The organism is Mangrovimonas xylaniphaga, from assembly GCF_001280435.1.
Lineage (GTDB): Bacteria > Bacteroidota > Bacteroidia > Flavobacteriales > Flavobacteriaceae > Mangrovimonas_A > Mangrovimonas_A xylaniphaga.
On sequence record NZ_LBIP01000013.1, the window covers coordinates 1,153,428 to 1,268,770 of the forward strand.

Below are 115,343 nucleotides of genomic sequence, written 5' to 3' on the forward strand. Positions count from 1 at the left end.
GGTGCCACCATATCTCCTGCCAAAGTGTACAGCAATGAGGTTGGCGTATTGAATAGGTATTTCAAACTGAAAGCCTCCAAGCCAACACCAGCCCTAATAGTAAAGGAAGGGTAAAAATTAGCCTTGGCCACTTTGACATCCAATTTGGCAGCTGCCAATTCATATTCCGCTTGACGGATATCAGGCCTGTTGGCTAACAATTGCGATGGGACCCCTACAAAAATCGTGTCCATTTCGGTATCGATAAACCCTTCAGATTGGCGATTGATATGTTGAGACGATCTTCCTATCAAGAAATTGATTCGATTTTCGGCCTCTACCACTTCCTGTTTTACTGAATACAGTTCACTCTTGTTCTTGAAAACCTCAGCTTCCAAACGCTGAACCCCCAATTCAGTGGCCTTGGCTGCTTGCTTTTGAAGACGAATGGTCTTTAAAGCATCTTGCTGCAGTTGTAAGTTTTGAGTGATAATGGCCAATTTATTATCTAAAGCCTGAAGCTCATAATAGGATTCCGCCACTTCAGAAATAAGATTGGTCACCATAAAGTTCTTCCCTTCCACCGAAGACAAGTACTCCATGACTGCTGCTTTTTTGGAATTGCGTAACTTTTTCCACACATCCACTTCCCAAGAAGCAACAGCTGCCACTTGAAAGTTAGGCAACGGCTCCGGAAACTCCTCCCCAGGCCTGATATCCGTATTGGCATCGTTGGCACCTTGACTGGTATAACGTCCCACTTTTTCTACTTCACCAGCGGCTTGAATATCGACATAAGGTAAATACTCTCCTTTTCGAGCACGAATTTCATTCTTGGCCATATCCACTTGCATCAACATGATATTGAGCTCTTGGTTGTTCACCAAAGCCGTATCGATCAAAGCCGTTAAATAGTCATCTTTGAAGAATTCCTTCCAATTGATCTTGGCAGAATTGCTCGTATCTACCACAACCTGCTCTGAGAAAGTTTCTGGCAATGCAGTGTTCTCATCCCTAACTTCCTTTGCGGGCACACAACTGCTAATAACGAACAGCACAAATCCCACAAGTGCTCCAATTTTGAAATTGAAGGTTTTAAAAACTGATTTATTTCTCATTGTTTCCTTTCATTAGTTTTTTGATTTGTTTGTTCATCTCTTTCAGTCGCTGTCTTAAAGCACTTTCTTCTTCACCACGTCTTACAAATTCTTCAGAAATTGGCTCTTCGTACTCGTCCTTGATCAAGCTTCTTCCTTCTGCCATTTTTCCAAAAATGTAATACAGCCCCGGAATGACAACTACTCCAAAAAGAGTTCCTATCAACATACCTCCCAAAGAGGAGCCTCCAATAGTTCTGTTTCCGATAGCTCCTGCACCAGTAGCGATTACCAAGGGCACCAATCCAGCTATAAAGGCAAACGATGTCATCAAAATAGGTCGAAACCTCATTTTGGCTCCTTCAATAGCCGCTTCCAAAACGGTAGCACCCTGCCTGTGCTTTTGCACCGCAAACTCCACAATAAGCACGGCGTTTTTACTGAGCAATCCAACTAGCATGATCATCCCAATTTGTGCATATACATCGTTGGAAAGCCCCATGGCCTTCAACATTAAAAACGATCCAAATACTCCAATTGGCAATGACAACAACACTGCCAACGGCAATAGGAAACTCTCATATTGAGCTGCCAATACAAAGTACACAAAGATCAACACCACGATGAAAACATAAAGAGCATCGTTACCGCGTTGCGCTTCGTCGTACGAAAGACCTTCCCAAGCAATATCATACCCACGAGGCAAGGTTTGCTGCGCTACTTCTTGAATGGCCTTAATGGCATCATTACTAGTATAGCCTTTTGAAGGCAACCCACGTATGGCAGCAGAATTGTACAAATTGTATCGGGTAATCTCATTAGGTCCCAATTTCTTTTCCAACGTCATGAAAGAAGAATAGGGCACCATTTCGCCTTCTTCGTTTTTCACAAAAAGTTTTTCCAAATCGGTTGGCAAGCTACGGTACTCCGGAGCCGCTTGAGTATACACTTTGAAGAAGCGCCCAAACTTGATAAACCCTTGCTCGTAGGTACTACCAATTAGAATATTGAGGTTTTCCATCGCATTTCCAATGGAAACCCCTTTTTGCATGGCTGCCTTATTATTGATTTTCAACTCATATTGTGGATAATTGGCCGCAAAGAAGGTAAACAAACCGCTCAACTCCTTACGCTCTCCCAGCGCTTCCAAAAACTCGTTGTTGATTCTTTCAAATTCATGATAATCGGTACCGTTGGTTTTATCTAATAATCTTAAGGAAAACCCTCCCGAGGACCCGAATCCTGGTACCGCAGGTGGTTCGAAGTATTCAATGACCGCTCCAAGATCCTTGCTTTCCTCTTCCAGTTCTTCCATGATCTCGTGTACCGAATGCTTACGATCCGACCAGGGCTTAAGGTTGATCAAACAGGTTCCTGCGTTGGAACCACGACCTTCGGTCATAATTTCATAACCTGCCAAAGAAGAAACCGATTCCACGCCTTCAATCTCTTCACACATCGCCTGAAGTTTTCTAGCGACATCATTAGTACGCTCCAAAGTAGCTCCTGGTGGCGTTTGAATGATGGCATAAATCATCCCTTGGTCTTCACTAGGAATAAACCCTGAAGGCACCACTTTATTCACCAATCCAGTTCCGATACAGAAAGCTATCAGAACTCCAAACGTAATCACCCTTCTATGAACAATAAGCTTAAGGAATCCTACATAGCGTCCCGTCAATCTTTCAAAAAGACGGTTAAAACTATCAATGAAACGGTTCATCAATGATTTCTTTCTAGGCTGTCCATGATTGTTCTTTAAAATCATGGCGCACAATACAGGCGTTAATGTCAAGGCCACTACAGCTGAAATTACAATAGCACCTGCCATGGTAATGGAGAACTGTCTGTAGAACACTCCTACTGGCCCAGTCAAAAATGAAATAGGGATGAAAACCGAAACCATTACCAAGGTAATCGCAATAATAGCCCCTCCAATTTCACCCAATACTTTACTGGACGCTTGATAAGGTGTGAGATGCTCTTCTTCCATCTTGATATGGACGGCCTCTACAACCACAATGGCATCATCCACCACAATACCAATGGCCAATACCAAGGCGAAAAGGGTAATAAGATTAATGGACAAGCCGAATATTTGCATCACAAAAAAGGCCCCCACCAAGGATACCGGAACGGCAATAATGGGGATTAATGTCGAACGCCAGTCTCCCAAGAATATGAACACCACAATAGCCACCAAGATGAAAGCATCTCGAAGCGTGTGCAATACCTGTTCTATGGAAGCATCCAAGAAATTGGAAACGTCATAACTGATTTTATAATCCACCCCTGGAGGCAAATCTTCCTTAAGTTCCTTTAATTTTTCCTTTACGGCCTTGATAACATCACTTCCGTTACTTCCGAAAGTTTGTTTTAACACGATAGAAGCCGAAGGCTCCCCATCGAGATTGGAATAGATATCGAAGAATTCACTTCCCAGTTCCACATCGGCAATGTCGCCAAGGGTAATCATTTCCCCTTCGGAATTGGCTCTAACAATGATCTCCTTATACTCTTCAGGTTCGTTGTATCGGTCACGATAGGTCAATACATATTCCAAGGATTGGGATTTTTTCCCCGAACTCCTACCAATACGTCCTGGACGTGCAAGAATACTTTGGTCCTCCATCGCCTCAAGCACTTCTTCCGCCGAAATATTATAGGCACGCATACGGTCTGGTTTCAACCAAACCCTCATGGCAAATTTACGGCTCCCTAAAATTTGGGCACTCGCAATCCCATTGATCCTTTGAATCTCTGGAACTATTCGGGTGTATGCATAATTGTAAAGAAACTTTTCATCTGTATTGTCCTTCTTGCTATAAAGGTTCACATACATCAACATACTAGGCTGAACCGGCGTAATAATCACCCCTTCCCTTTGCACCAATTCTGGCAAAAGCGGCATTACTTGGTCCACTCTGGTCTTAACCCGGACGACGGCATCGTTGGGATCGGTACCTGGATCGAAAATAATTCTTACCGTTCCTTCACCAGCACTGGTGGCATCGGAAGCAATATATCGCATTCCTTGCACTCCATTAATGGCGGTTTCCAAAGGAATCAAGGTTGACTTTACCAAAACGTCGGCACTCGACCCTGGATAGGCAATAAATATGTTAACGGTGGTTGGGGCAATTTGGGGAAATTGCGAAATAGGCAGTTGCTTTATCGCCAATAACCCCACAAAAACTATCATTACCGAAATGACAATAGCCAATACCGGTCTATGAATAAACTTTTTAAACATGATCTAAAATTTTTGGGATTATTATTCAGCGTAAACATCCAAATGGGCCAAAACCTCATCTGGTTGCTCTAGCTCATAGGCAATTTTCTGACTGTCCTTAACCAAACGGATGCCTTCCAAAAGAATGATATCCTTTTCATCAAGACCACTTTCAACTACAAACAAATGCGAAAGCTCTGCGCCTACCTTGATTTCCTTTTGCCTTACAATATGGTCTTGATCTACCACAAATACGTAACGTTTATCCAAAACCTCAAAAGTAGCCTTCTGCGGAATCAACATGGCATGTTTTAAAGGCGTCGTCATCAAGACCGTTCCTGTTTCACCATGACGCAAAATGCCATCAGGATTTTGAAAGGTCGCCCTAAAGGCAATATTTCCTGTTTCGTTATTGAATTCTCCTTCAATGGTTTCAACAACACCTTTTTGGTTGAATGTTTTATTGTTGGCCATCAACAGACGAACCTCTTTTTTATCGTCTTTGTTTTGACTCATGACATAATCCAAATACTCGGCTTCAGGCACATTAAAATATACCCACATCTGGCTGTTATCTGAAAGTGTTGTCAACAACTCGCCTTCTTCCAGCATACTGCCCTCACGCACATGAAGGTGGTCCAATATTCCATCAAAAGGCGCTTTAATATTGGTAAATCCTAGATGGGTTTCTGCCAAAGCCACTTCAGCCTTAGACTTTTCGTAATTGGCCTTTGCCAAGGCCAATTCGTTTGGAGACACAACATCATTGTCTGCCAACAATTTGGTATTCTGGTATTCAATAGTAGCAGCCTCACTTTCGGCCTTGGCCTTTTGAAGCTCTGCTTGATAGATATTCGGCATGATTTGGAACATCATCTGTCCCTTTTTCACCTTTTGACCTTCATCTACTCTGATGTCTTGCAGGTAGCCCTTTTCCATGGCTCTGATCTCGATATTTCGGATAGAATGCACCTGACAGACATATTCCTTGGTAATGGAAGTGTCCCTATACACAGGATTGGTTACCTGAAAGGTCCGTTCTTCGTGCTTTTCTTCCTTGTGCGAGTTACAACCTACACTACATACCATGGCCAATAGGCCAACGTAAATTGGAAATCTCTTCATAATAATTTTTGTTTGTATAAAGCTCCTTGGCTTTATGTTTGAATAGTTTGAAAAAAGTATGAATGGAAATAAGCAATATGTCCGCTAAAAGGTCTAGATCCTTAGGACACATTACAGAAGTTAGGCAATACTAAATTGCCTTAATACGTAAAAATCAAATCCTGAAAACTTGGTACAGGACGGATATTTTTTGGGATGGTAAATGCACATGGCACTTACTAAGAGGTAGGTGTTTCTTCTTTTCCAGAAGAATGAAGCCAGTGGCTATGGCAAAACAAATAGCCGCAAAGTAGTAGCCTTGGCTTTGGAGAAGTTTATCAAAATCGTAAAGGTGAGCACTTTCTTCTTCAGGTTCCGCAATGGAAACTTCCAATAGTGGAGTTTCCTTTTCGGAATTGGACCATCCCTTGGTAACGAATGCTCCTTCCTGATGTTGTTGCTCAATAGTTTGAGATTGATTAGCAACAATTTCTCCTTGCCCATTCACCGTAAGATTGGCATAGGCTTGGCCGTACCCAAACACGAGTACCGCACATACAAATAAAAGATATTTGAGGAATGTTCTAATCATTTGGGAGGCAAAACTAAAAGAAGCGAAGAACCCAAACAAATTTTAAACATTAAATATTTGCAAAAAAGTATTGCTTTTATGAATTCCCTGATTTTAGATGATTGAATTTATAAATACTGAAAAAAGGACCATCCCTAAAACAATAAATCGCAATTACCTATCTACCAAAGACCAAACACAAGCAACAAACGCACGAAGAAATCAGGAAGCCTCTCCTTCCAATTCTGCCATTTTCTTACCAACATGGGTAATTACTTCATTGTATTCCTTAGTAGGACTAAAATCAATGAATTTGACATTTTCCTGAACTATGGCCGTATGACCTGCAGGCAAATAAAATACATCACCTTCTTGCAACAGGTCTTCTTTCCCATCGTCATAAAGCACCAAAAGTGCCCCTTCAATAATGTATCCCCAATGCGGGCAATGGCAACTGTTGTTGTCCAAGCCATCTAAAAGCGGCGTAAAGTCGGTTCCGGCTGGTAACTCATTATAACAAGCGGTCATTGCTCCAAAATCGGCCTGAGCACGCATAATCGCATCTGGAGACTGCATGGTAGTGGGGATGTTTTCCTTGTTGATTTTCATGACCCTATGATTTAATTATCAGAAAGTTACGAAAAAATATACTCATTTTAACAGCGGAAATACGACAGTTATCCACAGGCAAATTTTCAAGACACCAAAAACCATCTCTTAACACTTAACCCCTAAAGTTAAGCATTCCTTAACCCAAGAAACCCTTGGATTCGCTCATGAATAAGTTTCTTTGCGACTCTTTAACTGGATAACTATCGATGGAGCCTGCGTTTTGTATAGCTCCTTAAAACATCGATGAACTTGAGATGAAAGGCGTGGTTTCAGCTCCCACGCCTTTTTTTATTCCAACTAATTAAGAATTTGATTTAATCACCTGAATAATATCTTCCTTCTGAAGAACTCCAGATTGTCGCCAAACCTGTTGCCCATTTTTAAAAAGCAACATTGTAGGCACACCCCTAACCTGATACTTAGCTGCCAAGGCATTATTTTTATCCACATCTATTTTTACAATTTTAACGGAGTCTCCCAGACTCTCCTTAACCTGTTTTAAAACAGGCGCCAACATTTTACATGGCCCACACCAATCGGCAAAAAAATCTACCAACACAGGGGTATCGGCATTGACAATATCATTAAAACTACGCTTCATTGTTAAGGTTTTTAATCACATTTTCTAATTTGGAACTCACTTCTTGCGCAACATCCTTCAAGGTTTCGTTACCCACCGCCTGCATAGACACCATGGGGTTGATACATGACACCTCAATTTGGTTAGGCTCAAGCTCCTGAACAATAAAGTTACAGGGCAACATGGTTCCTATTTTATTCTCTGCCTGAAGTGCCTTATAGGCAAATGGCGGATTACAAGCGCCCAAAATTTTATATTTCTTGATATCCACATCCAACTTATTTTTCAAAGTTTGCTTCATATCTATTTCCGTTAATATACCAAAACCTTCCTGTTTCAATAAAGCAGTTACTTTATCTATGGTTTCATCAAAAGTTCCTTTTGTGTTTGTTGAAAAATAATAACTCATGTTTTTATCGATTGATTTACAGTTATTTAAAATACAAAGTTAAGAAAACCCAACTTTTTTATCGTGACCTAGGTTACAGTATTTGAACAGAAAATTACACTAAGTCAAACCCAATTTTTTATATTTTTAAAAACCAAAAGGCAACATTCTCATAAGCATGACTCCCTTAGAAAAAGATTATTTATTTGTTTATGGCACTTTATTAAAAGATACAGGACACGAGATGTCCCGCTTTTTACTTGAACATGCGCAATGGATAGGCGATGGTTATTTTTACGGCAAACTCTTTATTGTAAACAGTTTTCCTGGAGCAATTTTAAGTGATCAACACACAGAAAAAGTGTATGGCAGCATTTACCAACTTAGCAATACCATTCGTGTTTTTGAAGTTTTGGATAGTTACGAAGGCATGGATCCTCATTCCACAGAACCTGATCTCTACAAACGTATAAAAGTTGACACTTATTTAAAAGATGGCAGCACACTGCTATCCTGGGTGTATATTTACAATTTAGACACAGAGCATCTGGAACAGATCCACTCAGGAAACTACTTGGCACCCTAAAAATCACACTTGCAAGCCTTAGCCTCCCTTAACGACAAAGCTAACATTCATTATTATTTCGTTTCTTTGCGGCACTTTTTCAGAAGCTATGCAACATTTTGGCGACACATTGATACATCCTTTAAAGGCGGATTCGGGAGTAGACTTACCGGAAAAATTTACATTTCCATTTTACTACCAACCCCATCCCTTATGCATTCAGGCAGCACAGGATTTACAGGCCTATTTGGAAAACCAAACCGATTTTGAGCATAATTTTGGTTTAGCTCCAGAAATGCAAGGCTTGGTTATTGGAAAAATGTTTGGAGTGATGGTGGTTAAAAATCAACAGGACGAATTGGCTTATCTAGCAGCCTTTTCCGGAAAATTAGCTGAAAGCAATCACCTTAAAGGCTTTGTTCCAACCGTATACGACACCTTAAACAAAGAAGGTTTTTACAAAAAAGGAGAAGCCCAGCTTAATGAACTCAACAGAACCATTGAAACCCTTGAAAGTGCCAACGAATTACGAATGGCCAAAGAACAGCTAGCTGATAGTAAAAGAAACGCAGAAAAAGAACTTTCAGACTTTAAGGCCATGATGAAGGCCAAAAAGAAAGAACGCAACAAACAACGGGATGAAGCCAAAGAAGTTTTAAGCGACAGTGAATTTCAAACCCTTTTTGAAAGGTTGAAAACAGAAAGTATCGGGTATCAAATCCAGTTGAAACAACTAAAACAACATTTGGAAACCGCCATAAGAGATACCGAACTTAACTTAACCAAAGTCACAGCTCCCATTACCGAGCTAAAAGAACAGCGCGCATCACAATCGGCTTATCTACAAAAGCGACTTCATGAACAGTACCGCTTTTTAAATGCCGAAGGCCTTTCAAAAGATTTATTGGACATTTTTAAAAACACATCATCCCCTGTTCCCCCAGCAGGATCGGGAGAATGTGCCGCTCCAAAGTTGTTTCAATACGCCTATCAAAACCAATTGCAACCTATTGCCATGGCAGAATTTTGGTGGGGTGCGTCACCAAAATCTGAAGTGCGCAAACACAAACAGTTCTACCCCTCTTGCCGCAGTAAGTGCGAACCCATTTTAGGCCACATGATGCAAGGCTTAAACGTGGAAGACAATCCCATTGAACAATCCATAACCTATGACAAGGAATTGGACATTGTATTCGAAGACGAGCATCTTTTATTAGTGAACAAGCCACACGAATTTTTGTCGGTTCCAGGGAAGACCCAAAACGAATCGGTATTGACAAAAATGAAACAATACCTCCCAAAAGCAAAAGGTCCGCTGTTAGTACATCGTTTAGATATGTCTACGTCTGGCTTACTATTGGTAGCTAAAAACAAGCGCACCCACAAATTGCTTCAAAGACAGTTTATAGAACGTACCGTAAAAAAACGCTATGTCGCCCTTTTGGACGGCGAATTGGCAACCACCGAGGGCACCATAGATTTACCATTACGCGTTGATTTGGACAACAGGCCTCAGCAATTGGTGTGCTATGACCACGGAAAGCCTGCCAAAACACAGTATGAAGTAGTGTCTGTAGAAAACGGGAAAACCCGTATTCACTTCTACCCAATTACAGGACGCACCCACCAACTACGGGTCCATGCAGCGCACAGCAAAGGGCTGCAAATTCCAATAGTAGGCGATGATTTATATGGCACCAAAACCGATAGATTACACCTTCATGCCGAACGTTTAACGTTTACGCACCCTGTTTCCAAAGAGGTCATGACCATCATTTGCGAAGCGCCTTTTTAAAGTAAGGCATTACTTACTTTTTGAAAAAATTGTATTTTAGACAAAAAAGTTTCAGATGCCAGTAGACAATCCTTTATTTCTAATTCCGGCCAGCTCAGGAACCATTTTTATGTTACTTGGCTTGGTCATGCTTAAGTTTCCTCCCAAAACCATCAACCCTATTTACTGTTACAAGACGGGCAGTTCCATGAAAAATCAGGAACGTTGGGATTTTGCCCAAGTTTACGCCGCAAAAATATTAATGATAGCTGGAGCCCTTCTTATAGTATTTAGTTTACTGGGATTTGCGTTCGAACCAACACATAAAACGGCTTATGCCTTAGGCAGCGCTGCACTAATTGGCTCAATAATTGGCATTCTTCTGAAAGTAGAACATGCTATCAAGCAAAAGTTTGGGAAAAGTTAAAAAAGGAATTCCCAAACTGCTCAATAAAAATAACACAAAACAAAAAACCACCTTAAATAGGTGGTTCTTAAAAAATATCAACAACTCTTATTTTGTTTCTATTAAAGGCATGGCTGTCTGTAGTTCATTATCTATAGACGTTTGAACGTAGAGTTCAAATTGGACAAACTTAGCCGCCGTTTTTGCTCCAAATTCCTTCTCATACTTTTTATAATATTTCCACAGGATTTTATCGCTCTGGTCTCTAATGGAAAATGTTTCCTTGACAATGTCTGCTGCCTGCTCATCGGTAAAGGTTCCATATTGGTAAGCATATTTTTTCAACAGGGCAATTCGTCTATTGGCCAAATCCTTTCGTTCTTCGGTATAATCATTATAGATTTCCCAAAACTTGGCACTTTGTGATGTTTCCAAATCCAAAAATTCGCCAAGAGCCATTTTCTTTTCAGAATTGAACAAATCCTTAAAGGCTTCCATTTCTGCATTCTGAGCAAAACTCTGGAAACCAAACAAAAGCATTACAATTAAAATAATCTTTTTCATCGCTTGTTATGTTTTTAGTTATCTCGATTAGTCTCACGAAGTTATTGCTTTCTTATTAAAAAAACAAAGAAACCAAACACGTAACACAATGAATACCAATTGATAACAAACAACATAATAGAAACCAATACAGCTTACATTTATATATTCATTCAATTTATGTCCCTCTTTAGCCTTCAAACTGCATTTTGTCGATGAAATTTAATCTTCATCTATAATAATTGTTGCAACTAGCATATCTCAATAATTTAAATACACCCAGTAAGCTAAAACAATTTAAATGAAATGGAAACCAACAACCAACCAGCCACCATTATAAACTTTTGGAAAGAAAATTACACCAAAAACATCGCAATTGATGATACCTTCCGAAATTCGGAGCAACTCATTAAAATTGCCAATATTTTTACTCCCGGAGCCAGCTACTATTACATACTCAACCTTAAAACCTTAACCATAGAATACATTTCCCCCAGTGTTGAGAAAATTTTAGGCATCCCACCTGAAGAAGTCACCATGGAAAAAATGCTTGAAAAAGTTCAAGAAGACGAATTCCAAAAAATCCTCAAAAAAGAGCAGACCATACAGGACTTCTTCTTCCGGTTTTTACCAAAAGGGGACATTCTTTCTTATAAAATTATTTTTACTTACAATCGGGTTGATCAATCAGAGCAAATAAAAACCATGATGGTCCAAACTTCAATCATAGCTCTAAGCGAAGAAATACTCCCGAAACATATTATTAGTATCCATACCGACATTAGTCACCTAAAAGTAAAATCGACAAATGAAGTTTCCTTCATCCATTTGGATGGGGAAAAGTCCTATTATAATATTTGTAGCCAATCGGGGTGCTTTTGCCCCAACAACTCTATTGACAAGAAAAAGGATTGGATAGAATGCATCACCAAACGCGAAAAGGAAATCATACAGCATTTGGCAAAAGGAGAAAGCACCAAAACCATTGCCAATTTGTTACACATCTCTGCCGAAACTGTAAAAACCCACAGAAGGAATATTGCCTTAAAGTCTGGCGCAAGTAATACTGTAGAATTGATTAGCCAGTGCATAAATGCCGGGATGATAGTTTAATTGAATATAAAGATGCTGTGTTTCATTAAAAAAGTTAAAGTACGGAAATGGTGAAATTCTATAGAAAAATTAGACAACAACTACTATCGGATGGTAAAACTGGAAAGTATTTCAAATATGCTATTGGAGAAATAATATTAGTTGTAATTGGTATTTTGATTGCTGTAAAAGTTAATGGATGGGTCAATACCTCAAAATTAAAAAAGGCCAACAGAGAGTACTTGGAAAAGATGATAAACGAACTTGAGCTTAATAAAAAACGTATGTCAATGCTATCCAATCACGAACCTACGGAAGAAAGCCCTTATGTTGGTTTGGAGGAGGCTATCAAAAACTGTGATTCTTTACTAAAAAAAACCTATAACGGACTAGCAGAAGATGATATACTCTTTTATATTAATAATCCAATTTCAGCTGGGGGCTCATATTTAAACTTGTATAGAAGTGTTTATGATGAACTATTAAATACTGGAAAGCTGTACACCATAGGTTCGGAATCTATTGAAACAGCTATTAAGGATTATTATTTACGTTGCGAACGGGAAGATTTATATAACAAAGCCAATACTGAATCCATTAAAGAGGGATTTCGTTTAATGGAAAACTCTTTAACCAAGTTAATTCAAGATTACATTCGGGATAACCAAAATTTTAATATCTCCAACTACCCATGGTATTTTGACAAAAAAAGCAATGAATACCAAAATCTTCAAATTGCTTTAGGAAAAATTCTAAGAGGACAAAAAACCAACCTAATTAAAATTCAACAAATACACCAATTTTCAGATTCATTAATTGTGAATATCAATAAAGAACTGTAGTAAATACTATTTTCGAAAGAACAGACACGCTACAACACCATGTATAATTCATGACTTCAAATTTTCCTCACGTAAAACCCTCGCAATTTTTCCGTTTTGTTTTCTTAACCTGATCACCAACTAAAATCAACTAACTATTTACCAACAATATATAATCGCTCTAAACCAAAATTAAAGTAAATTTATCCTATAACTATCTCTTATAAAACGGCTCTCCGCCTTTGCAAAAAAAACGACCCAAGAGCATTGATATTTTAATTATGCCAAAGCTACATATTGAAATAAAAGAAATTAGACATGCTAGGAAGGCTCGTAGAATTGAGGAAATTTTAAGAAAGAAAATTGATGTCAATTTTGTGTCTGTTTCAGCTTCGGGAATTGTCCAATTAGAATGGGATAACAAAAATAGCCAGACCAATCAATCCTCCATCATTCAATCCATAGAGAAATTAGGGTTTAAAATCGGGCAGATTCATAGTGACTTCATAAAAAATGAATCGACTGAGCATCACGAAATTTCATCAAAACTGCTATTTTTTGGCGAAAACACCGAATTATATTTTGCTATAATCAGTGGTGTACTCTGGCTATTAGGGTTGGTCATTTCCCTGTTTTTTAACACTGTCCAAAGTATACCCACCACCCTTTTTGTTATCAGTTGTTTTTGGGGTGGTTTTTTCACCTTCATCACGGCCGGAAGAGATTTGTTGAAAGGACATTTTGAAATAGATTTTCTCATGCTTTTTGCTGCAATAGGCGCAGCGGCCTTAGGCAAATGGGGCGAAGGGGCGCTACTGCTATTTTTATTCAGTTTGGGCCATGCCTTGGAACACTATGCCATGAAGAAAGCTAGAAAATCTATCCAAGCCCTCTCCGATTTAACACCCCCCGTAGCTTTGGTCAAAAGAGATAATAATGTGGTAGAAGTAAGGGTTGAACAATTAATGATAGGAGATATTATCGTGGTCAAGCCCAACACCAAAATTGCAGCCGATGGTGTAATAACAAAAGGAACAAGTGCCGTCAACCAAGCACCAATTACAGGGGAAAGTCTTCCTATTGACAAACGTCCCAGCCTACAATGGATAAATGAAAATGACATAAATAAGTTAACGCCTGAAAATCGCGTATTTGCAGGTACAATAAATGGCAGTGGCGTCTTGGAAGTGAAAGTTTTAAAGCAAGCAAAAGACAGTACCCTATCCAGATTGATCACTTTAGTAAAAGAGGCCGAAACTCAAAAATCCCCAACACAGCATTTAACAGACAAGTTTGAAAAATATTATGTACCCATAGTTTTAATAGTGGTGATTTTACTATTGCTTGCATTTTTAATCATTGACGAAACCTTTCAGCAAAGTTTTTACAGGGCCATGTCAGTATTAATTGCCGCTTCGCCATGTGCGCTAGCCATCTCCACACCAAGTGCAGTTTTGGCTGGAATAGCAAGAGCCGCTCGACAAGGCGTTTTGATAAAAGGTGGGCGACCATTAGAAGACTTAGGCGCACTGAGTGCCATTGCTTTTGATAAAACAGGAACTTTGACGGAAGGCAAACCTAAACTGACCAACGCGCTTCCTTATGGAAAAACTACCAAAGAACACCTATTGAAGGCTGCCATTGCCGTAGAGGCATTGAGCGACCATCCATTGGCAGCAGCTATTGTGGAAGGTGGAAAGAAAGAATTAGGAGCAACAGACATTTCCGAAGCTGAAAATCTACAAGCCTTGGTAGCAAGAGGCATTAAAGCCTTTTGGCTAGGTTCCGTTATTCATATAGGAAATAGGCGGCTCTTAACAGAAATCACAGGTGAAAAAATTCCATCTGAAATTGACAGAAACATGTCAAAGTTCGAGTCCGAGGGGCATACCGCCATGATTGTTCATCAAGACAAAGACTATTTAGGGATCATATCAGTGATGGACGTGGCCCGCCCAGAAGCCATAGAGACGCTTTCAGCCTTAAAAGAACTTGGCATTAAAAGAATGATAATGTTAACAGGAGACAATCAAAAGGTTGCGGATGCCATTGCCAAAAACATAGGTATTACGGATCCTTTAGGTAGCCTGCTCCCAGAAGATAAAGTAACGGCCATTGAAAAATTAAAAGAGGAAGAAAAAGGCAGTGTCGCTATGGTGGGAGACGGTGTCAACGACGCTCCTGCCATGGCAAAAAGCACGGTAGGAATCGCAATGGGAGCAGCTGGTTCAGACGTGGCTTTGGAAACTGCAGACATCGCTTTAATGGCAGATAAACTGAACAACCTCCCTTTTGCCATTGGACTTAGTCGAAAAGCGAAGAAAATTATAAAGCAAAACCTGATTATAAGCCTAGGAATGGTTGCGATACTTGTACCATTAACGATATTGGGCATGGTGGACCTTGGTCCTGCCGTTATAGGTCATGAAGGTTCAACATTAGTGGTCGTTCTAAATGCCTTACGGTTGTTGAAGTATGAAATTTAAATCGTATTACACAAAAAAAGGAAGACAGCGTATAACAAAGACTAAAAAACAAAACCCGATTAATCTAAGATTAACCGGGTCTTTGTACCTTGGGTGGGAATCGAACCCACACTTCCGAAGAAACTGGATTTTGAATCCAGCGCGTCTACCAATTCCGCCACCAAGGCTTGAAATCGGATTGCAAAATTATAAATTATTTTCATTCTCACAAGAAAAATTTGCAACTTTTATTCTTTTAGACTTAAAATAAATTCCTAAATTTGCACCTCATTTAACAAACCGAATTTTAATTCGTTACAAAACAAACATTTACCAATGCCTAATGTAGCTACAGAAGCCAAAATTTTTACCTGCACACAAAGCAGGGAGCTCGCTGAAAAAATTGCAGAGAACTTTGGTGTTAAATTGGGGAACGTGATTACCTCAACTTATAGCGACGGAGAGTTCCAGCCTTCATATGAAGAGTCTATTAGAGGAACTCGCATTTTCATTATTGGATCTACTCACCCGGGACCTCAAAACCTAATGGAAATGTTATTGATGATTGATGCTGCCAAGCGTGCTTCTGCAAGACACATTACAGCGGTATTGCCTTATTTTGGATGGGCTAGACAGGACCGTAAGGACAAACCTAGAGTGCCGATTGCTGCAAAATTGGTCGCAAAAATGTTGGAAGCAGCAGGGGCAACCCGTATCATCACTATGGATTTGCACGCTGATCAAATACAAGGGTTCTTCGAAAAACCGGTAGACCATTTGTTTGCATCCACAATCTTTTTACCTTATTTGGAAAGCTTAAACTTAGATAACTTAACTATTGCATCTCCTGACATGGGAGGTTCTAAAAGAGCTTACGCCTATTCCAAAGCATTAGGTAGCGATGTGGTTATCTGTTACAAGCAACGTGCAAAAGCCAACCTCATTTCACACATGGAACTTATTGGCGACGTAACTGGTAAAAATGTGGTTTTGGTAGATGATATGGTGGATACTGCAGGAACTTTGACCAAAGCAGCCGATTTGATGATAGAGAGAGGTGCATTGAGCGTTCGTGCTATCTGTACACACCCTATCTTATCTGGTAGCGCTTACGAGCGTTTGGAAAATTCCAAATTGGAAGAGTTGATCGTTACAGACTCTATTCCTTTAAAACAAGAAAGCAAAAAGATTCGCGTATTGACTTGCGCCGAACTATTTGCCGATGTAATGCACAACGTGCACTACAACAAATCAATTAGTAATAAATTTTTAATTTAATATAAACAACAAATGAAATCAATTACAATCAATGGATCTCAAAGAGAAAGCGTGGGCAAAAAGGCAACGAAAGCCCTACGTAATGCTGGACAGGTTCCTTGCGTATTATACGGAGGAGACAAGCCAGTTCATTTCTCAGCACCTGAATTAGCATTCTCTAAACTGGTTTATACGCCTGATGCGCATACCGTTGTGATTGCTTTGGAAAATGGCGACACTTTCAACGCCGTAATGCAGGACATCCAATTTCACCCTGTAACCGATAAAATCCTTCACATCGATTTCTATCAGTTATTCGAGGACAAAGAAATCACTATGGATATTCCAGTACACATTATCGGTACTTCTAGAGGGGTATTGAATGGTGGTGTATTACGTAAAAACAAGCGTAAACTTAGAGTTAAGGCTCTTCCTGCTAACTTGCCAGATTTCGTAGAGGCAGACATTACTCCTTTGAGAATTGGAAGCAAGCTTTACATTACAGCTTTAGAAAACGAAGCTTACAAATTCTTACACCCAGACAACACTGTAGTATGTCAAGTAAGACGTTCTAGAGCAGCAATGAATGTATCTGACGATGATGAAGATCTAGATGAAGACGATGCAGCAGAAGCACAAGAATAGATTTTAAATCTTATATTCAAAAAGCATCTCCATTTGTGGGATGCTTTTTTATTTTTACACAAACAATCAGGTATGTGTAAGAAGTTTTTTAATTTCTTTAAAAGAACCCCTTCGGTTAAAAACAAAGACATTCACCCCATGAAAAAATTTCTTATTGTAGGCTTAGGAAACATAGGAGAAAAATACGCCGAAACCCGGCACAATATCGGCTTTAAGGTATTGGATTTTTTAGCTAAAAAGGAAGCCCTAACATTCGAAACCCAAAAATTGGGAGATATCGCTATTTACAAATTAAAAGGAAGACAATTTATTTTGCTAAAGCCGAATACCTACATGAACCTAAGCGGAAAAGCAGTTCAGTATTGGCTTTCCAAGGAAAACATTCCATTGGAAAACCTTTTGGTAATAACAGATGATTTGAATCTTCCTTTTGGCTCTATTCGCTTAAAAACCAAAGGAAGCGATGGCGGCCACAATGGATTAAAGGACATTCAAGACAAATTGCAAACTACCAATTACAACCGCTTTAGGTTCGGTATAAGCGATGCTTTCGCCAAAGGGAGACAAGTAGACTATGTTTTGGGAGAATGGACTCCCGAGGAAACCGAAAAGCTTCCGGAACGCTTAGAAAAATCCACAGAATTGATCACCTCTTTTGGATTGGCAGGCGTAAACAACACCATGAACACCTTCAACGGGAAATAAAAAAGGATCGACTTAAGTCGCTCCTTTTTTACATAAATATTTTCTCTTAAATTATTCTACGATAATTTTTTTGGTAGCGCTACGCTCACCATCATTTACCGTTACCAAATACATTCCAGATTGGACATTGTTCAAACCAATAGTCTGAATAAAATCTGATGAATTGGTAAATGACTTTTTGTAGATCAAACGTCCTCTTACATCATAAACATCCACCTTGATGTCATTACCCGATAAGGAATTCAACTTAATAGTAAACTCTCCTTTATTAGGGTTAGGGAAAATAGTGAATTTGTTGGCAGCAAATTTGTCAACACCCAATGATGTTGGCGTTGCTGTACATATTTCAATATACCAAGAATTCAAAGTTCCATAATCCATAGGTGAGAAATCGGAAATTTCCAACTTCCATTCCCCATTAGAGCCCAATCCAGAAAACTCATTTAAAGGAGTCTGTGGGGAAAAAGTTCCACTTACTGGATTTGCACAGGTAATTGCACCTCCTTCATCATTAAAAACCACATCCAAATCATCTTGTCCATTATTACAGTTCCTATTGTAAAGTGTCGCTTTAACTTCCCCGTTTGGATGTTTTAACTCCACAAAAAGATCGCCCACCCATGTATGCGTTATATCTGTATATACAACCGTCGATTCAATTGTTTCAGAATCTGATATATTCAAAGAACTTGATAAAACAACTCCTTGTTGTCCATTAGTAACAGCATCCTGAATCGCTAAACCAAGATTGCCAGAATCATATTGTACACAAACAATTTCATAATCCAATGCAAAAGGATGTGAATTCACAGCATAATAAATGTTCCCTACTGGTTGAACCATAATTCTACATGAAAGGGCAGGAGTATCTGGCACTACAATTTCTTGTGCACCATCATTAGGGGTATTTTCTGCCAAAACTACATCAAAAGTCTCTCCCCCATTTGTAGATAACAAAATATTTACACGGGATGTGTTGATATTATTTGCTGTGGTACCAGCAACATTCCACGTGATAATTTCTGTATCACCATGGCTCCAAAAAATTCCCTCTTCATTTTGCGAAGTCACTGTAAATGGTCCCGCGGCAGCATTAACAGTAACTTTCATTAAATCGGCATCAGTTTGTCCAATCCCATTACCTATGCCACTCCCGTTATCTCTAACCAAAAAAGCGAAGTTCAAATCTCTAGTAACTGAAGGTGTGACTTCCCAAGTAGGCGTTAAATTACCATTTAATACATCCTCGATTTTTGGCAAATATCGTTTCGGTGAATCTGAAGGCAGTAATGAACGATATAAAGGACCTGTATCCCATGTAGACTGAGGCTTCCCAACTTTACCTGATGGTGCTGCGTCATTTTGATACCAACTATAAGTCAAGGTTTCAACCCCATCGACATCTGTAGCAGAGCCAGTTAACACAAATGCCGTACTTGCAGGTATGGTATAATCTCCACCTGCGTTTGCAATTGGCGCTTGATTAACTAAAACGGATTCTTGAGCACATTCGTTACCCAAACCATTTTTTACATAATTGAGTATTTGCTTAACACTTATATAATTAAAATGAGCGTCGCTATGATATTGTACATTTGGATCACAAATACCTGCATACCCCATAATAGAACTACCACTTCCCGGCTCAACCTCACTTTCACCATTTCCACTAAAACATTCAATACTAGATTGTATATGATAAGCTCCAAACTGATGTCCCATTTCATGAGCTACATAGTCAATATAGAATGCATCACCAACTGGATTTGAACTTCCCGTATACGCCATCCCTTTATGATTACTATATTTAGAAGTAGATACACACACGCATCCTATACATCCCGCATGCCCTCCCCCTGAAGTATTAAAATTATGACCTATGTCATAATTAGCAACTCCTATAACATCATCTAAAGTTTCTGCAGTTTTAGTATTATATTCACCCATCCAAGGATCTGTTGCCGAATCTAAATAAATGACATCATCGTTATTCGCAACAAACTGCATAGTAATAGCTAGGTCTCTCTCGTATATTTCATTAACCCGGTTCATTGTTATTACCATTTGCGAAAGAACATTAGCCTTACGTACAGTTACACTTCCCGATCCAGCAAAAAGAGCAGCGTATTCACCTGTACATGAAAGTGCCAATCTATATGTCCTTAGTTTTTGATCGTTAGCAGCAAATCTTTGAGATGATTTATCGACCTCAATAGACTCCAACAACACTCCTTCATCCTGAAGGCATGAAAAATCTTGAGAAGCCCCTTCTAAAGCTTCTTTCTCATAAACCATATACGATTTTAGATCGGAAGTATAAGGATCTATATATACTGCACCTTGCTTTCCAGAAAGCATCATGGCATGTATACCAAACTGCGTAACACTAAAACGCATGGAAGCCGTTGGATCATTAATTCCAAATGCTTTGTACGTTTTAATCATTGGATATTTATTTGCCAATACAGGATCCATAATTGAAGACTCCAAAACTTGGAACGACTGTAACTCTCCATTGGCATTTGGAAACTGAACAATGGCATTAGACTTTTTTGAATCTTCTTCTCTTGATGGAGCTTTTCGAAGGACACTTTTAAACTTTTCAAGATCCAACTCAAAAACTTTAAAAACATTTGGTTCCACCCTTCTTTGCTCCTTTCTTGCCTTTCTTACAGAATTCGTCTCCACCCTTTTCCAATAAGATTGTGAAAACAAAACTGACACATTCAAACAAAACACTAAAAGAATTAAAACTTTAGTACAATTTAACTTCATTGTTAATTAAATTTTAAGAGCTTACACGAATATATCATATAATAATGAACCAAAAAAAATAACATACTTTACAGTTAATAATTTAACATTCCAAAATTTATTCATACTTCCAAATAGCAGTATGTATTTCATCAGAATTTCAAAAAAATCCAAGAACATTACATTGCCATTTGTTAAAAAATAAAGGCCATGCCTACACTAAAAAGGGAGGATAGATTTTTTCAATCCTCCTTTTTTATTTTCATGGCTTTAATACCTATTTTTACACAAAAAAGCAGGCTTGAAACTTCACAATTCTTCAACAACATATATAGACAAACCTTCCGTAATTACCATAGGCACCTTTGACGGCGTACATATTGGCCATCAAAAAATTATTGAGCGTCTCATTGCAACGGCCAAAGGCAAAGGACTGGAATCTGTCATTCTCACTTTTTTCCCTCACCCCAGAATGGTACTTCAAAAAGATGCCAACATCAAGCTTCTGAACACCATTACCGAACGCCGAGAAATCTTGGAGCAAACTGGATTGGACCATTTAATCGTAAAAAGGTTTACAAAGGATTTTGCCAATTTATCAGCCCATGATTATGTAAAAAAAATACTTGTAGATGAATTGCATGCCAAACACATTATAATTGGTTACGACCATCGGTTTGGAAAAAACAGAAGTGCCAACATTGAAGACCTTAAGGTATTTGGAGAACAGTTTGGGTTTGAAGTCGAGGAAATTTCGGCAGAAGACATTGAAAATGTTGCCGTAAGTTCTACAAAAATAAGAACAGCCCTCAACAATGGAGATATCGCCACGACCAATGCTTATTTAGGCTATCCTTACTTTTTGACGGGAACCATCACACAAGGCAAAGGGCTAGGCAAGCAAATTGGCTTTCCAACGGCTAACATTCATATTGAAGAAGACTATAAACTCATTCCAAAAAACGGAGTTTATGTTGTTAGGTCACAATGGAACGACCAACCAGTATACGGCATGATGAACATTGGTACCAATCCCACTGTTGATGGCAAAACACAAACCATAGAAGTTCATCTATTTGGAACCAATGAAGATCTTTACGGAAAAACCATTCGGGTTGAATTATTACACCGTCTTCGAGATGAACAAAAATTTGCATCAGTAGCCTTATTGCAAGAACAGTTGAAATTGGATCAAGAAAATTCCTTGAAATTCATTGCCAATATCGATGAATAAAATCCTCTTCAAACATATAGACAACAGTGCCCTTGTTGTATTTAGGGCCATTTTTGGGTTGTTATTAATTTTTGAAAGCATAGGAGCCATCTTTACAGGCTGGATCAAGCGCACCTTGATAGAACCAAAATTCACTTTTTCGTTTATAGGTTTTGAATGGTTGCAGCCCTTACCAGGAAACGGCATGTATGTTTATTATGCCATAATGGGACTTCTAGGATTGTTTATCATGTTGGGATATAAATACAGATGGAGCATGCTTGCCTTCACCATCATGTGGACAGGAACGTATTTCATGCAGAAGTCATCTTACAATAATCATTATTATTTATTGATGCTCCTAAGCGCTATGATGGTTATTCAACCTGCCAACAGATATTTTTCTTTGGACGCTAAATTACATCCCGAAATCAAAAGCAATTCCATGCCGCAATGGTGTAAATATCTTTTTGTGCTACAACTTTTTATTGTTTACACTTATGCGTCCATAGCTAAAATGTACCCCGATTGGTTAAATGCATCTGCCATAGGACTGATTTTAAAATCCAAACAACACTATTTTTTAGTTGGTGAACTTTTACAAGAAAAATGGGTACACTACTGCTTGGCTTATGGAGGCATTTTGTTTGATGGATTGGTAATTCCATTAATGCTATGGAAACGCACTAGAAAATACGCTTTCATTGCTTCCATTTTCTTCCACCTGTTCAATTCATTTGTATTTCAGGTAGGCATTTTCCCTTATTTATCCTTAGCCTTCAACCTATTTTTCTTTGAACCAAAAACCATTCAAAAGCTATTCTTAAAAAAGAAACAATTTTATAACGAAGGAGAGATTTTCATTCCGAAGTATCATAAAGTTATGATCGGGGTCTTTTCTGTATACTTTCTATTCCAAATTGCGCTTCCGTTGCGCCATCATTTTATTCAGGATGATGTACTTTGGACAGAAGAAGGCCATCGTCTCTCTTGGCGTATGATGCTGAGAGCCAAAAATGGCATGGCCACCTACAAAGTAATTGACAAGGCAACAGGCAAAGAATTACCCATACGACTTAGTGATTATCTCACCAGAAAGCAAATAAGGGGAGCCATGGTAAAACCCGACGTCATCTGGCAGTTTTCCCAACATTTAAAAAAGGATTTTGCAGAGAAGGGATTTGACGTAGAAGTCCATGTTACCTGCCATATAAGCGTCAATGGTAAACCGAGACAAGAGCTTATAGATTCCAGCGTAGATTTGGCCAGTGTGCCTTGGGAACCTTACAAACACAGTTCTTGGATTTTGCCTTCAAAACAAGATTGATTTTATAGCTAATTCCTTAAATTTGTTCCTTAAATTTTAAAGCACATGCTACAAGTACCTTTTATTAGAGAGCACAAAGCCGATATCATTACTCGTTTGTCAAAACGAAATATCGATGCCACCGAAATGATAGAAACCGTCCTTAAATTAGACGAGGACAGAAGAGGTTTCCAAACACAATTGGACAACATTTTAGCTGAGTCCAATAGTATTTCCAAGGAAATTGGAATGTTGTTCAAATCAGGGAAAGTAGCCGAAGCCAATGACTTAAAGGAAAAAACAGGCCAGCTGAAAGAAGATTCAAAAACCCTTTCAGATCAGCTTAATGAAACTACAGAAGCTTTAAATCAGCTTTTATATAAAATACCGAATGTTCCTAACGCAATTGTTCCTGCAGGGAATACCGATGAGGACAACGAAGAAGTATACCGTGAAGGAGATGTTCCTGTACTTCCGGAAGGCGCATTGCCTCACTGGGAATTGGCTAAAAAATATGACATTATAGATTTTGAACTAGGTAATAAAATTACGGGGGCTGGGTTTCCTGTGTACAAAGGAAAAGGGGCCCGATTACAGCGCGCCTTGATTGCCTATTTCCTGGATAAAAACACCCAAGCAGGCTACACCGAGTACCAATTGCCTCATTTGGTAAATGAAGCTTCAGGATTTGGTACAGGCCAATTGCCAGACAAAGAAGGACAAATGTACCATGTTACCGAAGACAATTTGTACTTGATCCCTACTGCCGAGGTACCTGCAACAAACATCTTTAGAGATGAAATGTTGAATGAAAGCGATTTACCTATCGCCTTAACAGGATATACGCCTTGTTTCAGAAGAGAAGCAGGAAGTTATGGCGCACACGTTAGAGGTCTTAACCGTTTGCATCAATTTGACAAAGTTGAAATTCTGCGTGTGGAACACCCAGAAAGATCTTACCAGGCTTTGGATGAAATGGTAGAACACGTTAAAGGTATTCTTCAAGAACTAAAATTGCCCTACCGTATTTTAAGACTATGTGGTGGCGATTTAGGATTCACCTCAGCCCTTACTTATGATTTTGAGGTGTTCTCAACGGCGCAAGATCGTTGGTTGGAAATTTCATCCGTTTCAAACTTTGAAACTTTCCAAGCCAATCGCCTTAAATTAAGATTTAAAAACGCGGAAGGCAAAAAGCAGTTATGCCATACACTTAACGGTAGTTCCCTGGCCTTACCAAGAGTGCTTGCAGGGATACTGGAAAACTACCAAACCGAAGATGGCATCAACATCCCAGAAGCGCTTATTCCTTATACAGGTTTCGACAAAATATAATTTAGCAGGAAAATACTTAAAAAAATCGACGAAAGGCAAAAAAAACATGTCATTCGTCGATTTTTTGTAGTTTTATTTTGATTTTTTGTAAATAAGTATGAAGTTAGTACAGCGATTAAATTAACCTACTTATGAAAAATCTTAAGCGCATCATTATACTTGTGTCACTTATTGTGTTAGTGAGTAAAATTTTCTTTTAAAAAGAATTACAACAAGCCCACATATAGCATTAAAAATTGCCACAGCAGAATAATTGAATCATTTTAAAAAATAATGATTAATAGCACATTTATTTTGGCTGGTAATGCCCGAACCTAGGTTCGGGCATTTTTTTTATCAAAACATTCACAGCAAGTAGCAGCCGCATTCCTTATATTTACATAAATTAGCCTTATGAAAAAGATAGTTTTACTTGTTATTGCGCTATGGAATACTTTGGTTTTTTCCCAAAGCGAACAACTTGCAGACAACTATTTTAAACAAGGTGATTTTGAAAAAGCCCTGATCATCTACCAGCAATTGGACGAAGAAAAACCAGGCTCTACCAAATACCTCTACAAAATCGTAGAAACCTATCAGCAGCTGGAACAGCACGACAAAGCTGGCCAAATGCTCTCTGAACGTATCAGTAGAAGTTCTTTCCCTACCCTACTAATTGAAATGGGCTACAATTACCAATTGCAGGACAGCATGGCCTTGGCGAATAATTATTACAATCAAGCCATTCAAAAAATAGAAGAACGCCCTATTTATGTTAGCAGTATAGCCCGCCAGTTTGAAGAACATTCCCTTTTGGACAAAGCTATCATTGTTTACAAACGCGGCATCGAGCTCAATCCAGACCAGAATTACAATATCCAATTGGCAAGAATTTATGGTGAACAAGGAGATGTCGAGCAAATGTTCTCCAATTACATCGACTACATAGAAGACAAACCAGAATTCCTCAACAACGCCAAAAGAGCTTTCAGCGATTTTGTTTCGGAAAACAAAGAGAATGAAAACAATGTTTACCTTAAAAAATTACTGCTGAAGAAAATCCAATCGCAACCGGACGTGTATTGGTATGAACTCTTGAGTTGGCTCTATGTTCAGGAAAAAGATTATTCAAAATCCTTCACCCAAGAAAAGGCACTTTACAAAAGAAATCCAGAAAGTTTGGACCGCATCATGGAACTGGCCATGGTAGCCACCTCCGAAAAGGACTATGAAACAGCCACTGAAATTTTAGAATTTATCCTTCAAAATTCACAGGACATTTCCAGTATTTTGAAAGCTCATCAATTGTTACTGGACATCAAAACAGCCAATGCTTCCCCAAAGGAATACAATAGCATCGATGTCCAATACCAAGCCGTTTTTAAAGAATATGGCACTTTTGAACAAACAGTTCCCCTTCAGATTGCCTATGGTAACTTTTTGGCCTTTTACAAACATGAGCCTGAAGAGGCTAGCAAATTCTTAAAGCAGTCCCTACAATTGGAGCTTTCCGATTTTCAGGAAGCCACAGTTAAGTTGAAATTGGCTGACATTTTGGTCTACCAAGAAAAGTTTAACGAAGCCTTGATTTTCTATTCACAAATTCAGGCCAATCTAAAAAACAGTACCATTTCACAGGAAGCCCGTTTTAAAGTTGCAAAGACCAGCTATTACAAAGGAGATTTTGAATGGGCCGAATCCCAACTGAAAATTCTAAAGGCCTCCACGTCCCAACTTATCGCCAACGATGCTTTGGACTTGAAGCTACTGATTTCGGACAACAAATATGAAGACTCACTTCATGTGGCTTTAAAACTGTACGCCAAAGCCGATTTAATGGCCTTTCAAAACAAAAACGACGAAGCCATTGGCCTATTGGATAAAATCCTGACAGAGCACAAAGGAGAAAGCATAGAAGACCAAGCGTTCTTTAAACAAGCCCAATTGTTTGAAAAGAAAAAGCAATATGAAAAGGCAGCCAATAACTATCAATTAATCATTGCCAACTACCGCGATGATATTCTGGCCGATGACGCCTATTATTATTTGGCAGAACTCTATAGCAACCATTTAGCGCAACCCGAAAAAGCTAAAGAACTTTACGAAAAAATAATTTTCAATCACGAAGACAGTATTTACTTTGTCGATGCCAGAAAAAAGTTTAGGATGCTACGTGGCGATGCCATCAATTAAACACGTTTTTTCAGCCGCAACATTCCCCCCTACAACACTACTTTTTGTAATTGAACAATTCTCTGATCCCTTGGTTAGAATTACAAAAAATAGGCTTATCTTATGAAAAAAGAATAAAACCTTTTGAAGATGGCGGGGAACTCCTGTTATTTGCAAAAAATTACCGAAATCATGATTATTTACAACGTCACCACGCATATTGAAGACACCATCAAAGAAGAATGGTTGCATTGGATGAAAACGGAGCACATCCCTCAAGTATTGGCCACAGGTAAGTTTAAGGAAGCAAAACTTACTAGGGTTTTGGTAGAAGAAGAAAAAGGCGGGTTGACCTTTTCGGTTCAATATAGAGCCCTTTCAAAAGAAGCCTTGAACGAATATTACGAAGTATTTGCCACGCAATTGAGAAATGAAGGGCTTAAAAAATTTGCAGATAAGATGCTGTCCTTTAGAACCGAATTGGAAATTATCGATGAATACACGGTAGATTTCAACTAAAACGCAGTTCACTCAGTTCTTACATAAATTCCTATTAAAACCATTTCGATTATGGCACATCAACATCAGGTAAAAGCAAAAAAACATCTAGGACAACACTTTTTAACCGACGAATCCATAGCCGAAAGAATTGCCGATTCCCTTTCCTTGGAAGGCTACAAGCACGTGTTGGAAATTGGCCCTGGTATGGGAGTTCTCACCAAATACCTTCTCAAAAAGAACATCACTACACTTGTTATTGAAATTGACACCGAATCTGTGGAGTATCTTAAAAGCCACTACCTCAATCTAGCAGATCGCGTTATTGAAAAGGACTTTTTAAAATACGACCTTACCGAAGTTTTCGGGAACGAACCTTTTGCCATCATTGGTAATTATCCCTATAATATTTCATCCCAAATCGTCTTTAAGGCTTTGGATATGCGAGACCAGATCCCTGAGTTTTCGGGAATGTTCCAAAAGGAAGTCGCCCAACGTATTTGTTCCAAAGAAGGCAGCAAAGTCTACGGCATCCTTTCGGTATTAACCCAAGCTTTTTATGATGCCGAATACCTATTCACCGTGCCACCAACAGTCTTCAACCCTCCACCAAAAGTAGATTCTGGAGTACTGCTTTTAAAACGCAAAGAAAACTATATACTTCCTGTAGACGAAGCCCTTTTCTTTAAGGTGGTAAAAACCGCGTTTCAACAACGTAGAAAAACCATGCGCAACAGTTTAAAAACACTCATTTCTTCAGAAAATTTAAAAGCAAATGTTATATTTGACAAGCGCCCCGAACAAATCAACGTTCAAGAGTTTATCGAACTCACATCCCTAATTGAAAACCAATAACATATACCACGTTGCCTGAAGAAAGAGAGCACATACAATTTGAACTGACAGATGGACTGATAGAGCAGGTTGAGCAACTCATTGAAGAACAAAACAACAAAGAGCTGCGCAAACTCCTTCATGACTTCCATTATGCCGATATTGCCGAGATTCTGGATGAATTAGATCTGGAAGACGCCATCTATATCATCAAATTGCTCGATTCTGAAACCACTTCGGATGTGTTGATGGAGCTGGATGAGGACAACCGGGAGAAAGTCCTAAAAAACCTTTCTGCTAAGGAAATTGCAGAAGAAATTGAGGAGCTTGACACCGATGACGCTGCCGATATCCTTGCGGAGCTTTCCGAAGAACGTCAATTGGAGGTTATTTCCAATATTGAGGACGAAGACCATAAAGCAGAAATCACAGAGCTTTTAGCCTACGACGAAGACACTGCCGGTGGATTGATGGCCAAAGAGCTTGTGAAGGTCTATGCTACTTGGACCGTTGCAGGCTGTTTACGCCGTATTAGAGGACAGGCAGAAAATGTTACCAGAGTGCATTCCATTTACGTGGTTGACAAACAGGAAAAACTCATCGGACGACTTTCCCTTAAAGATTTAATCACAGCCAAAAGTGACCAAAAAATAGCCGATATCTACATTAAAAATGTGGATTTTGTACATGTGGATGAAGACGTGGAAGAAGTAGCTAAAGTGATGCAGAAGTATGACTTGGAAGCCATTCCTGTTGTGGACGAAAACCAGATATTGCTCGGTCGTATTACCATTGACGACATTGTAGACGTTATCCGTGAAGAAGCTGATAAAGACTACCAGTTGGCAGCCGGTATCTCGCAAGACGTTGAAGCCGATGATACCATCTTTGAATTGACCAAAGCGCGGTTGCCTTGGCTATTGATTGGAATGTTTGGAGGCTTGGGAGCGGCTACAATTATCTCTGGATTCCAAACAGCCATGGAAAAATATACCATCCTGTTATCTTTTGTTCCCCTTATTCAAGCAACTGCAGGAAATGTGGGAGTACAATCGTCTGCGATTGTCGTGCAAGGTTTGGCAAATGATACGGTTAAAGGAAAAATAGTGAGACGCCTTTTCAAAGAATTCCTTTTAGGATTGGTAAATGGTATTGGCATTGCCTTAATCGTACTACCCATAAGCCATTTCTTTTTTGGAACTCCTTATTTAGTTTCCATTACAATCTGCGTAGCCTTGATTACCGTAATTGTAATTGCCGCTCTTGTAGGTACTTTTATCCCTATATTTTTAGATAAACGCGGGGTAGACCCTGCCGTTGCTACAGGACCATTTATTACAACCAGTAACGATATTTTTGGAATCTTAATTTACTTCCTAATCGCCAAAATGATTTTAGGTTTTTAATACCCATTATGAACATTCTTCACCTCGATACCAATCACCCTTTGTTAATTCAGCAACTCAATGATTTGGGGTTCACCAATCATGAAGATTACTCCTCTTCGAAAACCGAGATTGAATCCAAAATCAAGGACTATGAAGGTATCGTCATAAGAAGTAGATTCACCATTGACAAACAGTTTTTGGATGCCGCAACAAACTTAAAATTCATAGGTCGTGTTGGTGCAGGATTGGAAAATATAGATTGTGATTATGCTGAGCAAAAAGGCATTTCATTGATTGCTGCACCTGAAGGCAACCGAAACGCTGTAGGTGAACAGGCCTTAGGCATGCTCCTTTCGCTATTCAACAACCTTAATAAAGCCGATGCTGAAGTGCGACAAGGCAAATGGCTTCGCGAAGCCAATAGAGGCTTGGAACTCGACGGAAAAACCGTGGGCATTATTGGTTATGGCAATATGGGCAAAGCCTTCGCCAAAAAACTGAAAGGTTTTGAAGTAGATGTCTTGTGCTACGATATACAAGATGGTGTAGGCGACAACAATGCAGAACAAGTTCCTTTTGAAGTGTTCTGCAAACAAGTGGATGTGGTAAGCCTTCACACACCCCAAACACCTCTCACTCTAGGCATGATTGACCAAGCATTCATTAAAAAATTCAAAAAGCCATTTTGGTTTATCAACACTGCCCGTGGCAAGAGTGTGGTAACCGAAGATTTGGTAGATGCCCTAAAAACAGGAAATATATTGGGTGCAGGTTTAGATGTTTTGGAATATGAAAAGGCCTCCTTTGAAAATCTGTTTTTAGAAGAAATGCCCGAGGCTTTTAAATACTTGATACAGGCCCAAAACGTATTGCTTACGCCGCACATTGCCGGTTGGACAGTAGAAAGTAAAGAGAAGTTGGCACAAACCATTGTTGACAAAATCAAAGCTGAATTTTACTAAACCGCATTTCAGTTCCCTAGCAGAATTACTACTTTTTATACTATCTTTAGTTGCATATAACACGACAGAATTCCAATATGCAATATAAAGCCACCTCTCCAGAGGATTATATCAGTCAGGTTCCAGAAGAACGTCAAAACGTTTTAAAAACACTCAGACAGACTATCAAAGACAACCTTCCAAAGGGATTCGAGGAAGGCATCCAATATGGCATGATAGGCTATTATGTGCCACATAGCCTCTATCCAAACGGTTATCATTGCACTCCAGAGGAGCCCTTGCCATTTATGAGTTTCGCTTCACAGAAAAATTCCATCAATCTCTACCATAGCGGTATTTATGCCGTCCCGGAAATCCACGAATGGTTTGTAAAGGAATATCCCAAATACAGTAAGTACAAATTAGACATGGGTAAAAGCTGTATTCGCTTTAAGAGAATTGATGACATCCCAATGAAGCTTATTGCTGAATTATGCCGTAAAATGACGCCCAACGCATGGATTTCGGTATATGAAAATGCCTTAAAGAAAAAATAATCACACAATCACATCAAATGAAAAAAAGAGTAACAGGTATTGGCGGTTTGTTTTTTAAAAGCAACGATCCAAACGCTACCAAAGAATGGTACAACAAGCATTTAGGATTTAATACAGACGATTACGGCTGTACCTTTTGGTGGAAAGACAAAGAAGGTAACGATTGCTCCACCCAATGGAGTCCCTTTCCAAAAGACACCAAGTATTACGAACCTTCTCAAAAAGACTTTATGTTCAACTATCGCGTTGAGGATTTGGAAGCTTTGCTGAATGCTTTAAAGGAAGAAGGGGTTACCATTGTTGGAGATATGGAAACCTATGATTACGGAAAATTTGCTTGGATTTTGGATAATGAAGGCAACAAAATTGAACTTTGGGAACCTATCGATCAAGCATTCCAATAACAAAACCTCATTCTCCTTTAAAACTCAAATCACACATAATCAACTAAAACGATAGTATTTTTTAGTATTTTTAAAGTTCTAACCATTAATACACAGAGCTATGTCTGATGAAAAAAGCCTAGGAGACGACCTTAACGACATGTTGGGCGACGCCAAAAAAACAGCCAAAAAAGCGGCTGGCAAAGCCGAACAATTTGGTAAAGAAGCCAAGGACAGTGCTAAAGAATTTGGCAAGGAAGCCGAAGAAGCTACTAGGGAATTTAGAGAAAGTGCCAAAGAAGCCTTCGAAAAAACTACGGGGACTAATAAAAAAGTACTCGCTGGCGTAACTGCCATTTTATTGGGCGGCTTTGGTATTCATAAATTTGTTTTGGGATACAACAAAGAAGGGCTCATCCTATTGATAGCAACCATCGTGCTATCCGTGCTTAGTTTTGGGTTCTTGGGCTTTTTGGTCTGGGTATTTACCGTTATAGAAGGTATCATATACCTTACCAAAACCGACGGAGAATTCTATAAAACCTACCAATTAGGGAAAAAACCTTGGTTTTAATTGCCTAGCCAAGTTCACAAGGCTATCACCCTTCACTCTCCACGTCGTTTTGTTCAGAGAGTTTTTGTTCCAATTCGGCTTGGAACTCTTCCATAACAGGACGTACAGTACTTTCGGGTAAGTCGGCAATTTTAATGTACATCAAGCCATCCACAGCATTGTTGAACAGAGGATCCACATTAAAAGCCACCAACTTGGCATTTTGCTTGATATATTTTTTCAGCAATACCGGCAAGCGCAAAGCTCCTGGCTCCACTTCGTCAATAATCTTGTCAAACTTGTTTAAATCGGCTTCGGTTTCGTCAAATACAAAATCTTTATCGGCATCCTTCAACTTCACCTTAAACTCCTTTTTAGGACGCACATATTGCGCCACATAAGGATCGTAGTAATGCGATTTCATAAACTCGATCATCAAAGACTTCGAGAAATTTGAAAACTGGTTACTAATGCTTACCCCTCCTATTAAATATTTATGCTCTGGATATCTCAAAGTGGTATGCACAATCCCCTTCCAAAGAAGAAACAAAGGCATCGGTTTTTGCTGGTATTCCTTAATGATGAAGGCACGCCCCATTTCAATGGACTGGCTCATCATTTTATAAAGTTCTGGCTCAAAACGGAACAAATCCTGCAGATAGAACCCATCAATTCCATACTTTTCGAATATGGCAGCTCCCAATCCCATACGATAGGCTCCAGCAATTAACTGGCGCTCATTATCCCAAAGGAACATATGGTGGTAATAGGTATCAAAAGTATCCAAATCGATAGCCTCGTTGGTGCCCTCTCCTACTTCCCTAAAGGTTATTTCACGCAGCCTTCCAATCTCCCTTAAAATATTAGGGATGGCATTGGCCGGTGCCAAAAACACTTCATAATTCTTGCTTTGCAGCAACCTCATATCATTTTCTCGCAAGGCATCCACTTCCGTCACCATCACATCTGTGGCAATAGGCGTCACAATGCGTTTTGGCGGTTTGGTTGCTTTAAGCGTTGTAGAAATATTGCTGAGGAACTTCCCTTTTTCATCAAACGAATTGGAAAGGATATAGGTTTTACGGCGTACAAATTCTGAATAACTTTCCAGGGTTGAATGTTCCCTTTGTTCACTAACAGGAATAGGTCGACCAATACGCACCTTAATCACACGACGTTTCTGCGTCAGCAATTCCGATGGTAATTTTGCGGTCCTAAACGTATCGTTAATTTTGGACAATTCGTAAAACAACTTGCTGTTTTTGGCATGGAAATAAATAGGAACCACGGGAACTTCCGCTTTCTTTACCAATTTCATGGCGGCCGATTCCCAAGGCTTATCTACTACCAATTTGCCATCTCTATACGTAGACACCTCCCCTGCAGGGAAAATCCCTAGCGGATGGCCTTCTTTTAAATGTTTAATGGCTGTTTTAAACCCTGCCAAACTTGATTTTACGTCCTTGCGATCCTCAAAAGGATTCACTGGTAAAATATACTTTTTAAGAGGTTCGATCCTATGTAAAAGAAAATTGGCGATGATCTTAAAATCCTGGCGCTGCTCCAACATCAACTTCAACAGCAAAATACCGTCAATGCCCCCCAGCGGATGATTGGACACTGTGATATAGGCCCCATCCTTTGGCAAACGTTTTAAATCTTCCTCTGGAATTTCAAATTTAATTTGAAATTCCTCCAAGATTTTATCCAAAAATTCAAGGTCGGAAAAATGCTTATTACGATTATAAATCTTGTTTAACTTAGATATTTTCAGCAACTTCATCAATACCCATCCCGAGAAAGTCCCTACAAACCCGTACTTATCCATTTGTATGGCTTTGGCTACTTCCTTAGCACTTACCAAACCAGCATTTTGTTGTTTACTCATAATAGCAAATGTACTAAATTGTTCAATTGGTTACCATCTGCACCGTATCCTGCGTTAACTGTTTCAAGAGCAAAGTTTTACCGTCTTCCAAAGCCTCAATCGCCGTATTATTGTAATGCCGAATGGTATACAAAGAGACGTTTTTGTAACAAGTGACCTTGAAATTTGCTTTCAAGTCCTGTAATAACTTATCCAAATTATCATACAAATTATCAACACACACAGAAAAACTAATGGCCGAGTTTTGGATAACGTCCACCTTCATTTTGTAAGTATGTAAAAGGTTGAAAATAGCACTGATATTATCTTCCACGATGTATGAAAAATCCAAAGAAGACAGGGAAATCAACACTTGATTTTTCTTTACGATAAAGCAAGGCACCTTTGGCTCAATATCAACTCCCTTACAAACCGTAGTTCCTTTACTTTTGGGTTCCAAAAAGGACTTTACATGTAATGGAATTTCCTTTTTCTGCAGGGGCTGAAGGGTCTTTGGATGAATCACCGAAGCCCCATAAAAAGCCAATTCTATAGCTTCGCTGTAAGAAATTCGATTCAACAATTGGGCATGGTCAAAATATCGTGGATCGGCATTTAAAACCCCAGCCACATCTTTCCAAATGGTCACGCTTTCGGCATTTAGGCAATAAGCAAAAATAGCAGCCGTATAATCACTCCCTTCACGCCCCAAAGTGGTCGTAAAATTATTGGCATCACTCCCCAAAAATCCTTGAGTGATATTCAAAACATCTGGTTTCACCTGTGCCGTGATATTCGCCTGCGTCTCTTCCCAATTCACATTGGCTTTCCGATAGTAATTATCGGTTTTGATACAGTTTCGAACATCCAACCAGTTATTATTAATTCCTACATGATTAAGATATTCACTAACAATGGTAGTGGATACCAACTCACCATACCCGATGGATTGATCATACACATAGTTGTAATCTGGTGATTTATTCCTATCGAAAAATCCGGAGAGTTCATTAAAAAGTGCCGTTACTTTTTGAAAAACAGGATGCTGTTCCTGCTCAAACAGTTCCAATAAAATTTCGTTGTGATATTTCTTGACGTCCTGAAGTGAACTTTGCAGCTCATTAGGTTTGTTAAAGTAATTGTGAATCACCGTTTCCAGAGCGTTTGTGGTTTTACCCATGGCAGACACCACAATCAAGGTATCTTTCATTCCAACATGTTTCAAAACCGACACAAGGTTTTTAACGCCTTTGGCATCCTTTACCGATGCACCTCCAAATTTAAATACCTGCATGTTACAATCTTGAAATGTAGTTAGCGATTCCTTGTTCATCCAAATGCACTACGTCCCAATCACGTTTTACATCGGCGCCTTTACTTTCATAAAAATCGATGGCAGGCGTGTTCCAATCCAATACTTCCCAACAAATTCGTTTTACTCCCAAGGCATTGCCATACCTAATCACCTCATCCAAAAGTTTAGTCCCCAAACCATGACCGCGCATACTTTGCCTTACAATAAGATCTTCCAAATGCAATACGACACCTTTCCAAGTGGAGAATCTCGTATACACCAAAGCAATCCCCTCTACCACATCATTAACCTCGGCTACAAAACAATGAAAATTGGGGTTTTCTCCAAATCCCTTTTGCTCCAATTCTTCAACGGTTACTTCCACGGCATCAGGTTCTTTCTCAAAAATTGCCAGTTCATGGATGAGCTCCAGCACTTTGGGCATATCGGATTTAAGTGCCTCCCTTATTGTACAATTCATAATATTAGATATCTAATTTCAAATATAATTTAAACTTAAAAATATGCCGTGATAATTGTTTACGAAAACGTTGTAGTTGTGTAAAATTCTCCGATATTTGCACAAACCAAAGGATTCACTTTCATGTCTCATAAACATCAAACTCTAGGTGAGTTTATCATAGAAAATCAAGCTGCATTTAAATATTCAACAGGAGAACTTTCCCGACTTATCAACTCCATAAGGTTAGCTGCCAAAGTGGTTAACCATGAGGTGAACAAAGCCGGATTGGTAGACATTATCGGTGCTGTTGGCGACACCAATGTACAGGGTGAAGACCAACAAAAACTGGATGTCCTAGCCAATGAAAAATTCATACAAACTCTTACCAAACGAAATATTGTTTGCGGTATTGCCAGTGAAGAGGAAGAAGATTTTATTTCTATCAACTCGCAGGACAAAAACAACCAAAACAAATATGTTGTACTTATTGACCCTCTGGACGGCTCTTCCAATATCGATGTAAATGTGTCTGTAGGAACCATTTTTTCGGTTTACAGACGTGTTACCCCTGTGGGTACTCCGGTAACTATGGAAGATTTTCTTCAAAAGGGAAACCAACAGGTTGCCGCCGGTTATGTGGTTTACGGAACCTCTACCATGTTGGTATATTCTACCGGAGCAGGAGTGAATGGATTCACTTTAAACCCCGCCATTGGAACGTTTTACCTATCGCATCCCAACATGCAATTCCCATTGGACGGGAGTATTTACTCGGTAAATGAAGGAAACTATATTCACTTTCCTCAAGGAATTAAGGACTACATTAAATATTGCCAAAAGGAAGAAGGAGATAGACCTTACACCTCAAGATACATTGGTTCTTTAGTATCCGATTTCCACAGAAATATGATTAAGGGCGGCATTTATATGTACCCGAAATGTTCACCAAAAACCAACGGAAAATTGCGCTTGTTATACGAATGCAACCCAATGGCCTTTATTGCTGAACAAGCCAACGGAAAAGCTAGTGATGGTTACACCAGAATATTGGACATCCAGCCTACCGAATTGCACCAACGGGTGCCTTTTATTTGTGGAAGCAAACACATGGTAGAAAAAGCAGAAGAATTTGTTCAACTAGCCGACCCGAAATAAAAAAAGCGAACCAAATGGTTCGCTTTTCTTTTTAATTTATTTGTAGGCAATTATTTGTTCATTGCTTTCATTTCATCTTTGAAGATTTCAATGTCTACACCTTCCTGTACCAAATGTAAAGCCTTATCGGTAATGTATTTGGCGTTGTCTGGTCTAAAACCAAGACCTACACAAAATTTCTCCAACATGTTCACTTGGTCAGCAGATTGGATGTGATCTACCCATACCATTCTAGCCAAATCAAACAAACGCTCCAAACGCAATTCGTAAGAGGTTGGAGGGTTAATTGGATGTGTTTTATAATCCTTAAGTATGGTTGCATATTCATGGTCATCAATACCTAAGTTTCTTGCCAATCTATCTAAAAACGCGCGTTCTTCCTCATTGATAATTCCATCACTCATGGCAACCCTTACAATTGCAGCAAAATGATCTTCATTACGTTTTTTAAATCCACTGTCAAATAAATCTGAAATCGACATATATTCTCTTTTTTAAAAGTCGTGCAAATATAGTTAAACTTGTAGGCTTTTAAAACATAAATTTCGCTTTTTTAAAATCACTTCACGAAAGCCTCTAAAACACACATAAAACCCTGTAATACAACCCTATAAAAACGCCCCATTTTCACAATAGACAATACAATCATTAGCCTGCCACTCCTTAAAAAAGCAAATCCTCCTATTCCTTCCACAGAATTTTTTGCACCAAAAACACACCGAAAAATGATGATTTTCATCTTCATTTAAGGCCCTTGAAGATTGAGGTTTAATTCAATTCTAACCTTTATATTTGCATAAAATATACTGCCTTGAGTAAAACCGTTCTCTCGCAAACCTATGCACAGATGTTGCAAACGCAAAATCTGCAGACTGCTATTGCCCAAAATCAAAATTCAGACAAACAAAACAGTTCATCCAAAACCTATTTAAAAGGGTTGGTGGGCTCCTCACTATCGTTTGTAATTGCCGAAACCTTTCAACAAACAGACCTTCCCTTTTTGCTGGTTTTTAATGATAAGGAAGAAGCCGCTTTTTACCTCAACGACTTGGAATTACTGTTGGGAGATAAGGATGTTTTGTTCTACCCAGGAAGTTATAGGCGCCCCTACCAAATAGAAGAAACAGACAATGCCAATGTATTGTTGAGGGCCGAAGTTTTAAACCGAATCAATTCCCGAAAGAAACCGGCTGTGATTGTCACCTATCCGGATGCCTTGTTTGAAAAGGTGGTGACCAGAAAGGAGCTTGAGAAAAACACGCTTAAGATTTCGGTAAACGATAAACTTTCCATTGATTTTGTAAACGAAATCCTGTTTGAATATAAATTCAAACGTGTCGATTTTGTTACCGAACCAGGAGAGTTTTCGGTGCGAGGGGGAATTGTAGACGTGTTTTCATTTTCGCATGACGAACCTTACCGTATCGAGTTTTTTGGAGATGAAGTAGACAGTATCCGAACGTTTGATGTAGAAAGTCAATTGTCGACAGAACAGATCAAGAAAATAACCATCATCCCGAACGTTGCCAACAAGCTTTTGGAAGAAAGTCGCCAGAGTTTTTTCAACTATATCTCGAAAAAATCGGTGGTATTTATCAAAAATGCCGACATGCTCTTTGGCCGTATCGATGAGTTTTTCAAAAAGGCGGAAGAGGCCTTTGAGAAGTTAAACACAGAAATCAAGCATTCCGAACCTGAAGAATTGTTTTGCCATTCAGAACTGTTTAAAAAGCAACTTTTAGACTTTTCAATTGTTGAATTTGGTACGACTTCTTATTTCAATTCGGGTTACAACGGTAAAGAAATTGTTTACAACACCACGCCACAGCCATCCTTCAACAAGCAATTTGATGTCCTGATAGACAACCTCAACACCAACTATAACAAAGGCTACACCAATTATATTGCCTGCGTGAGTGAGCAACAGGCCAAACGGTTCCATGACATTTTTGACGACATGGATCAGGAGGTACATTACGAAACCATCGTACTGTCCTTGTATCAAGGTTTCGTAGACCACGACAATAAAATTACCTGCTACACCGATCATCAAATTTTTGAACGTTACCACAAATTCCAACTTAAAAATGGTTACGCCAAAAAACAGGCCATTACCTTAAAGGAACTCACCAATTTGGAAATTGGCGACTATGTAACCCACATTGACCACGGTATTGGAAAATTTGGTGGACTTCAAAAAATTGAGGTGGAAGGCAAAAAACAGGAAGCCATTAAACTCATTTATGGTGAAAGAGATGTACTATACTTGAGTATCCACTCCCTTCATAAAATTACCAAGTTCAACGGCAAGGATGGCAAGCCACCAAAGGTTCACAAACTGGGTAGTAAAGCTTGGAAAACTCTAAAACAAAAGACAAAGTCCAGAGTAAAGGAAATTGCATTTAATCTAATTCAGCTTTACGCCAAAAGAAAACTGGAAAAAGGATTCCAATACAATCCAGACAGTTACCTACAGCATGAGTTGGAGGCCTCTTTCCTCTACGAAGACACTCCAGATCAAAGTACTGCTACGGCTGATATTAAATCGGACATGGAAAGTGAGCGACCAATGGACCGCTTAGTTTGTGGAGACGTTGGTTTTGGAAAAACCGAAGTAGCCATTCGTGCCGCCTTTAAAGCGGTAGATAATGGAAAACAAGTAGCCGTTTTGGTGCCAACTACCATTTTGGCTTACCAACACTTCCGCACCTTTAGGGAACGCTTAAAGGATTTTCCAGTAACCGTAGATTATGTGAACCGTTTTAGAACCGCCAAAGAAAAGCGCACGACCCTAGAAAGTCTAGAAAGTGGTGGTGTTGACATCATCATTGGAACACATCAATTGGCCAACAAAACGGTGAAGTTCAAAAATCTTGGCTTGCTAATTGTTGATGAGGAGCAAAAATTTGGAGTGGCTGTTAAAGAGCGCCTTAAAACCCTTAAGGACAACGTAGACGTGCTAACGCTTACGGCAACGCCTATTCCTAGAACCTTGCAGTTTAGTTTAATGGCTGCTAGGGATCTTTCGGTGATTACCACGCCGCCACCAAATAGATACCCTATTGAAAGTCACGTTATTCGTTTTAGCGAGGAAACCATCCGAGATGCGGTGAGCTATGAGATTGAACGAGGCGGGCAGATTTTCTTCATCCATAACCGTATTGAAAACATTAAGGAAGTTGCAGGATTGATCCAGCGCTTGGTACCCGATGCGAAGGTTGCTATTGGCCACGGACAAATGGACGGTAAAAAATTGGAAGAACTTATGTTGTCTTTCATCAATGGGGAATTTGACGTGCTCGTGAGTACTACCATTATTGAAAGTGGTTTGGATGTGCCAAATGCCAATACCATTTTCATCAATAATGCCAATAATTTTGGGTTGAGTGACCTGCACCAAATGCGTGGTCGTGTAGGCCGAAGCAACAAAAAAGCATTTTGCTACTTCATTACCCCTGAATATTCCGCCATGACCCCTGATGCTCGAAAGCGTATTACAGCATTGGAACAGTTTTCTGAATTGGGTAGTGGCTTCAACATTGCAATGAAAGATTTGGAAATCCGTGGTGCTGGAGATTTGTTGGGTGGTGAACAAAGTGGATTTATCAACGATATTGGTTTTGATACATATCAAAAGATATTACATGAAGCCATTGAGGAGCTTAAGGAAAATGAATTCAAGGACCTTTACCCGGACGATGGCAAGGAAAAAGAATATGTAAAGGACATTACCATCGACACAGATTTTGAATTGCTTTTCCCTGATGATTATATCAATAACATTACGGAGCGCCTCAACCTGTACACCCAACTTAACGAGATAAAAACCGAAGAAGCGCTTCAAAAGTTTGAAACCGAATTGGTAGATCGTTTTGGTGAATTGCCATTTCAGGTGGTAGATCTTTTAAACAGTGTTCGCATTAAATGGATTGCAGCCAAAATGGGACTTGAAAAGGTAGTGATGAAAAAAGGCAAACTTATTGGTTACTTCATCAGTGACCAACAAAGCAACTTCTACCAAAGTCTTGGATTTACAAAAGTATTGCAATATGTACAGTCCAATCCACAGGCCTGCAAAATGAAAGAAAAAGAAACACGTGCTGGATTAAGATTGTTGTTAACCTTCGACCATATAAAAACCGTGAAACAAGCCCTAAGCATGCTACAAAACATATGAAAGGAAGCCATGTAACGCATATCTTTTGGCTAACCCTTGCTACTATTTTTATTAGCACCTCAGGAGCTTTGGGCAAGTACATTGACATGCCCACCACGGTCATCATTTGGTGGCGCTCTATTTTGGCTGCAGTGTTCTTATTTCTCTATTGTTATTTCAAGAAGATTCCTTTGGGAGTTCATTCCAAGGACCGGTTTACTTTTTTGCTAAGTGGATTACTCATGGGAGGACATTGGATTACGTATTTCTATGCCCTAAAGCTTTCCAATGTTGCCATTGGAATGTTATCCCTATTCACTTTTCCCGTGATTACGGCCTTATTGGAACCCTTATTTTCCAAAGTAAAATTTGACCCCATACATCTATTGTTAGGTGGACTTGTGGGTTTTGGCATTTATATGCTAGCCCCAGAATTCAGTTTGGAAAGTGGTCAGTTTAAAGGCGCCCTGTTTGGTATAGCTTCGGCTGTTTGCTACTCCATTCGCATCTTGATTTTAAAACAACATGTGGTACGTTATAATGGCATCATGCTCATGTTTTATCAAGTAGCTATCTTATCCATTGCATTGCTTCCGTTTATAGGGTTGTTTGGTTTTGGAAACGTTTCCAAACAATTTCCCTATGTATTGATGCTTGCCTTGGTAACCACAGCTATTGGCCATACTTTATTCATCCAAAGTTTGCGCTTTTTTAAGGCTAGTACCGCCAGCATCATTAGCAGTACCCAACCTATTTTCGGGATATTGATTGCCTTTTTATTTTTAAATGAAAGGCCTACTTGGAATACCTTTATTGGAGGAACATTAATTATATTTACCGTTATGATCGAGAGTTTTCGATCTTATAAAAAACAAGCTTAAGCCTATTTTGGCGCAATTATTGAACCGAAGTTGCCATACCAACTTTCAATGCTTAATTAAAAAAATCACATGAAAACAATCGCTCAGCTTTTATTGCTTTTACCTACCCTACTTTTGGCCCAACATAAAGTTTCTGGAAAATTCACCCCAGCGAAAGACTATACCTATGCCCTACTTTATGAAGCGACTCCAACAGGCACTAATTTCATAGATAAAAGTGAAATTGAGAAGGATGGTAGTTTTCATATCCAACTGGACAGTTCTGTAAAACCCGGCATTTATAAGATTGTGTACGCCCTTCCTCCAGAAGAATACAATTTTGACTTAATTTATAATGGCAAGGAAGATGTAGCTCTCAATTTCAGTATTGAAACAGGTTTGGAATTCACAACTTCCAATGAAAACAAACTATGGTCTTCATACACCAAGAGTATGGAGTTGGTAAACATGGCCATCAGCAATTTTTATTCACAAGAAAGCACCGATCAAACAGCCTATAAGGATATTTTCAAAACTTTGGAAGATACCCAAAAAGGGTTTGAAGATGCTTCAAAAGGCACTATGGCTAATACCTTTATTAAAGCCAACGCCCCATACATTCCCTCAAGTTTTGAAGATCTGCCTACCTACTCACAAAATTTAAAGCGCACCTATTTCGAAAACGTAAATTTCTCCAATCCCCTTTTACTAAGCTCCGATTTCCTTAATGATAGAGTACTTGCATATGTCTTTGGAATGGCCGCAAGTACCGACAACAATGTCTATATGGCTAATGTAGATTCCTTGATGTCTAAAATGAAAGGAACAGATGCTGAAGTGCAGACCACATTGTTAAACACCGTTTGGCAACGCTTTGTAATGATGGAAAATGCCGAAGTTTCCAATTACATCATTGACACTTATTTGGAAGATCTAGCAGAGCAAACCAACAATGGGGAACTAAGCCGGGAAATTATCAATTACAAGAAAAACGCCGTTGGTAACAAAGCCCAAAACTTTGACATCACACTTACAAAAAGGAATAAAGAAATAAGCAGCACTTTGTATGATTTAGACACTTCCGATCGTTACCTAATCATCTTTTGGAGCAGTACTTGCTCACATTGTTTAGCCGAATTGCCTGAAGTAAAAACCATTATTCCTAAAGACGTACAGGTTATTGCCATTGGCTTGGAAAATGATGACAAAACTTGGTCGTCTGAAAAATTGAACTACCCTAATTTTATCCATGTATTGGCATTGGGCAAATGGGACAACAAATTAGCCGATGATTATAATGTTACCGGAACACCTTCGTATTTCTTATTGAACAAAGACAAGACCATCATCGCTAAGCCTTATGACTTGAAAGAACTTAAAGAGGATCTAAAATAAAAGCCCAATTTACATTGGGCTTTTGCTCTATAAAGGCTTTTATCAATTCAAATGCGGAATGCGCAATACCTGCCCCGGATAAATTTTATCAGGATCTTCGAGCATGGGCTTATTGGCATCAAAAATAAGGGGGTACTTCATGGCATTACCGTAGTATTGTTTGGCAACCTTTCCTAAAGTATCTCCACTTTTTACTGTATAAAACTGGGCTTCGGGTTCCTTATGTTCTACTGTCATTTGGTCGTCCACCGCAGCAATCCCCGCAGTGTTACCTACTACCAAAACCACTTTTTCCTTAGTTGCTTGATCGTAGGCCATTCCAGTAACTGTGGCCATATCACCAGAAATACCCACTTTTAAACCACTCACCTTCAAGTCAAGGTCGGTAATAGTTTCCTCTAAACTTTTAGCTGCTGCAGCTTCCGCTTCCAACTTAGCTGCTGTAGCTTCGGCTGCTTCTTCTGCCTCCGTTTTTCCAATGCCAAAAACACTGGCACCCGCATCTTTAATGAATGAAAATAACCCCATAACTATTTGATTTTTAATTGTTAACAAATGATTAATGTAAAATTCAAAAAATAAAAAGTCAATTCCAATAAAAGTTACTAACTAAAAAAGTAAGAAAAGAAGAAACGCTCACTCGAAGAAATCGAAGTGAGCGTTTTAGGAAACTAAATAACCAACCAAAATTTAGTTTCTATCGTTATGTTTTTTTTCTAATGAGCTTAGAAATGTTGTTTCAATCTATTTTGAAAAGTGCCAGTTCAACAATTATATTTTGAGTAGCACTCTCAATCTTAAGAACGCCCAAAGAAACAAAATAGTTATTTAACAAATCATAATCTAATGTTAAAGTTTTAAGTTACGAATTATCGACCACATTCACAACACTTTAACCCTAAAATAATGAGCTAAATATAGTAAAGTTTGCCCCAATATAACCTAATTTTTTTATAAAAAAAGTAAGGAAATTTCCTAAATATTCCTGAAACCTCATATAAATTCAAAAAAATGTCTGGTTATAAACCACTTTAGCTCCTCCTTTTAAGCTTAGAATCACACCAAAACCAGTTTTATCAGGAATGGACTTCAGGCTTTGGTAACATTTAAGACTTATATTTTATGTATTTTTGGCCTACAAATTTGTGATGACATGAGCAAACCATTAAAATATGCCGTTTTTGGAGCGGGAAGCTGGGCCACTGCCATAGTAAAAATGCTATGCGAAAACCTAGATGAAGTGGGCTGGTATATGCGCAGTGTTTACATTAAGGGACATCTTGAAAAAGAACAACATAACCCTAGTTACCTTAGCTCGGTTGAGTTTCATTTGAACCAATTGAAATTGAGCAACGACATCAATGAAATAGCCGAGTATGCCGATGTATTGATCTTTGCCATTCCTTCGGCGTTCATGCATTCGGAACTTGAAAAACTAACTACCGATATTTCTGAAAAAATTGTGGTTTCCGCCGTAAAAGGAATCATTCCTGAATCTGGCTTATTGGTTGGCGAGCATTTCCACGATATTTACAATATTCCTTTTGAAAATATAGCGGTGATTGCAGGGCCTTGTCATGCCGAAGAAGTTGCTTTGGAGCGCTTGTCCTACCTGACCATTTCCTGTGCCGATTCCAGCAAGGCTAAAACCATTGCCAAAACCTTATCCAGCGATTATATCCGCACCAAAATAAGCGATGATATCATTGGTGTTGAATATGCTGTTATGTTAAAGAACATCTATGCTATTGCAGCGGGTATTGCCCATGGATTGGGATATGGGGACAATTTCCAAAGTGTTTTGATGAGCAACGCCATTCGTGAGATGAAACGCTTTATCAAGAAAATGCACAAAATGAAACGCAACATCAACAATTCGGCTTATTTGGGCGATTTGCTGGTGACTGGTTATTCCGTTTTTTCCCGTAACCGAATGTTTGGAAACATGATTGGTAAAGGCTATACAGTAAAGTCTGCACAAATGGAAATGAGTATGGTTGCGGAAGGTTATTACGCCACCAAAAGTGCTCATTTACTTAACGAGAAAAACAACAAAAAGACTAATCTCCCCATTATAAATGCCGTATATGGTATTTTATACGAAGGAAAAGAGCCTAAAAAGGTCTTTAAAAAGTTGACGGAAAAGCTAGACTAATCCAACTTATTTTACCAAAACACCTCTTTCCTGCATCAGTGGGATGGTTTGCAATGCATTTTTGTTGATGGTATTTTTTCTGAACAAATAGGTTTTGTCAAACATGGTATTGCCTTCAAAAAAGGTAATCTTAAACTCGTTGTTAAGTGCCAACAGTTCATCGGGCATAAACTCAATTTTCGCAAAACTTCTAGCAGGAAGCATTTTTAAGGTATGTCTCATTACCGGAGTTTCCTTGCTCTCGCTATACCCTTTGGAAACAATCAACACCGTATCCAAATCCACATCTTTATTATTGATGATGTAGGCATTCCAATCTTGGGTTTGGTGTACTTTGTTGAATTCATTCACCACCGCTACATAAACCTCTTCTACTTTTGGTATCTGGATATCTTTTTTCATGAGATTGTTTCTTCTTTTAGGCTTGATAATTTTTGCAAAATTAGTCAAAAACAAGCTATTCAAAATAAGGATTTGAATAATTTGGCTCCGTAAACCCTCGAAGGTTGTAAACAATTAAATGGTTTAGGATTTCTCTTTTGTTATAGATTTCGAAGAGATTGTTATTTCTAAAGGCAATGGCATCAATTCTTAAAAAGTACAGTTCGCATACCAACTTTAAATTTACACCTGGCTTGATATATCCCTTTTCTTTAGCCGACTGAAGTAATTTGTAGACGATTTCGAACACAAACATTTCTGAAAAATCAGCAAACACCTGGTCTGCCTTTGGATAGTACTTTTTGATACCAAATAAAAAAGAGGGCTTGAAATACCTCAAGTACTCAAACCCTCTTTCATAAATTAAAATAATGCACAAAATGGGATCATCAATATTACCCTGAATCACATCGTTAATTTCTGCTTTGTAATTCTCAACCAAAACCGATAAGCTCTCAGCTACCAGTTCTTCCTTATTCTTAAAGTGCTTATAAATGGTTTTTTTGGAAATGCCCATAACCTCTGCCAGATCATCCAATGTAAAACGCTTGCTTCCAAATTTGGTGAAATTTGTAATAGAGCATTCTAAAATGTCGCTTTTCATGGTCATAGATTCTTATTTAAAGTTTATTTCCAGCCACCACCTAAAGATTCATAAAGAGTCACTACTGTTTGTAACTGCTGCAACTTGCTATTGATAACATTCAGCTCCGCACTAAGCGCGCTTTCTCTGGCGGTCAATAAATCCAAATAGGTTCCAAAACCGTTGTTCAACAACTCCTCTGAATTACTCTCCGCTTGTCGTAAAGCTTCTACTTCATTCTGTCTGAATTCATATTTCTTGGTTTCTGCTTCATAGGCATAAAGTGCATTGGACACTTCTCCTCCAGCAACCAACAGGGTCTTTTTAAAACTCAACAAAGCCTGTTCCTGTTGTGCCAAAGCCACTTCCTGTTGAGTCCTAATTTTACGTTGATTGAAAATAGGCTGGGTCAACCCTCCTACTAGATTCGCAAATAATGACCCCGTATCAAACCAGTTATTAAACTCAAGACTTTGAAATCCTCCAGTAGCTGTTAAGGTTAAGGATGGGTAGAAATTGGTTCTAGCTACATTGGTCATTTCAAAGGCTTGGACCAAGCTATACTCTGCCGCCATAACGTCTGGTCTGTTTCTCAACAACAAAGAAGGCACTCCTGATTTCATTTCTGTATCAATGCTTTGACCTTCCAATTGGCTTCTCTCAAACTGTTGAGGTTGTTTGCCCAATAAAAGAGCCATGGTATTTTCTGTAGTGAAAATAGCCGTTTCAATATCTACTTGCAAAGCCTTGGCATTGTTCAGCTGTGCGATGTTCTGGTCTACGGCCACTTGAGTGACTTGGCCAGCATCCTTCAAGGCTTTGATGGTTTCTACACTATGCTCTCTATTTTCAATGGTAGCTTTAGTAACTTCCAACTGGGCATCCAAGGCCAGAAGTTGGTAATAGGTACTGGCGATACTAGATACCAATCTTGTTTTTACGGCTTGGTGTGCCGCTACACTTTGCAAGAAACTAGCTTGTGAGGCTCTTTTTTGACTTCTAATTTTCCCCCAAATATCGGCTTCCCATGAAAGGTTAGTCGATAATTGATACTGTTGCAAAGAACCGTTAAAAAACGCTCCAAACTGACTATTCTTTGCTAACTCTTGATGCGTTAAGGAAGCGTCTGCCCCAACACTAGGCCAAAAACTAGCCCTTGCTTGTTTGACATATGATTCTGCCGCAGCCATTTGCTGAATGGCAATTCTTATGTCCAAATTGTTGTTCAGTCCCTCTTCGATATACTGATTCAAATAAGTATCTGTAAACAACTCCTTCCAGGACACATCAGCCATAGATAAACTATCTGTAGGCAAATTATCTGTTCTGTATAAGTGCTCCGTTTCCTCTAACTCTGGACGTTCATAATTTTTCGTAACGAAACAACTTTGCAGTGTTGCAGAAGCGAATACGATCAGCGCAACCTTGGTTAGGGTTTTATGTTTTATAATGGATGTCATATAATTAATCTTCTTTAGTTTGTTCTATTACTGCTGGCTTACTGGATACTTTTTCTTGTAGCCATTGAAATAAAATAAAGAGAATTGGTATTACAAAAATCCCCAATATTGTTCCTATAAACATTCCTCCTGCAGCTCCACTACCAATAGAATTGTTCCCTTCGGCACCAACCCCTTTGGCCAACACCAATGGCATTAAGCCTAAAATAAAGGCAAACGAGGTCATTAAAATAGGTCTTAAACGCGCTTGGGCACCATGTATAGCGGCATCAGGAATACTTTCACCATTACGTCGGCGCTGTACCGCAAACTCCACAATTAAAATAGCATTCTTGGCCAATAACCCAACCAACATGATTAAGGCAATCTGGAAGTAGATATTGTTCTGTAAGCCCATCATTTTTGTAGTAAAGAAGGCTCCAAACACACCTAAAGGCAGCGATAAAATAACCGCTAATGGCAACAAATAACTTTCGTATTGAGCGGCCAACAAGAAGTATACAAATACCACACACAATATGAAAATAAGTACGGTTTGGTTTCCTGCATTTACTTCTTCACGTGTTAAACCTGAATAAGCCACATCGTACTGCGTTGGCAAACTTTTAAGTTCTTCTTCAATAATACTAATAGCATCCCCTGTACTAAATCCAGGATTTGAAGCTCCCGAAATTTTGGTAGAATTATAAAGGTTGAAACGAGTTACCGATTGTGGTCCATACACTCGCTTCAGTTTTACAAATTGGGTAATTGGCGTCATTTCTCCGCTACCCGTTTTTATGTACAGTTCGTTTAGAGACTCTTTTTGCGAACGACTTTCCGGCGGCGCTTGAACATATACACGGTACTGCTTTCCAAATCTGGAAAAATCGGCGGCATAAACTCCACCAATATACCCTTGCATGGTAGCAAAAATCGAACTGATCGGCACATCATACTTTTTGGCCAAGGGTACGTTAATCTCCATTTCGTACTGAGGATATTTGGTATTGAATGACGACTGTCCGTATTGAATAGCCGGATGCTGCATTAAACGCCCAATAAAATCTTGGGTTGCAGCTTCCAGTTCAGCAAAACTACCTCCGGATTTATCCAATAAATTCATTTCGAAACCAGAAGACAATCCAAAACCAGGAATACTCGGTGGGGCAAAGAAGATAATTTGAGCTTCCGGTATGCCTGCTGCAATCCCAAACAATTTACCTACAATGGCAGCAGATGATTCGTCTTCGTTTTCACGCTCATCCCACTTTTCCAGTTTTATAAATCCTAAACCATAGTTAGAACCAGTTCCACTAATCAAACTTCTACCGTTGATAACGGTCACTCCTTTTACTCCCGGCACCTCTTTAGCTCTACGGTACATATCCTGCATTACCATATTGGTACGGTCCATAGACGATCCTGCAGGCAATTCAACATTCATAAAGATGATTCCCCTATCTTCATCTGGGACAAATCCTGTTGGTGTGGTATTGGCAGTCCACCAAATACCTACCGCTGCAAGAATTAAAAGAACAGCAGAGATCCATTTATTTTTATACAAGAATCGTAAAGACTTACCGTAACGCGCTGTGGTGGCATTGAAACCTTTGTTGAAACGGTCGTAAAACCCTTGCAGAAAACTTTTCTTTTCATGTTCGTTTTCATCGTGACCTTTCAAAAACAGGGCACATAAGGCAGGACTCAAAGTCAAGGCGTTAACAGCAGAAATCAAAATGGCGACAATAAGGGTTACCCCAAACTGCTCGTAAAACACACCTGTTGGTCCTTGCACAAAGGTTACCGGAATAAATACCGCTGCCATCACCAAAGTAATGGAAATAATGGCTCCAGATATTTCGTGCATAGCGTTTAAAGTTGCCTGTTTGGCACTAGGCTCACCTTCATCCAATTTGGCATGAACCGCTTCTACCACCACAATGGCATCATCCACCACGATACCAATAGCTAGTACCAAAGCGAATAAGGTTAATAAGTTAATTGAGTAACCAAAAACCCCTAAAAAGAAGAACGTACCAATAATAGCCACGGGTACTGCAATGGCAGGAATTAAGGTGGATCTAAAATCCTGAAGGAAGATAAATACCACAATAAACACCAAGATAAACGCTTCAATAAGGGTATGTTTTACCTTGTTCATTGAAGCTGTCAGAAATTCGTTGGTGTCGTAATTGATCACATAATTCACCCCTTCCGGGAAATCTTGGGACAAGCGCTTCAGTTCCGATTGAATTTCCTTAATGATCTCTTGGGCATTAGACCCAGCGGTTTGGTAAATTCCCATGTTGATACTAGGATAGCCATCCGTAAACCCATACGAATCGTAAGACTGTGCATCTAATTGAATTTCGGCGACATCCTTTAATCGTAAATATTCACCATTGTCCAATGCCTTAATGACGATATTATTATATTGATCTTCAGACTTAAATCGGCCACTATATGTAATGGTATAGGTAAACGATTGTCCTGAGTTTTGCCCTAAAGCACCAGCCGAAGCTTCCAAACTCTGTTCCTTTAAAGCCGCTGTGACATCTGAAGGCAACAGATTAAAGGCGGCCAATTTTTCTGGTTTCAACCAAATACGCATGGCGTAATCTTGGCTACCAAACACGTTTACATTACCAACACCCTTCACCCTTTGCAGGGACGGAATCACATTAATTTTTAAATAATTCTGAAGAAAGGTGGCATTATAATTTTCATTTTCTGAATAAACAGACATGAACATCAAGGCACTGGTTTGTTGTTTTTGTGTTAACACCCCTGTTTGAATAACCTCCTGCGGCAATAACGGATTGGCTCTCGCCACGCGGTTTTGAACGTTAACCGCTGCAATATCCGGATCGGTTTCCTGATCGAAATATACGGTTATGGAAGCTGTACCAGCATTCGAGGCCGTAGAGGTTATATAGGTCATTCCTTCAACCCCGTTAATCTGTTCCTCAATAGGAATGATCACACTTTCCATAATGGTTTCGGCACTCGCACCTGGATAGGTAGTATTTACCGTAATGGTTGGTGGGGCGATATCAGGATATTGCTCTACGGGCAGTGTAAAAAAGCCCAACACCCCTAAAATGACTATGATGATGGAGATTACGGTAGACAATACCGGTCTCTCTATAAATGTTTTTAACATATGTCCTTCTCTAAAAGATTATTGAAATAAAGGGGTAATAGGTTTTGCAACGCTATCGAAAGCAACTTCCTGTGGCTGTATGACTGTATTGTTTCTTAATTTTCCTGTACCACTAGCTACAATTCTGTCCCCTTTTGAAACACCCGAACCAACTAGGTACAGATAATTGTTTTTATCCTTAATACTAATTGGAGTTGCCACAGTTTTGTTTTCGGCATTTACAGTATATACAAATGTTTGTCCCTGTTGCTCAAATGTAGCCGATTGCGGTATCACCACTACATTTTCGTATTCGTTGGGAATGCTAATTGTTCCACTGTTACCGTTAGTAATCAATCCCGTAGGATTGTCAAAAATGGCTCTAAAACTAACGGTCCCCGTGCTAACATCGATTTGACCGGTTACGGTTTGTATGGTTCCTTCCTTTTTGTACTCAAATCCGTTGGCCAATGTCAGTTTCACCTTTGGAAAATTAGCGACTTTCTCTTTAAGCGTATTACCCGGAGTATTTTGTAAAAAGTCAAGATATTCCGTTTCATTCATAGAAAAGAAAGCGTAGATTTGGTTGATATCAGACACAGTGGTCAAGGGCTTTTGACTAGTCGCACTCACCAAGGAACCTTCCCTAAATTGTATGGCACCAACCACCCCATTCACTGGGCTTTTTACCGTAGCATAACCAATATTGGCATTAATGCTATTGTATGTACTTTGAGCCTGTGCCAATTGCGCTTTGGCAGTTTCCAATTGTACATTGCTTATAATCCCTTTCTCTACAAGAGGCTTTATTTTTTCAACCTCAACCCTTGCCACATTAACCGCAGCTTTGGCAGCATCGGCATCCTGACTTAGAGATTGTGTTTCCAGTTTAAACAAAGGTTGCCCCTTTTTTACGGTTTGCCCCTCGTCAACCAAAACCTCCTGAATATAACCACTCACTTTGGCCCTTACCTCACTACTAATGATTCCTTCTATACTGGTAGGATATGTTACAAAAGTAGTGACCGTTTTTTGAGGTACAACGGTTACCGGAAATGGCTTTGGCTGCTGTTGCTGCGGTGCCACCTGCTTATTATCGTTACCACACCCCATAAAAAATATAGCCGCCACTGTAAACGACAGTATAGTAATTCTTCCTTTTCTCATATTTGTATTTAATTGTTTAGTGCTACTCTTCTGATTGTTTATCTATGATTTTATTTTTTAAACCTGTTACCGCTCCAATAATCTCATCTAGAAACATGATATAATTATTGTGAAATTCCAGATCGAACTTTTTTTGTTCCTCTTCTGAAACAGCGTTGACATTTTCTTTATAGGTTTTTATTTCAAGGTGTAAGTCACGGATGGATGACCACATATCTATAAGTCCATTGATATGCTGAAAAATACTGTCACTACTAACGATATAGTATTTTTTGCGGTCTCCAACCTTTGTAAAGTAGGTGAGTTTCTTTAAATCCAACAAATGGTTTAAATGTGTAGAAATGGTGCTCTTACTAGCACATAAATCGGTTACGAGATCATCAAAGGTCAAACCCGATTTCCCAGTAAGTATGGCATAGGAAACTATGCGCGCCGCTACAGGAGCCAACTTATCATTATTCTCAATAAGCACCCCTAATTTTTCGACCAGCCTTTGCTTCTCTTTGAGTAAATCTGCTTCCATAACCAAAAGATTTACACAAAAATAAGTTTAGTTCGGTAAAAACCGAACCAACTAGTCGTTAAAAAATTGTTAAATAAAAAAAGCCGGTACTAACCGGCTTCCTACATATATAAGTGATTTCTTAAAATGCTGATTTGAACTGCTCTAAAAAGCGCACATCGTTCTCACTCAACAATCTAATATCATTGATTTGATGCAATAACATTGCGATACGATCGATCCCAACTCCAAAGGCAAACCCAGAATACACTTTTGGATCGATGTTGCAGTTTGTTAAAACATTAGGATCTACCATCCCGCAGCCTCCAATTTCCAACCAACCGGTCCCTTTAGTGATGCGGTAATCAGATTCTGTTTCCAATCCCCAGTACACATCAATTTCTGCACTTGGCTCGGTAAATGGAAAGTAGGATGGTCTTAATCTAATTTTAGATTTCCCGAACATCTCCGTAGTGAAATATTGTAAAGTCTGTTTTAAGTCGGCAAAACTTACATCCTTATCAATATACAATCCCTCTACTTGGTGGAAGAAACAGTGAGAACGTGCCGAAATAGCTTCATTTCTATACACTCTTCCTGGAGAAATTGTTCTGATAGGCGGTTTGTGTTCTTCCATGTAACGCACCTGTACAGAACTGGTGTGGGTACGCAACAGAATATCAGGATTCGTTTGAATAAAAAAGGTATCCTGCATATCTCGTGCCGGATGATATTCCGGAAGATTCAATGCTGTAAAGTTGTGCCAGTCGTCTTCAATTTCTGGTCCTTCACTTACATTAAAACCAATGCGCGAAAAAATATCGATAATTTGATTTTTCACAATCGACACCGGATGTCTTGCTCCCAATTCAATGGGCTCTCCCGGACGGGACAAATCGCCATAAACACCTTTTACCTCTTCCTTAGCTTCCAGCTCCTCCTTTAAAGCATTCACCTTCTCCTCGGCTGTCTTTTTAAGGGCATTGATTACCTGACCAAATTCTTTCTTTTGGTCGTTGGCAACATTTTTAAACTCTGCAAAATACTCCTTCAATAAGCCTTTAGACCCCAAATATTTAATTCGGAATGCCTCAACTTCTTCTTTGGATTGCGCCTTAAATTCTTCTGCTTCAGCAATTAATTCTTTAATCTTTTCTATCATGATATCCTTTGAAATGACTGCAAATTTAATAAATCTTATTCTATATATTCGGCTTCCACAAAATAGTTAACAATGGCTTCCTTCATCAACACCGACTGCTCGCCTGCCTTTAAAAAAGGTAAGGCTTCCTTCACCTTGTAATGTGGCCATTTATCGTCATCGTAATAATCAAATTCGTAGTAACCATAAGGTTCCAACAAACGGCAAATGGCAATGTGCATTAAATCCACTTTATGGTCCTTTTTAAAACGGCGCCCCAATTGGCCCAGTTCCTGCACTCCAATAAGATAAATTATAGCATCAAGGTCCAACGTATCCCCTTCGGCAAATTGTTTGGACAGCTTTTCAACCACCAAATCCCATCGTTGTTTTAATTGTTCGTCTCTTGACATAGCTTTTAAAAAGGGCAAAGTTACTAAACATCGTGCTACCTAAGGACATCTCTTCCAAAAAAAGAAGATAAGTGCCCCAAATGTGTATATTTGTTTAAATTGTTGACCCCATGAGTGTAATTGACATTGTTTTAGGAGCCTTACTGCTTTTTGGAATTATTAGAGGTTTTCTAAAAGGGCTTTTTGTAGAAGTAGCCTCTTTGATCGCCTTGGTTGCTGGTGTTTTCGGCGCCATGCATTTTAGCAACTATGCCGCCAATTTTTTGAAAAGTAAAGTAGATTGGGATGAAAACACCATAACCATTACAGCCTTTGCCATTACGTTTGTGGTGATTGTATTGCTAATTGCCCTTGCAGGGAAAGCGCTTACCAAATTAGCCGATTTTGCGGCTTTGGGAATTATCAATAAATTGTTAGGCGCCCTATTTGGAGGTTTAAAGATAGGCTTAATCTTAAGTGTTATTCTGATTGTTTACGAACGCATGAACAACTCCATGCCCTTCTCCAATGAAAAACAATTTGAAGATTCCATACTTTACAGCCCTGTAAAGTCTTTAGCACCCATGATATTTCCCGCCTTTTTAAATCCCGACCAAATGGAAGGCCTACTTGAAGGGGATTCTAAAACCGAAGAAGACAGTAACGATTAGTAACAATCCATTTTCAGTTGCCCTTGTGCCTGATAAAAACTTAAGGTTTTATGGGTAAACTCTACACAAATAGATTCCAAAACTCCCAAGACTCCTTTTTGCATCGCCAAAGACCCACAGATCATAATGACACCACCACTATAAAGGGTTTGAGCTATTTCACTAGCATTGTCATCAAGTTTGTCCTGCACATAGCATTGCTCAGCTTCACGGGAAAGCACCAACTCAAAGTCATTTAATTTTTTCTCAATCAACAAGGCTTCTATTTCAGGTTTATATAAATTGAAAGAGGCATGAGTTCGTAAACCTAAATAGAGTTTGGTTTCCCTATGCTTTTTATTTTGATGGAGCATTCCCAAAAAGGGCGCCACTCCCGTACCATTGGCTATAAGGATGACCTTTGGGGCCTTTACCGGAAAATGAAACGACGTATTTTTTATGATTTTTGCCTTGAATTTATCTCCTACCACCAAATCATTTAGGTAATTGGAGCCCAAACCGTGCTCATAGAATTTAATGCTCAATTGAATGTTCCCATCAACCTTTCCTATGGAATACAAACGTTCTCTATAATCATTCTTTGGATAGATGGCCAACAAATCCCCTGAGGTAAATTGTTGAGTTCTTTTTGGTTTTAATTTAAGCAAAAAGGTATTGTCAGGACTCTCAGCAACCTCAGTTTTCCCGACAACATTAAATGTTTTGGTCTGCTTTTTATTCTGAACTAAGGCTTCCTGCGGAAGTTCCATAGTCACGCCAATTTTAGAACTCCATAAACTCACAAACTGATGGAACGCTTCTATCGACTTATCATGAATGCTAGTAGGTTCCAGCATTTTTTCGAAATCCAATTCCATAGCCTTATCCACATCGAAAGCGAATTGACAAAAATCGGGATAGGCCAAAGACCCAAAACCAACTACCGCATATCTACAAGGATTGGGTTGTTTAGTACTTTGCAAACGATCCAAAAACTTATTGGCATTGGTAGGCGCTTCCCCCTGTCCGTAAGTAGCCGTAAAGACAATAAGATGTTTCGCTTTTGGAAATTGAGTATAATTGTTCAGTTCCGTAATAAATACCTTCTCACCTGCTTCCAACAATTGTTTGTAAAAAGCATTGGCAAATTGCATAGTCGAACCATTTTCGGAGCCTACCAAAATGATGTATTGACATTCCTCCCTTCTATATTCATTCTTTAATCCCGACGCACGACGCTTCAAGGTCATATCAAACCCGGAATAAATAAAAAACAAGATATTGATACTAGCCAAGCCCAAAATAAAAGCCCAAACTGTATTGCCTTTTCCTGTATGCAACACCATACTAAAATTGGAAACCACTTCCACCACGGGTGCTTTCAAGCTACTTAACACTTCTCCTGTGTATTGGTTCACTACCAACTCTTCCTGTTTTAGCTTTAAGGTGAAATAATCCTCCACATCGTCTGAAAAGGGAAATTCCAATGTTTCAACTTCAGAAAGTGGTGTGTTTTGGAACAATTCAAATTCAGAAACATCACGTTTTGGAGTCTCTGAAATCATTTCAAAATCAATCTTGTGCTGTTCCTTGCTTTCTGGCAACAGATTGAATTTCTCCAAAGACAGATATACCCCAGTAAGGGTAATGATAATGATAGGAATTAAAGACAAACGTCCCAGTACCACATGCCAATACTGACTAAAATTCTCGTTAACAATCTTAGCAAAAAACTGTTGGATGCCTCTTTGCCGTTTCACTATTAGAATGGTCCCGGTAATAGCAATCACAAACAGTAAAAAAGAGCACAGTCCCACAAAAAAACGGCCGACACTCTTTAAAAATAAAGACCTATGAAAATTAGTTACCCATTGAAAAAATTTGGAAGGCTCCGATTTCTGTCCTAAAAACTCAGCCGAAATTGGGTTAAAATACCCTTCTAAGTTTTCACCTTCTTCTGTAAATACCGAAGCCATTACAAAATGGTTGGCATCTACCTTGATTTCGATAACTTCAGGATAGGTTTCCTTAAATACCTCAACGGTTTTGGCCAAGGACACCTCATCCAAATCGGCAACCTTGTAAGGTGCCATTTGTTCAGAAATAGGCTGAAATGCCAAAATGGCCCCAGTAATGGAAGCCAAAAGGATAAAAACAACAGAAGATACAGCCAATGCAAGGTGACTGTATCTCCAAATTGAAATGGTCATATTACGAGTGTTTAATTGGGCATCATGCGGACATAGCGAATAAACCCTGTGCCTTCCATTTTACCTTTTACGGTTTCGGATGTTAATGGAAATTCAACATCCTGAGTGTAATATTCATGGTCTTCTACAGCGGTTTCAAAACGAATGCTATAACCGGCATCAATTTTGGAATCTTCGATTTCGATGACATTAATACTACGCTCTCCCCCAGAGATTGTAGCCCCCGTAATAGCATCGATATTGTTTCTTTTTTTACCGTAAAATTTCCACCAAGATTCCAAGGTATTGTACCACTCATTATCATCTCCCTGCACGAACAATGTTTGCTCATAGTCTCCTGCTGGATTGATCAATGAAATGGCTACATAAGCACCTTCCCCTGTATAATTGGTCAATTGGATCATGCATTTATATTTGGTAGATGGCCCTTGATTGGTGAAGGACACCAACCCAAAAAACGTTACCAATACTACTGCTATCAAACGTATATTCTTCATTCTGCAAATGTCTTATTTTAAAAATTCTATTGAAATGTTATTGCTTTTCAACAATTCATTTTCCTGGGCCAAATCATAAGCCGTCTCTTCAAATTCAGTCATAAGGGTTTTGCTGGCTCCTTGGGCCACCAAGAATTTCATAATGCCATCATCGGAAGCTTTCATTGCGGCCAAATGCAAAGCAGTGTTACCTTCTCCGTTTTTGGCATTCACATCTATTTTCATTTCCGAAGCCATTTTCAAAAGGTCCAAATTCCCTTTTTCAACAGCCATATGATACCATGTATTTCCATTTTTTTGGGTTTGTCCCAACAGTAATCCATGTTTTTCTAGGCTCCTTAATTTTTCTGAAAACTCCTTAGGGTTTCTAGTTGAATAGGAATTTACCAAAGCGTAGACCAAACTATTTCCCTCGTTATCTACAACATCTATTTTCGCTCCTCTTTTCATCATGAAATTAACCACTTCAACAGAGTTTCCATCCACAGCATAAAACAAAGCCGTTTGTCCCTTTTTATTGGCATGATTGATATCCTTAAGGTTTTTGGACAGCAGTTGCACCATGTCCAAATTATTTCGGTAAGCGGCATTCATAAAAGGTGTATTTCCATTATGATCTCCTATATTCACATCCAAACCTTTCTCCAAGAGATAGCGTATCAATTCTTCATCCTTACTTCTTGAAGCCAAAATATGTAAAGGTGTCTGCCCTTCTCTATTGATAACATTAGGATTAAGACCTTGTTCTTCTAAAAACTTATAGACTTCAATACCATTGGTCTTTCCTCTAGTTCCATAAGCCGCAAACATAAAAGCTTGGTTATTTCCTTTTATGCCTCTACTCTGTAAAGCTTCCAAAGCTTCCAAATTGCCTATTCTGGCAACATAATTAAAAATTCCATTGCCATCTCTATCCACGCTATTGATATCCAATCCCTTTTTTTGAAAATATTCAACCAATTGAAAATCTTGATCATTAGGAGCCACCAACAACAAAGCATTGGCACCATTTGGAGTTACATCCTTTTTTAGGTTAGCACCATTGGCCAAACAAAAATCATACACCTCTATATTTTTTTGACCTGAAGATGCCGCAAAATTTAAAATGGTATTCCCCTTATCATCTTTGATATCTGTTTTGGCGCCATGTTGCAACAGGTATTCCATGACTTCGGTATTCCCTTTATAAGCCGCCCAGAAAATATAGGTACGGCCATCGTGGGTCAATTTATTTACACCATTGCCTTCCTGTTCCACCAAATAGGTTATTGTAGTAAATGGTGCGTCTTCCAAAATGGCGTATACAATCCCATCAAAATTATTTGCATTGGCCTGGGCAGGATCATTCCCTTCAGCAATTTTTGCCTTTACCAATGATACATCCGGTTGCGATTTCCAGAAGTCACGACTTAAAAAAGCATTATCCTGTGAAAACGACTGTATCCCCATTAGCAACATAGCACCGAGGATACAGGATTTAAAACAACTATTCATAAGTTTATTTTACAAAAGATTCAATTAACGGATTGATCTCCTCCGCTGTTTGGTATTTTTCAGCATCAAACAAATATTTAAACAATACTTTGTTGTCAACTTTTTCCTCCAAATATAAGTCTTTATGTCTAGCAAACACTTCATCCCACTTAGCTCTTACCAAAGCCCATTTAGCCTGATTGGTATTCCAGTAATCTTGAGCCGCTTTACACATGCTATCGTCTACTTTTACATAAGTATTGTACCCCTTTTCCTGAGCCAAGACCTTATCTTCTTTTCCTTCCTCACGTACTAACTTGTCGTTGTCTTGGTTGTGGATCCAACCGTTATCTGTGATTTCGTGACGATTTCTTCTTACAGTCACATTATAATCACTACGTTGGGTATACTCACGTCTTGGAAGTGGCGCCGTAGTTGTATTTTCCCAATAGCTTTTGCCATCTACGTGTACCCAAGTCGCAGTCCCTTCATATCTTGGGCTGTCATCGACTTGAAATACTTTTTGAGTCCATTGTCCTTTTACATCATTTTTTGGCAAACTAAGGTAGCTCCACTTATTATTGTGGTCGTACACATACAAATCGGTGTTTTCGAATTCCCAATCCTGTCTCCAGTGCTTTACAATATGAGGCGCGTCTGACGGCCCTACAATCAATAAATGCTGCATGGAAATTTTATCCTTGCTGTCCTCTACCAACTGTACCCACTCCAAACCTCTATCGTGTTTTGTTTTGGAAGGCACATAAGTTGAATCGCCAGAATACTCAAAAGTTTCGGCAAAATTGAAATTTACCTTATAACAGCCACACATATCTTTAATGGCTTGTTGATCTTGCTTCTTCTTGTTTTGGGCATTTAGGTTCACACTAAGGAATAATGCCGCTGCAACTAATGGAAAAATACGTTTCATTGAGAAAATTTTATTCTTATTTAGATTGATTTAAAATAACATTGATATATTTGCATCGCAAAACTAATCAAGAATGAGTCTAAATAAAAATAAAATTGTCGTTTATTTTTTACTTTTTTTAAGCCGCTTCGCCTTTTCACAGGAAGTAACACAAGACTCTACCCAAGTTGAAGCTCTATCCGAAGTAGTGGTTACAGGGCAGTACAATCCCCAGTCTATTAAAAAATCGGTGCACAATGTTATAGTTATAAAAAGGGAACAAATAGACAATCAGGCAGCCAATAATCTAGCCGATTTGCTCAATTTCAACCTGAACCTTACCATCCTACCAAGCTCACAGACTGGAAAATCAACCATTTCATTTTTTGGTTTGGATGCTCAATACTTTAATATTCTCGTTGATAACATTCCTTTGGTAAGCGATAACGGACTTGGTAACAATATTGATTTAACGCAAATCAACCTAGATGATATTGAGCGCATCGAAATTGTGGAAGGTGCAATGGGTGTAGAATACGGTGCCAATGCTGTTTCTGGTGTCATTAACATCATTACCAAAAAATCCATTGATAGCAATTGGAAATTGGAAGCTTTAGTCCAAGAGGAAACCGTAAGCGATGAATATGCTTGGTTTGATGAGGGAAGACATATACAAGGCCTAAACCTAGCTCACAATTTCTCTGATAAATGGTTCGCTAAAATAGGCTGTAACCGTAACCAATTTGCAGGTTTTTTGAACGATAGACAAGGAAAAGATCATTACTTAAATGATAGCTTACGTGGTTACGCATGGTTGCCAAAAACCCAACTTACTAGTGGCGCTATGGTCAATTATAAAACAGATCATTTCAACCTTAATTACAAGTTTGAATATTTTAGTGAGACCCTAAATTTTTACGACCAAGCCGTAAGATCCAATTACGACGTTCCTTCGCAAACCATAAACCCTTCGTCTACAGATAAAATATATACCACCAAACGATTAGTCAACAATATAAACCTTAATGGCACATTAAAATCTGGAGAAAATTACCAAGCTTCCCTTTCCTATCAACAACAGGAACGTGACCTAAATCAATTCACCTATTTCATCCTTAGCGAAACAAAAACAGATGAAGCTGACACTACCTACCAATCCAGCAAAGTATTCTTTTCTAAAGGTACCATGAGCAACTTGCTAAAAAGCAAAGCATTCAATTTTCAGTTGGGCTATGAGTCCCGTTATATTGAAGGATTTGACACCAAAGCTTCAGGAGACTACACCCAAAATGACAAAACTCAGACTCAAGGGAATTATGCTTTGTTTGGCTCATCAGAATTCCAACTGAACAATTCCATTTCATTCAGACCAGGATTACGCTACGAGTACAATACAAAGTACCACTCCAAAACAACAGCTAGTTTAAGTGCTCGCTATTTAATGCTTTATGGCTTTGAATTTAGAGCCAATGTAGGAACTTCTTATAGAACTCCAAATTTTGAAGAGCTCTATTACTATTTTGTGGATTCCAACCATGACGTTAGGGGAAATGAAAACTTAGACCCTGAAAACGGAATTACCACTTTTATAAACTTAAAAAAACGCAGTTACATCAACAACACTTCTTTACTAAACTCAATAAAATTGAGCTATATAGATGTTCAGGATAAAATTGATTTAGCTGTGGTAAACACTCTTCCACTTCAATATCAATACATCAATATAGATAGGTATACACTATGGGGACTCACCTCAGACAATGCCATAAACACAGACCGTTGGACACTTAAATTGGGGGCTACCCTACAAGGCATTTCACGTGTCTACAACAATGAAATCAATGGCAATGACAATTTTCTATATGCCTATCAAATCAATGCAAGCAGTACTTATCACCTAAAAGAATGGAACACCTTTATCACCATGCTTTTTAAGTACCAAGGCCCCACTCAAAGATATGTCCAATCAGATGAAGATGAAGATGGGAATGCATTATTCACCCAACAAACCACCCATGGTTATGGTTGGCTGGACGCTTCTGCTAAAAAATCATTTTTTAAAGAAAGACTAACAGCCACTTTAGGAGCTAGAAACCTATTGGACATCACCAGTGTGAATATTAGCAATTCCAGTTCTGGAGGCACACACTCCTCAGGTAGTCAATCCCTACTGTTGGGTTACGGACGCTCATTTTATTTAAAACTATTATATAATCTGAATTTTTAAAATTAATACCATTATGATCAACAAACTTTTTACTGTATTATGCGTAGCTGCTACCTTGGGTTTTACAAGCTGTAGTAGTGATGACGATTCACCTTCTGGCCCAATTTCCATTGTAATTGAGGGCGCAAGTGTAAGTCCAGAAGTAGGAGGCCCAAACCAACAAAACCAAGTGTATGTAGATTTGAGCACCAACACCAGCACTAGTGTACAACGCGATTCTTGGGATCTTGGATTTTATTCTGGTGATGAATTCAAAGTGACCATCAACGGATCTATCTATATGGCTACTGCGGCTTTAACTTTAACCGATATTGATGCGGTAAGCTCTAGCGACCAAGAGGTACAGGAATTACAACCTCAAGTTGCGGTTGGAACCTTTCAAGCGGCGAGTGCAGCCTTTGTAGACGCGCCATCAGGAAACATTTCTCAAACAGCTATCTCAACAATTTCAGATAACGATGCCGACAACAAGGTATACTTATTGAACTTGGGATATGAAGTTGGTACAGAAACTCCAGAAACTGGAACCATTGCCGTAACCGGTGAATCAAGAGGATGGATGAAAATTCGTATTTTAAAAGACGGTAATGACTATGTATTGCAATATGCCAATTTAGATGACACCACTCATGAAGAAGTTGTGATTTCAAAAAACAACGAGCACAATTTCACCTTCTTTAGTTTCAATACCAACAGTGAAGTTAATGTTGAACCAGCCTCAGTTAATTGGGATTTAAACTTCACGGTATTCACAAACTTAATCGAAGGTTACGGTGCTTATGGATATTCCGATTTTGTGGTGAATAACACAAAGGCCAACGTTGGAATCTATATGATCGATTCTGAAGTCGAGACCGAATTAACCTATAATGATTTCACTTTGGCTAACCTTGTTGACGCCAATTTTGTATACAATGACCAAAGAACTATTGGAAGTAGCTGGAGAAATGGCGGAGGTCCTAGTGCTTCCCCTTCTGTAAAAGAAAATGTATTCTACATCATCAGTGATACCGCTGGGAATCTTTACAAACTAAAATTCTTGGCAATGTCCACCGCATCTGGTGAACGTGGAAACCCTGAGTTTGTATACTCACTATTGCAATAACACTTTTCATCATTTGAATAGTTAGTTTTTAGATTAAAACAAAAAAAAGCCACTCAACTTGAGTGGCTTTTTTTTGTTTTAATCTAAATGATAAATCTTCCTAATGTTTTCCAATATAGCTGCAAAATCAATTTTCAAGTCAATGAGTTTCCCTGAATGCACATCAAACACCCAACCATGAACTTTTAAGCCACGCTCCCTAACTGCCTTTTGAATGGCTGCCGTTTTAATTAAATTGACACATTGCTCCTGCACGTTCAACTCAATTAAGCGATCATAGCGTTTATTTTCGTCTTCAATGGTATTGAGTTCTTCGGCGTGTAATCGATACACGTCCCTAATGCTACGCAACCAAGGGTTTAGCAATCCCAAATCTTCCGATAACATAGCTGCCTTAACCCCTCCGCAGGCATAATGTCCACATACCACCACATCTGCAACCTTCAAATGGTTCACTGCATACTCCACCACAGACATCGCGTTTAAATCGGTAGCAATAACCATGTTTGCAATGTTACGGTGCACAAAAGCTTCTCCTGGTTCTAGGCCCATAAGACCTTCCACATCTACACGGCTATCGGAACAGCCGATATACAAAAACTGGGGGCTTTGCCCCTTTCCCAACTTATGAAAATAAGCGTTATCCTTGGCCAATTTCTCTTGAATCCACTTTTCGTTATTTTCAAAAACTCTGTTTAAATCCATTTTCCACTCTAATAAATCACGTTATTTTTTATCCAATTTGTTCCCTCCTTGAAAGTACCAAAAATACGATCTTCCGATATCAATTCCGGTATAATTCCAATGCGTTCCATCATGTAACGAGGTTGCCTTAATAGACCAACCAATAAAACGGTTACTCCGTTTTTACTCAATTCCTGTAAAACATCTTCAAAGGCATATAAACCCGATTGATCCATATACTGCATACGTCCCAACCTAATTACAATTGTTTTGGCATTTGATGGGATTTGGGCCGCCAACCTTTGAAAGTCGCTAGTTGAACCGAAAAACAATGGTCCCTTTACATGTTTTACAAATACCTCGTCTTTTAATTTTTCAGGAAAATTGGGAGCGTCATCCCAGGCGGTTTCTTTGGCCAAAGGTTTCACATCCGAACGTTCGGCTGTGAGATCCCCAATCTTTTTCATAAACATCAACGAGGCAATGATAAGTCCAATTCCAACGGCATAGACCAAATTCCAAAGAGATGACAGCACTAGTACAACGATCATGATCAACACTTCCGAACTCACCCAAAATGGACCAATACGTGTATCTCTTGGAAGACTTGGGATGGCCTTTAAACCTTTGTAATCCATAACCCCTATTCCTACGGTTATCAGAATTCCTGCTAAAACCGCTGCAGGAATTTTAGAAGCAATTGGACCTAATACCAATAAAATGATGAGTAATACCAAACCTGCAATCATTCCAGACAACCGAGTCTTACCACCGGATTGAATATTTACAACGGTTCTAATAGTTGCTCCGGCGCCAGGAATGCCTCCAAAAACCGCCCCAATGCTGTTGCCTATGCCCTGCCCTATCAACTCTTTGTTTGGACGGTGTTTGGTTTTGGTCATATTATCGGCCACGATACTAGTCAACAAGGAGTCAATGGCACCTAAAAGAGATAAGGTTAATGCCGTGAAAATATAGGGTGTTAACTGTGTAACACTAAAATTGGCAAACATGCTAATATTGGGCGCAGGAAAACCACTGGGGATTTGTTGTATCGGCTTGTAATCCAATCCAAAAACAATCGCTATGGTGGACATTACCAATAATGCCACCAAGGTGCTTGGCACTGCCCTAGTAATTCGCTTAAATCCATAAATGATAAAAATGGTGCCCAAAGCCAAGACAAGCTCCAACCAATTAATATTCATGAGTGCTCTTGGAAATACTTTAATGGCCCCCAAAACCCCCGAAGCATCATTGGCAGCCAAGGTTTCTGATTCTTTAAGAATATCGGCTTCATCGATAAGTTCTGCCCGATTGATGGTTTCCTTAAAATCTTCCAAAACCAAAATACCTTCACCCGCTTCCTCCTTCAAAATATTTTCAAGAATGACCTCTTCGGCCACGGGCTTAAATTGATTTACATAAGCAGCATCCTCTTTTGGGTAATATCCGAGAGAAGGTAAAATTTGAGTCACAATAATAATCACCCCAATTGCCGACATAAATCCCGAAACTACAGGATATGGTATGTAACGGATGTACTTTCCCAACCCCAAAACTCCCAAACCAATTTGCATGAGCCCAGAAAGCAAAAACACAATTAAAATAGTAGGAAGCGCCTTTTGAACATCTCCATCGTTGGCAGCTACAATACCAGCAATAACCACCATACTCACCGCCGTCATAGGAGCGGTAGGCCCCGAAATTTGCGTATTGGTTCCTCCAAATAAGGCCGCAAAGAAACTTAAAAAGATAGCTCCATAAAGTCCGGCACTGGGTCCTAAACCAGAACTCACCCCAAAGGCAAGGGCCAATGGCAATGCCACAATCCCTGCTGTAACACCTCCAAAAGCATCACCTTTAAAATTGGAGAACAATTTGTTCAATTTCTATCTATTTATAAATGCTACACTAAATTTACCTCTAATATTTTAAAGAAAAAAGAGCATTCAAAAACACTTTGAAACAAATTGTATTTTAAATACTAAAGAATAAAAAAAGCAGCGCCAACTAAGTGATGGCGCTGCCCAAATAAAAATTTAACGTATGTTGTATGCTAAGTTTTATTCATAGAAAGTTACGGCTCCTGTATTGATATCATACATGGCGCCAATAATCTTAATTTCTCCATTCTTTTCCATTTCATCAAGAATTGGACTTTCTGCATGGATTCTTTCAATGGTTAAATGCACGTTTTTCTCTGAAACGGCATCTACAAACTCTAAATTTTTAGAATTTCTCAAGCTTTCATCTGAAGGTTCTGCCACACTGTCTACTGCAGGTGTAATTTTTTGAATCAGCTTGGTTAGATTACCCATTTCGGCATGGTCGCAAGCGCCTTTTACAGCGCCACAACTGGTATGCCCCAACACCACAATAAGTTTGGTTCCTGCCAATTTACAAGCAAACTCCATGCTTCCAAGGATGTCTTCATTTACAAAATTTCCTGCAATACGAACACTAAAAATGTCTCCTAATCCTTGGTCGAATACCAACTCGGCAGAAACTCTGGAATCGATACAGCTTAAAATGGTGGCAAAAGGAAACTGCCCCTCGCTGGTGTCATTCACCTGTTCCAATAAATTCCTGTTTGCCTTAAGGTTATTTTGAAATCTTTGGTTTCCTTCTTTCAAAAATGCCAATGACTTTTCTGGGGTCATGGTTGCTTGTGTTTCCTTAGTATGTGCTTTCATAATTTTATTTTGATTTTATATCCTGGTTTAGCATCAAATTATTGAGCTGATATTAAAAGGGATATATTAAAATTGTTTACAATATTAGTAATATCTGAATGTTTTGTTTTTACTTCTTGTCCCGTTTTTGTCCTTCCACGGTCTACGCAAAATAGATTTACGTTACTTTTGGAAAGGTAACTGGACATATTTTTTATGCTTTGGTCTCCTGACTCAAACACATATTCTACCGTTTCGTAAGCATCTGTTTGTTCTTCCTTAGCTACATCCCCATTCGCAATCTTAAAGGATTTTAATGGCTGCTCGGTATAGGCCAACAACCTTCCTGCAAAACTTGGAAAGTTACCATTAAACACTCCCAATGACAAGGGTTGTTTAGGCTCCAAACTGTTCTCAGAACCTACAATCATCAAGATAACCTTGAACTCCTCCATTACAAATTGGGTAAGACCATCACTGCCCAGACCCAATAATTTGGATTCCTTTTTGCCTATAACGATAATATCTGGACGACTTTCCTTGATATGCGAAGCTATCTCGTTCTTCACATTGCCAAAAGCGAAGTTGAAAGGAATCTCAATTCCATAAGCTTCCGAAATGGGCTGGATCAATTCTTGAATTCTTTTCTTGGTACTGCTCTTTTCTTCGTTAATGCTACGCATGGCAGACAACTGATTTTCCTTGTGCACAATATCTCCAGCCCTTTTTACATGAAACAACTCAATATTGCCTTGAATCATGTTGGCCAAACTTATTGCACTTTTCACGGTCGCTTCCGTTGCAACTCCCAAATCTGAAAGTACCAATATGTGATGTGCCTTGGATTCCATAACCGTTTAGCTTAAACTTAGTTTTGATTTTGGACGCTCCTTAAAAAACTTCACAAAACTTGGAGGGTTTTCAACCACACCACGTTTTGAAACTAGTTTTACATCAATATTTCGCTCTTTTGCTTTATGCGTAAAGTCCTCAAGGATCTCAATAATATCATGATCCAAATAACGGGTCTTCATTAAATCGAGTTCTAAATAGGTATCGCGAGGCAAGCTATCCAATTCCTTCAAAATGGCACCTTTGTTAAAGAAGGTTACTTCTTCTGCCAGGGTCATCTTAATTTGGTGCTTACCATTGCTCTTATCTTCAATATGCAAAAAGTGTGAGTTTTGGTAGCTTTTTAGAAGAATGACAACAATTCCTACCAAAAGTCCCATACTGATTCCCACCAATAGATCGGTAAATACAATCCCTACTACGGTAACAATAAAAGGCAACCACTGTTTCCAACCCAACTTATACATCTCGATGAACAATTTTGGTTTTGCCAATTTATATCCTACAACTAACAGGATAGCGGCCAAAACAGAAAGTGGAATCATGTTCAATAACCTTGGGATAAGAACTACCGATACCAATAACAGCAATCCATGAATGATGGTAGCCAATTTAGTACGCCCTCCAGATTGAATGTTGGCGGAACTTCTTACAATTACCTGGGTAATTGGCAAACCTCCAATTAAACCCGAGAAGATGTTTCCTGTTCCTTGAGCCAATAATTCTCTATTAGTTGGTGTTACATTTTTGTGAGGATCTATTTTATCTGTGGCCTCTACACACAATAGAGTTTCCAAACTTGCCACTAACGCAATTGTAAAGGCTGTTACCCAAACTTCGTGATTGGTAATGGCTGCGAAATTAGGAAAGGTAAACTGACCCAAAAAGGAACTAAAATCATCAGGAATTGGCACACTTACCAAATGGGTTTCCGAAATGTTTAAAGCACTGTTGGATTGTGTTAAAACATAAAACACAATACCTAATACCACGGCTACCAAAGGCCCTTGAATGATCTTAAAGAATTTTGCCTTTTTAGCCAATACATTGTCCCAAAAGAGAATTACTCCAAGTCCAACGATACCAATGACCATGGAGCCAATGATTAAATGATCGAAAATATGAAAGATGGAAGAAAAGGTATTTTCTCCCGAAAGTTCGAGGAAACTATCCGCTCCTTCCGGTTCGGCATCATAACCAAAAAAGTGAGGAATTTGCTTGAGGATGATGATAATTCCAATTCCAGTCAACATTCCTTTAATCACCGAAGACGGAAAATAGTACCCGATTACTCCCGCTCTCAAAAAGCCAAGAGCTAATTGGATGACTCCTCCCAAAACTACTGCAACCAGAAAATTTTCATAACCTCCCAAAGTTCCAATAGCTGTCAAAACAATAGCAGCCAAACCGGCGGCTGGCCCACTAACACCAATATTGGATCCACTTAAAGACCCTACTACAATTCCTCCAATAATACCGGCAATGACCCCAGAAAACAATGGAGCTCCACTTGCCAAGGCAATACCCAAACATAGGGGTAAAGCCACAAAAAACACGACTATACTAGCCGGAAAATCTTGCTTAATAAACTTAAACATACGCTAATTTTTTTCACCTTTAAAAAGGCTATAGTTAAACATAAAATGTGGGCCTAGATGAGTATATCCAGACCAAACTGGGTTTAAACTATTGTATGTTCTGGTGGGGGAGAAATGATTTTAAAAAACTTCTTGGAGTAATGTTTTACAGGTAATACCGTTATCCTTTTTTCCTTGGAAACATCAAATACCAATTCGTTTTTATCAAATTCAAAAAACTTGATTTCGTTATCCTTAATTTTTTCTACAGACTTTTCCTCCTCTTCATTGACACTGAAAAAGGCTGCCATATCAAAATCGTTATCGAGAACGGCCACAACAGTAGGTGCTGCAATAAACGCAACAAATACTGATAAAAAGAAAATTGTAATGGCCTTTTGAAACATTAGAATTCGTAAAGTAACAAATATAACACTCGTTACTAAGAAATTCGTTAAATAATTTAAAAAGTCTTCAACAAGCGTATGTCATTTCCGCTTATCCAGCCCGTTTTTCCGTCGGAGAGTTTAATTTTTTTCCAATCGTTAAGTGTATCCAAAACTTGAACCTTGGTACCTTCATGCAACCTAAAGGCTTCTTCACTTCTTAAATTAGGTTCACTTTTCACTTGGCTTTCTTGTGCAAACACAATGGCAGGTTGGTCCCTGCGCTCCAATTCATACCTATGGAACGCAAATGTTAAAGCTATTAGGCTAATTCCTAGGAAAGCAAAACTGGATACAAATGTGACACGTTTGGTTACAGTGGAATAACTGAAATAATAATAAAGATACAGCACCACAAAAATAAATAACCCAGCCACTGCTGCATAGGCCCAACCATCAAATCCCAATGATCTAGTGGCACCATTTACTATTTTTGAAAGACCAACTTCTGGAATTACATCAATGGCATCTATGGTCATATTTTTTGCAAATGCCATGTTGTTTTGGATTTCCCTGTCGTTTGGTGCCAATTGCAGTGCCTTTTCATAATAGAAAATACTCGGCGCAATATTGTTGAGCTTATAGTTGGCATTTCCCAAATTGAAATACACCTCGGCAGAATGCTTACCATTATTCAAAATAGCTTCATATTTCTCAATGGCTTCGGCATAATCACCATCATTGTAAAGCTTATTGGCCTGCTCAAACAATGAATCGTTTTGGGCAAAGCCTAAAGTAGAGATCAGTACAAAAAGGATAAGGAATAACTTTTTCATCTTAACTAATTTGCTTATCAATTAATGAAATTGTCTTGGCAGATTTCTCATAATCCTGCTGCATTTCTACATTGGTAATTGGGGTGTATCGCGCCAATTCGCAATTCTTTAAAATCCCAACAAACTCATCCACCACAGTAGTTTCTACATTTTTGGACGTGAGGAGTTCTCTAATTTTATCCTTACTGAACTCGCTGGTTTCAATATGCAAAGTCGCTTTTAAATAATTGTGAAGGGCCTTTTCAAGGGCCACATAAAAGGCTTCCTTTTGTCCCAAATTGCGCTTGGCTTCTCCAAGGTACTTTTTCGCCAACCTATCGGCCTTACGGATTTTATTTCCAAAGACATCTGCGGCACGTTTGTCACGTTCCTTTCTGTAAACCATCGCCAATGGAATAGCCAACAATGGTAGCAATAAAGAACTCCAAAACCATGTAGACTTAAAGAAGTACTGAGGTTTGATAGGCTTTAAATTAGCATCGGTTTTTATGAAGGCAAATTGGTCGTTACTTAGAATAACCTTTTGCTTATTGCCCGCCGCTGTAGTAAGACTATTATCTTGTGTGGCATTGTTGTTTGGACCTTCCAAAACATCAATGATAATTTCATCTGAAGTGATGCGCTTATAGCTTTCTGTTTTTAAATCGAAATAGGAAAAGGACACCTTCGGGATTGGATATTTCCCCTTAAACTGAGGCACCACAGTATAGCTATCTGATATACTTCCCTGCATTCCTCCAAGCGTTGTTCTAACATTCTCAGTATATTCTGGCTCGTAAATCTCTAAAGAACTAGGCACGGTCAATTTAGGAAGCTTGAACAGTTTTAAATTTCCATTTCCAATTACTTCTGCCTTTAATTGCAAGGATTCCGTAGCATTCAATTCGTTTTTGGAAGCTTTCAACTTAAAGTCAAAATTCCCCACAGCACCAGTAAAATCAGAAGGTTTATTTTCTTCCGGTAAGGGTTTTACATTAATGGTTTTAGCGCCTGCTGAAACTGTACGGTGCACCTTGGTCATTAAGCGCCCACCAAAAATATCGCGGCGGTTGGTAGGTACATCAACCGTTACATCTAAACTTAAAGGTTCTATGTCCAATTTTCCGGTTTTCTGTGGATATAGCACGGTTTTACGCAACACCACATAACGGTATTCTTCGCCTTTGTAGGTGCCATTTTCTACCTTCAGCCCTTTGATATCGATATTCTGACTCCAGAAATCACTAAACTTAGGATTGTCAATTTCCCTCCAATTACTCACCCCTGTATTGGCAGACACATAAAGTTTGTATTCCACCGAAATAGCCTCGTTGAGATAGGGGTTGGTTTTAGAAACCTCAGCCACTAAGTGAATATTATCTTCTGCTATATTATCGGCATTGTAAGGATCGTTGGGACGCTTTACGGCTGCCGTAACCTCAACCGCTACGGTTTGGGTTTTATAAATTTCTCCATCAATTTCTATGGTCGCCTGATTGATGGTAATTTTTCCTCGCTTTTTAGGAGCCAGAAAATAACTGTAGGTTTTAGAAAATGAGCGCTTTCCGTTAAGCCACGAATTGCTCACCGAAGTATTGGGACCACCTACAACATTGAAACCTGCAAAGTCCGGAGGAGTAAAATTGTCCCCGTCCTTATTCATCTCAAAATCGATGCGCAAACGCTCGTTAATCCCAAGTTTGGTCTTGCTCACTTTGGCCTCAAACTTAACTTGGGCAGCCGTTATTGCGGTGCTTAAAACAAATAACAATATTGTGATATGTTTGATCAATTTCATGTGTCTATCTGCAACTATAAATCTTGAAAATTTGTTCTACCAGTCCTTTTCTGCTTTTACGGGAGTGCCTTTTTGCTTTTCGGCATTCATCTTCTCCTGAACTTTTTGTTCTTGATTGTTCATGGCCTCCAATAAATTCTTTATCTGTTGTGGCGACAATTGTCCAGGCTGTGGATGCGGCTTTTGCTGCTCCTTGTCCTTCTCGTCACCTCCCTGATTGTCTTTCTTGTCGTCCTTAGGCTTTCCTTTGTCATCCTCTTGATCATCGCCATCTTTTTCATCTTGATCACCTTGATCCTTTTGATCTTGGTTTTGCTGATCCTGATTTTGTTGATCTTCTTTCTCCTGATCCTGGTTATCCTCCTTATTCTCGTCTTCGTCCTTCTTGTCCTTATTGTTTTCCTGCTGACGCTCTGCACACTCTTTGGCCATGGCTAAATTATACCTTGTTTCATCATCTGATGGATCATTGCGTAAGGCATTCTTAAAAGCTTCCACAGCTTCTTGACACTTTTCATTTTTCATCAGGATATTTCCAATGTTGTGGAAAGCTTTGTGTTTTTCCGCTCTGTCTGTAGCATTTTTGGCTGCCTGTTGGTGACGATAAAGCGCTTCATCATAATTGCCCTTTTCGTAATAGGAATTTCCTAAATTATAGGTTCCGGATACAGTAGTAGGCTGTTCGGAAATGGCTTTTCGGTATTCCATTTCAGCACCTGTATAATCCTCCTGCTCTACCAGTTCGTTGGCATCATACACATATGAATTGGCTTTTTGGATCGCCTTTAATTGCTCTTTTTCCTTGTCTTTGTCCTGCGCAAAGGAAAATCCAGTGGTGACCATTAAGAGTACTAAAACCAATTGTTTCATTTGTGACTTCATTATTAAACTAAAAGGCCAAAACCTTTGTTTTAAACCATTTGACATACCAAGATATAAAACCCTGTTTTTTATGTCCGTTAAAAAATTTATAAAATTGCCGTTCTGCCGACAAGCTACTTAAATAGTAGGGAATCTACAGGTTTTCGTTAAATAAATTCAACTTCTTCAACCATGCAGTCTTGCGTTCCAACAAGAAAATATCGATGAACAAAAAGAAAATCCCAAAGCCCAAAAACCATTGAAACTGGTCTTTGAAATCGGCAAATTCCTTAGATTCAAACTCTGTTTTATCCATCTTGTTCAAAATCTCATGGATGGTCTCCACAACTGTAGCCGTATTACTTCCATTTATATATTCCCCGTTCGCTTCTTCAGCAATACTTTTCAAGGTTTCCTCAAGTAACTTCGTAATTACCGTTTCACCGTTGTTATCCTTTTTATAGTTGAGCACTACCCCGTTTTTCTTAATAGGAATAGGGCCTCCTTTCACATCTCCAACCCCAATGGTAAAAATACGAATGCCTTGTTTATTGGCTTCTTCTGCAACACGTGAAGACATTTCGCTGTGGTCTTCCCCATCTGAAATGATGATCAACACCCTATTGGTTTGTTCTTCATCATCAAAATAGGTTTTGGCCAATTCAATGGCTTCATCGATAGCCGTTCCCTGTGAAGACAACATGTCTGTATTCATATTTTGAAGGAACATCTTTGCCGAAGCATAGTCTGTGGTAATTGGCAATTGCGGAAAGGCCTTCCCTGCGTAGGCAATGATCCCTACACGATCACTGGCCAAATTATTGATGATTTGGGTAACCAACTGCTTAGCCTTTTCCAAACGGTTAGGCGCAATATCCTCGGCCAACATACTTTTGGACACGTCCACAGCAAACACCACATCCACCCCTTCACGTTTTACCGTTTCAAGTTTGGTACCAATCTTAGGGTTCACCATCGCCAAAGCCAAACAGGCAAAGGCCAAACACAATACCACGATTTTCAAGATGGATTTAAACAAGGATTGGTTAGGGCTCAAACGCTGTAACAGTTCCTTATTGGCAAATTTCTTTTGGGCTCGGTATTTCCAAACCTGGAGCATCAAAAAGAGTAGGATGATTATTGGAATGACCAATAATCCCCAGAACCATATTTTTTCGTCTAATTGATACATAATCTATTCTTGTTGATAACCGTTATCAGGTTATCCATTTAATTATTATTACACAAAACTTCTAAAAACAGTAGACCTCAGCAGCACTTCAACCAGCAACAAAATACTAGCCAACAATACCAATGGGCGGAATTTCTCTTCGTAATTATAGAATTTGAATTCCTCTATTTCCGTTTTTTCGAGTTTGTTGATTTCTGCATAAATCTCTTCCAACTTTTTATTGTTGGTTGCCCTAAAGTATTTTCCTCCAGTAACCTCAGCGATTTCTTTCAACAGAGCCTCATCAATTTCTACTTGTACACGACCATACTGAAACTTACCGTTAGGCATAATGGCAATTGGAGACAGGGCCATTCCATTAGTTCCCAAACCAATGGTATATACTTTAATACCGTATTCCAATGCTAATTCACTAGCTATTTTAGGATCGATGAATCCAGAATTGTTCACCCCATCGGTCAACAAAATGATGATTTTACTTTTAGCCTTACTGTCTTTTAATCGGTTTACAGAAGTCGCCAATCCCATACCAATGGCCGTACCACCTTCAATGATGGTGTTGTACTTAATATCGTCCAAAGAACGTAATACAATGGCCTTATCGCTGGTAATTGGTGTTTTGGTGTAGCTTTCTCCCGCATACTCTACTAAACCAATTCTATCATTTGGACGCCCTTTGATAAACTCTGCTGCCACATCCTTTAAGGCTTCCAAACGGTTAGGCTGTAAATCTTTTGCCAACATACTGGCCGAGACATCTATAGCCATGACAATGTCAATACCTCGGGTAGTCTTGGTTTTAGTGGAAACATCCACGGTTCTAGGTCTGGCTAGAGCTGTAATAAGTAATCCCAAAGCCAAAAGTCGCAAAACGAATAATAAATGCTTCAATTTCGGCAACCAAGTATTGGTAAGTTTAAAACCTTTTAAGCTGGAAATCTTTAGTTCGGCTGTTTGCTTTTTGTGTTTCAACACATACCATAGCAAAGCCAAGGGCAACACCAACAGCAGCCAAAAAAATTCTTTATTTAAAAACTCTATACCTTCCAACATTTAGCTCTTGTTTATTTCTCTTGTTCGGCTTCTTGTTCTTTTTTAACCAATTCCACAGAATTGATAATGCGATCTATCATTTCATCAGCATACACGTCATTATCTGGCCAGGTAACCATCACCTGCTGTAACACATTTTCTGATGTAAATTGCAATATGGTATATTTTGCAGGCACCAAAGTTTCTGTATTCAGCAATGGAATGCTCAAACTTCCGTACGTTTTTAAACCTTCGGCCGCATTGGGCGTGATAAACTGTTCTCTTTTCACCAGAATATCCTTAGCACCTTTTTGTTCCATACCTGCAATAGCCATTTCTGAGGCTTGGGCCAAGTCAATCTTTGGAGCACTTTGATCGGCTCCCTGAGCTTGTTGCCCTTGTGGTGGTTGCTGTAGGACGGTGGTACTTACCATTACGCTGAACATATCCAAAAGGGTTCCGTAACTAAATGCTGTCACTTTTACAGAGCCTTGAGCTTCCTTTGGAAGCGGCAGCTCAACGCGCTTTAATACTCTAGGAGTTGAAATGCTTATTGGCGGCACCCCATAATCGCTACTCACCCATTCGCCCTCTAAAAGTTCTTTACTTTCATGACCAATAACCGTATCCTTTACATAGGCAAAGCCATATTTAATTCCAAGCCCTACAACCGTAGCCATCATCAAGAAGAAGGCAATGACAACCGTAATGATTACTTTTTTGCGTTTCTTTTTGCGTTCCTGTTCCTCCTTGTATTGTTGATCCAGTAATTTCTCTTCTTCCGTTGGTTCAGGAAGGGATTCCTTCACGTGATCGATCTCCAAATCAATCGTATTTCTATCCATTTCGGCCAAGGCCACATCTGGAGCAGACTTGGCAAATTTCACCAAATCGGCACGCTTCAAGATGCTTTCTAAGTTTTGGATGTCTTCTTTGCTTATGGAAATTTGGTTTCCTTCTCTAAGCAAATACAAACGTTCGATAAGCTCATCGGTAGTACTTTCCAAAGCGCGGTCATAGACCTTTTCATCCAGATACCTTCTAATGATGAAAGTCAATTCAGAATAGTATTCTTTCAATTCTGACTTTTGCAAATAATCGCTTTCATCCAAGCTTTTCAAGGCCATTTTTGCGCGATCGTAAGGCGGCAACAACGCTATTTTTTCTTCTTCGGTCAATGGCTTTTTTCGCCATAAGAACCAATATAGCAAACCGCCTACCAAAGCAAATATGCCCAAAACAGCCAAGAGGATTTTCCACCAATTGCTAGATGGTTCTTTCACTTCCATAAAGGGTTTTATATCGTACAAGCCTTGTTTGGTGGTATCCACCACGACTGTATTCACCTCAACTCTTAAAGAATCTGTGAAAAAGATTTTGTCGCCAATAAGAATTTTTTGATTTGGAATGATATAGCTCCCAGAATCAAACTGGGTCAAACCATATTTCTTGATTAGGTTGAATTTGGCCTCCTGTTTTGTCGTGTCTATTTCATAAGATTGGATGACTTCCAAAGGCGAAAAGGTTTGCCCTTCTGGAAACACAACCAAATCTGTTGAATCCGCTTCCACGGCAATTTTATAGGTAATCTGTTCTCCAATTTTAATTTTGGTAGAATCTACGGTTGAAGTTACTTGACCATATGAAACCTTTGTAAAACCGAATACCAAAAACAAAACACCCAAAACTTGCAGTTGTTTTTTGAGATTCAATTTTATAATTCCGAGGCTGTTTTTCATAGGTTATTATCTTTTTTAAGCGCGTCTTTTAAAATATCCCAACAATTTTTTCACATAGCTTTCATCTACGCGGCAGTCAATAGTTCCTGCTCCAGATTTTGTAAAGCTGTCCCTAAAATAATCTACCTTATCATGATAGAATTTAGAGTAATTGCGGCGTACCGTTTTAGATTGAGTGTTGACCAACATCAGTTCGCCCGTTTCCTCATCCTGCATTTGCACCATACCAATATTTGGGATTTCCTCTTCGCGTTGATCATACACCCTAATTCCGGTAACATCGTGCTTACCACATACTATTTTTAGGGTCTGTTTATAATCGTCTGCAATAAAATCGGAAAGCATAAATACAATCGCCTTTTTCTTCATGACGTTGGTCAAGAACTTTAAGGCTTCCACCACATTGGTTTGTCTACTTTTAGGTTGAAATTCAATAAGCTCACGAATGATGCGCAGTACATGCGATCTTCCTTTTTTAGGCGGAATGAAAAGCTCAATTTCATCTGAGAACAAAATCAAGCCAATCTTGTCATTATTCTGTGTGGCAGAAAAGGCCAAAGTAGCGGCAATTTCGGTAACCACTTCGTTTTTGAATTGCTGTTCCGTACCAAACAACTCAGAACCCGAAACATCTACTATCAACATCATAGTAAGCTCGCGTTCTTCCTCAAAAACCTTTATATAAGGTTCGTTGTAACGTGCCGTTACATTCCAGTCAATATTCCTTACATCATCCCCAAATTGGTACTGCCGTACTTCACTAAAAGTCATACCACGTCCCTTGAAGGTAGAATGGTATTCACCCCCAAAAATATGATCGGACAAACGCCTTGTCTTAATCTCTATTTTTCGAACTTTCTTTAATAACTCTTTAGTATCCATATTGGCTTACAGTATTTAGCAATCAGCAAATAAAGTATTGGTCACAGTTTGGCTAAGGCCTTGCTGCGAAACAAAATCAATTTCGTAAAGGCACCGATTAAGGCACTTCAATTTCGTTTACAATTTTATTGATGATATCTACGGAAGTAATATTTTCTGCTTCGGCTTCGTAAGTAATTCCAATTCTGTGGCGCAATACATCATAAACCACCGCACGAACATCTTCAGGAATTACATACCCACGGCGTTTGATAAATGCATAACATTTGGCGGCAGTGGCAAGGTTGATACTTCCACGAGGAGAAGCTCCAAAGGAAATCAACGGTTTCAAATCGGCCAATCTATATTTCTCTGGATAACGGGTCGCAAAAATGATGTCGAGGATGTATTTCTCAATCTTCTCATCCATATACACCTCCCGAACCGCCTTTTGGGCACTCAAGATCTGCTCGATAGACACCACAGGATTCACTTTTTCAAAAGCACCTTTTAGGTTGGCACGAACAATTAATTGCTCTTCCTCCAACTTAGGATAATCAATCACGGTTTTCAACATGAAACGATCAACCTGCGCTTCCGGTAACGGATAGGTCCCTTCCTGCTCTACAGGGTTTTGAGTGGCCATTACCAAGAACGGTTTGTCCAACACAAAGGTCTCATCACCAATAGTTACCTGCTTTTCCTGCATGGCCTCCAACAAAGCCGACTGTACTTTGGCAGGTGCCCTGTTGATCTCATCTGCCAACACGAAATTGGCAAAAATTGGTCCTTTTTTGATGGAGAAATCATTCTCCTTGATGTTATAAATAAGGGTTCCCACCACATCGGCAGGCAACAGGTCTGGAGTAAACTGAATTCTGCTAAAGCTCCCGTGTACAGCTTTGGACAGCGTATTAATGGCAAGGGTTTTTGCCAGTCCAGGCACCCCTTCCAATAAAATGTGTCCCTGCCCCAACAAACCAATAAGCAATCGCTCCACCATATGTTTCTGGCCTACAATTACTTTATTCATTTCTAGGGTAAGCAAATCAACAAAAGCACTCTCTTTTTCAATTTTCTCATTGATGGTCTTGATATCAATTGTACCTGTTTGTTCCATTCTATTTATTTTTAAACTCGAATATAGTATCCTTAATTGAGGCTTGCAAATTGTTGAAATTTTTCCTGCCAAACTGTTAATTGTAGGTTAAAAAACAAAGAGCAGCACGGATTGTGCTGCTCTTTAACAATTTTTTATTAGGCTCCTAACATTTTATAACATAATGTCCCCTAAGTTGGTTGTTTCACCTGAAATTACTTCTATCTCTATAAATTCTGAAGTTTCCAAACCAGAACCCTCTTCTGGCGCCACATAAACATTATATATTCCAGCTGGAATCCCTTCCAACAAAAAGGTTCCAAGTTCATCAGTTGAAGCAGAAACCATTTCACCTTCCACCATTACTGAGGCAGTAGCGGAAAGTCCTTCGTTAAGAACCGTTCCCGCGATACTTCCAGGCATTAACGGCAAATTGATAACACCTACATCTGTATATTGGCCATTGATAACTTCAACACCTTCAACCACTGTATACGTATATCCAGAACCTTCTGCAGGGTTAATGGTAACGTCATAAGTTCCTTGAGGCACGCCATTTAAATTGAAAACGCCTTCTTCATCTGTATAAGCCGAAATAATATTTCCATCTACTTCAATAGAAGCGACCGCTTGAATATTGGATGGAGAAACCATCCCTTCAATGATTCCAGAAGCATATTCTGCACTGGCATAGATAACTGGCTTTAAATTGATATTTCCAGAATCGCCAGCAATTACAATAGACTCATCAACAGTGAAGTCCAATAAGAATTCGTAGGTAAATCCGGGATCCAAGGTTTCATTCACCTTAATCTTCAAACCAGATTGTTGTGCACTTGGGGTTTGTAAGTCATGTGTCACTCCGTCAATAACAACAGTGTTATCGTTGCCCAACACCAATCTAATTTGATTCAACATGCCAGAAGGCACTTCAAAATTGTCTACCAACAATACACTGATACCTCCGGTAAGTTCCAAAAGGTCGTAAACACCAGCATTGATAGGACCTAAACTCTGCCAACCGCTTTCGCCGTCGCTGTTATCATTCACCTTCACCATAACATCTTGAACATCTATAAAGACGTTATCAAAATCGCCAGGTTCATCGGATAATCTAACAGAAATAAAAGAGGTGCCTTCCACGCCATTTCCGGTAGAGGAATCGCTACTACAATTTGAAAGGGTAAAAAATATGACAGCACTAAATAATAAAAAGGATGTTTTTAAAATCTTCATAAATAATTTGGGGTTTTGTCTATATATACGCAACATATCCTTCTTTTAGATTATTCAACTCAAAAATCCGACCATACATTTCTAAAAAACAATCGATTACAGAAATATTTTAACATAAACAGTCAAAACTTCACAAATAAGCTTTCTTCAGCTTACTTTATTCCTTTACATTTCTGTAACTTTAGTTTGTTTTTAAAGGCCTGTACCGCCAAAAAAGTTTGCAAATTTATGCCATTTCTAAATTTAGGAAAGGCATTTTTGCAATAATCTAAAATCATAAACGCTAAAATTACCTAGTTAATATAAAATCAATGAAAAAAACTGCTTTAATCACCGGAGCAACCAGCGGAATTGGACGCGCCACCGCCCATATTTTTGCCAAAAACGGCATTCAATTGGTATTATGCGGCAGACGACAAGAACGTTTGGACACTATTGAAGAAGCCCTTAAGAAAGAGACCAATGTGATTACTTTAAACTTTGACGTAAGAGACAAAGAAGCCACTTTAAATGCCATTGCTTCCTTGCCCGAAGATTTCAAAAATATCGATATTTTAATCAATAATGCGGGTAATGCCCATGGATTGGACCCTATACAAACTGGATCTTTAGACGATTGGGACGCTATGATGGACATTAACGTGAAAGGACTGTTGTATGTGAGCAAAGCGGTAATTCCTGGAATGACAGAACGCAAATCTGGTCATATTATCAACATTGGCTCTTCTGCGGGAAAAGAAGTATACCCCAAAGGAAATGTTTACTGCGGAAGCAAACATGCCGTATTGGCAATAACGGAAGGAATGCGCATTGACCTCAACCAATTTGGTATTAAGGTAAGTGCCGTGAATCCCGGGATGGTAGAAACCGAATTCTCTCAAGTGCGTTTTAAAGGAGACCCTGTAGCGGATACCGTTTACAAAGGATTTGAAGCGCTTCAGGCCGAAGACATTGCCGACATCATTTATTTTGTAGTATCACGCCCTTCACACGTCAACGTTGCAGACTTATTGGTGTTTCCAACTGCACAAGCCTCCTCAACCATCGTTAAAAAAGAGCTATAACCTTTAAGAAACAGCTATATGATTAATAAGCGCCTACTCATTAAAAACCTACTCGCACATAACGACGAGAACAGTTTTTATGATAAAAAGCGTAAAATCGATATTAGCCAAAAGGAAGGAAAGGCCAAATTTTTAAAGCACATCTGTGCACTTTCCAATAGCAACCCCAAAAACAACTCGTATATCGTTATTGGTGTTGATGATGAAGATAATAAAATTTGGGGAGTGGATTTCTTTGATGACAGTAAGATTCAAAACCTGATCAACGCCTATTTAACCAACCCACCAATTGTGCAATATGAGAATATTCCCTTTCCGCATTTGCCAGACAACAAGGTGGTGGGTTTGGTAACCATCAGGCCCATTGGAAAGATTACTTCCCTTAGGAAAAACATTTGGAAATACTACGGAGGTTCTGTGTTTTTTAGGGAAGGCAGTATGAGCATGCCCAAAGTTTTCGATGTTGAAATCAAAGACGTCAACTCTAAAATTGTGGAGGCCATCGAGCACCATTCCCAAAACAATATTGAATATACTTTGGATGGCGTGTTCGACTTCATGAACAAGCGCAAGGATTACAACCCGCAGTACAAAGTTTTTAAGGAATACTTCGTATTGTGTTGGTCTGGAAAGAAAAAGACGGTTAAAGAGGAAATATTCTTTTCCAGAGTAGATATTGAATTGGTAAATGAACAAGTTCGAATTTTCTTTTCCAATCTAGACGAGGTTTCCATTAGTTACGACGATAGCAGTTTCAAAATCATTGAATACGTTAGATTAGGGCTTCAAAACTCCTACAGATACTACCCTTTGGAAGAAACGCTTATCAGTTTTGAGGACAACGCCAATTACAATATAGACGCCAAATTATTGTTCCAACCCCCTCAATTCGATAAAAAGGTTTTGCACCACATTTACAACACCAACAACACTTTATTGGCAAAACTGAAAAAAGGACTCACCTTAACACCCAATGAACTTGCCGACCTAAGAAACCTTCCTGAAACCTATTTAATCTGCTATCTCAACTTGTTTCACAATGCCATTGACAAATTGAACGAGGCCAAACCTTACTTAAGACAATACAGCGAAAGCATCTATGATTCCTACAAAGATGCCATGCGGATTTTAAGAAAAGTGAAGTACAGTTAAATGGTCTTTTAGACCTTTACCGATTATACATTTTTTGATACCAATTATAGATTTCCGTCAATTCATCAACTTCTTTTTCACGAATTTAGCCTAGCTATTAATCAATTAAATACATACCCTATTTCTCCCGATAAAAGTTCGGCATTGAAATAGGGTTTTGTTTTTTAAACCAATACTTTATTAAAATAAAAAAGCCGCTTCGAAAATCGAAACGGCTTTTATCATACAGCCCCACCACTCTAATTTATTTAAAGGCCTCCATCAAGTTCTTGTTGCCAATCAAAAAGTTCCTTCCATTTGCCTTCATAGGCCAATAAAGCCTGTTTTGGCCAAGTTTTTGGATTATGGATTTTATAGGCTTCACCACCATCATCCAACACTTCTTGACATTTCGGCACACTACATTCCGATAGTGCTTTCCAAGTATGCACGCCATGTTTATGAAACAACTCTTGAATTTTAGGACCAATACCTTCTACAATAGTCAAGTCATTTTCTTTGACAACTTTGCCAAAGATTGCCTTGGCTTCCGCAGCATTAAAAGGCATAGCAGCATGCGCCATGGCAGCCGCCATACGACTATCCTGCATTTGGATGGCTCCAAGTTTATCTTTACAGGATTTCAGGTTGCCCTCTAACTCGGCAATCTTGTTTTTCAACGCTTGAATTTCTGCGGTATTGTCAGGTCCTTTTCCTAGCATTTTGCCTAACAGATACCCTAACAGGGCACAAATGGCCCCGACTATGATTGGAATTAAACTACACATATTCATAATTTATCTTTTTGGTTTATGGTTTGTTAACAGTTACAATGGTTCTTCGGTTAGCAGCACGCCCTCCGGTAGTGCTATTGTCTGCAATAGGTTCTGAAGACCCCTTGGATTCAGTCATGACTTTAGCCTCCGGAATGTGATGTCTAACCAAATAGGTTTTGGCAAAATCGGCACGTTCTTTACCCAATACCATATTGTGATCTTCTGGACCCGTGGTGTCGGTATGCCCAACAATGGTACAAGTGGCACCATCCACCTTGTCAAGGTATCTTGAGATTTTGGCAAACTTTTCACGCTGTTCCTCGGTTAGCTTAATGACGAACTCATCAATTCCAAAGTTCAGCACCAAAGGGTTACTGTTGATCTCATCTGCCAAAGCATCCAAATCACCATGATCCCCAGTAGTTGCCACAGCAAACTCCACAGGACCGTAATAAATGTTGTCTGCATCAGGAACCATGGCATCATATAGCTTGCCATGAGTATCAATAACTCGTGAAGAAATTCCTTTGGATACAAAATAGTTCTTGACGGCTCCAGCCCTGGCCAATCCTAAATTGGGGTAAGCCGTGTGGTTGACCTCATCACTTTTGTAATACCCTGTAATACTAACAGACTTGTCTGGGTTTTCAGTCAAATAGGCCGACAATTGCATTACCCCTTCTGTAACTTTTCCGGAAAGTGGCTCTAAAATGGTCATTTCCGATGTCTTAAAGTTAAAATTGTCATTAACCTTGACATCCAAATTGCCATTGGCATCTTGAACCAAAAATGGATTTTTGGTTGGTTCAATTACTGGTTCTGAAACAATCTCTTCCACCACAATTTCCTCCACCTTATCACAGCAGTAATAATAGTTTAAAAATGCGCCAAGAAGGATTGTAATCAGAATACCGAGTTGGTACGTTAATTTACTCATCTAGCTAAGGATTAATTAATTAACCTTGAAATTACTAAATTTTGGGCAACTTTTAACATAAATGGACAAGGAAAATTTTTCTGACTTAAAATAAGGTAACAGATGAAATTATTTACAAGTAAATCTAATCCGCTTTAAACAAAAAAAGCCCCATTTTTCAATGGAGCTTTTCTAACTATGGTTCGTCTTCTACAAGTCGAATTTAATCCCTTGTGCCAATGGCAGCTCAGTAGTATAGTTAATGGTATTGGTTTGACGACGCATATACACTTTCCAGGCATCACTACCAGACTCGCGTCCGCCACCGGTTTCTTTTTCACCTCCAAAAGCACCTCCAATTTCGGCACCTGAAGTTCCAATATTTACATTGGCAATTCCACAATCAGACCCTGCAACCGACAAAAAGCGTTCTGCTTCACGTAAATTATTGGTCATAATTGCAGAGCTCAACCCTTGGGCAACACCATTTTGAATCTCAATGGCATTTTCAACATCTCCAGAATATTTCAACAAGTACAGTACTGGCGCAAAAGTCTCGTGCTGCACAATTTCAAATTCTGGCTGTGCTTCCGCAATGGCAGGTTTTACATAGCATCCACTTTCATAACCCTCTCCAGAAAGAACACCGCCTTCAACCAAAATTTTACCCCCTTCAGCAACCACTTTTTCCAAAGCTGCTTCATACATGGCCACAGCATCCTTATCAATTAACGGCCCAACATGATTGTGTTGATCTAATGGATTTCCTATTCGCAATTGCTTGTAAGCATCCACTATGGCCTGCTTCACTTTATCATAAATACTATCGTGAATAATCAATCGACGAGTAGATGTGCAGCGTTGTCCACAAGTTCCCACAGCCCCGAACACAGCGCCAATCACAGTCATTTTAATATCTGCATCTGGCGTTACAATAATCGCATTGTTTCCTCCCAGTTCCAATAAAGATTTTCCTAAACGAGCAGCCACTTCCTGTGCTACAATTTTTCCCATTCGGGTGGAGCCTGTTGCCGATATTAAAGGCACTCGAGTATCCTTGGTCATAAATTCCCCTACACGATAATCACCATTGATCAAGCAGGAAATTCCTTCAGGCAAATTGTTTGCGGCAAAAACTTCAGCAGCCAAATTCTGGCAAGCCACTCCACAAAGCGGCGCCTTTTCACTTGGTTTCCATACGCACACATCACCACAAACCCAAGCCAATGCCGTATTCCAAGACCAAACTGCTACCGGAAAATTAAAGGCCGAAATAATACCAACAACTCCTAAAGGATGGTACTGTTCGTACATTCTATGCCCAGGGCGTTCCGAATGCATAGTCAAACCATGCAATTGACGTGACAAACCAACCGCAAAATCGCAGATGTCTATCATTTCCTGAACTTCACCCAAACCTTCTTGATAAGATTTTCCCATCTCGTAAGACACCAATTTTCCTAGCGCTTCCTTTTTCTCTCTCAATTTTTCCCCAAACTGCCTTACAATTTCCCCTCTTTGAGGAGCAGGAGTACTGCGCCAAATTTTGAAGGCAGAAGTTGCCGCTTCCATAACCCTTTCATAATCTTCCTTTCTAGTAGATTTTACCTTGGCAATAAGTTGTCCATCTACTGGAGAAAAACTTTCAATAATATCACCATTTGAAAAACTTTGAGATCCTGTAGAAGTCCCTTCATTTATATTTTTCACCCCTAATTCCTCTAGCGCTTTTTCTATCCCGAAATCTATTGCAACTGCCTGCATAATTTAAAATTTTTGAATTATTTGTTTGCTTTTTTGCGAATATACTAATAATAAGTCGCTTTTATAAAACACAACTAACTCAACCTATCAAGATTCTTGACTTTTCACTACAACCCCAAGACACTCATAATCAACTAAAATCTCATAAATATGTACAAGCTGAAAACAAATAAATCCGTATTTTTAAGGAAGCCTATTTGGAACCAATATCCTCCTTGAAAATACACCAAAATGAAAGCGACAGAGCTATTACAACACACAAAACACCGCTCGTTTAACATACCAAAAAGGCCTTGGAAATTTTATCAAGAATGGAACAAGGCCCTTTTTTTTCATTGGGAACTAGAGCCAAAAGAATTGGAGCCACTACTCCCTCAAGGATTGGAATTAGATACCATAAATGGAAAAGGATGGATAAGTTTGGTGGCCTTCGACATGAACAATATTGGCGTACGTAGCGTTCCCAAATTGCCCCATATTTCGGATTTTCATGAAATCAACCTTCGTACTTATGTCAAAAGACATGGAAAACCTAGCGTTTATTTTTTGAGTATGGAAGGTAGCAAAAGGTCCTCTTGCAGCATCTTGAAAATGATTTCAAAATTCCCTTACCAACATGCCAATATCAAGCGCAACGATTATAGCTATCACTCGCAAAACACCAAACAAAACAATAGTCTTGATGTGGAATATCGGCTTGGAGAGTATTTGATTTATAAAGATGATACCGATATTTGGCTTACCGAACGTTATGCCGTTTTTCAGGATTATCGCGACAACCTAATTGCCTATGATGTCCATCATTTGGAATGGCCCATTCAAACTATCAATGTCAAAAAATTGGAGGTCCACTACCCTAAGTTCGATATGTTTTTAAAGACCCCTCCTAATCGAAGCCACTACTCCAAAGGTGTACAGGTATTAACTTGGGGAAAACGTAAATTGCCCATTGCCCACTCTTAACACACAACCAATGAATATAGAGTTTCAACCCTATTATGCGGTTATTTTCACCTCAAAACACAGCAACACACTTGAAGGCTACACTGAAATGGCCCAACAAATGGAAGATCTAGCCCAGAAACAACCAGGCTTTTTGGGAATAGATAGTGCCCGAAATGACATAGGCATCACCGTTAGCTATTGGAAAAGTTTAGAAAGCATCCAACAATGGAAACAACACAGTGAACATTTGGTATCTCAACACAAAGGGAGAACCCATTGGTACAGCTGGTACAATGTAAAAATCTGCAAGGTAGAGCGCGAATACGAATTCTAAAACATGTTGATTATCGCTTCAAGGTAAAATGTCCTTGAAAAACCTGTCCTTCAATCTTGATCAAATACCAATAATCGCTTGTAGGCATTAAGGCATCATTATAGGTGCCATCCCAAGCAAAAGAGGTATTCCTTGAACTCACCAACAATTTCCCGAAACGATCAAACACATAAACTTCTGAAGATGAAAAGGACTCGATTCCTACCAAATCGAAACGGTCATTGTGTCCATCGAAATTAGGGGTCATCAACTTTGGAATCATAAAATGTAGATATTCCATCACTGCTTCTTCACAACCATTAATTTCTTGTACATGGATGGTATAATACCCGCCGGGCACATTATTGAACACATTACTGGATTGATAATCTATGCCATCCAAAGAATACATATAATCTCCTTCATTTTGCATGTTAATGATAATAGTAGCGCCATCTGAAACCACACTTTGAATCACCGGTGGCCCAATTTCGATCAAGGTTATGGTTTTGGTGGCTTTACACCCTTCCGGACTGGTCACTTCCACTGTGTAAACTCCAGGTTCGTTTACATTGATACCTTCTGTTGTTTGTCCGGTATTCCATAGATAACTCACATCCATAATATCGGTGTGAAGCATTATGTATTCCCCCTCACAAAAATATAAGGTTTCGTCCCAAACATCTGGGGTTTCGAAAAGATTCAGGCTTACAGGAACACTTCCTTGTGAAGGACAGCCGGTATCTTCAAAAACAGCCACAGCATAATAAGTTCCCAATTCAGAAACCTCTAAAGAAGTACTATCTTCCACTAACAAATTCCCTCCTGTCTCGGCATCATACCAATTCACGGTCACTCCAGCGGGTACAGTAACACTCAATTCAGCCGCTCCTTCTTCACACACATATACATCACCTGCGTTTAAAGGCAATTCTGGATAGATAATAGTCGTTGAAACTGGCGTTCGTGTTTCCGAAGTACAACCGGTATCAGGAAATACTGCTTCTGCATAATACGTGCCTTCTTGAAGTGCTTCATAGATAGGACTATTGGCTAGCAACAAAGTGCCGTCTGTTTCGGCATCATACCAATTTACCTGAACACCGTCTGGCACTGAAACGGAAAGCAAAGCCGCCCCATCATAACAATTAAAATCTACATCCCCATTGCTCAAAGGCGCCTCGGGAATAACACCAATTGCCGATATTTCCGTTCGAGAAACCGACACACAACCCGTTACAGGATCTACCGTCTCCACATAAAAACTGCCGACCATTGTCGCTTCATAACTAAGGCTATTTTCTGCCAACAAATTCCCATCTGCAGGCGCATCATACCAATTTACAATAAGACCATTTTCCGCAGTAACGGATAATAAAGCCTGACCTGTATCACAATTAAAATCTATATCCCCGTCACTTATTGCTAGTGCTGGATCTGGATTAATATCAATGAAAAATACTTCGGAATAAGTAATACATTGATCGTTGCTTAGATTAACAGCTGCTTCCGCCACTTTGGTCCTGAAATATGTTGGACCATCTACAGTTACAGTAACATTTTGAGTCGTAACTCCAGGTATATCCGTCCAATTTACGCCATCAACACTCTCTTGCCATTGAAAAGCATGAGTAGTATACACAGCATAATCAGGTGTAGCAATAAGATCCAAGTCATTAGGAATGGCACTATTACAAATACTTGTTTCGGTATTACCTAATTCATCGGTCACCACTGTCGTATCTCCACAAGCTTTAAAGACAATATCATCAATTGCTAAATCATTTCCACAACCTCCTGGTGCATTATTGATCATTTTCAAAATCACCGAGGTTTGCCCCGCTTCCGTTTGAAATACCAAACCATATTGATTCCAAGTAATCTCAGAAGACTCATAAACATTGCCTGTATCTCCAGATGCAATAAGTACGCTATTGGTCTCATCCCAAATCTGAAAGGTCACATTGATAGGAATTGCAGGATTACAAGAGGTAGTCGCCGGGTTAATTAAATTTAAAACAAAAGCAGAAAATTCATAAGTTGTGAATTCACACAATTCTTCAACTTGTATTTGATAAAACACTCCAGTTGAAAAACTGCCATTTACCACCATACATTTCCCATTAACATCGCCAAGTGTATGGTCACTGGTTTTATACCATTTGTGATAATCGGTAGTATTGGAAATGGTATACTCCCCTCCTGCAAAACTACCATAACCAGTAACATAATTATATGTTGTAACAGTACTTGGCAATGGTGGCCCATTACTTGTACCCGTTCCAAAATCCTCAACAAAAATGGGCTCTCCAGAAGTTCCTGTACAAAATCCCAATTGGGCATAGCCTGGAAAAGTTCCCAATATCAAAGCCAATAGCAGCTGGTTGATTAATCTCATTTAAAAAATTGACTTGAATTAGCATTGTAATCTAAATCTATAGATCTTTATTTTAAAATTGATACTCTCTTTTAACCTTCAATTAACCTTCAGTTAACATTCAAATAAAAAATATCCCCAGGTCTGGATTTTATATTAATTAGGGTTCATCCTCCAAATAGCACATTCCAAACAGGACGCAACAGTATTTTGGTATTTGGACCAAACCTTTATTGGACAAACCGAAACCCTTCATGAAATGGCCATTTTACCTGAAACCGGAGAACACCTTATTACCGTTATGGATGAATTCGGCAATCAAACCCAACGAAAAATCACAATTTCAAATTAAACCATAATCTCCTCCCATTTATAAATTGCTTACATTTGTTGAACCAATTATTTAAATATATACAATGTACAGTACAATCAAATTTCTGCATTCATATTGGGCCTATCTGGTTCTCATTATTTTAATTTTAGCAACCTTTAATGCGTTGATGAAATTTTTCAGCGATAAAGAATTCTCTGCAAAAGATTTCAGAATCTCGTTATTCACGCTTATTGTGACTCATATTCAATTATTGTTAGGGCTTATTTTATACTTTGTATCTCCCAACGGATTGCAAACCATAAGAATGAATGGCATGGGAGGCTTAAACAGCCTATCCAGACTTATGGCCGTTGAACATCCATTTGTAGCCATTTTGGCGGTAACCTTTATCACCATTGGTTACTCGAAACACAAAAAGAAATTGACATCGAAACCAAAATTCAAGTCTTTAGCTATTTTTTATTCTTTAGGATTGATATTAATTCTCTCTAGAATCCCTTGGAGCAACTGGTTATAAAAATTAAAAAGGCGTCAATTTTCATTGGCGCCTTTTTTTTATTCAGCTACTTCTTTGATCAAATAGATATATACAGGAAAGTGATCGCTAAATCCATCGGTAAAACCTCCATCCGCAAAACTCCGCAATGGATAACCTTTATACCGACCATATTTATTGGTCAAATAGTTTTTATTGAAAATTCCCGCTTTGTAAAACCTAAACGACGAATAATCCTTTTCAATTAAAGGCTTGGTCATCAATATTTGATCGAACAAACTCCAGGCATCACGGTACGCAGTGGTTCCCAATCCCTCCTTTTTGAACAGGTCTTCATACGGATTATAAATACCTTTCAACTGCACATCCTCACGATTGGCTTTGGCATTCAACACCTTTTTCACACTGGCATTGGTAGGATCGTCATTCAAATCGCCCATGGTAATGATCTTAGCATAGGGATCTATAGACTGTAAAGAATCAATCATATGCTTATTCAATTTGGCCGCGGCAATTCTTTTTGGCCTACTTTTAGCCTCCCCTCCACGTCTGGAAGGCCAGTGATTTACAATAATATGAATCAGTTCCCCTTCCAATTCCCCGGACACCAGCAATTGGTCTCGGGTATAAATCCGCTTCTGACTCTCATCATCATAAATTTTCAATTCATAAGAAGCATCATGAAGCGGCCTAAATAAATCCTTTTGATAAAGTAGAGCCACGTCAATACCCCGTGCATCGGGCGAATCAAAATGTACAATTCCGTAGTCCTTACCTATAAGCAAGGAATCGTTTACCAAATCCTCCAAAACTTGACGGTTCTCCACTTCGGAAACCCCAATTATCACAGGAGAATTATTGGAAATATTTGTCCCGATTTCAGAAATCACTCTAGCCATATTATGAACCTTTTTCATATATACCTCCTTGATATCCGTTTTCATTTCCAAAATTGGGCTGGCCTCATCAAACTTTACCGGGTCATTGATAGTATCGAAGAGATTTTCCAGATTGTAAAAGGCAACCGTGTGGATTTTAAATTTCTTCTTTTCCTGGGCAGTTATGACCAATGATGCACTTAAAAACAGCAAAAACAACCAGTAATTTAAACTTTTCATTTAGTGAACGTTATATTTTGATTAATATCTAACAGTTTCAAATTCAAATTTATTTATTTCTTATAAATAATGTATTTTAGTTAGCTTTAAATAACTGTTACTTAACAAACAAGAGCATTTTAACACTAACCATAAGTATGAAAAGAAAACTACTTGCCCTCATAGTTACCATTTGTTCTCCTATTTTATTGATTGCCCAACAAACCCTCGTTAAAGGAAGCGTAAAAGACGCAGCCACATTTGAACCCATCCCCGGCGTAATAGTTACCATTGAATCCAGCCAGCAAACTACACTAACCGATGCTTTTGGAAGCTTTACTTTTTCGGAAAACCTTCCTTTGGGAGAACAGGTCCTTAAAATTGAAAAGACAGGGTATATTGCCAAACGCTATCCCATTGTTATCCAAACCGGCAAAACAGTAGACATCTCTGATATGACAATGGCGATTGATGTCTCCGATTCTGCCGATCTATTTACTATCACACTTTCTGATGACGAATTAAATGATGACACCAGTGCTTCCGACAATATTTCTGGCCTGCTACAGTCTTCACAGGATGTATTTCAACGTACAGCTGCTTTTGAGTTCAGTTCCTCTTTTTTTAAGGTAAGAGGCTTGGATTCGGAGAATGGCTCGGTGTTGATTAACGGGATCGAAATGAACAAACTTTTCAACGGCAGGCCACAATGGAGTAATTGGGGCGGACTAAATGACGTGGTCCGCAACCAAGAACTCACAACAGGCCTAGCACCTTCCAACTATACATTTGGAGGAATTTTAGGAACTAACAATATTAATACAAGAGCCTCGAGCTATAGAAGAGGTGGCCGTGTGACCTATTCTTCTTCCAACAGAAGTTACACCCATCGTGTGATGGGTACATACGCCTCAGGATTGGTAAAAGGCGATTGGGCCTATGCCATATCTGTGGGCAGACGCTGGGGAAATGAAGGCTATCAGGATGCCACATTTTACGATGCCAATTCCATCTTCGCGTCTGTTGAAAAGAAAATCAACGACAAGCACAGTCTTAATTTCACTTCCATTTATGCCCCAAATAGAAGAGGCAAATCATCACCAAACACACAGGAGGTTTATGATTTAAAAGACATCAGATACAACGAGTATTGGGGCTATCACGATGGAGAAAAACGCAACTCGCGGATCAAGGAAGTGGTAGAGCCCATCCTTATGTTGAATCATTATTGGGACATTAGCGACAAAACCAAATTGAATACCAACATTGCTTACCAATTTGGAAAGTTAGGAAATAGTAGATTGGATTATTCGGGTGGCGCCAATCCAAGTCCCACCTATTACCAGCTCTTACCAAGTTATGCCTTGGCAGACCCTGACGGACCAGACTACGACACCGCCTACCAATTGGAACAAAATTTCTTGAATAATGGACAAATAGATTGGAACCGGATTTACGATGCCAACCTTACCAACAATATCACGGGCAACCCAAACGCTTATGTGCTGTATGAAGACCGAAGCGACGACCAGCAACTTACGGTGAACTCTATTTTCTCTTCCGAGATTTCAGAGAACATTTTACTGAATGCCCGTATGGACTACAAAAATTTAAATTCGGAAAACTTTGCAGAAATTATGGATCTCTTGGGAGGTTCGGGATATTTAAACTTGGACAGTTTTGACAACTTTCAGTATGACCTTCAAAACCCCGATAGAATTGTGGGTGAAGGCGGAAAAATTCGCTACAACTACAACCTTTTGGCCTCTGTGGTTTCAGGATATGCCCAGGCACTGTTCAAATACAATAAAATAGATTTCTACCTTTCGGGAAGTTTAAGCACCACTACATACCAACGTGAAGGCCTTTGGCAGCATGAACGCTATCAGGACAACTCGCTTGGGAAAGGCGAAAAGCTCACCTTTAATGGCTTTGGAGCCAAAGGTGGATTCACCTATAAAATTACAGGAAAGCATTTATTGGATGTTAACGCTGGTTTCATTACCAAAGCGCCTTCATTGAGAAACACCTACTCCAACGCCCGTGAAAACGATGCCGTTGTAAGAGGTATTGAAGAAGAAAAACTAACTTCTGTAGATGCTAGCTACATTTTTAGATCTCCAATTATTAAGGCTCGCATCACTGCTTTCTACACCAAAATTGAAGACGCCAACGAAATCTCGTTTTATTACGCAGACGGCATCAGCAGTTTTGAAATTGAAGACAATGACTCTTCTGCCTTTGTTCAGGAAATCCTACAGGGAATTGACAAAAAACACCTAGGCACCGAAATTGGAATCGAAGCCCAAGTCACCCCAACCATCAAGCTTAAGGGAGTCGCATCTATAGGGCAATACACCTACGACAACAACCCTAATTTATATCTAACATCATCAAGTTTTACCAATGAAAATGGCATTGATTTTGGTCAATCCAACCTAAAAAACTACAAAATAGCAGGAGGTCCACAAAAAGCCTATTCCATAGGATTTGAATATCGAGATCCAGATTATTGGTGGGTAGGAGCCACTTCCAACTTTTTTACAAACACCTATGTAGATATTAGCCCGTTGACTAGAACCCGAAACTTCTATTTGGACAGCGACGGCCTTCCTTTCAATGATTACGACCCCGAAATTGCCAAACAACTGTTGAAACAAGAACGATTTGACGACTATATGGTAGTAAACCTTATTGGAGGTAAATCGTGGAAAATCAATGATTATTACATAGGCTTTTTTGCTAGCATCAACAACCTTTTGAACAAGACCTATAAAACCGGTGGTTTTGAACAAGGAAGAAACGCCAATTACCAAGAGCTAAAAGAGGACGCCAGTAACGACATACCCGTATTTTCACCAAAATATTGGTATGGTAGAGGCACAACCTACTTTGTAAATGTTTACTTCAAATTTTAAAAAAAACAACTATGAAAAATAAATTAGTAATCCGTACACAAATGAAAAGATACATTAGGCTTTTAACGGTTTTCACCTTCATAACCACAATAACTTCCTGCGTTCAAGATGACGATTTTTCAGTACCAACAACTCTTGGCAATGAAGAGAATCAAAATCTACAAACTTTATTGGAAAATGGCACCGAAGTTTCCATGGAAACTGTAAAGGCCATGTACCAAGAAGGAGAAGTCATCGAACAAATTACTTCCGATATTTATGTAAAAGGCTATGTAACCTCGTCCGACTTTACCGGAAACTTTTATAAAGAATTCTTTTTTCAAAACGCTCCAGAAAACCCTACCAATGCCTTAAAAGTAATCTTGAACAGGGTAGATTCCTATAATCAATTCAATCCTGGAAGAGAAGTTTACATCAATCTAAAAGGACTATACGTAGGAGAAGAGCGCGTTGGTAACGGTGTCACAACCATTGGAGGCAAAACAGAAACCGATCAATACGGGACCACTGTGGTAGCCCTTACTGAAAACCAAATCAAGACTAATTTATTGCGCTCCCAAAACACCACTACCATTAGCCCTAAAGCAATGACCTTTTCCCAAATATCCGATGACAATATTGGAATGCTCATTAGTGTTGACAATGTAGAATTTGAAGACAACCTAGAAGGAGCCACCTATTTTGACCCTATCGAAGATTACGATACACAAAGAACCCTTCAAACCTGTGATGGTTTTGGTTACGCCACCTTTCCTCTAGAGACTAGTTCATTTGCCAATTTCAAAGACGACCTATTACCCACAGGAAACGGTTTAATAACAGCAATTGTAAACAAAACTTTTGACGGAAGTACCTTGGTATTGACCTTAAACAATACTGAAGATGTTAACCTTAACAATACGCGTTGTTCTCTTCTGGACCCTTCGGATTTTACAGTAATTTTTGAAGAAGACTTTCAAACAGCTATCAACAATACCAACTTTGATTTTGAAGGATGGACCAATTTCAACGAAGAAGGCAATTATAAATGGAGAGAAAAAACCTATTCAGGAAATGGCTATATTGAATTTAGCACCTACAATTCCGGAAGCCCTGTCAATATTGCTTGGGTTGTCACTCCAGCATTCGACATGGATGCCCAGGACAATGAATTTTTAAACTTTAAAACGGCACAACACCATTTGGATTCTCCTGAAAACACTATAGAACTATTTGTTTCTACCAACTACAATGGCACCGATGTGCTTGCTGCAACTTGGGAACCTATAAGTGCCAATTTTGCCTCGCAATCAGATGACTGGTATGATTTTGTGGATTCCGGGCTAATTGATCTTTCTTCCTATTCAGGAACCTTACATGCAGCCTTTAAAGTGGTAGGTTCAGGAACAGATACCACCTTGGATGGCGCCTATCAAATTGATGATTTATCCATCATTGCGTCAAACTAAACAAAACTATATCTATCTTTCGGCCGACTTTTAAGTCGGCTTTTTTTTGTTTAAAACCTAACGCATATGACTTTCTTTGACGCACTATTTTTTAGCGCCTTTAACCTCTTAAAAACAAAATACAAAACCAAGGCAACCCGCATAAGCACCATCTATCTAACTATCGTGCAATGCTCCTTTCTACTATTCTTGGGAGTTTTCTTTTCAGAATTTTTAAATCAAATGCGAGTAAATACCATGTCATCTTCTAAAGCTTGGACATTGTTTGGTATTTTGGCCATCATTCTTTATTTCAAAAATTGGATCCAATACAGCGGAAAGAAAAGACGCGTAAAAAATGCTAAAGTGATTCATAACAAAATACCGCAATACAGCATCTGGATACTTTGTTTACTCCCTATTGGTGTTCTATTTGTATCTATACTTTTACTAAAGATTTTATAAAAAAAAGCCCCATCATTTCTGACGGGGCTCAATTAACACTTAGTTATTCAGTTAGGTTAGTTTGCTGTTTTAGGTCCACCGCTCACGATGATGAACTCCGATCTACGGTTCAGCTGGTGCTGCTCCTCGGTGCAGTTTCCACCACAATCAACCTTAGGCTCGGTCTCTCCCTTACCTTCTCCAGTGATGCGGCTCTTGTCGATGCCCTTGGAGATCACGTACTGTGCAGTAGACTTTGCACGTCTGTCCGATAGTGACATGTTGTACTCGTCAGATCCGCGGCTGTCCGTATGTGAAGTGGCCAAGATCACCATATCCGGGTACTTGGTCATCACCTGAACCAGCTTGTCAAGCTCAAATGCTGCCTGTGCCGTGATGTTAGATTTGTCAAAGTCGAAATAGATAGGGTTAAGCACCACTTGGTCCGCTACAATAAGATCCTCAATAGGTGCCAATTGAACAGACTCTCTAACTTCCTTCTCAAGGCTTCCCTCGATCGACACTCTCTTTCCTATATAATTTGTAGCGGTTACACCCAATTCGGTATCTGCTTCACAAAGAACACTAAAAGATACCATTCCTTCTTCATCCGATGTCATACTTCCCATTTCTGCACCGTTAACACCATACAAAGTAGCCAAGGCACCAACTATGACATCACCTGTCTTCTCATCAGTAATCTTTACAATCAATTGTGTATCGCAAGGCTCTTCCACTTTTCTTACCTGGTAAACATCATCATTCCCTTTTCCTCCAGCACGGTTAGAGGATACAAACCCCATACTCGTCTCATCATTTATGGTAAATGAAAAGTCATCCCCACTACTGTTTACTGGAACTCCAAGATTACGCACCGAAGCCAAGGCAGCTCCATCATATTTTGTATAGAACACATCAAGACCTCCAAGTCCCAAATGACCATTCGATGCAAAATAAAGATCTCCCCCACTGCTCATAAATGGGAAGACTTCATGTCCTTCCGTGTTAACAGTACTACCTAAGTTTTCCGGTTCACCCAAGGTACCGTCCTCTTCTATCACAGCACGGTAAAGATCAAAACCACCCATACCACCAGGCATGTTAGAGGCAAAATACAAAGTCTTGCCATCCGGGCTCAACGCTGGATCCTTTACCGAATAGCTATCGCTATTAATAGGAAATCCTTCAGCTTGAGACCATCCTGATTCCGTCTTATTGGAACGGAACAAATGGATCACACTAATCTTAGTACGATCTTCCTTTTCATATACTTTCTCAAAAAAGCTCTCCCTTGAAAAGTACATAATATTCCCATCAGGGGAAAAAGATACAGTTCCCTCATGGTATTTAGTATTGATTTCCTTACCCAACAATTCTCCTTCACTATAAGTTCCGTCTTCAGCCTTTGCAAACCTATAAACATCCAAAAACGGCTCTCCGTTCCAGCCATAAATCTTACGCTTTGTATTTCTGGCAGAAACAAGATAAAGATCCTCTCCATGCTGAACCGCTCCAAATTCTGAATACTTTGTATTCAAATCCATATCCTGTACCTCAAAACTTTTGCGTGTGGATTTGATCTCAGATATGTAATCTGGCGTAGATTGATAAGCCTTAGCACGTTCATCTCCTGGAGCCAAAGAGGCAAACTTAGCCATTTGAGCATTGGATTCAGTATATTTACCGTTGGCTTTTAGCATTTGTGAATATTTGTAGATTGTTTCAGGATCTTGATTCCCTGCCTCAATTGCCATCGCATACCAACGCTCTGCCTGCTCTGTGTTATAGATGTTATAATTAGCTTCTGCCAACTGAGAGTATACATAAGCATCTCCTTTGCCCTTTTCTACCAATTTTCCGTAAGCATCTGCCGCTTCTATGTATTCAAACCTCGCATAAAGGTCATCTGCTTTTTTAGTATCATTGTTCTGGGCGCTCATACTAAGCCCTCCCATCATCAATATTGTTATATATGTATGTATGTTATTCATTTTTTTTGGCTTATCCAGTTTTAGAAATATCTAGGTGATCTTGAAACTTTCTTCACGAAGTTTATGTCCCACAGCAACATAAACTCAGAAGAGTATTTCGCATAATGTTTGATATCAGACGTTACAAAGTCATGCGCATATCCAATCCTAAGATTTGGAGTAATCGCAAAATTTACTAATGCTGCAAAAGAATCATCCAATCTGTAAGAACCACCAACCTCAAATCGCTCGAAGAACAATGCGTTTAAATTAACATCAAAGGATGTCGGTGCAGAAAAGGCCGACTTCACCATAAAAGAAGGCTTCAGTTTTGTATTCTCCGAAAGTTGGAACACATATCCCCCCGTTAAGAAATAGTGACTTACTTCCGATCCAAGCTCGTAACCATCACTATCAAGATGCACAGAATTCAACATGTTAGGAACAGAAAAACCTAAATAGTAGTGATCTGTATAATAAAAGAATCCAGCCCCTATATTTGGTGTAACGCTGTTGATATTTTCATTAAAGAAAGGGTCATTAGCATCGGTCAATTCCAAATCTGCCAAACCTATATCATGGAAGGTTGCCCCTGCTTTGATTCCAAATGCCAATCGATGTTCACCACCCAATCTTAAGGTATAAGAAAAGTCAGCGTAAACATTATTCTCTTTCACAGGTCCAATCTGATCGTTAATAAACGATATCCCAAGGCCCATATTCCCCCCAATTGGGGCGTTTGCGAAAAATGTTCCTGTACGGGGTGAATCGTCCACACCTGTCCATTGAGATCTGTAAAGTAACCCCAAGCTTAAAGTTTCAGCTTTGGATCCTGCATAAGCAGGGTTTACCACACTCATGTTATACATGTACTGTGTATATTGTGGGTCCTGTTGCCCATAGAGCTGTACTCCTATCAACAGAAGCATTGCTACATATATTCTCTTCATCTGTTTCGTTTTGTTGTTTCTAGGTTAGTTAAATTATTTGTTAAGGTATACCCAACCACAGTGTGTCTCTCCCTCTCCAAACTCCATAGTATAGAAATAGGTCCCTACTGGCAGATCCTCACCATCATTGGTTTGCCCACGCCATTCATTTGTGTAATTGTGTTTTGAATATACCAAAGTGCCATATCTATTAAAGATCTCAATCTTTTTCACTCCAAAACTACTCAACTCAAAGTAATCATTAGCCAAATCTCCATTAGGCGAAATTCCTTCTGGGATTTTGCACACTTCAGCAACTACATTTGTTGACACCTCATAGGAACACCCTAACCCTTGATTAGAAGTAATTACAGCAGTATAAGTATCTGCCCTATTGGTGGACAGACTTAAACCAGACTCTCCCGAAATAAGTCCCTCATCATCAGAATACCATTCTATAGTTACATCAGATTCCGAAAATCCGTCTAGCTCCAAAGACATTACTACCGGCTCTTCATCACCTGCACAAAACTTATATTCTGTTTCTTCAGTATCAAATGAAGCATAAGGAACATCTTCTACCTTCAGTTCAATCTCAGCCAAATAATAACAGTCAGTATCAAAATTACTTTCAACCCTCACATAAATTGTTTGAGGGTTTGCAACATTTTCATAAGGGAAGGTAATACTAGCATCTCCAGAATTAGCATCATCCAAAGATGTATGATAAGACACTGCAAACATTGAAGCATCCACATTACTCAAAATATCAGATTCTAGGTAAGTTAAATCAAAGCTCTCAACACCATCTCTAGACTCGTCATCACAAACATAATCTGTTAAAAATATGTCTGAGTCTAACTGTAAAAGCGAAATCGTTTCTGAAGCCGATAAATCTCCCACACAACTTGGCGGTATAAAAGTATATTCAACTCCATCTATCCAATAATACCCACTTACTCCTACAAATGTAAGTGTATTTGTATCCTTCCCTGTAATGAATGAAACAAGATGAAGTTCATGCACCGTTCCAGAATCAATTATTTGAGAATTCACCCCATCGGTTACTTCCATTTGCGCAGTACCATTCCTCTTCGCGCTACTTATGAATATTTCTGAACCTTCTGGAACTATATCGTCCAACACCATTACCAACTCATTGGTAGTACCAGTAGTTGAAATATATGCAGAATTGGCGTTGGTCGCCAAAGTGCCAACAGTTTCAACAGCCCCTACTGTATTATCAGGATTTACTCCCCCAGAAGCAGACAGTCCATTCCCTGAAACTGGTGGATTTGGCGAGTCTATAGACACAAGTGTCAACGTTTGTGCTGTTGTTGGGGCTGGAACTACAATTGTAGCAGCTCCTGTATCATCCAGCATTACTGTCTGTTCAACTCCTCCATTTAACGTGTAGGTTACCTCATTATTAATTACACCAGTAATAAAAAACTCAGCATCATTACCATCACAAATAATATTACCAGAAACTGTAAGATCAGCCGTTGGCAAAGGAAGTACAACTACATCAAAACTATCTGATAAAGTATCCCCACAATTATCTGTAATTGCCAAGGTATAAGTTGTATTTTCTGTTGGAGTAAATACCGGGTTAGGAATTGTTACATCGCTCACCCCTTCCGCAGGAGACCAAGCATAAGCTGTAGCTCCACTGTAAGTAGCATCAATATTATCTATACTTTCACCTGAACAAATTTCTCTGTCCACTAATCCCCATGTATTTGAAAAGGATACATATTTAAAACAAATTTCCTGTACGTTATAGGATGCTCCTGTAGAACCTGTATATCCAAAATACACATTGGAAACACCTCCAAAAGCTTGTGTAACTATATCCCCCTCAAAAGTAATACGTTCTTCGCAATCAAAAAACACTCTAAATGTTTGAGTGGCAGCATTCCATGATATTTTAACTTCATGATACATACCATCTTCTATATTGCCAGATGTAGCCGAAGCAACTACAGGCCCAATAAGATTATTAGAGCTGGTGTGATAAGTATCACCATTCATCATAAGAGCCAAGTGATCTTCATCTATATCATCTCGATTCCCATTTCTCCAAGTATCAAACTCAACAGCTAAAGTGCCGGTAAGACCTTCATAACCTAATCCCCCACCTGGCGTTCCGTACTCAACATCGGCAGTGGTTTTCATTACAAAAGCCATCCCATCGGCTCCATCGGCATCTCTATCACCAAAATTTGCATCAAAGATGATTTCAAAATCCCCAGTAAGATCTATTACATTATTATACCACACCGCACCTCTTTGAGTTGTAGTATTATTTGTAATCCTGTAGCATTCTCCTCCCAAAGATGAAGCTGATCCATGAAAGGATGGCACCAACTGTGCCGATATTTTTAATGAAAAAAACAAAAAAATAGATAAGTATATAAACTTCCTCATAAATATAAGTATATAGTTGAAGGTTAATTTTGCCGCTAAAATAACATAATTAGATTTTAATTAACAACTCATCATCCTTAATGTGAAATTTTTACAAAATAGGCCGTAAAAAACAAATAAACACTAAGATTTCTTCTCCTCGCCACCACATTATTCTTCTCTTTAAAAATCAACAAGTTGTTACAAAAAAATCGAATATTTTACATCAAAAGAACTTAAACCCAACCAGCAAAATACTGATTAGAAATACATTACAATAGAATCTATAAATGAATTAATAGCAATTAAATTTCAAAAAATTGACTAAGTCTGAAATTGAGATTCCGAATATAGAAAAAATGTTCTTTAACATACCATTAACACTAGCATAATAGATTAAATGCGCTAATCTTCGACAAAGTGAGTTAACGGAATTTTTAACGTAATCAAAGGATTTTTTTAACAAGAATATACACTGGAAAATGATCGCTAAAACCGCCCATATATTTTTTCCCTACATAAGTTCTGTAAGGTTGCCCACTGTATTTTCCTTTATATTGAGACAAGAACTTGTCATTGAATATTTTGGCATAGTCAAACTTATGGTTTCCAGGTATTGTTTCCAAAAAATTAATGGAACATAAAATCTGGTCGAACAGGTTCCAATGGAACTCAAAATTGATACTTCCATGGTCGAGATCCACCAAAGTTTCCATAGGGTTAAAAAGCAGTTCGTGTTTCACCAAATGACGGATACTCTCATTATCTGGATTATCATTAAAATCACCAAAAATAATAACCTTAGGATCTTCGTAATTTAACTTTAGAGTCTCCAAAATTTCCATAACCATATTGGCTGCCGCCATCCGCTTGTAAGCCGATTTTGTTTCTCCTTCCCTACGCGAAGGCCAATGGTTCACAATAAAGTGCATTTCCTCTCCTTCCAAAAGCCCCGTTACCAACAAAATATCCCTAGTATAATCCCGAACGCCATTGTCATCCTCAATAAAAACCGTAAAACGTTCGGAAGACAAAAGCTCAAAAACTTTTTTGTTATACAAAAGGGCGACATCAATTCCTCGCGTATCTGGAGAATCATAATGCACATAACCATAGTCATACCGCCTTAAATCGGGACTGTGAATCAAGTCTTCCAAAACACCATCATTTTCAATTTCAGCCAATCCCACAATGGCTGGTGGATGTTTGGTTTCCTGCTTTCCTATTTTGGCAATTGCCGAGCCTATTTTGTAGATTTTCTTTTCATAGCGTCGCTTGGTCCAATGCCTATCAGAAGCAGGCAAAAAATCGTCATCGTTGGTATAAGGATTGTCTTCAACGTCAAATAAATTCTCAATATTGTAAAACGCTATGGTCTGTTGCATGATAAAACGAAATGATTTATAAAATATCAAGAAGTATTCCCAAAGATAACCTTTAAATTATAAAAAGTAAAATGCTCGCAATTGCGTAAATTTGCACTTTATTTACATCTATGTTAGAAAAGAAAGACATTTCGCTTGAAAAAGCGGTTTTGGTAGGAATCATTACTAAAGATCAAGATGAAGCAAAGTCTAAAGAATATTTGGACGAGCTGGAATTTTTGACATATACAGCTGGAGGCGAAGTTGCAGCAAGGTTTACCCAAAAAATGGACATGCCCAATCCACGTACTTTTATAGGTACTGGAAAAATGGAAGAAGTCCAAGAGTATATTAATGAACATAACATTGGTACGGCCATATTTGACGACGAGCTCTCCCCTGCCCAAGAACGCAATATCAGCAAACTTCTGAACTGCAAAGTTCTGGATAGAACCAATCTTATTTTGGACATTTTTGCACAAAGGGCACAAACAAGTTATGCCAGAACCCAAGTGGAATTGGCCCAATGTGAATACTTGCTCCCTCGACTTAAAGGAATGTGGACCCACTTGGAACGACAAAAGGGGGGTATTGGAATGCGTGGTCCTGGGGAAACCGAAATTGAAACTGACCGTAGGATTGTTAGGGATAAAATAGCACTTTTAAAAGCCAAGATCAAAACCATCGACAAGCAAATGGCCGTACAACGAGGCAATCGTGGCCAAATGGTCCGGGTTGCTCTTGTTGGGTATACCAATGTTGGAAAGTCTACCTTAATGAATGTCATCAGTAAAAGTGAAGTATTTGCCGAAAACAAACTCTTTGCCACCCTTGATACTACTGTTAGAAAAGTGGTGATTAAAAATTTACCATTTTTGATGAGTGACACCGTAGGATTCATACGAAAATTGCCCACTCAACTTGTAGAAAGTTTTAAAAGTACCTTGGATGAAGTTAGGGAAGCTGATTTACTGTTACATGTAGTAGATATTTCCCATCCAAATTTTGAAGAGCACATTGAATCGGTAAATAAAATTTTGGATGAAATAGATAGTGCCGACAAACCAACCATTATGGTCTTCAACAAAATTGACGCCTACGAAGCGGAACCTTTTGATGACAATGATTTAGTTGCTGAACGCACCAAAGTAAACTATACTCTAGACGAGTGGAAAACCACTTGGATGAGCAAAATTGGAGACAATGCTTTATTCATTTCTGCCACTAACAAAGAGAATTTGGAAGATTTCAGGAAACGTGTGTATAATGAAGTAAGAAAGATCCACATTACCAGATTTCCTTACAACCATTTTCTTTATCCAGATTACGACGAAAATTACGAGGACACCACAGAATAAAAAAAGAGCGCTTATAAAAATAAGCGCTCTTTTCATTTTATATTGATCTCCCTTAGAATTTATAAGACAAGCCTAAAGTATAATAGCTTTGTAACTCATTATCTACATTATCAAAAGTAGGCTCAGCATCCACAAGTGGATCATATTGCTGTAACGCATAATTTAAGGCTTCCTGTTTGTTACCTCTTAACCCAAAGTCAAAGCCAATTCCAATATTCTTCCATAAAGTATAGGTGAAGGAATTGGTCCATGTCCAATTGGACAAATCCGAACTTTTATAACTCAAAAAAGCTGAAAAGTTAGTTTTAAAATCTACAGGCCCAAGTTTTCTAGTATAATCAGCCACAATTTTAGAACCAAAAGACGATTCGAAAACCGTGTCCTCTTTACTGAACACAATATTGTAGTTTAAAGGATGAACAACCACAATCAAATCTGTAATCGGTGTCCAAGTGGCTCCAACCCCAAGATCCAAATATCCAGGATCATTAAAATTGTCCAAAATGGTAGTTCGATACTCCATCAAGGCAGAAGCTGCCAAATTTTTTGCAATCTTATATCCATATAAAGACGTCACATTAAAAACATCCGTCGTAGGCTGAAAACTGTCATCATCTGTTGGATCATCTTTGTCATCAAGTTTTACCCATTTCAAATTAAGGTTTAAGGCATTTTTCCAAAAGTATTTCTCCCTATCTAAATTGGCATAAGCATTGACTGTACCTCCAAAATTTCCTGAAGAGTTATTGGGCGTCCCTTGGGAATACCAGTTTTCAAAACTGGAAAGGCTTCCTCCTACAACACCAAACGCACCAATTTTCCAACCTGGAAAGGCATCAATTTGGGACTGCAATGCATCCACTCGCTTTTGAATATCGCTTATAGAATCTTTCTTAGCCTTTTGTTCCGCTTTCAATTCATCCAAGGTCTGGGCATTGGTAACCATAGCACAGGTTAACAATGCTAAAGAACACAGTAATTTCTTCATTTTGATTGTTTTATAAAAGGGTTTATACCCTACAAAAATAGGTTTTTTCTGAAACCCTCCTAGAATAAAAGCGCAGGAAGTCTATTTTTTATAAAGAGGAACTGTAGAACAAGCCTCGCCAAACATGATGGATTTGGCCACCCCATTCAACCTGGAAACCAATAAGGTATAAGCAGTTTCTGGAATAGGCTTATTGGAACAGCCTTTAATGATAACAGGTTTATCGCGAAATTCTTCTACATTCATTTGAGAAACGATCTCTTGAAAAATAGAGGTTTCCAAATCCTGAAGATTTCCAACAACCACCTTTTTAGCATATGAAGAAGCTTGCGTTGCAATCAACAAATAGGCCCAAGACGGAATAATGGCATCCACAGAACAATGCAAAGCCAAATAACCATCTTGATATTGGCTCCAATCGTGTTGCTTTACATGCTCGCGGAAGTCCTTTTCCTTTAAAATCAACTCTTGGAATAACCAATCTTTGATATCAAAAAGCACACGAGCACCTTTAGGATAAAAGTCTTCCAAATCTATAGTTACCAATTTACTATTGGCTACACGGTTAATTATTTCATCTGCCATAACGCAAAATTACATTTTTATTGATAGCCCTCTGCCTGAAGTGTAAACAATTCGGCATACAATTTTGGATGTGCCATGAGCTCTTCATGCGTGCCTATTTCCAACACACGACCTTCTTCCAACACCAAAATCCTATCGGCTTGTCGTACCGTACTAAACCTATGGGAAATCAAAATGCTCGTCTTTCCTTTGGTCAACCCAATAAAGCGCTCAAATACTTCACTTTCGGCCTTAGCATCAAGTGCTGACGTCGGCTCATCCAAAATCATCACCTCAGCATTTTTCATATAAGCCCTTGCCAAAGCTACTTTTTGCCATTGTCCGCCCGAAAGCTCTTGACCGCTCACAAAGCGTTTTCCCAACTGTTGGTCGTAACCTTTGCTCAAAGCGTCCACCACTTCGTTTGCCAAACTTAAACGCGCTGCATTTTCAATCTTTTCTTGATTACCTAATTCTTTAATATCTCCTATGGCGATATTCTCTTTAACCGTGAATTCATATCTAAAGAAATCCTGAAAAATCACTCCAAAAAATTGCTGATAATCTGCCTTCTTAAACCTGTTGATATTCACACCATCTAACAGAATCTCGCCCGAGGTTGGCTCATAAAAGCGTAATAACAATTTCGTAAGCGTCGTTTTTCCTGCCCCATTTTGCCCAACAAAAGCTAGTTTTTCTCCTGCCTTTAAAGTGAAACTTACACCTTTTAAAATCTCATGTTCTGAATCTGGATAGAAAAAATAGACATTCTTAAATTCAAAACCTTGTTGAATATGTTTGGGAAGCGGTACATATTCTTGAGTATTGGCATCTACTGAAATATCAATAAAATCGAAATAGTCCTTTAAATACAAAGCACTCTCCGAAATACGGGTAAATCTTGAAAAGAACTCCTGAAGATTCTTCATCAACCTATTAAAAGAGCCCGATAAAAAGGTTAATTCACCCAAAGTAATCACACCTGACAACACACGATAGATAATAAACACATAGGCCGCATAATAACTTATGGAGCCCAAAACATTGAACAAAAACCCTAAAGCCGAACGTTTCACGGCCAAGGTTTTGTTGAGCTGATAGTACTCTTCAGAAAGATTCCGAAATCGATCTACTATAAAATCGGTAAGCCCAAACAATTTAATTTCTTTGGCTGTTTTATCATTAGCCCCTATAAACCGTAGATAGTCCAATTCACGACGCTCGGAAGTCCAACTTCTAGCCAAAGAATACTGCTGTTGGCTAAACCTCACTTCATTGATAAAAGAAGGAATGATACTCAACACCAATAAAATGATAAGATAAGGCTCAAAATAGATAAGCCCTGCTACCAAAGTGGCAATGGAAATGGCGCTTTGTGCTTGACCCAACACATTAGACATCAATCCTACCCTACCCGTAGTTTGGGTACGCGCGCGTTCCAGTTTATCATAAAACTCCGAGTCCTCAAGCAGGCTAATGGTTACCTGATTAGTCTTTTGAATGATTGTAACAGACGTTGCAATATTGTATTCATCCCCCAACAAACCGTCCGTAAGGGAAATGGCCCTACTGATGAAATCCGATAGGATTACCAAGCCAAATTCAATAGCGACATATGTCCACAATTGAGTATAATCGGTAGTTTCAATAGAAGTTTGGGAGATAATCTCATCAATAATCAATTTGCCCACCCATAAAATGACCACGGGAAGTAAGGCTCCTATCAAACGGCAAACAGCCGACAAGACAAAAAGCTTTTTGTTGACATTCCAAATTTCCCTAAAAAAACGCGGAATATACACCAAAGCATTAAAGGAAGACCTTATGCTGGTTTTGTCCTCATCCTTAATTGATTTGGGTCTATGTCTTGCCATTTGTGTAAATCTTGTTACAAAATAGAAAAGGACTTAATTAAGTCCTTTTTAGTTATATAAATATTGAAATGCTACAGCATTCCCAATTCCAATTTTGCTTCTTCACTCATTAACTCTTGAGACCAAGGTGGGTCAAAAGTAATCTCTACCTCTGCAGACTTCACGTCGTTAAGAGATTTCACCTTTTCCTCAACTTCCAGAGGCAAGGTTTCTGCCACAGGACAGTTAGGAGTGGTAAGTGTCATTAGGATTTTCACATCGTAATCCTCGTTCACAAAAACATCATAAATCAACCCCAATTCGTAGATATCTACAGGAATTTCAGGGTCGAAAATAGTTTTTAAAACCCTTACAATTTTTTCTCCCAGGGCATTAGTATCTATAGTGGTATCGCTCATCTTAGTTTAACTGTGTTTGGTATGCTATGGCATACATTTTTAATTGTTTAATCATACTCACCAAACCATTAGCACGGGTTGGAGATAAGTGTTCCTTTAAACCAATTTCATCTATAAAATCGGTATTGGCAGCAATAATGTCCGAAGGACTTTGGTTTGAAAACACCCTAATAAGAATGGCTATGATTCCTTTGGTGATGATAGCATCACTATCGGCGGTAAACACCACCTTTTCATCTTCCAATTGGGCATGTACCCAAACCTTACTTTGACAACCTTTGATAATATTGTCATCCGTTTTGTATTGCTCATCGATTAATGGCAAGGTCTTGCCCAAATCGATCATATATTGATAACGCTCTTCCCAATCGTCAAACATTGAGAACTCGTCGATAATGTCATTTTGAATATCCTGTATACTCACGTCGTTTATTTTCATACAAAAATACAAAAGTTAGCCGTTATTCAACTTTTTCCCCCAAGGATAGTAATTGAAGAACAAGCGGTTCGATTTCTTTTGGAGGATTGCCGTGATCAAAAGAAGGACTATGGAACAAGGTTCCTTGATCGGTGATTTTCAGTACCGCAATCAACGCTCCGTCATACTGATGTGCCTTGGAGGGCACCTCCAAATTTTTAAGTTCGTTTAAGTCTATTGTATCTACTAAAGCATAGATTGAAGACAGCTCTTGTGCCGTACACTGCACAACTTTTGGCTCTTGGGCTCTATCCAATTGCACAGTCAAAGAATCACCTTCCAATACAATTCGTTTGTAAGCGCCTCGCGTCAACGCCGAATATTCTACAATGTACTGGTGCTTCTCTTGCTCTTGCAATTTGACTTCTTCATTTGCTTGCGCTTTGGTACCACAGCAGCTGTACAACACAAAAAGATTTAAAACTAACAATAGCTTATTCACAGATAACTAATTTTAAATTATGATCGCATGGTTACAAAAAGAAGCCAAACTTTGGTTATGATAACATCATTTTAGCCTTTTTAACCCCCGCTACCAAGGCATCGATTTCCTCCTTGGTATTATAAAAAGCGAAGGAAGCCCTCACTGTTCCAGGAATTTTAAAGTAATCCATAATCGGTTGTGCGCAATGATGTCCTGTACGGACTGCAATGCCCATTTTGTCCAAAATAGTTCCCACATCATATGGGTGGATACCTTCCAAATTAAAGGAAATCACTGAAGTTTTCTCTTCGGAAGTTCCGTAGATTTTTAGGCCTTCAATGTCCAGCAATTTTTCAGTGGCGTACTCCAACAACTCATGTTCATAAGTGGCAATGTCATCAAAACCTATCGCGTTTAAATAGTCTATGGCCGCTCCAAAGGCAATCCCTCCACAAATATTTGGCGTCCCCGCTTCAAATTTATGAGGCAAATCCGCATAAGTTGTTTTTTCAAAGGTCACCTCTGCAATCATTTCACCGCCTCCTTGATAAGGGGGTAATTTTTTTAGCCATTCCTCCTTTCCATACAGCATGCCCACTCCCGTTGGTCCACACATTTTATGCCCTGAAGCCACATAAAAATCCACATCCAATTTCTGAACATCCGGTTTTATATGTGGACATGCCTGAGCACCATCAATCAAAACTGCTGCACCTACCGCATGGGCCTTTTCAATAATGCTTTCAATAGGATTGATAGTCCCCAAAGCATTAGAAATATGGTTCACAAACACCAATTTGGTGTTCGCACTTAAAAGTTCTTCAAAAGCACTCATTACTAAAGCGCCTTCATCATTCATAGGAATCACTTTTAAATTAGCTCCCGTGCGCTCACACAACATCTGCCAAGGCACAATATTACTGTGGTGCTCAAGGGCCGATACAATAATTTCGTCTCCTTGTTTCAACAAAGCAGAAAATCCATTGGCCACCAAATTAATACCATGCGTGGTCCCTGAAGTAAAAATGATTTCACAGGGATGTTTGGCATTAAAATGTGTTTGAATGGTATGTCTCGCCTGCTCATATTTATCTGTTGCCTCTTGGCTTAAACTATGCACCCCTCTGTGGATATTGGCATTATAATGACTGTAATAATCAACAATAACATCAATGACCTGTTGGGGTGTTTGGGATGTGGCAGCATTATCAAAATACACCAAAGGTTTTCCATTCACCTGACGGTTAAGAATGGGAAAATCTTGTCTGATGGCTTCTACTTTAAACATGGTAATGATCTCTCTTTTTATAATAGCCCATAGGCTAACATCGACCCAGTGCAACAAAAAAGGGAAGGATTTTACATATTGGCCCTTCCCTTAATTTTTGTTTTATAAGTCAAATCCAATATTGACACCCAGTTTTTTGGCAATCAATTTTGTAATACGTTTTTTAATTTCAGGGATTTTAACGGAATCCAATACATTGTTACTGAAAGCGTACATCAACAGTGCTCTTGCCTCCTTTTCTGGAATTCCTCGGGAACGCAGATAGAACATCGCGCTCTCGTCCAATGCTCCAATGGTACATCCATGCGAACACTTCACGTCATCTGCAAAAATCTCCAACTGTGGTTTGGTGTTGATAGTGGCCTTATCGCTCACCAAAATATTGTTGTTAGCCTGAAAAGCATTGGTTTTTTGCGCTTCTTTTTCAACAATCACCTTACCGTTGAACACCCCTGTAGCATTGTCGCCATAGATACCTTTATAATCTTGGTGGCTTTCACAGTTTGGTTCGATATGGTGTACCAAAGTACTATGGTCTACATGTTGCTTGTCACCAATAATAGTCACACCTTTTAGGGTAGAATCGATACGCTCACCATGTTGGAAGAAATTCAGATTGTTTCTCGTCAATTTCCCTCCAAATGAAAAGGTATGTACCGAGGCATGACTCTCCTGCTTTTGCTTGATAAACGTATTATCAATCAAAGACGCATTTTCATTGTCATTTTGTAGTTTGTAATAATCTACAATTGCTCTTTTATTGGCAAAAATTTCGGTAACACTATTGGTCAACACAGGGTTATCCGTCAAACTTTGGTGACGCTCGATAATTTGAACATGTGAATTTTCATCCACAACAATCAAGTTACGAGGTTGCAACATTAAAGCCGCCTCATTACCAGTTGAAAAATGCACAATTTGAATTGGCTTTTCAACAATTTTATTCTTTGGAATATGAATATAGGCTCCTTCATTTGAAAAGGCCGTATTCAAGGACGTCATGCTATCATCCTTTGCTGCCTTGTTGAAATAATTTTCAATTACCAAGCGGTATTTTGGCTTGGTAATGGCAGACGACATCAAGCATACATCCACACCTTCATGGGTAGTTTGCGACAAATGCGAAGAATACTTTCCATCGATAAAAATGATTTTATACGAATCGATATCATGAATCAAATAGGGTTTGATATCCTTGTATTCTATCGCTTTTTCCCCTTTGGAAAACAGGCTGTAATCATGCTTTAAAACCGTGTTTAAAGACGTGTATTTCCAAGCCTCATCCTTTTTGGAAGGAAAGCCATTTTCCTCAAATATTTTTATAGCATTGTTTCTTATGGCATGCAAAGGCGAGTGATCCTCTAGGTTATCCTCGAATGCAAAGTAAGAAGCAACTAATTTTTCTTTTAAATCCATAGGTTCAATCTTCAATAATCAGTAAGAAAACAACGGTTTTCCAAGTTTAGGCGTTTACTTCTTCCTTGATCCAGTCGTACCCCTTTTCCTCTAATTCATGAGCCAATTCCTTGCCTCCTGATTTTACAATTCTACCTTTATATAACACATGCACATAATCTGGCACGATATAGTCCAACAAACGTTGGTAGTGGGTAATAACTACCACAGCGTTGTCCTTGTTTTTTAATTTATTCACCCCATTGGCAACAATACGAAGGGCGTCGATATCCAACCCTGAATCCGTTTCGTCAAGGATGGCCAATTTTGGCTCCAACATAGCCATTTGGAAAATTTCGTTACGTTTCTTCTCTCCTCCAGAAAACCCTTCGTTTAAGGAACGTGACAAGAATTTTCTATCGATTTCCAATAATTCGGATTTCTCACGAATCAATTTCAGCATTTCATTGGCCGGCATTTCTTCCAAGCCTTTCGCCTTTCGGGTTTCGTTGATGGCCGTTTTCATAAAGTTGGTCACCGAAACACCAGGAATTTCAACAGGATATTGAAATGACAAAAAGATTCCCTTATGGGCACGCTCTTCCGCCGAAAGCTCATCGATAGCTTCTCCTTCCAAAAGGATTTCGCCTTCTTCTACTTCATAATCTTCCTTCCCTGCAATAACCGAAGCCAAGGTACTTTTTCCAGAACCGTTAGGCCCCATGATGGCATGAACTTCACCAGGTTTTACTTCTAGGTTAATTCCTCTAAGAATTCCTTTATCCTCAACACTTGCGTGTAAATTGGTAATCTTTAACATACTTATTCTGCTCCTAATTTAATAACATCCTTTTCCTTGTTAGATGCCATAACTTTAATAATTTCTTTTATATCAAAACGGTTGTCCCAACCTTCTTCCCCTTCCGGTTTTGGAGTAATCACCCCTCTCACCTGAACAGTTACATAATCGGTTGGTTCTACCTTATAGGCCTTTGCCATATCATCCAACTCATGCATCTTCTCATTAATCACAACCGCATAAACCTCAGACGGTGTGTGCAACACAGCGGCATCGGCATAGTACACAAACTCTCCGGTCATTTCTACATACCCATCATTTTTTTGGGCAGTTTCAGTAACGGCATCTCCAGTTGCCTCCATAGGTTTTGATTCGTTTTTACAGCTTAAAGCCAATCCGGCTATACATAATAATGTGAAGATGTTTTTCATATATGAATTCACTTTTTGGATGTTACACTTTTAATTTATAGTCTCATCTAATGTTTATCCTACGGAACCTTCCAAACTAATTTCCAATAGTTTTTGGGCCTCAACCGCAAACTCCATTGGCAATTTGTTCAACACCTCCTTACTGAATCCGTTTACGATAAGTGCAATCGCTTTTTCAGTGTCGATACCACGTTGGTTACAGTAAAAAATCTGGTCTTCACCAATTTTACTGGTCGTGGCCTCGTGCTCAATTTGAGCCGTTTTATTTTTAGCTTCGATGTATGGGAAGGTATGGGCGCCACACTCATTACCCATCAACAAACTATCACATTGCGAAAAGTTTCTCGCGTTTTCTGCTCTTGAATGTACCTGAACCAAACCTCTATAGGAGTTTTGGGATTTTCCTGCAGAAATACCTTTGGAAATAATGGTCGACTTAGTATTCTTACCTAAGTGAATCATTTTCGTTCCAGTATCTGCCTGTTGAAAGTTATTGGTAACAGCAATAGAATAAAATTCTCCTACCGAATTATCCCCTTTCAATACACAGCTTGGATATTTCCAAGTCACGGCACTACCCGTTTCTACCTGCGTCCAAGAAATCTTGGCATTGGTTTCACACAATCCACGTTTGGTCACAAAATTGAAAACCCCTCCTTTTCCTTCGGAGTTTCCTGGATACCAGTTTTGCACTGTGGAATATTTGATTTCGGCATCGTCCATAGCAATCAATTCCACCACCGCAGCATGCAATTGGTTTTCGTCCCTACTTGGAGCGGTACATCCTTCCAAATAACTTACATAACTACCTTCATCGGCGATGACCAAGGTACGCTCAAACTGTCCTGTTCCTGCTTGGTTAATTCTAAAATAGGTAGACAATTCCATTGGACATTTTACCCCTTTTGGAATATAACAGAAACTACCATCACTAAACACAGCACTGTTCAATGCCGCATAAAAGTTATCCTTTTGTGGCACTACAGTCCCAATGTATTTTTTCACCAATTCTGGATGCTCTTGAATAGCTTCGGAAATGGAACAGAAGATAATTCCCTTTTCAGCCAAGGTCTTTTTAAAAGTAGTGGCAACCGAAACGGAATCCACAACCACATCCATAGCAACACCAGCCAATTTCTTTTGCTCATCCAAAGAAATTCCCAACTTCTCAAACGTAGCCAACAGCTCAGGATCTACTTCATCCAAGCTATTGTATTTCGCCTTTTTGTTAGGGGCTGAATAATAGGAAATCGCCTGAAAATCAGGTTTTTCATAGTGAACATTGGCCCACTCTGGCTCTACCATGTCTTCCCAAGCTCTAAACGCTTCCAACCGCCAATCGGTCATCCATTCTGGCTCTTCTTTCTTTTTGGAAATAGCCCTAATAATCTCCTCGTTCAATCCAACGGGAAAGGTTTCGGACTCTATGTCTGTATAAAAACCGTACTCGTATTCTTTGGTTTTTAACTCTTCTCTTAAATCGTCTTCAGTATACTTACTCATTCTCTTTACGCTTCAATTTATAGTGAAAACGACTCACCACAACCACAAGTTCTGTTAGCATTTGGGTTGTTGAATACAAAACCGCTTCCATTTAAACCTCCGGAATACTCCAAGGTGGTACCTATCAGGTATAAAAAACTCTTTTTGTCTACGATGATTCTAACACCATTGTCCTCAAACACCTTATCATCGCCTTGCTGTTCCTTGTCAAACTTTAAGTCGTAAGACAGACCAGAACACCCTCCGCTTTTCACACCTACTCGAACAAAATCAGTGGCAGAATTATAGCCATCTTCGGCCATTAATTCCACAACTTTCTTTTTAGCCGCTTCTGATACTTTTATCATAATAATGTAGATTACATCTAAATAGACTGCAAATATACAATATAAGTAGGCTTAATCAAGCGAACCTAACATTATATTAGCAAATAGGTCTATAGAAAGTATTGATGCCCTAGGACGCTGTCCATTATCTTAAAAATGATTCCTCAAATCATCCAATTATCCTTAAATTTGCAGCATGATAGAAGACAAGAATCAAGCCCGTACCCCACTTAGTGAACTTGGAGAATTTGGACTTATAGACCATTTAACCAAGAACTTTAAAATCACTCATGAATCTACCATCAAAGGCATTGGTGACGACGCCGCTGTTTGCGATTTTGGCAACCAGCAAGTGGTCATCACCACCGATTTATTGGTGGAAAATGTGCATTTCGACTTGAGCTATATGCCATTGAAACATTTGGGATACAAATCCGTTATGGTAAATCTTTCCGATGTATACGCCATGAATGCCATGGCCAGCCAGATTACCGTTTCCATTGCTGTTTCCAACCGATTTCCTTTGGAAGCTTTGGAAGAATTATATGCCGGTATTGAAACGGCTGCCAAGATTTACGGGATTGATGTTGTGGGCGGAGATACGACGTCATCTACCAAAGGCCTGCTTATTTCAGTAACTGCTTTTGGAACTGCCAACAAAGAAGATATTGTGTACCGCAGTGGCGCCAAACCAAACGACCTATTGGTAGTAACCGGAGATTTGGGAGGTGCCTATATGGGACTTCAAGTTTTGGAACGCGAAAAGAAAGTGTTTGAGGTGAACCCAAACAACCAACCAGATTTGGACGCTTACACTTATATTATCGAGCGACAACTGAAACCAGAAGCTAGAAAAGATATTGTTACCTTATTGAAGGACTTGGATGTTAAACCAACTTCCATGATTGATATCAGCGATGGTTTGTCTTCAGAAATTATGCACTTATGCAAAAACAGTAAAGTGGGCGTAGAACTTTACGAAAACAAAATACCTTTAGATCCGCAGGTTATTTCTACTTGTGAGGAATTTGAAATTGACAGTACAACCATTGCCTTAAAT

100 protein-coding genes and 1 tRNA gene (2 of these 101 cut by a window edge) are annotated in these 115,343 nt (G+C 39.0%); 38 read left to right on the plus strand and 63 right to left on the minus strand.

What is annotated here, in order from left to right; genetic code table 11:
* The 7 genes from ZA06_RS05085 to ZA06_RS05115 all read right to left on the minus strand — a co-directional run.
* On the minus strand, nucleotides 1-1,097 hold the 5' portion of the coding sequence (locus ZA06_RS05085) for a TolC family protein (protein ID WP_053976298.1). It extends 358 nt beyond the left edge of the window; 1,097 of the gene's 1,455 nt are visible here — the first part of the coding sequence; its start codon is at nucleotides 1,095-1,097; its stop codon lies beyond the left edge, outside the window.
* Entirely contained in the window at nucleotides 1,087-4,329 is a 3,243-nt protein-coding gene (locus ZA06_RS05090) for an efflux RND transporter permease subunit (RefSeq protein ID WP_053976299.1), read from the minus strand. Before ZA06_RS05090 ends, ZA06_RS05085 begins: the two co-directional genes overlap by 11 nt.
* A 21-nt stretch (nucleotides 4,330-4,350) precedes the next feature.
* A complete protein-coding gene (locus ZA06_RS05095; protein WP_053976300.1) occupies nucleotides 4,351-5,433 on the minus strand; it encodes an efflux RND transporter periplasmic adaptor subunit in 1,083 nt (360 codons plus the stop codon).
* 154 nt (nucleotides 5,434-5,587) lie between these two features.
* Entirely contained in the window at nucleotides 5,588-6,004 is a 417-nt protein-coding gene (locus ZA06_RS05100) for a hypothetical protein (protein ID WP_053976301.1), read from the minus strand.
* Between the two features lie 201 nt (nucleotides 6,005-6,205).
* Nucleotides 6,206-6,592, minus strand: coding sequence for a cupin domain-containing protein (locus ZA06_RS05105; RefSeq protein WP_053976302.1), 387 nt, complete (start codon nucleotides 6,590-6,592; stop codon nucleotides 6,206-6,208).
* 304 nt (nucleotides 6,593-6,896) lie between these two features.
* Nucleotides 6,897-7,196, minus strand: coding sequence for a thioredoxin (gene trxA / locus ZA06_RS05110; RefSeq protein WP_053976303.1), 300 nt, complete (start codon nucleotides 7,194-7,196; stop codon nucleotides 6,897-6,899).
* Nucleotides 7,186-7,584 (minus strand): DUF302 domain-containing protein, encoded by a 399-nt coding sequence (locus ZA06_RS05115; RefSeq protein ID WP_053976304.1) that lies wholly within the window; start codon nucleotides 7,582-7,584, stop codon nucleotides 7,186-7,188. Before ZA06_RS05115 ends, trxA begins: the two co-directional genes overlap by 11 nt.
* Before the next feature lie 157 nt (nucleotides 7,585-7,741).
* On the opposite strand from ZA06_RS05115, the gene ZA06_RS05120 reads away from it, so the two are divergent.
* The 3 genes from ZA06_RS05120 to ZA06_RS05130 all read left to right on the plus strand — a co-directional run bounded on the left by ZA06_RS05120 (nucleotide 7,742) and on the right by ZA06_RS05130 (nucleotide 10,329).
* Complete coding sequence (locus ZA06_RS05120; protein WP_053976305.1) at nucleotides 7,742-8,149, plus strand: gamma-glutamylcyclotransferase family protein; 408 nt, start codon at nucleotides 7,742-7,744, stop codon at nucleotides 8,147-8,149.
* A gap of 88 nt (nucleotides 8,150-8,237) precedes the next feature.
* Nucleotides 8,238-9,923: an RluA family pseudouridine synthase gene (locus ZA06_RS05125; protein WP_053976306.1), complete on the plus strand. Its 1,686-nt coding sequence runs from the start codon at nucleotides 8,238-8,240 to the stop codon at nucleotides 9,921-9,923.
* Nucleotides 9,924-9,978: 55 nt separating this feature from the next.
* On the plus strand, nucleotides 9,979-10,329 hold the full coding sequence (locus tag ZA06_RS05130) for an SdpI family protein (protein ID WP_053976307.1): 351 nt from the start codon (nucleotides 9,979-9,981) through the stop codon (nucleotides 10,327-10,329).
* An 87-nt stretch (nucleotides 10,330-10,416) separates the two neighbouring features.
* Here ZA06_RS05130 and ZA06_RS05135 read toward each other — a convergent pair whose 3' ends face one another.
* A complete protein-coding gene (locus ZA06_RS05135; RefSeq protein WP_157503109.1) occupies nucleotides 10,417-10,872 on the minus strand; it encodes a hypothetical protein in 456 nt (151 codons plus the stop codon).
* Between the two features lie 285 nt (nucleotides 10,873-11,157).
* Between ZA06_RS05135 and ZA06_RS05140 the strand changes: the two genes are divergently transcribed.
* The 3 genes from ZA06_RS05140 (at nucleotide 11,158) to ZA06_RS05150 (ending at nucleotide 15,250) form a co-directional block, all read left to right on the plus strand.
* A complete protein-coding gene (locus ZA06_RS05140) occupies nucleotides 11,158-11,964 on the plus strand; it encodes a response regulator transcription factor (protein ID WP_053976309.1) in 807 nt (268 codons plus the stop codon).
* Between the two features lie 47 nt (nucleotides 11,965-12,011).
* A complete protein-coding gene (locus ZA06_RS05145; protein WP_053976310.1) occupies nucleotides 12,012-12,785 on the plus strand; it encodes a hypothetical protein in 774 nt (257 codons plus the stop codon).
* A gap of 260 nt (nucleotides 12,786-13,045) precedes the next feature.
* Entirely contained in the window at nucleotides 13,046-15,250 is a 2,205-nt protein-coding gene (locus tag ZA06_RS05150) for a heavy metal translocating P-type ATPase (protein ID WP_053976311.1), read from the plus strand.
* Between the two features lie 85 nt (nucleotides 15,251-15,335).
* On the opposite strand, the gene ZA06_RS05155 is transcribed toward ZA06_RS05150, so the two are convergent.
* Nucleotides 15,336-15,417 (minus strand) — tRNA-Leu (locus ZA06_RS05155).
* A 148-nt stretch (nucleotides 15,418-15,565) separates the two neighbouring features.
* Between ZA06_RS05155 and ZA06_RS05160 the strand changes: the two genes are divergently transcribed.
* The 3 genes from ZA06_RS05160 to pth all read left to right on the plus strand — a co-directional run bounded on the left by ZA06_RS05160 (nucleotide 15,566) and on the right by pth (nucleotide 17,836).
* Nucleotides 15,566-16,507 carry a ribose-phosphate pyrophosphokinase gene (locus ZA06_RS05160; protein ID WP_053976312.1) on the plus strand — a complete coding sequence of 314 codons (942 nt, stop codon included), beginning with the start codon at nucleotides 15,566-15,568 and terminating at the stop codon, nucleotides 16,505-16,507.
* Between the two features lie 12 nt (nucleotides 16,508-16,519).
* Nucleotides 16,520-17,131 (plus strand): 50S ribosomal protein L25/general stress protein Ctc, encoded by a 612-nt coding sequence (locus ZA06_RS05165; RefSeq protein WP_053976313.1) that lies wholly within the window; start codon nucleotides 16,520-16,522, stop codon nucleotides 17,129-17,131.
* Nucleotides 17,132-17,269: 138 nt separating this feature from the next.
* Nucleotides 17,270-17,836 (plus strand): aminoacyl-tRNA hydrolase, encoded by a 567-nt coding sequence (gene pth / locus ZA06_RS05170; RefSeq protein ID WP_157503111.1) that lies wholly within the window; start codon nucleotides 17,270-17,272, stop codon nucleotides 17,834-17,836.
* 51 nt (nucleotides 17,837-17,887) lie between these two features.
* On the opposite strand, the gene ZA06_RS05175 is transcribed toward pth, so the two are convergent.
* Nucleotides 17,888-20,611 (minus strand): reprolysin-like metallopeptidase, encoded by a 2,724-nt coding sequence (locus tag ZA06_RS05175; RefSeq protein ID WP_053976315.1) that lies wholly within the window; start codon nucleotides 20,609-20,611, stop codon nucleotides 17,888-17,890.
* 280 nt (nucleotides 20,612-20,891) lie between these two features.
* Here ZA06_RS05175 and ZA06_RS05180 point away from each other — a divergent pair, with 280 nt between their 5' ends.
* From ZA06_RS05180 to ZA06_RS05230, 11 genes are all read left to right on the plus strand, one after another.
* A complete protein-coding gene (locus ZA06_RS05180) occupies nucleotides 20,892-21,824 on the plus strand; it encodes a bifunctional riboflavin kinase/FAD synthetase (protein ID WP_053976316.1) in 933 nt (310 codons plus the stop codon).
* The gene (locus tag ZA06_RS05185; RefSeq protein WP_053976317.1) at nucleotides 21,817-23,130 is read left to right on the plus strand and encodes an HTTM domain-containing protein; all 1,314 of its coding nucleotides are present in this window, start codon (nucleotides 21,817-21,819) and stop codon (nucleotides 23,128-23,130) included. Before ZA06_RS05180 ends, ZA06_RS05185 begins: the two co-directional genes overlap by 8 nt.
* 45 nt (nucleotides 23,131-23,175) lie before the next feature.
* Complete coding sequence (gene serS, locus ZA06_RS05190; RefSeq protein WP_053976318.1) at nucleotides 23,176-24,444, plus strand: serine--tRNA ligase; 1,269 nt, start codon at nucleotides 23,176-23,178, stop codon at nucleotides 24,442-24,444.
* A gap of 393 nt (nucleotides 24,445-24,837) precedes the next feature.
* Nucleotides 24,838-26,616 carry a tetratricopeptide repeat protein gene (locus ZA06_RS05195; protein ID WP_053976319.1) on the plus strand — a complete coding sequence of 593 codons (1,779 nt, stop codon included), beginning with the start codon at nucleotides 24,838-24,840 and terminating at the stop codon, nucleotides 26,614-26,616.
* Nucleotides 26,617-26,745: 129 nt separating this feature from the next.
* Nucleotides 26,746-27,114, plus strand: coding sequence for a DUF4286 family protein (locus ZA06_RS05200; RefSeq protein WP_394332244.1), 369 nt, complete (start codon nucleotides 26,746-26,748; stop codon nucleotides 27,112-27,114).
* A gap of 51 nt (nucleotides 27,115-27,165) precedes the next feature.
* Nucleotides 27,166-27,948 carry a 16S rRNA (adenine(1518)-N(6)/adenine(1519)-N(6))-dimethyltransferase RsmA gene (gene rsmA, locus ZA06_RS05205; protein WP_053976320.1) on the plus strand — a complete coding sequence of 261 codons (783 nt, stop codon included), beginning with the start codon at nucleotides 27,166-27,168 and terminating at the stop codon, nucleotides 27,946-27,948.
* Between the two features lie 11 nt (nucleotides 27,949-27,959).
* The gene (mgtE, locus tag ZA06_RS05210) at nucleotides 27,960-29,333 is read left to right on the plus strand and encodes a magnesium transporter (protein ID WP_082331935.1); all 1,374 of its coding nucleotides are present in this window, start codon (nucleotides 27,960-27,962) and stop codon (nucleotides 29,331-29,333) included.
* An 8-nt stretch (nucleotides 29,334-29,341) separates the two neighbouring features.
* Nucleotides 29,342-30,277, plus strand: a complete 936-nt coding sequence (locus ZA06_RS05215) for a 2-hydroxyacid dehydrogenase (protein ID WP_053976321.1) — start codon at nucleotides 29,342-29,344, stop codon at nucleotides 30,275-30,277.
* Between the two features lie 77 nt (nucleotides 30,278-30,354).
* A complete protein-coding gene (locus ZA06_RS05220; protein WP_053976322.1) occupies nucleotides 30,355-30,813 on the plus strand; it encodes a DUF1801 domain-containing protein in 459 nt (152 codons plus the stop codon).
* 17 nt (nucleotides 30,814-30,830) lie between these two features.
* Complete coding sequence (locus tag ZA06_RS05225) at nucleotides 30,831-31,217, plus strand: VOC family protein (protein WP_053976323.1); 387 nt, start codon at nucleotides 30,831-30,833, stop codon at nucleotides 31,215-31,217.
* A 100-nt stretch (nucleotides 31,218-31,317) separates the two neighbouring features.
* Complete coding sequence (locus tag ZA06_RS05230; RefSeq protein WP_053976324.1) at nucleotides 31,318-31,770, plus strand: TM2 domain-containing protein; 453 nt, start codon at nucleotides 31,318-31,320, stop codon at nucleotides 31,768-31,770.
* 25 nt (nucleotides 31,771-31,795) lie between these two features.
* Here ZA06_RS05230 and ZA06_RS05235 read toward each other — a convergent pair whose 3' ends face one another.
* The 3 genes from ZA06_RS05235 to ZA06_RS05245 are packed head-to-tail and all read right to left on the minus strand — an operon-like array spanning nucleotide 31,796 to nucleotide 35,391.
* The gene (locus ZA06_RS05235; RefSeq protein WP_053976325.1) at nucleotides 31,796-33,637 is read right to left on the minus strand and encodes a GNAT family N-acyltransferase; all 1,842 of its coding nucleotides are present in this window, start codon (nucleotides 33,635-33,637) and stop codon (nucleotides 31,796-31,798) included.
* A gap of 22 nt (nucleotides 33,638-33,659) precedes the next feature.
* Nucleotides 33,660-34,910 (minus strand): aspartate kinase, encoded by a 1,251-nt coding sequence (locus ZA06_RS05240; protein ID WP_053976326.1) that lies wholly within the window; start codon nucleotides 34,908-34,910, stop codon nucleotides 33,660-33,662.
* 1 nt (nucleotide 34,911) lies between these two features.
* Nucleotides 34,912-35,391 carry a GNAT family N-acetyltransferase gene (locus ZA06_RS05245; RefSeq protein WP_053976327.1) on the minus strand — a complete coding sequence of 160 codons (480 nt, stop codon included), beginning with the start codon at nucleotides 35,389-35,391 and terminating at the stop codon, nucleotides 34,912-34,914.
* A 123-nt stretch (nucleotides 35,392-35,514) separates the two neighbouring features.
* Between ZA06_RS05245 and fbp the strand changes: the two genes are divergently transcribed.
* On the plus strand, nucleotides 35,515-36,528 hold the full coding sequence (fbp, locus tag ZA06_RS05250) for a class 1 fructose-bisphosphatase (RefSeq protein ID WP_053976328.1): 1,014 nt from the start codon (nucleotides 35,515-35,517) through the stop codon (nucleotides 36,526-36,528).
* Nucleotides 36,529-36,578: 50 nt separating this feature from the next.
* On the opposite strand, the gene ZA06_RS05255 is transcribed toward fbp, so the two are convergent.
* Nucleotides 36,579-37,010 (minus strand): tellurite resistance TerB family protein, encoded by a 432-nt coding sequence (locus ZA06_RS05255; RefSeq protein ID WP_053976329.1) that lies wholly within the window; start codon nucleotides 37,008-37,010, stop codon nucleotides 36,579-36,581.
* Between the two features lie 329 nt (nucleotides 37,011-37,339).
* On the opposite strand from ZA06_RS05255, the gene mfd reads away from it, so the two are divergent.
* From mfd to ZA06_RS05275, 3 genes are all read left to right on the plus strand, one after another.
* Nucleotides 37,340-40,705 (plus strand): transcription-repair coupling factor, encoded by a 3,366-nt coding sequence (gene mfd / locus ZA06_RS05265; RefSeq protein WP_053976331.1) that lies wholly within the window; start codon nucleotides 37,340-37,342, stop codon nucleotides 40,703-40,705.
* Entirely contained in the window at nucleotides 40,702-41,565 is an 864-nt protein-coding gene (locus ZA06_RS05270; RefSeq protein ID WP_053976332.1) for a DMT family transporter, read from the plus strand. The genes mfd and ZA06_RS05270 overlap by 4 nt, the downstream gene beginning before the upstream one ends.
* A gap of 69 nt (nucleotides 41,566-41,634) precedes the next feature.
* Entirely contained in the window at nucleotides 41,635-42,939 is a 1,305-nt protein-coding gene (locus ZA06_RS05275; RefSeq protein WP_053976333.1) for a TlpA family protein disulfide reductase, read from the plus strand.
* 42 nt (nucleotides 42,940-42,981) lie between these two features.
* On the opposite strand, the gene lysM is transcribed toward ZA06_RS05275, so the two are convergent.
* Nucleotides 42,982-43,467 carry a peptidoglycan-binding protein LysM gene (gene lysM, locus ZA06_RS05280; protein ID WP_053976334.1) on the minus strand — a complete coding sequence of 162 codons (486 nt, stop codon included), beginning with the start codon at nucleotides 43,465-43,467 and terminating at the stop codon, nucleotides 42,982-42,984.
* Nucleotides 43,468-44,092: 625 nt separating this feature from the next.
* On the opposite strand from lysM, the gene ZA06_RS05285 reads away from it, so the two are divergent.
* Nucleotides 44,093-45,094 (plus strand): NAD(P)H-dependent glycerol-3-phosphate dehydrogenase, encoded by a 1,002-nt coding sequence (locus ZA06_RS05285; RefSeq protein ID WP_053976335.1) that lies wholly within the window; start codon nucleotides 44,093-44,095, stop codon nucleotides 45,092-45,094.
* A 6-nt stretch (nucleotides 45,095-45,100) separates the two neighbouring features.
* On the opposite strand, the gene ZA06_RS05290 is transcribed toward ZA06_RS05285, so the two are convergent.
* The 8 genes from ZA06_RS05290 to ZA06_RS05325 form a co-directional block, all read right to left on the minus strand.
* On the minus strand, nucleotides 45,101-45,496 hold the full coding sequence (locus ZA06_RS05290; protein ID WP_053977074.1) for a hypothetical protein: 396 nt from the start codon (nucleotides 45,494-45,496) through the stop codon (nucleotides 45,101-45,103).
* 55 nt (nucleotides 45,497-45,551) lie between these two features.
* Complete coding sequence (locus tag ZA06_RS05295; RefSeq protein ID WP_053976336.1) at nucleotides 45,552-46,145, minus strand: TetR/AcrR family transcriptional regulator; 594 nt, start codon at nucleotides 46,143-46,145, stop codon at nucleotides 45,552-45,554.
* Between the two features lie 17 nt (nucleotides 46,146-46,162).
* Nucleotides 46,163-47,578 (minus strand): efflux transporter outer membrane subunit, encoded by a 1,416-nt coding sequence (locus ZA06_RS05300; protein ID WP_053976337.1) that lies wholly within the window; start codon nucleotides 47,576-47,578, stop codon nucleotides 46,163-46,165.
* Nucleotides 47,579-47,582: 4 nt separating this feature from the next.
* Nucleotides 47,583-50,723, minus strand: a complete 3,141-nt coding sequence (locus ZA06_RS05305; protein ID WP_053976338.1) for an efflux RND transporter permease subunit — start codon at nucleotides 50,721-50,723, stop codon at nucleotides 47,583-47,585.
* An 18-nt stretch (nucleotides 50,724-50,741) separates the two neighbouring features.
* Nucleotides 50,742-51,869, minus strand: coding sequence for an efflux RND transporter periplasmic adaptor subunit (locus ZA06_RS05310; RefSeq protein ID WP_053976339.1), 1,128 nt, complete (start codon nucleotides 51,867-51,869; stop codon nucleotides 50,742-50,744).
* A gap of 22 nt (nucleotides 51,870-51,891) precedes the next feature.
* A complete protein-coding gene (locus ZA06_RS05315; protein WP_053976340.1) occupies nucleotides 51,892-52,392 on the minus strand; it encodes a GbsR/MarR family transcriptional regulator in 501 nt (166 codons plus the stop codon).
* Nucleotides 52,393-52,513: 121 nt separating this feature from the next.
* The gene (gene pheS, locus ZA06_RS05320; protein ID WP_053976341.1) at nucleotides 52,514-53,533 is read right to left on the minus strand and encodes a phenylalanine--tRNA ligase subunit alpha; all 1,020 of its coding nucleotides are present in this window, start codon (nucleotides 53,531-53,533) and stop codon (nucleotides 52,514-52,516) included.
* A gap of 35 nt (nucleotides 53,534-53,568) precedes the next feature.
* Nucleotides 53,569-53,925 carry a hypothetical protein gene (locus ZA06_RS05325; RefSeq protein ID WP_053976342.1) on the minus strand — a complete coding sequence of 119 codons (357 nt, stop codon included), beginning with the start codon at nucleotides 53,923-53,925 and terminating at the stop codon, nucleotides 53,569-53,571.
* A 110-nt stretch (nucleotides 53,926-54,035) separates the two neighbouring features.
* Here ZA06_RS05325 and ZA06_RS05330 point away from each other — a divergent pair, with 110 nt between their 5' ends.
* On the plus strand, nucleotides 54,036-54,575 hold the full coding sequence (locus ZA06_RS05330) for a CvpA family protein (RefSeq protein ID WP_053976343.1): 540 nt from the start codon (nucleotides 54,036-54,038) through the stop codon (nucleotides 54,573-54,575).
* On the opposite strand, the gene ZA06_RS05335 is transcribed toward ZA06_RS05330, so the two are convergent.
* Genes ZA06_RS05335 through ZA06_RS05350 form a run of 4 tightly spaced genes read right to left on the minus strand, consistent with a single transcriptional unit; the run spans nucleotide 54,572 to nucleotide 59,665 of the window.
* The gene (locus ZA06_RS05335) at nucleotides 54,572-56,764 is read right to left on the minus strand and encodes a PepSY domain-containing protein (protein ID WP_053976344.1); all 2,193 of its coding nucleotides are present in this window, start codon (nucleotides 56,762-56,764) and stop codon (nucleotides 54,572-54,574) included. The genes ZA06_RS05330 and ZA06_RS05335 overlap by 4 nt on opposite strands.
* Nucleotides 56,765-56,775: 11 nt before the next feature.
* The gene (locus ZA06_RS05340) at nucleotides 56,776-57,261 is read right to left on the minus strand and encodes a DUF2271 domain-containing protein (RefSeq protein WP_053976345.1); all 486 of its coding nucleotides are present in this window, start codon (nucleotides 57,259-57,261) and stop codon (nucleotides 56,776-56,778) included.
* Nucleotides 57,262-57,273: 12 nt separating this feature from the next.
* Entirely contained in the window at nucleotides 57,274-58,755 is a 1,482-nt protein-coding gene (locus ZA06_RS05345; protein WP_053976346.1) for an ankyrin repeat domain-containing protein, read from the minus strand.
* Between the two features lie 4 nt (nucleotides 58,756-58,759).
* Nucleotides 58,760-59,665 carry a DUF6607 family protein gene (locus ZA06_RS05350; RefSeq protein ID WP_053976347.1) on the minus strand — a complete coding sequence of 302 codons (906 nt, stop codon included), beginning with the start codon at nucleotides 59,663-59,665 and terminating at the stop codon, nucleotides 58,760-58,762.
* A 73-nt stretch (nucleotides 59,666-59,738) separates the two neighbouring features.
* Between ZA06_RS05350 and ZA06_RS05355 the strand changes: the two genes are divergently transcribed.
* Together ZA06_RS05355 and ZA06_RS05360 are read left to right on the plus strand one after the other, a co-directional pair.
* The gene (locus ZA06_RS05355) at nucleotides 59,739-61,871 is read left to right on the plus strand and encodes a TonB-dependent receptor plug domain-containing protein (protein WP_053976348.1); all 2,133 of its coding nucleotides are present in this window, start codon (nucleotides 59,739-59,741) and stop codon (nucleotides 61,869-61,871) included.
* 13 nt (nucleotides 61,872-61,884) lie between these two features.
* On the plus strand, nucleotides 61,885-62,976 hold the full coding sequence (locus ZA06_RS05360; protein ID WP_053976349.1) for an HmuY family protein: 1,092 nt from the start codon (nucleotides 61,885-61,887) through the stop codon (nucleotides 62,974-62,976).
* A 78-nt stretch (nucleotides 62,977-63,054) separates the two neighbouring features.
* Here the strand turns inward: ZA06_RS05360 and ZA06_RS05365 are convergent, their stop codons facing one another.
* From ZA06_RS05365 to ZA06_RS05435, 15 genes are all read right to left on the minus strand, one after another.
* Nucleotides 63,055-63,681, minus strand: a complete 627-nt coding sequence (locus ZA06_RS05365; RefSeq protein WP_053976350.1) for a carbonic anhydrase — start codon at nucleotides 63,679-63,681, stop codon at nucleotides 63,055-63,057.
* A gap of 8 nt (nucleotides 63,682-63,689) precedes the next feature.
* The gene (locus ZA06_RS05370) at nucleotides 63,690-65,549 is read right to left on the minus strand and encodes a SulP family inorganic anion transporter (RefSeq protein WP_053976351.1); all 1,860 of its coding nucleotides are present in this window, start codon (nucleotides 65,547-65,549) and stop codon (nucleotides 63,690-63,692) included.
* 177 nt (nucleotides 65,550-65,726) lie between these two features.
* Entirely contained in the window at nucleotides 65,727-66,356 is a 630-nt protein-coding gene (locus ZA06_RS05375; RefSeq protein WP_053976352.1) for a carbonic anhydrase family protein, read from the minus strand.
* Nucleotides 66,357-66,394: 38 nt separating this feature from the next.
* Nucleotides 66,395-67,186, minus strand: a complete 792-nt coding sequence (locus ZA06_RS05380; RefSeq protein WP_053976353.1) for a universal stress protein — start codon at nucleotides 67,184-67,186, stop codon at nucleotides 66,395-66,397.
* Between the two features lie 6 nt (nucleotides 67,187-67,192).
* The gene (locus ZA06_RS05385; RefSeq protein ID WP_053976354.1) at nucleotides 67,193-68,785 is read right to left on the minus strand and encodes a SulP family inorganic anion transporter; all 1,593 of its coding nucleotides are present in this window, start codon (nucleotides 68,783-68,785) and stop codon (nucleotides 67,193-67,195) included.
* An 83-nt stretch (nucleotides 68,786-68,868) separates the two neighbouring features.
* Nucleotides 68,869-69,171 carry a hypothetical protein gene (locus ZA06_RS05390; RefSeq protein ID WP_053976355.1) on the minus strand — a complete coding sequence of 101 codons (303 nt, stop codon included), beginning with the start codon at nucleotides 69,169-69,171 and terminating at the stop codon, nucleotides 68,869-68,871.
* A 56-nt stretch (nucleotides 69,172-69,227) separates the two neighbouring features.
* Nucleotides 69,228-69,986 carry a tetratricopeptide repeat protein gene (locus ZA06_RS05395; protein ID WP_053976356.1) on the minus strand — a complete coding sequence of 253 codons (759 nt, stop codon included), beginning with the start codon at nucleotides 69,984-69,986 and terminating at the stop codon, nucleotides 69,228-69,230.
* Nucleotide 69,987: 1 nt separating this feature from the next.
* A complete protein-coding gene (locus ZA06_RS05400) occupies nucleotides 69,988-71,763 on the minus strand; it encodes a BatD family protein (RefSeq protein WP_053976357.1) in 1,776 nt (591 codons plus the stop codon).
* A 36-nt stretch (nucleotides 71,764-71,799) separates the two neighbouring features.
* Nucleotides 71,800-72,633 carry a tetratricopeptide repeat protein gene (locus ZA06_RS05405; RefSeq protein ID WP_053977075.1) on the minus strand — a complete coding sequence of 278 codons (834 nt, stop codon included), beginning with the start codon at nucleotides 72,631-72,633 and terminating at the stop codon, nucleotides 71,800-71,802.
* A 145-nt stretch (nucleotides 72,634-72,778) separates the two neighbouring features.
* Nucleotides 72,779-73,816: a VWA domain-containing protein gene (locus ZA06_RS05410; RefSeq protein WP_053976358.1), complete on the minus strand. Its 1,038-nt coding sequence runs from the start codon at nucleotides 73,814-73,816 to the stop codon at nucleotides 72,779-72,781.
* A gap of 48 nt (nucleotides 73,817-73,864) precedes the next feature.
* Nucleotides 73,865-74,869 (minus strand): vWA domain-containing protein, encoded by a 1,005-nt coding sequence (locus ZA06_RS05415; RefSeq protein ID WP_053976359.1) that lies wholly within the window; start codon nucleotides 74,867-74,869, stop codon nucleotides 73,865-73,867.
* An 11-nt stretch (nucleotides 74,870-74,880) separates the two neighbouring features.
* Complete coding sequence (locus tag ZA06_RS05420; protein ID WP_053976360.1) at nucleotides 74,881-76,587, minus strand: BatD family protein; 1,707 nt, start codon at nucleotides 76,585-76,587, stop codon at nucleotides 74,881-74,883.
* Between the two features lie 15 nt (nucleotides 76,588-76,602).
* A complete protein-coding gene (locus ZA06_RS05425; protein ID WP_053976361.1) occupies nucleotides 76,603-77,469 on the minus strand; it encodes a DUF58 domain-containing protein in 867 nt (288 codons plus the stop codon).
* A gap of 97 nt (nucleotides 77,470-77,566) precedes the next feature.
* Nucleotides 77,567-78,568: an AAA family ATPase gene (locus ZA06_RS05430; RefSeq protein WP_053976362.1), complete on the minus strand. Its 1,002-nt coding sequence runs from the start codon at nucleotides 78,566-78,568 to the stop codon at nucleotides 77,567-77,569.
* 153 nt (nucleotides 78,569-78,721) lie between these two features.
* Nucleotides 78,722-79,783, minus strand: coding sequence for a DUF4382 domain-containing protein (locus tag ZA06_RS05435; protein ID WP_053977076.1), 1,062 nt, complete (start codon nucleotides 79,781-79,783; stop codon nucleotides 78,722-78,724).
* A gap of 311 nt (nucleotides 79,784-80,094) precedes the next feature.
* Here ZA06_RS05435 and ZA06_RS05440 point away from each other — a divergent pair, with 311 nt between their 5' ends.
* Nucleotides 80,095-80,847: an SDR family NAD(P)-dependent oxidoreductase gene (locus tag ZA06_RS05440; protein WP_053976363.1), complete on the plus strand. Its 753-nt coding sequence runs from the start codon at nucleotides 80,095-80,097 to the stop codon at nucleotides 80,845-80,847.
* 18 nt (nucleotides 80,848-80,865) lie between these two features.
* Nucleotides 80,866-81,999, plus strand: a complete 1,134-nt coding sequence (locus tag ZA06_RS05445) for an ATP-binding protein (protein WP_053976364.1) — start codon at nucleotides 80,866-80,868, stop codon at nucleotides 81,997-81,999.
* Nucleotides 82,000-82,247: 248 nt separating this feature from the next.
* On the opposite strand, the gene ZA06_RS05450 is transcribed toward ZA06_RS05445, so the two are convergent.
* From ZA06_RS05450 to amaB, 3 genes are all read right to left on the minus strand, one after another.
* Nucleotides 82,248-82,766, minus strand: a complete 519-nt coding sequence (locus ZA06_RS05450; RefSeq protein WP_316931753.1) for a hypothetical protein — start codon at nucleotides 82,764-82,766, stop codon at nucleotides 82,248-82,250.
* 22 nt (nucleotides 82,767-82,788) lie between these two features.
* Entirely contained in the window at nucleotides 82,789-83,691 is a 903-nt protein-coding gene (locus ZA06_RS05455) for an OmpA family protein (protein ID WP_053976366.1), read from the minus strand.
* A gap of 189 nt (nucleotides 83,692-83,880) precedes the next feature.
* Complete coding sequence (gene amaB, locus ZA06_RS05460) at nucleotides 83,881-85,434, minus strand: L-piperidine-6-carboxylate dehydrogenase (RefSeq protein WP_053976367.1); 1,554 nt, start codon at nucleotides 85,432-85,434, stop codon at nucleotides 83,881-83,883.
* Nucleotides 85,435-85,665: 231 nt separating this feature from the next.
* Here amaB and ZA06_RS05465 point away from each other — a divergent pair, with 231 nt between their 5' ends.
* Complete coding sequence (locus ZA06_RS05465; RefSeq protein ID WP_053976368.1) at nucleotides 85,666-86,397, plus strand: YqjF family protein; 732 nt, start codon at nucleotides 85,666-85,668, stop codon at nucleotides 86,395-86,397.
* A gap of 10 nt (nucleotides 86,398-86,407) precedes the next feature.
* Nucleotides 86,408-86,713 carry an antibiotic biosynthesis monooxygenase family protein gene (locus tag ZA06_RS05470; protein ID WP_053976369.1) on the plus strand — a complete coding sequence of 102 codons (306 nt, stop codon included), beginning with the start codon at nucleotides 86,408-86,410 and terminating at the stop codon, nucleotides 86,711-86,713.
* A gap of 10 nt (nucleotides 86,714-86,723) precedes the next feature.
* Here ZA06_RS05470 and ZA06_RS05475 read toward each other — a convergent pair whose 3' ends face one another.
* Nucleotides 86,724-89,090 carry a T9SS type B sorting domain-containing protein gene (locus tag ZA06_RS05475; RefSeq protein ID WP_053976370.1) on the minus strand — a complete coding sequence of 789 codons (2,367 nt, stop codon included), beginning with the start codon at nucleotides 89,088-89,090 and terminating at the stop codon, nucleotides 86,724-86,726.
* Nucleotides 89,091-89,247: 157 nt separating this feature from the next.
* Here ZA06_RS05475 and ZA06_RS16735 point away from each other — a divergent pair, with 157 nt between their 5' ends.
* Nucleotides 89,248-89,421, plus strand: a complete 174-nt coding sequence (locus tag ZA06_RS16735; RefSeq protein ID WP_262493377.1) for a hypothetical protein — start codon at nucleotides 89,248-89,250, stop codon at nucleotides 89,419-89,421.
* A gap of 64 nt (nucleotides 89,422-89,485) precedes the next feature.
* On the plus strand, nucleotides 89,486-89,920 hold the full coding sequence (locus ZA06_RS05480) for a hypothetical protein (protein WP_053976371.1): 435 nt from the start codon (nucleotides 89,486-89,488) through the stop codon (nucleotides 89,918-89,920).
* A 38-nt stretch (nucleotides 89,921-89,958) separates the two neighbouring features.
* On the opposite strand, the gene ZA06_RS05485 is transcribed toward ZA06_RS05480, so the two are convergent.
* Nucleotides 89,959-91,017 (minus strand): endonuclease/exonuclease/phosphatase family protein, encoded by a 1,059-nt coding sequence (locus tag ZA06_RS05485; RefSeq protein ID WP_053976372.1) that lies wholly within the window; start codon nucleotides 91,015-91,017, stop codon nucleotides 89,959-89,961.
* A 137-nt stretch (nucleotides 91,018-91,154) separates the two neighbouring features.
* On the opposite strand from ZA06_RS05485, the gene ZA06_RS05490 reads away from it, so the two are divergent.
* Nucleotides 91,155-93,914, plus strand: a complete 2,760-nt coding sequence (locus ZA06_RS05490; protein WP_053976373.1) for a carboxypeptidase regulatory-like domain-containing protein — start codon at nucleotides 91,155-91,157, stop codon at nucleotides 93,912-93,914.
* Between the two features lie 11 nt (nucleotides 93,915-93,925).
* Nucleotides 93,926-95,362, plus strand: a complete 1,437-nt coding sequence (locus ZA06_RS05495; protein WP_240472206.1) for a DUF5689 domain-containing protein — start codon at nucleotides 93,926-93,928, stop codon at nucleotides 95,360-95,362.
* 500 nt (nucleotides 95,363-95,862) lie between these two features.
* Here the strand turns inward: ZA06_RS05495 and ZA06_RS05505 are convergent, their stop codons facing one another.
* The 4 genes from ZA06_RS05505 to ZA06_RS05520 all read right to left on the minus strand — a co-directional run bounded on the left by ZA06_RS05505 (nucleotide 95,863) and on the right by ZA06_RS05520 (nucleotide 102,478).
* On the minus strand, nucleotides 95,863-97,776 hold the full coding sequence (locus ZA06_RS05505; protein ID WP_053976375.1) for an OmpA family protein: 1,914 nt from the start codon (nucleotides 97,774-97,776) through the stop codon (nucleotides 95,863-95,865).
* A gap of 20 nt (nucleotides 97,777-97,796) precedes the next feature.
* Entirely contained in the window at nucleotides 97,797-98,705 is a 909-nt protein-coding gene (locus ZA06_RS05510) for a PorP/SprF family type IX secretion system membrane protein (RefSeq protein WP_053976376.1), read from the minus strand.
* Nucleotides 98,706-98,738: 33 nt separating this feature from the next.
* On the minus strand, nucleotides 98,739-101,114 hold the full coding sequence (locus ZA06_RS05515; protein ID WP_082331937.1) for a lectin-like domain-containing protein: 2,376 nt from the start codon (nucleotides 101,112-101,114) through the stop codon (nucleotides 98,739-98,741).
* A 425-nt stretch (nucleotides 101,115-101,539) separates the two neighbouring features.
* Complete coding sequence (locus ZA06_RS05520; RefSeq protein ID WP_053976378.1) at nucleotides 101,540-102,478, minus strand: endonuclease/exonuclease/phosphatase family protein; 939 nt, start codon at nucleotides 102,476-102,478, stop codon at nucleotides 101,540-101,542.
* A gap of 110 nt (nucleotides 102,479-102,588) precedes the next feature.
* Here ZA06_RS05520 and hflX point away from each other — a divergent pair, with 110 nt between their 5' ends.
* A complete protein-coding gene (gene hflX, locus ZA06_RS05525; protein WP_053976379.1) occupies nucleotides 102,589-103,815 on the plus strand; it encodes a GTPase HflX in 1,227 nt (408 codons plus the stop codon).
* 52 nt (nucleotides 103,816-103,867) lie between these two features.
* On the opposite strand, the gene ZA06_RS05530 is transcribed toward hflX, so the two are convergent.
* The 12 genes from ZA06_RS05530 to ZA06_RS05585 all read right to left on the minus strand — a co-directional run bounded on the left by ZA06_RS05530 (nucleotide 103,868) and on the right by ZA06_RS05585 (nucleotide 114,304).
* Entirely contained in the window at nucleotides 103,868-104,803 is a 936-nt protein-coding gene (locus ZA06_RS05530) for a DUF3078 domain-containing protein (RefSeq protein ID WP_053976380.1), read from the minus strand.
* An 81-nt stretch (nucleotides 104,804-104,884) separates the two neighbouring features.
* Entirely contained in the window at nucleotides 104,885-105,388 is a 504-nt protein-coding gene (locus ZA06_RS05535; protein WP_053976381.1) for a DUF2480 family protein, read from the minus strand.
* A gap of 17 nt (nucleotides 105,389-105,405) precedes the next feature.
* Nucleotides 105,406-107,241, minus strand: coding sequence for an ABC transporter ATP-binding protein (locus ZA06_RS05540; RefSeq protein WP_053976382.1), 1,836 nt, complete (start codon nucleotides 107,239-107,241; stop codon nucleotides 105,406-105,408).
* 71 nt (nucleotides 107,242-107,312) lie between these two features.
* The gene (locus ZA06_RS05545) at nucleotides 107,313-107,639 is read right to left on the minus strand and encodes a DUF59 domain-containing protein (protein ID WP_053976383.1); all 327 of its coding nucleotides are present in this window, start codon (nucleotides 107,637-107,639) and stop codon (nucleotides 107,313-107,315) included.
* A gap of 1 nt (nucleotide 107,640) precedes the next feature.
* Nucleotides 107,641-108,063, minus strand: coding sequence for a SufE family protein (locus ZA06_RS05550; RefSeq protein ID WP_053977078.1), 423 nt, complete (start codon nucleotides 108,061-108,063; stop codon nucleotides 107,641-107,643).
* A gap of 37 nt (nucleotides 108,064-108,100) precedes the next feature.
* Complete coding sequence (locus tag ZA06_RS05555) at nucleotides 108,101-108,559, minus strand: hypothetical protein (protein ID WP_053976384.1); 459 nt, start codon at nucleotides 108,557-108,559, stop codon at nucleotides 108,101-108,103.
* 55 nt (nucleotides 108,560-108,614) lie between these two features.
* On the minus strand, nucleotides 108,615-109,829 hold the full coding sequence (locus ZA06_RS05560; RefSeq protein WP_053976385.1) for an aminotransferase class V-fold PLP-dependent enzyme: 1,215 nt from the start codon (nucleotides 109,827-109,829) through the stop codon (nucleotides 108,615-108,617).
* A gap of 102 nt (nucleotides 109,830-109,931) precedes the next feature.
* Entirely contained in the window at nucleotides 109,932-111,245 is a 1,314-nt protein-coding gene (gene sufD, locus ZA06_RS05565; protein WP_053976386.1) for a Fe-S cluster assembly protein SufD, read from the minus strand.
* 46 nt (nucleotides 111,246-111,291) lie between these two features.
* A complete protein-coding gene (gene sufC, locus ZA06_RS05570; RefSeq protein ID WP_053976387.1) occupies nucleotides 111,292-112,044 on the minus strand; it encodes a Fe-S cluster assembly ATPase SufC in 753 nt (250 codons plus the stop codon).
* Between the two features lie 2 nt (nucleotides 112,045-112,046).
* The gene (locus tag ZA06_RS05575) at nucleotides 112,047-112,454 is read right to left on the minus strand and encodes a hypothetical protein (protein ID WP_053976388.1); all 408 of its coding nucleotides are present in this window, start codon (nucleotides 112,452-112,454) and stop codon (nucleotides 112,047-112,049) included.
* Between the two features lie 54 nt (nucleotides 112,455-112,508).
* The gene (sufB, locus tag ZA06_RS05580) at nucleotides 112,509-113,957 is read right to left on the minus strand and encodes a Fe-S cluster assembly protein SufB (RefSeq protein WP_053976389.1); all 1,449 of its coding nucleotides are present in this window, start codon (nucleotides 113,955-113,957) and stop codon (nucleotides 112,509-112,511) included.
* A gap of 17 nt (nucleotides 113,958-113,974) precedes the next feature.
* Nucleotides 113,975-114,304: a HesB/IscA family protein gene (locus ZA06_RS05585; RefSeq protein ID WP_053976390.1), complete on the minus strand. Its 330-nt coding sequence runs from the start codon at nucleotides 114,302-114,304 to the stop codon at nucleotides 113,975-113,977.
* Nucleotides 114,305-114,479: 175 nt separating this feature from the next.
* Between ZA06_RS05585 and thiL the strand changes: the two genes are divergently transcribed.
* Nucleotides 114,480-115,343, plus strand: partial view of a thiamine-phosphate kinase gene (gene thiL, locus ZA06_RS05590; protein WP_053976391.1) — the 5' portion only. 183 nt of this gene lie beyond the right edge of the window; only the first 864 of its 1,047 coding nucleotides appear in the window; the start codon lies at nucleotides 114,480-114,482; its stop codon lies beyond the right edge, outside the window.

Excerpts from the sequence above, each read along its gene's own strand:
- ZA06_RS05090 (WP_053976299.1), bottom strand. The coding sequence starts at position 4,329 with ATGTTTAAAAAGTTTATTCATAGACCGGTATTGGCTATTGTCATTTCG.
- ZA06_RS05095 (WP_053976300.1), bottom strand. The coding sequence starts at position 5,433 with ATGAAGAGATTTCCAATTTACGTTGGCCTATTGGCCATGGTATGTAGT.
- ZA06_RS05100 (WP_053976301.1), bottom strand. The coding sequence starts at position 6,004 with ATGATTAGAACATTCCTCAAATATCTTTTATTTGTATGTGCGGTACTC.
- ZA06_RS05105 (WP_053976302.1), bottom strand. The coding sequence starts at position 6,592 with ATGAAAATCAACAAGGAAAACATCCCCACTACCATGCAGTCTCCAGAT.
- trxA (WP_053976303.1), bottom strand. The coding sequence starts at position 7,196 with ATGAAGCGTAGTTTTAATGATATTGTCAATGCCGATACCCCTGTGTTG.
- ZA06_RS05115 (WP_053976304.1), bottom strand. The coding sequence starts at position 7,584 with ATGAGTTATTATTTTTCAACAAACACAAAAGGAACTTTTGATGAAACC.
- ZA06_RS05120 (WP_053976305.1), top strand. The coding sequence starts at position 7,742 with ATGACTCCCTTAGAAAAAGATTATTTATTTGTTTATGGCACTTTATTA.
- ZA06_RS05125 (WP_053976306.1), top strand. The coding sequence starts at position 8,238 with ATGCAACATTTTGGCGACACATTGATACATCCTTTAAAGGCGGATTCG.
- ZA06_RS05130 (WP_053976307.1), top strand. The coding sequence starts at position 9,979 with ATGCCAGTAGACAATCCTTTATTTCTAATTCCGGCCAGCTCAGGAACC.
- ZA06_RS05135 (WP_157503109.1), bottom strand. The coding sequence starts at position 10,872 with ATGAAAAAGATTATTTTAATTGTAATGCTTTTGTTTGGTTTCCAGAGT.
- ZA06_RS05140 (WP_053976309.1), top strand. The coding sequence starts at position 11,158 with ATGGAAACCAACAACCAACCAGCCACCATTATAAACTTTTGGAAAGAA.
- ZA06_RS05145 (WP_053976310.1), top strand. The coding sequence starts at position 12,012 with ATGGTGAAATTCTATAGAAAAATTAGACAACAACTACTATCGGATGGT.
- ZA06_RS05150 (WP_053976311.1), top strand. The coding sequence starts at position 13,046 with ATGCCAAAGCTACATATTGAAATAAAAGAAATTAGACATGCTAGGAAG.
- ZA06_RS05160 (WP_053976312.1), top strand. The coding sequence starts at position 15,566 with ATGCCTAATGTAGCTACAGAAGCCAAAATTTTTACCTGCACACAAAGC.
- ZA06_RS05165 (WP_053976313.1), top strand. The coding sequence starts at position 16,520 with ATGAAATCAATTACAATCAATGGATCTCAAAGAGAAAGCGTGGGCAAA.
- pth (WP_157503111.1), top strand. The coding sequence starts at position 17,270 with ATGAAAAAATTTCTTATTGTAGGCTTAGGAAACATAGGAGAAAAATAC.
- ZA06_RS05175 (WP_053976315.1), bottom strand. The coding sequence starts at position 20,611 with ATGAAGTTAAATTGTACTAAAGTTTTAATTCTTTTAGTGTTTTGTTTG.
- ZA06_RS05185 (WP_053976317.1), top strand. The coding sequence starts at position 21,817 with ATGAATAAAATCCTCTTCAAACATATAGACAACAGTGCCCTTGTTGTA.
- serS (WP_053976318.1), top strand. The coding sequence starts at position 23,176 with ATGCTACAAGTACCTTTTATTAGAGAGCACAAAGCCGATATCATTACT.
- ZA06_RS05195 (WP_053976319.1), top strand. The coding sequence starts at position 24,838 with ATGAAAAAGATAGTTTTACTTGTTATTGCGCTATGGAATACTTTGGTT.
- ZA06_RS05200 (WP_394332244.1), top strand. The coding sequence starts at position 26,746 with ATGGCGGGGAACTCCTGTTATTTGCAAAAAATTACCGAAATCATGATT.
- rsmA (WP_053976320.1), top strand. The coding sequence starts at position 27,166 with ATGGCACATCAACATCAGGTAAAAGCAAAAAAACATCTAGGACAACAC.
- ZA06_RS05215 (WP_053976321.1), top strand. The coding sequence starts at position 29,342 with ATGAACATTCTTCACCTCGATACCAATCACCCTTTGTTAATTCAGCAA.
- ZA06_RS05220 (WP_053976322.1), top strand. The coding sequence starts at position 30,355 with ATGCAATATAAAGCCACCTCTCCAGAGGATTATATCAGTCAGGTTCCA.
- ZA06_RS05225 (WP_053976323.1), top strand. The coding sequence starts at position 30,831 with ATGAAAAAAAGAGTAACAGGTATTGGCGGTTTGTTTTTTAAAAGCAAC.
- ZA06_RS05230 (WP_053976324.1), top strand. The coding sequence starts at position 31,318 with ATGTCTGATGAAAAAAGCCTAGGAGACGACCTTAACGACATGTTGGGC.
- ZA06_RS05235 (WP_053976325.1), bottom strand. The coding sequence starts at position 33,637 with ATGAGTAAACAACAAAATGCTGGTTTGGTAAGTGCTAAGGAAGTAGCC.
- ZA06_RS05240 (WP_053976326.1), bottom strand. The coding sequence starts at position 34,910 with ATGCAGGTATTTAAATTTGGAGGTGCATCGGTAAAGGATGCCAAAGGC.
- ZA06_RS05245 (WP_053976327.1), bottom strand. The coding sequence starts at position 35,391 with ATGAATTGTACAATAAGGGAGGCACTTAAATCCGATATGCCCAAAGTG.
- fbp (WP_053976328.1), top strand. The coding sequence starts at position 35,515 with ATGTCTCATAAACATCAAACTCTAGGTGAGTTTATCATAGAAAATCAA.
- ZA06_RS05255 (WP_053976329.1), bottom strand. The coding sequence starts at position 37,010 with ATGTCGATTTCAGATTTATTTGACAGTGGATTTAAAAAACGTAATGAA.
- ZA06_RS05270 (WP_053976332.1), top strand. The coding sequence starts at position 40,702 with ATGAAAGGAAGCCATGTAACGCATATCTTTTGGCTAACCCTTGCTACT.
- ZA06_RS05275 (WP_053976333.1), top strand. The coding sequence starts at position 41,635 with ATGAAAACAATCGCTCAGCTTTTATTGCTTTTACCTACCCTACTTTTG.
- lysM (WP_053976334.1), bottom strand. The coding sequence starts at position 43,467 with ATGGGGTTATTTTCATTCATTAAAGATGCGGGTGCCAGTGTTTTTGGC.
- ZA06_RS05285 (WP_053976335.1), top strand. The coding sequence starts at position 44,093 with ATGAGCAAACCATTAAAATATGCCGTTTTTGGAGCGGGAAGCTGGGCC.
- ZA06_RS05290 (WP_053977074.1), bottom strand. The coding sequence starts at position 45,496 with ATGAAAAAAGATATCCAGATACCAAAAGTAGAAGAGGTTTATGTAGCG.
- ZA06_RS05295 (WP_053976336.1), bottom strand. The coding sequence starts at position 46,145 with ATGACCATGAAAAGCGACATTTTAGAATGCTCTATTACAAATTTCACC.
- ZA06_RS05300 (WP_053976337.1), bottom strand. The coding sequence starts at position 47,578 with ATGACATCCATTATAAAACATAAAACCCTAACCAAGGTTGCGCTGATC.
- ZA06_RS05305 (WP_053976338.1), bottom strand. The coding sequence starts at position 50,723 with ATGTTAAAAACATTTATAGAGAGACCGGTATTGTCTACCGTAATCTCC.
- ZA06_RS05310 (WP_053976339.1), bottom strand. The coding sequence starts at position 51,869 with ATGAGAAAAGGAAGAATTACTATACTGTCGTTTACAGTGGCGGCTATA.
- ZA06_RS05315 (WP_053976340.1), bottom strand. The coding sequence starts at position 52,392 with ATGGAAGCAGATTTACTCAAAGAGAAGCAAAGGCTGGTCGAAAAATTA.
- pheS (WP_053976341.1), bottom strand. The coding sequence starts at position 53,533 with ATGATAGAAAAGATTAAAGAATTAATTGCTGAAGCAGAAGAATTTAAG.
- ZA06_RS05325 (WP_053976342.1), bottom strand. The coding sequence starts at position 53,925 with ATGTCAAGAGACGAACAATTAAAACAACGATGGGATTTGGTGGTTGAA.
- ZA06_RS05330 (WP_053976343.1), top strand. The coding sequence starts at position 54,036 with ATGAGTGTAATTGACATTGTTTTAGGAGCCTTACTGCTTTTTGGAATT.
- ZA06_RS05335 (WP_053976344.1), bottom strand. The coding sequence starts at position 56,764 with ATGACCATTTCAATTTGGAGATACAGTCACCTTGCATTGGCTGTATCT.
- ZA06_RS05340 (WP_053976345.1), bottom strand. The coding sequence starts at position 57,261 with ATGAAGAATATACGTTTGATAGCAGTAGTATTGGTAACGTTTTTTGGG.
- ZA06_RS05345 (WP_053976346.1), bottom strand. The coding sequence starts at position 58,755 with ATGAATAGTTGTTTTAAATCCTGTATCCTCGGTGCTATGTTGCTAATG.
- ZA06_RS05350 (WP_053976347.1), bottom strand. The coding sequence starts at position 59,665 with ATGAAACGTATTTTTCCATTAGTTGCAGCGGCATTATTCCTTAGTGTG.
- ZA06_RS05355 (WP_053976348.1), top strand. The coding sequence starts at position 59,739 with ATGAGTCTAAATAAAAATAAAATTGTCGTTTATTTTTTACTTTTTTTA.
- ZA06_RS05360 (WP_053976349.1), top strand. The coding sequence starts at position 61,885 with ATGATCAACAAACTTTTTACTGTATTATGCGTAGCTGCTACCTTGGGT.
- ZA06_RS05365 (WP_053976350.1), bottom strand. The coding sequence starts at position 63,681 with ATGGATTTAAACAGAGTTTTTGAAAATAACGAAAAGTGGATTCAAGAG.
- ZA06_RS05375 (WP_053976352.1), bottom strand. The coding sequence starts at position 66,356 with ATGAAAGCACATACTAAGGAAACACAAGCAACCATGACCCCAGAAAAG.
- ZA06_RS05380 (WP_053976353.1), bottom strand. The coding sequence starts at position 67,186 with ATGGAATCCAAGGCACATCACATATTGGTACTTTCAGATTTGGGAGTT.
- ZA06_RS05385 (WP_053976354.1), bottom strand. The coding sequence starts at position 68,785 with ATGTTTAAGTTTATTAAGCAAGATTTTCCGGCTAGTATAGTCGTGTTT.
- ZA06_RS05390 (WP_053976355.1), bottom strand. The coding sequence starts at position 69,171 with ATGTTTCAAAAGGCCATTACAATTTTCTTTTTATCAGTATTTGTTGCG.
- ZA06_RS05395 (WP_053976356.1), bottom strand. The coding sequence starts at position 69,986 with ATGAAAAAGTTATTCCTTATCCTTTTTGTACTGATCTCTACTTTAGGC.
- ZA06_RS05400 (WP_053976357.1), bottom strand. The coding sequence starts at position 71,763 with ATGAAATTGATCAAACATATCACAATATTGTTATTTGTTTTAAGCACC.
- ZA06_RS05405 (WP_053977075.1), bottom strand. The coding sequence starts at position 72,633 with ATGAAACAATTGGTTTTAGTACTCTTAATGGTCACCACTGGATTTTCC.
- ZA06_RS05410 (WP_053976358.1), bottom strand. The coding sequence starts at position 73,816 with ATGTATCAATTAGACGAAAAAATATGGTTCTGGGGATTATTGGTCATT.
- ZA06_RS05415 (WP_053976359.1), bottom strand. The coding sequence starts at position 74,869 with ATGTTGGAAGGTATAGAGTTTTTAAATAAAGAATTTTTTTGGCTGCTG.
- ZA06_RS05420 (WP_053976360.1), bottom strand. The coding sequence starts at position 76,587 with ATGAAAAACAGCCTCGGAATTATAAAATTGAATCTCAAAAAACAACTG.
- ZA06_RS05425 (WP_053976361.1), bottom strand. The coding sequence starts at position 77,469 with ATGGATACTAAAGAGTTATTAAAGAAAGTTCGAAAAATAGAGATTAAG.
- ZA06_RS05430 (WP_053976362.1), bottom strand. The coding sequence starts at position 78,568 with ATGGAACAAACAGGTACAATTGATATCAAGACCATCAATGAGAAAATT.
- ZA06_RS05435 (WP_053977076.1), bottom strand. The coding sequence starts at position 79,783 with ATGAAGATTTTAAAAACATCCTTTTTATTATTTAGTGCTGTCATATTT.
- ZA06_RS05440 (WP_053976363.1), top strand. The coding sequence starts at position 80,095 with ATGAAAAAAACTGCTTTAATCACCGGAGCAACCAGCGGAATTGGACGC.
- ZA06_RS05445 (WP_053976364.1), top strand. The coding sequence starts at position 80,866 with ATGATTAATAAGCGCCTACTCATTAAAAACCTACTCGCACATAACGAC.
- ZA06_RS05450 (WP_316931753.1), bottom strand. The coding sequence starts at position 82,766 with ATGTGTAGTTTAATTCCAATCATAGTCGGGGCCATTTGTGCCCTGTTA.
- ZA06_RS05455 (WP_053976366.1), bottom strand. The coding sequence starts at position 83,691 with ATGAGTAAATTAACGTACCAACTCGGTATTCTGATTACAATCCTTCTT.
- amaB (WP_053976367.1), bottom strand. The coding sequence starts at position 85,434 with ATGCAGGCAGTTGCAATAGATTTCGGGATAGAAAAAGCGCTAGAGGAA.
- ZA06_RS05465 (WP_053976368.1), top strand. The coding sequence starts at position 85,666 with ATGAAAGCGACAGAGCTATTACAACACACAAAACACCGCTCGTTTAAC.
- ZA06_RS05470 (WP_053976369.1), top strand. The coding sequence starts at position 86,408 with ATGAATATAGAGTTTCAACCCTATTATGCGGTTATTTTCACCTCAAAA.
- ZA06_RS05475 (WP_053976370.1), bottom strand. The coding sequence starts at position 89,090 with ATGAGATTAATCAACCAGCTGCTATTGGCTTTGATATTGGGAACTTTT.
- ZA06_RS05480 (WP_053976371.1), top strand. The coding sequence starts at position 89,486 with ATGTACAGTACAATCAAATTTCTGCATTCATATTGGGCCTATCTGGTT.
- ZA06_RS05485 (WP_053976372.1), bottom strand. The coding sequence starts at position 91,017 with ATGAAAAGTTTAAATTACTGGTTGTTTTTGCTGTTTTTAAGTGCATCA.
- ZA06_RS05490 (WP_053976373.1), top strand. The coding sequence starts at position 91,155 with ATGAAAAGAAAACTACTTGCCCTCATAGTTACCATTTGTTCTCCTATT.
- ZA06_RS05495 (WP_240472206.1), top strand. The coding sequence starts at position 93,926 with ATGAAAAATAAATTAGTAATCCGTACACAAATGAAAAGATACATTAGG.
- ZA06_RS05505 (WP_053976375.1), bottom strand. The coding sequence starts at position 97,776 with ATGAATAACATACATACATATATAACAATATTGATGATGGGAGGGCTT.
- ZA06_RS05510 (WP_053976376.1), bottom strand. The coding sequence starts at position 98,705 with ATGAAGAGAATATATGTAGCAATGCTTCTGTTGATAGGAGTACAGCTC.
- ZA06_RS05515 (WP_082331937.1), bottom strand. The coding sequence starts at position 101,114 with ATGAGGAAGTTTATATACTTATCTATTTTTTTGTTTTTTTCATTAAAA.
- ZA06_RS05520 (WP_053976378.1), bottom strand. The coding sequence starts at position 102,478 with ATGCAACAGACCATAGCGTTTTACAATATTGAGAATTTATTTGACGTT.
- hflX (WP_053976379.1), top strand. The coding sequence starts at position 102,589 with ATGTTAGAAAAGAAAGACATTTCGCTTGAAAAAGCGGTTTTGGTAGGA.
- ZA06_RS05530 (WP_053976380.1), bottom strand. The coding sequence starts at position 104,803 with ATGAAGAAATTACTGTGTTCTTTAGCATTGTTAACCTGTGCTATGGTT.
- ZA06_RS05535 (WP_053976381.1), bottom strand. The coding sequence starts at position 105,388 with ATGGCAGATGAAATAATTAACCGTGTAGCCAATAGTAAATTGGTAACT.
- ZA06_RS05540 (WP_053976382.1), bottom strand. The coding sequence starts at position 107,241 with ATGGCAAGACATAGACCCAAATCAATTAAGGATGAGGACAAAACCAGC.
- ZA06_RS05545 (WP_053976383.1), bottom strand. The coding sequence starts at position 107,639 with ATGAGCGATACCACTATAGATACTAATGCCCTGGGAGAAAAAATTGTA.
- ZA06_RS05560 (WP_053976385.1), bottom strand. The coding sequence starts at position 109,829 with ATGTTTAAAGTAGAAGCCATCAGACAAGATTTTCCCATTCTTAACCGT.
- sufD (WP_053976386.1), bottom strand. The coding sequence starts at position 111,245 with ATGGATTTAAAAGAAAAATTAGTTGCTTCTTACTTTGCATTCGAGGAT.
- sufC (WP_053976387.1), bottom strand. The coding sequence starts at position 112,044 with ATGTTAAAGATTACCAATTTACACGCAAGTGTTGAGGATAAAGGAATT.
- ZA06_RS05575 (WP_053976388.1), bottom strand. The coding sequence starts at position 112,454 with ATGAAAAACATCTTCACATTATTATGTATAGCCGGATTGGCTTTAAGC.
- sufB (WP_053976389.1), bottom strand. The coding sequence starts at position 113,957 with ATGAGTAAGTATACTGAAGACGATTTAAGAGAAGAGTTAAAAACCAAA.
- ZA06_RS05585 (WP_053976390.1), bottom strand. The coding sequence starts at position 114,304 with ATGATAAAAGTATCAGAAGCGGCTAAAAAGAAAGTTGTGGAATTAATG.